This window comes from Stenotrophomonas sp. YJH_SMC_10 (assembly GCF_059371555.1).
Window position 1 is genome coordinate 1 of the sequence record NZ_JCAFUS010000008.1, and the last position, 111686, is coordinate 111686.

General features: G+C 66.9%; 105 protein-coding genes and 2 tRNA genes (1 of these 107 running past the window's edge). 71 read left to right on the plus strand and 36 right to left on the minus strand.

Annotated features, from left to right (window positions below; all coding sequences use genetic code 11):
- Positions 1–37: 37 nt before the first annotated feature.
- The 6 genes from AC5P9C_RS11670 to galU all read left to right on the plus strand — a co-directional run bounded on the left by AC5P9C_RS11670 (position 38) and on the right by galU (position 5675).
- Complete coding sequence (locus tag AC5P9C_RS11670; protein WP_005409286.1) at positions 38–343, plus strand: integration host factor subunit beta; 306 nt, start codon at positions 38–40, stop codon at positions 341–343.
- Positions 344–420: 77 nt separating this feature from the next.
- Positions 421–705 carry a lipopolysaccharide assembly protein LapA domain-containing protein gene (locus tag AC5P9C_RS11675; RefSeq protein ID WP_049464482.1) on the plus strand — a complete coding sequence of 95 codons (285 nt, stop codon included), beginning with the start codon at positions 421–423 and terminating at the stop codon, positions 703–705.
- 6 nt (positions 706–711) lie between these two features.
- Positions 712–1890 (plus strand): lipopolysaccharide assembly protein LapB, encoded by a 1179-nt coding sequence (gene lapB, locus AC5P9C_RS11680; RefSeq protein WP_005416232.1) that lies wholly within the window; start codon positions 712–714, stop codon positions 1888–1890.
- A 3-nt stretch (positions 1891–1893) separates the two neighbouring features.
- Positions 1894–2883 (plus strand): MraY family glycosyltransferase, encoded by a 990-nt coding sequence (locus tag AC5P9C_RS11685; protein WP_049464484.1) that lies wholly within the window; start codon positions 1894–1896, stop codon positions 2881–2883.
- 3 nt (positions 2884–2886) lie between these two features.
- Positions 2887–4800 carry a polysaccharide biosynthesis protein gene (locus tag AC5P9C_RS11690; protein WP_049464485.1) on the plus strand — a complete coding sequence of 638 codons (1914 nt, stop codon included), beginning with the start codon at positions 2887–2889 and terminating at the stop codon, positions 4798–4800.
- The gene (gene galU, locus AC5P9C_RS11695) at positions 4797–5675 is read left to right on the plus strand and encodes a UTP--glucose-1-phosphate uridylyltransferase GalU (protein ID WP_032954121.1); all 879 of its coding nucleotides are present in this window, start codon (positions 4797–4799) and stop codon (positions 5673–5675) included. Before AC5P9C_RS11690 ends, galU begins: the two co-directional genes overlap by 4 nt.
- A gap of 488 nt (positions 5676–6163) precedes the next feature.
- On the opposite strand, the gene AC5P9C_RS11700 is transcribed toward galU, so the two are convergent.
- From AC5P9C_RS11700 to AC5P9C_RS11710, 3 genes are all read right to left on the minus strand, one after another.
- Complete coding sequence (locus AC5P9C_RS11700; RefSeq protein WP_019661304.1) at positions 6164–7372, minus strand: acetyl-CoA C-acyltransferase; 1209 nt, start codon at positions 7370–7372, stop codon at positions 6164–6166.
- A gap of 69 nt (positions 7373–7441) precedes the next feature.
- Complete coding sequence (locus AC5P9C_RS11705; RefSeq protein ID WP_049464708.1) at positions 7442–9814, minus strand: 3-hydroxyacyl-CoA dehydrogenase/enoyl-CoA hydratase family protein; 2373 nt, start codon at positions 9812–9814, stop codon at positions 7442–7444.
- 26 nt (positions 9815–9840) lie between these two features.
- A complete protein-coding gene (locus tag AC5P9C_RS11710; protein WP_343542570.1) occupies positions 9841–10506 on the minus strand; it encodes a TetR/AcrR family transcriptional regulator in 666 nt (221 codons plus the stop codon).
- A 313-nt stretch (positions 10507–10819) separates the two neighbouring features.
- Here AC5P9C_RS11710 and ndk point away from each other — a divergent pair, with 313 nt between their 5' ends.
- The 12 genes from ndk (at position 10820) to guaA (ending at position 25747) form a co-directional block, all read left to right on the plus strand.
- Positions 10820–11245, plus strand: coding sequence for a nucleoside-diphosphate kinase (gene ndk, locus AC5P9C_RS11715; RefSeq protein WP_005409295.1), 426 nt, complete (start codon positions 10820–10822; stop codon positions 11243–11245).
- Between the two features lie 10 nt (positions 11246–11255).
- A complete protein-coding gene (gene rlmN, locus AC5P9C_RS11720; protein ID WP_049464712.1) occupies positions 11256–12461 on the plus strand; it encodes a dual-specificity RNA methyltransferase RlmN in 1206 nt (401 codons plus the stop codon).
- Positions 12448–13233 carry a type IV pilus biogenesis/stability protein PilW gene (pilW, locus tag AC5P9C_RS11725; protein WP_313227422.1) on the plus strand — a complete coding sequence of 262 codons (786 nt, stop codon included), beginning with the start codon at positions 12448–12450 and terminating at the stop codon, positions 13231–13233. Before rlmN ends, pilW begins: the two co-directional genes overlap by 14 nt.
- Positions 13234–13251: 18 nt before the next feature.
- Positions 13252–14124 carry a RodZ domain-containing protein gene (locus AC5P9C_RS11730; protein ID WP_414615341.1) on the plus strand — a complete coding sequence of 291 codons (873 nt, stop codon included), beginning with the start codon at positions 13252–13254 and terminating at the stop codon, positions 14122–14124.
- Between the two features lie 64 nt (positions 14125–14188).
- Complete coding sequence (locus AC5P9C_RS11735; RefSeq protein WP_014646859.1) at positions 14189–14827, plus strand: YfgM family protein; 639 nt, start codon at positions 14189–14191, stop codon at positions 14825–14827.
- Positions 14827–16035, plus strand: a complete 1209-nt coding sequence (gene bamB, locus AC5P9C_RS11740) for an outer membrane protein assembly factor BamB (protein WP_049464719.1) — start codon at positions 14827–14829, stop codon at positions 16033–16035. Before AC5P9C_RS11735 ends, bamB begins: the two co-directional genes overlap by 1 nt.
- Positions 16036–16050: 15 nt before the next feature.
- On the plus strand, positions 16051–17448 hold the full coding sequence (gene der, locus AC5P9C_RS11745) for a ribosome biogenesis GTPase Der (protein ID WP_057494082.1): 1398 nt from the start codon (positions 16051–16053) through the stop codon (positions 17446–17448).
- Between the two features lie 174 nt (positions 17449–17622).
- A complete protein-coding gene (gene moeB / locus AC5P9C_RS11750) occupies positions 17623–18759 on the plus strand; it encodes a molybdopterin-synthase adenylyltransferase MoeB (RefSeq protein WP_343542989.1) in 1137 nt (378 codons plus the stop codon).
- Between the two features lie 187 nt (positions 18760–18946).
- Positions 18947–20779, plus strand: a complete 1833-nt coding sequence (locus tag AC5P9C_RS11755; RefSeq protein ID WP_049464725.1) for a monovalent cation:proton antiporter-2 (CPA2) family protein — start codon at positions 18947–18949, stop codon at positions 20777–20779.
- Positions 20780–21484: 705 nt separating this feature from the next.
- A complete protein-coding gene (folD, locus tag AC5P9C_RS11760; RefSeq protein ID WP_005416247.1) occupies positions 21485–22363 on the plus strand; it encodes a bifunctional methylenetetrahydrofolate dehydrogenase/methenyltetrahydrofolate cyclohydrolase FolD in 879 nt (292 codons plus the stop codon).
- A gap of 257 nt (positions 22364–22620) precedes the next feature.
- Positions 22621–24078 carry an IMP dehydrogenase gene (gene guaB / locus AC5P9C_RS11765; RefSeq protein ID WP_014036909.1) on the plus strand — a complete coding sequence of 486 codons (1458 nt, stop codon included), beginning with the start codon at positions 22621–22623 and terminating at the stop codon, positions 24076–24078.
- A gap of 103 nt (positions 24079–24181) precedes the next feature.
- Positions 24182–25747, plus strand: a complete 1566-nt coding sequence (guaA, locus tag AC5P9C_RS11770; protein ID WP_343540384.1) for a glutamine-hydrolyzing GMP synthase — start codon at positions 24182–24184, stop codon at positions 25745–25747.
- Positions 25748–25862: 115 nt separating this feature from the next.
- On the opposite strand, the gene AC5P9C_RS11775 is transcribed toward guaA, so the two are convergent.
- From AC5P9C_RS11775 to AC5P9C_RS11790, 4 genes are all read right to left on the minus strand, one after another.
- Complete coding sequence (locus tag AC5P9C_RS11775; RefSeq protein WP_343540383.1) at positions 25863–27281, minus strand: phospholipase D-like domain-containing protein; 1419 nt, start codon at positions 27279–27281, stop codon at positions 25863–25865.
- On the minus strand, positions 27274–30720 hold the full coding sequence (locus AC5P9C_RS11780) for an AAA domain-containing protein (protein ID WP_343540381.1): 3447 nt from the start codon (positions 30718–30720) through the stop codon (positions 27274–27276). The genes AC5P9C_RS11775 and AC5P9C_RS11780 overlap by 8 nt, the downstream gene beginning before the upstream one ends.
- A 105-nt stretch (positions 30721–30825) precedes the next feature.
- Positions 30826–31182, minus strand: coding sequence for a hypothetical protein (locus AC5P9C_RS11785; protein ID WP_343540379.1), 357 nt, complete (start codon positions 31180–31182; stop codon positions 30826–30828).
- A gap of 550 nt (positions 31183–31732) precedes the next feature.
- On the minus strand, positions 31733–32650 hold the full coding sequence (locus AC5P9C_RS11790; RefSeq protein WP_414615161.1) for a LysR family transcriptional regulator: 918 nt from the start codon (positions 32648–32650) through the stop codon (positions 31733–31735).
- A 96-nt stretch (positions 32651–32746) separates the two neighbouring features.
- Here AC5P9C_RS11790 and AC5P9C_RS11795 point away from each other — a divergent pair, with 96 nt between their 5' ends.
- Together AC5P9C_RS11795 and AC5P9C_RS11800 are read left to right on the plus strand one after the other, a co-directional pair.
- On the plus strand, positions 32747–33586 hold the full coding sequence (locus AC5P9C_RS11795) for a type 1 glutamine amidotransferase domain-containing protein (protein WP_343540375.1): 840 nt from the start codon (positions 32747–32749) through the stop codon (positions 33584–33586).
- A 97-nt stretch (positions 33587–33683) separates the two neighbouring features.
- On the plus strand, positions 33684–34421 hold the full coding sequence (locus AC5P9C_RS11800; RefSeq protein ID WP_343540386.1) for a hypothetical protein: 738 nt from the start codon (positions 33684–33686) through the stop codon (positions 34419–34421).
- A gap of 14 nt (positions 34422–34435) precedes the next feature.
- Here the strand turns inward: AC5P9C_RS11800 and AC5P9C_RS11805 are convergent, their stop codons facing one another.
- The 3 genes from AC5P9C_RS11805 to AC5P9C_RS11815 are packed head-to-tail and all read right to left on the minus strand — an operon-like array spanning position 34436 to position 38239.
- Positions 34436–34642, minus strand: a complete 207-nt coding sequence (locus AC5P9C_RS11805) for a hypothetical protein (protein WP_343540373.1) — start codon at positions 34640–34642, stop codon at positions 34436–34438.
- A 52-nt stretch (positions 34643–34694) separates the two neighbouring features.
- Positions 34695–37901, minus strand: coding sequence for a zeta toxin family protein (locus tag AC5P9C_RS11810; RefSeq protein WP_343540371.1), 3207 nt, complete (start codon positions 37899–37901; stop codon positions 34695–34697).
- Positions 37898–38239: a hypothetical protein gene (locus AC5P9C_RS11815; protein ID WP_143572903.1), complete on the minus strand. Its 342-nt coding sequence runs from the start codon at positions 38237–38239 to the stop codon at positions 37898–37900. Before AC5P9C_RS11815 ends, AC5P9C_RS11810 begins: the two co-directional genes overlap by 4 nt.
- Positions 38240–38468: 229 nt before the next feature.
- On the opposite strand from AC5P9C_RS11815, the gene AC5P9C_RS11820 reads away from it, so the two are divergent.
- Together AC5P9C_RS11820 and AC5P9C_RS11825 are read left to right on the plus strand one after the other, a co-directional pair.
- Positions 38469–38948, plus strand: coding sequence for a tetratricopeptide repeat protein (locus AC5P9C_RS11820; protein ID WP_343540369.1), 480 nt, complete (start codon positions 38469–38471; stop codon positions 38946–38948).
- Between the two features lie 61 nt (positions 38949–39009).
- A complete protein-coding gene (locus AC5P9C_RS11825) occupies positions 39010–39792 on the plus strand; it encodes a 3-hydroxybutyrate dehydrogenase (protein WP_343540368.1) in 783 nt (260 codons plus the stop codon).
- Here AC5P9C_RS11825 and AC5P9C_RS11830 read toward each other — a convergent pair.
- The 8 genes from AC5P9C_RS11830 to AC5P9C_RS11865 form a co-directional block, all read right to left on the minus strand.
- Positions 39789–40553: a COG4705 family protein gene (locus tag AC5P9C_RS11830; protein WP_343540367.1), complete on the minus strand. Its 765-nt coding sequence runs from the start codon at positions 40551–40553 to the stop codon at positions 39789–39791. The genes AC5P9C_RS11825 and AC5P9C_RS11830 overlap by 4 nt on opposite strands.
- Positions 40554–40650: 97 nt before the next feature.
- Positions 40651–41028: a DUF4180 domain-containing protein gene (locus AC5P9C_RS11835; protein ID WP_343540366.1), complete on the minus strand. Its 378-nt coding sequence runs from the start codon at positions 41026–41028 to the stop codon at positions 40651–40653.
- Positions 41021–41887 carry an alpha/beta fold hydrolase gene (locus AC5P9C_RS11840; RefSeq protein ID WP_343540365.1) on the minus strand — a complete coding sequence of 289 codons (867 nt, stop codon included), beginning with the start codon at positions 41885–41887 and terminating at the stop codon, positions 41021–41023. Before AC5P9C_RS11840 ends, AC5P9C_RS11835 begins: the two co-directional genes overlap by 8 nt.
- A complete protein-coding gene (locus AC5P9C_RS11845; RefSeq protein ID WP_149901926.1) occupies positions 41884–42303 on the minus strand; it encodes a helix-turn-helix domain-containing protein in 420 nt (139 codons plus the stop codon). Before AC5P9C_RS11845 ends, AC5P9C_RS11840 begins: the two co-directional genes overlap by 4 nt.
- A gap of 134 nt (positions 42304–42437) precedes the next feature.
- Entirely contained in the window at positions 42438–42896 is a 459-nt protein-coding gene (locus AC5P9C_RS11850; RefSeq protein ID WP_343540364.1) for an SRPBCC family protein, read from the minus strand.
- A gap of 2 nt (positions 42897–42898) precedes the next feature.
- Positions 42899–43213: an ArsR/SmtB family transcription factor gene (locus AC5P9C_RS11855; protein WP_005416268.1), complete on the minus strand. Its 315-nt coding sequence runs from the start codon at positions 43211–43213 to the stop codon at positions 42899–42901.
- A gap of 11 nt (positions 43214–43224) precedes the next feature.
- Positions 43225–43680 (minus strand): SRPBCC family protein, encoded by a 456-nt coding sequence (locus AC5P9C_RS11860; RefSeq protein WP_343540363.1) that lies wholly within the window; start codon positions 43678–43680, stop codon positions 43225–43227.
- A 184-nt stretch (positions 43681–43864) separates the two neighbouring features.
- Positions 43865–44320, minus strand: a complete 456-nt coding sequence (locus AC5P9C_RS11865) for a MarR family winged helix-turn-helix transcriptional regulator (protein ID WP_346715463.1) — start codon at positions 44318–44320, stop codon at positions 43865–43867.
- Between the two features lie 80 nt (positions 44321–44400).
- Between AC5P9C_RS11865 and AC5P9C_RS11870 the strand changes: the two genes are divergently transcribed.
- The 3 genes from AC5P9C_RS11870 to AC5P9C_RS11880 all read left to right on the plus strand — a co-directional run bounded on the left by AC5P9C_RS11870 (position 44401) and on the right by AC5P9C_RS11880 (position 46799).
- Positions 44401–45498 carry an FAD-dependent oxidoreductase gene (locus tag AC5P9C_RS11870; protein ID WP_346715464.1) on the plus strand — a complete coding sequence of 366 codons (1098 nt, stop codon included), beginning with the start codon at positions 44401–44403 and terminating at the stop codon, positions 45496–45498.
- Positions 45499–45618: 120 nt separating this feature from the next.
- A complete protein-coding gene (locus AC5P9C_RS11875; protein ID WP_103283019.1) occupies positions 45619–46206 on the plus strand; it encodes a TetR/AcrR family transcriptional regulator in 588 nt (195 codons plus the stop codon).
- A 92-nt stretch (positions 46207–46298) separates the two neighbouring features.
- Positions 46299–46799, plus strand: a complete 501-nt coding sequence (locus AC5P9C_RS11880; RefSeq protein WP_058982594.1) for a hypothetical protein — start codon at positions 46299–46301, stop codon at positions 46797–46799.
- Positions 46800–46810: 11 nt separating this feature from the next.
- Here AC5P9C_RS11880 and AC5P9C_RS11885 read toward each other — a convergent pair whose 3' ends face one another.
- The 3 genes from AC5P9C_RS11885 to ftrA all read right to left on the minus strand — a co-directional run bounded on the left by AC5P9C_RS11885 (position 46811) and on the right by ftrA (position 48916).
- Positions 46811–47278, minus strand: coding sequence for a chemotaxis protein CheW (locus AC5P9C_RS11885; RefSeq protein WP_288431779.1), 468 nt, complete (start codon positions 47276–47278; stop codon positions 46811–46813).
- A 107-nt stretch (positions 47279–47385) separates the two neighbouring features.
- Positions 47386–47820 carry a BLUF domain-containing protein gene (locus AC5P9C_RS11890; RefSeq protein WP_103283017.1) on the minus strand — a complete coding sequence of 145 codons (435 nt, stop codon included), beginning with the start codon at positions 47818–47820 and terminating at the stop codon, positions 47386–47388.
- Between the two features lie 94 nt (positions 47821–47914).
- Positions 47915–48916 (minus strand): transcriptional regulator FtrA, encoded by a 1002-nt coding sequence (gene ftrA, locus AC5P9C_RS11895; RefSeq protein ID WP_057495310.1) that lies wholly within the window; start codon positions 48914–48916, stop codon positions 47915–47917.
- A 425-nt stretch (positions 48917–49341) separates the two neighbouring features.
- Between ftrA and AC5P9C_RS11900 the strand changes: the two genes are divergently transcribed.
- From AC5P9C_RS11900 to AC5P9C_RS11940, 9 genes are all read left to right on the plus strand, one after another.
- Positions 49342–51924, plus strand: a complete 2583-nt coding sequence (locus AC5P9C_RS11900) for a TonB-dependent receptor plug domain-containing protein (RefSeq protein ID WP_495205161.1) — start codon at positions 49342–49344, stop codon at positions 51922–51924.
- A gap of 83 nt (positions 51925–52007) precedes the next feature.
- Positions 52008–52589, plus strand: a complete 582-nt coding sequence (gene msuE, locus AC5P9C_RS11905; RefSeq protein ID WP_049471246.1) for an FMN reductase — start codon at positions 52008–52010, stop codon at positions 52587–52589.
- Between the two features lie 156 nt (positions 52590–52745).
- Entirely contained in the window at positions 52746–53108 is a 363-nt protein-coding gene (locus tag AC5P9C_RS11910) for a DUF3088 family protein (protein ID WP_049471349.1), read from the plus strand.
- A gap of 14 nt (positions 53109–53122) precedes the next feature.
- Positions 53123–54100: an MsnO8 family LLM class oxidoreductase gene (locus AC5P9C_RS11915; RefSeq protein ID WP_053462766.1), complete on the plus strand. Its 978-nt coding sequence runs from the start codon at positions 53123–53125 to the stop codon at positions 54098–54100.
- Positions 54101–54118: 18 nt separating this feature from the next.
- Complete coding sequence (locus AC5P9C_RS11920; protein ID WP_103283014.1) at positions 54119–55462, plus strand: LLM class flavin-dependent oxidoreductase; 1344 nt, start codon at positions 54119–54121, stop codon at positions 55460–55462.
- Positions 55463–55466: 4 nt separating this feature from the next.
- Complete coding sequence (locus AC5P9C_RS11925) at positions 55467–56687, plus strand: M20 aminoacylase family protein (protein ID WP_080355604.1); 1221 nt, start codon at positions 55467–55469, stop codon at positions 56685–56687.
- Positions 56684–57235 (plus strand): GNAT family N-acetyltransferase, encoded by a 552-nt coding sequence (locus tag AC5P9C_RS11930; RefSeq protein WP_057494514.1) that lies wholly within the window; start codon positions 56684–56686, stop codon positions 57233–57235. The genes AC5P9C_RS11925 and AC5P9C_RS11930 overlap by 4 nt, the downstream gene beginning before the upstream one ends.
- Positions 57232–58977, plus strand: coding sequence for an amino acid ABC transporter permease/ATP-binding protein (locus AC5P9C_RS11935; RefSeq protein ID WP_150826456.1), 1746 nt, complete (start codon positions 57232–57234; stop codon positions 58975–58977). Before AC5P9C_RS11930 ends, AC5P9C_RS11935 begins: the two co-directional genes overlap by 4 nt.
- A gap of 16 nt (positions 58978–58993) precedes the next feature.
- Positions 58994–59971 carry an ABC transporter substrate-binding protein gene (locus AC5P9C_RS11940; protein WP_053462770.1) on the plus strand — a complete coding sequence of 326 codons (978 nt, stop codon included), beginning with the start codon at positions 58994–58996 and terminating at the stop codon, positions 59969–59971.
- A 58-nt stretch (positions 59972–60029) separates the two neighbouring features.
- Here AC5P9C_RS11940 and AC5P9C_RS11945 read toward each other — a convergent pair whose 3' ends face one another.
- Positions 60030–63146 (minus strand): discoidin domain-containing protein, encoded by a 3117-nt coding sequence (locus tag AC5P9C_RS11945; protein WP_495205162.1) that lies wholly within the window; start codon positions 63144–63146, stop codon positions 60030–60032.
- A 514-nt stretch (positions 63147–63660) separates the two neighbouring features.
- Between AC5P9C_RS11945 and AC5P9C_RS11950 the strand changes: the two genes are divergently transcribed.
- The gene (locus tag AC5P9C_RS11950) at positions 63661–64158 is read left to right on the plus strand and encodes a helix-turn-helix transcriptional regulator (protein WP_478443425.1); all 498 of its coding nucleotides are present in this window, start codon (positions 63661–63663) and stop codon (positions 64156–64158) included.
- A gap of 27 nt (positions 64159–64185) precedes the next feature.
- Here AC5P9C_RS11950 and AC5P9C_RS11955 read toward each other — a convergent pair whose 3' ends face one another.
- Complete coding sequence (locus tag AC5P9C_RS11955) at positions 64186–65262, minus strand: MBL fold metallo-hydrolase (RefSeq protein ID WP_495205163.1); 1077 nt, start codon at positions 65260–65262, stop codon at positions 64186–64188.
- A 103-nt stretch (positions 65263–65365) separates the two neighbouring features.
- On the opposite strand from AC5P9C_RS11955, the gene AC5P9C_RS11960 reads away from it, so the two are divergent.
- Positions 65366–65977, plus strand: a complete 612-nt coding sequence (locus AC5P9C_RS11960) for a TetR/AcrR family transcriptional regulator (protein ID WP_057494511.1) — start codon at positions 65366–65368, stop codon at positions 65975–65977.
- Here the strand turns inward: AC5P9C_RS11960 and AC5P9C_RS11965 are convergent.
- A complete protein-coding gene (locus AC5P9C_RS11965) occupies positions 65974–67920 on the minus strand; it encodes an EAL domain-containing protein (RefSeq protein ID WP_495205164.1) in 1947 nt (648 codons plus the stop codon). The genes AC5P9C_RS11960 and AC5P9C_RS11965 overlap by 4 nt on opposite strands.
- A 343-nt stretch (positions 67921–68263) precedes the next feature.
- On the opposite strand from AC5P9C_RS11965, the gene AC5P9C_RS11970 reads away from it, so the two are divergent.
- The 4 genes from AC5P9C_RS11970 (at position 68264) to AC5P9C_RS11985 (ending at position 71872) form a co-directional block, all read left to right on the plus strand.
- Complete coding sequence (locus AC5P9C_RS11970) at positions 68264–69046, plus strand: APH(3')-II family aminoglycoside O-phosphotransferase (RefSeq protein WP_495205172.1); 783 nt, start codon at positions 68264–68266, stop codon at positions 69044–69046.
- A gap of 97 nt (positions 69047–69143) precedes the next feature.
- Complete coding sequence (locus tag AC5P9C_RS11975; RefSeq protein WP_053462777.1) at positions 69144–69734, plus strand: TetR/AcrR family transcriptional regulator; 591 nt, start codon at positions 69144–69146, stop codon at positions 69732–69734.
- Entirely contained in the window at positions 69731–70765 is a 1035-nt protein-coding gene (locus tag AC5P9C_RS11980) for a DUF418 domain-containing protein (RefSeq protein WP_474755534.1), read from the plus strand. Before AC5P9C_RS11975 ends, AC5P9C_RS11980 begins: the two co-directional genes overlap by 4 nt.
- 99 nt (positions 70766–70864) lie before the next feature.
- Positions 70865–71872 carry a phosphotransferase gene (locus tag AC5P9C_RS11985; RefSeq protein WP_495205165.1) on the plus strand — a complete coding sequence of 336 codons (1008 nt, stop codon included), beginning with the start codon at positions 70865–70867 and terminating at the stop codon, positions 71870–71872.
- Between the two features lie 164 nt (positions 71873–72036).
- On the opposite strand, the gene AC5P9C_RS11990 is transcribed toward AC5P9C_RS11985, so the two are convergent.
- The 7 genes from AC5P9C_RS11990 to amaB form a co-directional block, all read right to left on the minus strand.
- Positions 72037–72924, minus strand: coding sequence for a DMT family transporter (locus AC5P9C_RS11990; RefSeq protein WP_049471276.1), 888 nt, complete (start codon positions 72922–72924; stop codon positions 72037–72039).
- Between the two features lie 32 nt (positions 72925–72956).
- A complete protein-coding gene (gene murB / locus AC5P9C_RS11995) occupies positions 72957–74018 on the minus strand; it encodes a UDP-N-acetylmuramate dehydrogenase (RefSeq protein WP_495205166.1) in 1062 nt (353 codons plus the stop codon).
- An 8-nt stretch (positions 74019–74026) separates the two neighbouring features.
- On the minus strand, positions 74027–75082 hold the full coding sequence (locus AC5P9C_RS12000) for a quinone-dependent dihydroorotate dehydrogenase (RefSeq protein ID WP_049471279.1): 1056 nt from the start codon (positions 75080–75082) through the stop codon (positions 74027–74029).
- 8 nt (positions 75083–75090) lie between these two features.
- Complete coding sequence (locus AC5P9C_RS12005) at positions 75091–75861, minus strand: class I SAM-dependent methyltransferase (protein ID WP_495205167.1); 771 nt, start codon at positions 75859–75861, stop codon at positions 75091–75093.
- 4 nt (positions 75862–75865) lie between these two features.
- A complete protein-coding gene (locus tag AC5P9C_RS12010; RefSeq protein ID WP_049471284.1) occupies positions 75866–76150 on the minus strand; it encodes a DUF4190 domain-containing protein in 285 nt (94 codons plus the stop codon).
- A gap of 180 nt (positions 76151–76330) precedes the next feature.
- The gene (locus tag AC5P9C_RS12015) at positions 76331–77170 is read right to left on the minus strand and encodes an SDR family NAD(P)-dependent oxidoreductase (protein ID WP_495205168.1); all 840 of its coding nucleotides are present in this window, start codon (positions 77168–77170) and stop codon (positions 76331–76333) included.
- A complete protein-coding gene (gene amaB, locus AC5P9C_RS12020; protein ID WP_014646923.1) occupies positions 77170–78702 on the minus strand; it encodes an L-piperidine-6-carboxylate dehydrogenase in 1533 nt (510 codons plus the stop codon). Before amaB ends, AC5P9C_RS12015 begins: the two co-directional genes overlap by 1 nt.
- Before the next feature lie 183 nt (positions 78703–78885).
- On the opposite strand from amaB, the gene AC5P9C_RS12025 reads away from it, so the two are divergent.
- A tRNA-Arg gene (locus AC5P9C_RS12025) sits at positions 78886–78962 on the plus strand.
- 435 nt (positions 78963–79397) lie between these two features.
- Here the strand turns inward: AC5P9C_RS12025 and AC5P9C_RS12030 are convergent.
- Positions 79398–79913 (minus strand): hypothetical protein, encoded by a 516-nt coding sequence (locus AC5P9C_RS12030; RefSeq protein WP_414615082.1) that lies wholly within the window; start codon positions 79911–79913, stop codon positions 79398–79400.
- 297 nt (positions 79914–80210) lie between these two features.
- Between AC5P9C_RS12030 and AC5P9C_RS12035 the strand changes: the two genes are divergently transcribed.
- Together AC5P9C_RS12035 and AC5P9C_RS12040 are read left to right on the plus strand one after the other, a co-directional pair.
- Positions 80211–80277 (plus strand) — tRNA-Ser (locus AC5P9C_RS12035).
- Positions 80278–80358: 81 nt separating this feature from the next.
- Positions 80359–80823: a GNAT family N-acetyltransferase gene (locus tag AC5P9C_RS12040; RefSeq protein WP_057494505.1), complete on the plus strand. Its 465-nt coding sequence runs from the start codon at positions 80359–80361 to the stop codon at positions 80821–80823.
- A gap of 26 nt (positions 80824–80849) precedes the next feature.
- Here the strand turns inward: AC5P9C_RS12040 and AC5P9C_RS12045 are convergent, their stop codons facing one another.
- Both AC5P9C_RS12045 and AC5P9C_RS12050 read right to left on the minus strand, forming a co-directional pair.
- Positions 80850–81209 (minus strand): response regulator, encoded by a 360-nt coding sequence (locus AC5P9C_RS12045; RefSeq protein ID WP_049471288.1) that lies wholly within the window; start codon positions 81207–81209, stop codon positions 80850–80852.
- The gene (locus tag AC5P9C_RS12050; RefSeq protein WP_414615081.1) at positions 81199–82362 is read right to left on the minus strand and encodes a two-component system sensor histidine kinase NtrB; all 1164 of its coding nucleotides are present in this window, start codon (positions 82360–82362) and stop codon (positions 81199–81201) included. The genes AC5P9C_RS12045 and AC5P9C_RS12050 overlap by 11 nt, the downstream gene beginning before the upstream one ends.
- A gap of 151 nt (positions 82363–82513) precedes the next feature.
- Here AC5P9C_RS12050 and AC5P9C_RS12055 point away from each other — a divergent pair, with 151 nt between their 5' ends.
- From AC5P9C_RS12055 to AC5P9C_RS12075, 5 genes are all read left to right on the plus strand, one after another.
- Positions 82514–85627, plus strand: coding sequence for a response regulator (locus tag AC5P9C_RS12055; protein WP_414615080.1), 3114 nt, complete (start codon positions 82514–82516; stop codon positions 85625–85627).
- Positions 85624–86448: a CheR family methyltransferase gene (locus AC5P9C_RS12060; RefSeq protein WP_049471292.1), complete on the plus strand. Its 825-nt coding sequence runs from the start codon at positions 85624–85626 to the stop codon at positions 86446–86448. Before AC5P9C_RS12055 ends, AC5P9C_RS12060 begins: the two co-directional genes overlap by 4 nt.
- The gene (locus tag AC5P9C_RS12065) at positions 86448–87023 is read left to right on the plus strand and encodes a chemotaxis protein CheB (protein ID WP_343541475.1); all 576 of its coding nucleotides are present in this window, start codon (positions 86448–86450) and stop codon (positions 87021–87023) included. Before AC5P9C_RS12060 ends, AC5P9C_RS12065 begins: the two co-directional genes overlap by 1 nt.
- Positions 87020–88153, plus strand: a complete 1134-nt coding sequence (locus AC5P9C_RS12070; protein ID WP_150826526.1) for a hybrid sensor histidine kinase/response regulator — start codon at positions 87020–87022, stop codon at positions 88151–88153. Before AC5P9C_RS12065 ends, AC5P9C_RS12070 begins: the two co-directional genes overlap by 4 nt.
- An 83-nt stretch (positions 88154–88236) precedes the next feature.
- The gene (locus AC5P9C_RS12075; RefSeq protein ID WP_053462792.1) at positions 88237–88665 is read left to right on the plus strand and encodes a BLUF domain-containing protein; all 429 of its coding nucleotides are present in this window, start codon (positions 88237–88239) and stop codon (positions 88663–88665) included.
- A gap of 3 nt (positions 88666–88668) precedes the next feature.
- Here AC5P9C_RS12075 and AC5P9C_RS12080 read toward each other — a convergent pair whose 3' ends face one another.
- The gene (locus AC5P9C_RS12080) at positions 88669–88992 is read right to left on the minus strand and encodes an ArsR/SmtB family transcription factor (protein ID WP_329849794.1); all 324 of its coding nucleotides are present in this window, start codon (positions 88990–88992) and stop codon (positions 88669–88671) included.
- Between the two features lie 86 nt (positions 88993–89078).
- On the opposite strand from AC5P9C_RS12080, the gene AC5P9C_RS12085 reads away from it, so the two are divergent.
- The 8 genes from AC5P9C_RS12085 (at position 89079) to thrC (ending at position 98019) form a co-directional block, all read left to right on the plus strand.
- Positions 89079–89504 carry a YeeE/YedE family protein gene (locus tag AC5P9C_RS12085; protein WP_329854379.1) on the plus strand — a complete coding sequence of 142 codons (426 nt, stop codon included), beginning with the start codon at positions 89079–89081 and terminating at the stop codon, positions 89502–89504.
- Positions 89505–89512: 8 nt separating this feature from the next.
- A complete protein-coding gene (locus tag AC5P9C_RS12090; protein ID WP_103282998.1) occupies positions 89513–89926 on the plus strand; it encodes a DUF6691 family protein in 414 nt (137 codons plus the stop codon).
- 67 nt (positions 89927–89993) lie between these two features.
- A complete protein-coding gene (locus AC5P9C_RS12095) occupies positions 89994–91046 on the plus strand; it encodes a linear amide C-N hydrolase (protein WP_064238347.1) in 1053 nt (350 codons plus the stop codon).
- A 100-nt stretch (positions 91047–91146) separates the two neighbouring features.
- Positions 91147–91842 (plus strand): helix-turn-helix transcriptional regulator, encoded by a 696-nt coding sequence (locus AC5P9C_RS12100; RefSeq protein ID WP_130768156.1) that lies wholly within the window; start codon positions 91147–91149, stop codon positions 91840–91842.
- 143 nt (positions 91843–91985) lie between these two features.
- Positions 91986–92933: a DMT family transporter gene (locus AC5P9C_RS12105; RefSeq protein WP_150826528.1), complete on the plus strand. Its 948-nt coding sequence runs from the start codon at positions 91986–91988 to the stop codon at positions 92931–92933.
- Between the two features lie 357 nt (positions 92934–93290).
- On the plus strand, positions 93291–95795 hold the full coding sequence (gene thrA, locus AC5P9C_RS12110) for a bifunctional aspartate kinase/homoserine dehydrogenase I (RefSeq protein ID WP_049471307.1): 2505 nt from the start codon (positions 93291–93293) through the stop codon (positions 95793–95795).
- Complete coding sequence (locus AC5P9C_RS12115; protein ID WP_049471309.1) at positions 95792–96706, plus strand: homoserine kinase; 915 nt, start codon at positions 95792–95794, stop codon at positions 96704–96706. The genes thrA and AC5P9C_RS12115 overlap by 4 nt, the downstream gene beginning before the upstream one ends.
- A 29-nt stretch (positions 96707–96735) precedes the next feature.
- Entirely contained in the window at positions 96736–98019 is a 1284-nt protein-coding gene (gene thrC / locus AC5P9C_RS12120; protein ID WP_414615079.1) for a threonine synthase, read from the plus strand.
- A 68-nt stretch (positions 98020–98087) separates the two neighbouring features.
- Here the strand turns inward: thrC and AC5P9C_RS12125 are convergent, their stop codons facing one another.
- Positions 98088–98840: a Crp/Fnr family transcriptional regulator gene (locus AC5P9C_RS12125; RefSeq protein WP_049471312.1), complete on the minus strand. Its 753-nt coding sequence runs from the start codon at positions 98838–98840 to the stop codon at positions 98088–98090.
- Positions 98841–98966: 126 nt separating this feature from the next.
- Here AC5P9C_RS12125 and hisS point away from each other — a divergent pair, with 126 nt between their 5' ends.
- The 15 genes from hisS to AC5P9C_RS12200 form a co-directional block, all read left to right on the plus strand.
- On the plus strand, positions 98967–100364 hold the full coding sequence (hisS, locus tag AC5P9C_RS12130; protein ID WP_343542560.1) for a histidine--tRNA ligase: 1398 nt from the start codon (positions 98967–98969) through the stop codon (positions 100362–100364).
- Positions 100364–100657: a hypothetical protein gene (locus tag AC5P9C_RS12135; protein WP_206149807.1), complete on the plus strand. Its 294-nt coding sequence runs from the start codon at positions 100364–100366 to the stop codon at positions 100655–100657. The genes hisS and AC5P9C_RS12135 overlap by 1 nt, the downstream gene beginning before the upstream one ends.
- 407 nt (positions 100658–101064) lie before the next feature.
- The gene (locus AC5P9C_RS12140; protein WP_049471317.1) at positions 101065–101373 is read left to right on the plus strand and encodes a YerC/YecD family TrpR-related protein; all 309 of its coding nucleotides are present in this window, start codon (positions 101065–101067) and stop codon (positions 101371–101373) included.
- Positions 101374–101407: 34 nt separating this feature from the next.
- On the plus strand, positions 101408–102319 hold the full coding sequence (hisG, locus tag AC5P9C_RS12145; RefSeq protein ID WP_021202834.1) for an ATP phosphoribosyltransferase: 912 nt from the start codon (positions 101408–101410) through the stop codon (positions 102317–102319).
- On the plus strand, positions 102316–103611 hold the full coding sequence (gene hisD, locus AC5P9C_RS12150; protein ID WP_049471319.1) for a histidinol dehydrogenase: 1296 nt from the start codon (positions 102316–102318) through the stop codon (positions 103609–103611). Before hisG ends, hisD begins: the two co-directional genes overlap by 4 nt.
- On the plus strand, positions 103608–104702 hold the full coding sequence (hisC, locus tag AC5P9C_RS12155; protein WP_329849776.1) for a histidinol-phosphate transaminase: 1095 nt from the start codon (positions 103608–103610) through the stop codon (positions 104700–104702). Before hisD ends, hisC begins: the two co-directional genes overlap by 4 nt.
- Positions 104699–105772: a bifunctional histidinol-phosphatase/imidazoleglycerol-phosphate dehydratase HisB gene (gene hisB, locus AC5P9C_RS12160; protein WP_053462805.1), complete on the plus strand. Its 1074-nt coding sequence runs from the start codon at positions 104699–104701 to the stop codon at positions 105770–105772. The genes hisC and hisB overlap by 4 nt, the downstream gene beginning before the upstream one ends.
- Positions 105769–106371 carry an imidazole glycerol phosphate synthase subunit HisH gene (hisH, locus tag AC5P9C_RS12165; RefSeq protein ID WP_049471324.1) on the plus strand — a complete coding sequence of 201 codons (603 nt, stop codon included), beginning with the start codon at positions 105769–105771 and terminating at the stop codon, positions 106369–106371. The genes hisB and hisH overlap by 4 nt, the downstream gene beginning before the upstream one ends.
- Complete coding sequence (hisA, locus tag AC5P9C_RS12170; protein WP_057494492.1) at positions 106368–107102, plus strand: 1-(5-phosphoribosyl)-5-[(5-phosphoribosylamino)methylideneamino]imidazole-4-carboxamide isomerase; 735 nt, start codon at positions 106368–106370, stop codon at positions 107100–107102. Before hisH ends, hisA begins: the two co-directional genes overlap by 4 nt.
- Positions 107096–107872, plus strand: coding sequence for an imidazole glycerol phosphate synthase subunit HisF (gene hisF, locus AC5P9C_RS12175; RefSeq protein WP_053462807.1), 777 nt, complete (start codon positions 107096–107098; stop codon positions 107870–107872). The genes hisA and hisF overlap by 7 nt, the downstream gene beginning before the upstream one ends.
- Positions 107862–108482: a bifunctional phosphoribosyl-AMP cyclohydrolase/phosphoribosyl-ATP diphosphatase HisIE gene (gene hisIE, locus AC5P9C_RS12180; protein WP_343541365.1), complete on the plus strand. Its 621-nt coding sequence runs from the start codon at positions 107862–107864 to the stop codon at positions 108480–108482. Before hisF ends, hisIE begins: the two co-directional genes overlap by 11 nt.
- Positions 108483–108563: 81 nt before the next feature.
- Positions 108564–110153, plus strand: coding sequence for a calcineurin-like phosphoesterase C-terminal domain-containing protein (locus AC5P9C_RS12185; protein WP_164688002.1), 1590 nt, complete (start codon positions 108564–108566; stop codon positions 110151–110153).
- Positions 110154–110186: 33 nt separating this feature from the next.
- Positions 110187–110471, plus strand: a complete 285-nt coding sequence (locus AC5P9C_RS12190; protein WP_005409434.1) for a hypothetical protein — start codon at positions 110187–110189, stop codon at positions 110469–110471.
- Between the two features lie 84 nt (positions 110472–110555).
- Complete coding sequence (locus tag AC5P9C_RS12195; RefSeq protein ID WP_150826536.1) at positions 110556–111578, plus strand: glucokinase; 1023 nt, start codon at positions 110556–110558, stop codon at positions 111576–111578.
- A 51-nt stretch (positions 111579–111629) separates the two neighbouring features.
- Positions 111630–111686, plus strand: partial view of a glycosylasparaginase gene (locus AC5P9C_RS12200; RefSeq protein ID WP_343541368.1) — the 5' portion only. Its footprint extends 942 nt past the window's final position; the window shows 57 of its 999 coding nt (coding positions 1–57); it begins with the start codon at positions 111630–111632; its stop codon lies off the right edge, out of view.

A 111686-nucleotide genomic window follows, 5' to 3' on the forward strand; every position in this document is an offset into this window, starting at 1 on the left:
CCGTTTCAGGCTGAGATGCCCCTGATGTGAGCCGGTGATGACCAAATCCGAACTGATCGAAATCCTTGCGCGCCGGCAGGCGCACCTGAAGGCCGATGATGTCGATCTGGCGGTGAAGTCGTTGCTGGAAATGATGGGCGGATCGCTGTCCGCCGGGGATCGCATCGAAATCCGTGGTTTTGGCAGCTTCTCGCTGCACTATCGTCCGCCGCGCCTGGGCCGCAACCCGAAGACCGGCGAATCGGTTGCCCTGCCGGGCAAGCATGTCCCCCATTTCAAGCCGGGCAAGGAACTGCGCGAGCGGGTCAGCAGCGTGCTGCCGCTGGATGCCGATCCGGCCTGAGCCTGCCGTCGCGCCACCGCGTGCGAATCCAGCCGCGAGTCGGATAAGCTACGGACTCCTGCCACTGGAGCTGTCGCATGAAGGTTTTTCGTCTGCTGGTCCTGCTGGCGGTGCTGATCCTTGGGTTGATCATTGGTGCGGTCAACATGACCGCGATGTCGATCAACCTGCTGTTTACCCAACTGCACACCTCGGTGGGCGTGGCCCTGATCGCCGCGCTGCTGGTCGGTGTGGTGGTCGGTGCCGGGCTGGTGCTGGTGAGCGTGGTCATTCCGCTCTACGGCCAGCTGCGCCGCGCCAACAAGTCCGCTGTCGCTTCGCCGGCACCGGTCGCTTCCAACCAATCTTTTGATGGACGTTGATCGAAGATGGATTTCGTCACCGAGTGGTTCTGGTTCTTCCTGTTCGTTCCGCTGGCCGCACTGGCCGGGTGGGTGATCGGACGTCGCGGCGGCCAACGCCACGGTGACAGCCAGGTCAGCCGCCTGTCGAGCACCTATTTCCGGGGCCTGAACTACCTGCTCAACGAGCAGCCGGACAAGGCCATCGAGCTGTTCCTGCACATTGCCGAGCTGGACAAGGAAACCTTCGAGACCCAGGTCGCGCTGGGCCACCTGTTCCGCCGCCGCGGCGAAGTCGACCGTGCCATCCGCCTGCACCAGGGCCTGGTCAACCGTCACGACCTCAGTGATGCACAGCGCGTGCAGGCTCTGCTGGCGCTGGGCGAGGACTACATGAAGTCCGGCCTGCTGGATCGTGCCGAGACCGTGTTCACCGAGCTGGCGCAGCTGGACCAGCGCGCCCCCCAGGCGCTCAAGCACCTGATCGGTATCTACCAGGCCGAGCGTGACTGGGAAAAGGCGATCGACAACGCCACCCGTTTCGAGGATGTCACCGGCGAGCCGATGGGCAAGCTGATCGGGCAGTTCGAATGCGAACTGGCCGAGCGGTTCCGTGGCGCCGGCAAGCTGGAAGAGGCGAGGGCAGCGATTGCGCGGGCCTACCAGGCCGACGCGATGTCGGTGCGCGCCGGCATCATCGAGGGCCGCCTGGAGACCGACGCCGGCAACCCGGAGGCGGCCGTACGCGCCTTCGAGCGCGCCGCGCGCAACGATCCCGAATACCTGCCGGAACTGCTGCCGGCCTTGATGCAGAACTACCGCAAGGTTGGCGACCTGGCAGGCGCACGCGCGTTCCTGTCGGAGATGACCGAGCATTACCGCGGCATCGCCCCGGTACTGGCGCTGACGCGCCTGATGGAAGAGCAGGAGGGCGTGGCGCCGGCGCGTGCCTACCTGGGCCGCCAGCTCAAGGATCGTCCGTCGGTGCGTGGCGAGTCCGCGCTGATCGACCTGACCCTGGCCGAGGGCGCCGATTCCACGGCCACCCTGCACGACCTCAAGCACATCACCGACCAGCTGCTGGTGCGCAACCCGGCCTATCGCTGCACCCGCTGCGGCTTCGGCGCGCGCACCCACCACTGGCAGTGCCCGAGCTGCAAGGAGTGGGGGACGGTCAAGCCGCTGCTGAATTACGCGGTGCTCTGATCCATGCCCTGGCTTGTGATGGGCGCGCTGCTGGCGCTCGCCCTGCTGAGCGCGCTGCTGACGTGGGCGGCACGCGGCTATGCATTGCGCCGGCAGTTGATGGACCAGCCCGGCGAACGCCGCAGCCATAGCGTTGCCACCCCGCGCGGTGGCGGCATCGCCATCGTCATCAGCCTGCTGGTGACTGCTGGCGTGGCCATGTGGGCCTGGCCCGAAGCGACTCCCAGTTTGCTGGTGGCCAGCCTTGGGCTGGTGCTGGTGGCCGGCATCGGCTGGTGGGACGACCACAAGCCCCTGCCGGCGATGCGTCGCCTGCTGGTGCACTTCATCGCTGCGGCGCTGCTGGCCGGCCTGGTCAAGGTGAACGGCGGAAGCTGGCTGTTGGCCACGCTGGTGCTGCTGTTCACTGCCTCGCTGATCAACATCTGGAATTTCATGGACGGCATCAACGGCATTGCCGCCAGCCAGGCCGTCGTAGCGATGCTGGGGCTGGCGCCGGTGCTGCCCTGGCCGTACTCGCTGGCTGCGGTGGCGCTGGGCCTGGCCTGCCTGGGATTCCTGCCGTTCAACTTCCCGCGGGCCCGGATCTTCATGGGCGATGTCGGAAGTGGAGCGCTGGGCTATGCGGTCGCGGCCGTGCTGGCGCTCGCCAGCGTGCGTACCGATATCAACTGGATCCTGCTGCTGGTACCGGTTTCGCCGTTCCTCGTGGACGCGGGCTTCACACTGCTGGCGCGCATCATTTCAGGACAACGCTGGATGGAACCCCATACCCAGCACGTCTACCAGCGCGCGGTGCAGGCAGGAGCCAGTCACCCCCAGGTGACAGGGATGTACTTTGCTTTAGGCCTGTTCAGCATTACAGTGTTCAATGTCTGCTCCAATCTGCAGCCGAGGTGGGAGGCTGCCGTGGCGATCGCGTGGTTCACCGCGCTGAGCGTCCTCTGGCTCCTCCTGCGCAATGGAATGCGCTACCGACAAGGAAATACCTGACTTATGGCTTCACCCTGGCGGGACAGAATCCTCGGCCTGATGCCGCGTTCGGCCATCGTCTGCCACGACCTTTTCATGGTCTGGGCATGCTGGCAGCTGCTCCATGCGGGGCGCTACTCGATCCTCCCCAACGCCCCGGCGCTGCCCCTGTGGAACGTCGATACCACCCTGGTGCTGCTGCTGCAGGGCCTGGTGTTCTGGCGCGTGGGCCTGTATCGCGGCCTGTGGCGGTTCGCCAGCGTCAGCGACCTGCTGAACATCTTCAAGGCCAGCTTCATCGGCATGGTGGCCATCGTGCTGGTGCTGATGTGGAAGCGCTTCGACGGCGTGCCGATGTCGGTGCTGGTGATCTATCCGTTCGCGCTGTCGGCCCTGCTGGGCGCGCCGCGCCTGCTGTACCGGGCCTGGAAGGACTACCAGGCGCTGCAGTCCGATTCCAGCGCCCGCCGGGTGCTGATCCTGGGTGCCGGCCAGGCGGCCGAGACCCTGGTGCGTGACCTGCGCCGTTCCGGCAACTTCGAGCCGGTCGGCCTGCTCGACGATGCACCGCACCTGCGTGGCGCCAAGCTGCAGGGCCTGCCGATCCTCGGCACCCTGGACGACGCACCGACGGTGGTCCGCGAGACTGCCGCCAAGCTGCTGGTCATCGCCATGCCCTCGTTGGATGCTGCGGGCATGCAGCGCGTGGTGGCGATCTGCGAAAGCACCGGCGTGCCGTTCCGTACCGTGCCCAAGCTGAGTGACATCCTGCAGGGCCAGTCGCTGCCTGGGCAGCTGAAGGAAGTGGCGATCGAGGACCTGCTGGGGCGCAAGCCGATCATGCCGGACTGGAACCTGATCCGCGGCTGGTTGGGTGGGCGCACCGTGATGGTGACCGGCGCCGGTGGTTCGATCGGCTCGGAGCTGTGCCGCCAGTGCGCGCGGCATGGTGCCGGTCGCATCATCCTGCTGGAGATCAGCGAGCTGCTGCTGCTGACCATCGAGGGCGAGCTGCGTCGCAGCTTCCCCGATGTCGAGATCGAGGCGGTGCTGGGCGACTGCGGTGACCCGGCGGTGATCCGCCACGCGCTGTCGCTGCACCCGGTCGATACCGCCTTCCATGCCGCCGCCTACAAGCACGTCCCGGTGCTGGAGCGCCAGCTGCGCGAAGCGGTGCGCAACAACATCCTGGCGACCGAGAACGTGGCCCGCGCCTGCCTGGAAGCCCGCGTGGAGCATTTCGTGTTCATCTCCACCGACAAGGCGGTCGACCCGGTCAATGCGCTGGGCGCGAGCAAGCGCTACGCCGAGATGATCTGCCAGAGCCTGGACCAGAAGTCCACGCATACCCGTTTTGTCACGGTGCGCTTCGGCAACGTGCTGGCGTCGGCCGGCAGCGTGGTGCCGCTGTTCCGCGAGCAGATCCTGCGCGGTGGCCCGGTCACGGTCACCGATCCGGAAGTCAGCCGTTACTTCATGACCATTCCCGAGGCCTGCCAGCTGATCCTGCAGGCGGCCGCCTCCGCGTCGCATGGCGCGATCTACACGCTCGACATGGGTGAGCCGGTGCCGATCCGCGTGCTGGCCGAACAGATGATCCGCCTGACCGGCAAGCAGCCGTACAAGGACATCCCGATCATCTATACCGGCCTGCGTCCGGGCGAGAAACTGCACGAGACGCTGTTCTATTCGGACGAGGACTACCGTTCGACCGCGCACCCCAAGATTCTCGAGGCTGGCGTGCGTGCGTTCTCGCGCGACCTGGTGCTGGGCAACGTGCCGCGCCTGCGTGAGGCGATTGCCAGCTACGACACGGCCAGCATCCAGGAAATCCTGTTTGCGACGATGCCGGAATTCTCGCCAATCGAACAGGATGCTTACATTTCATCCGCTAAAGTCGTGCCCTTTCCGGCACGTGAGGCGAACAGGCACCAATGAGCAAGCGAATTCGCAAGGCAGTATTCCCGGTGGCAGGGCTGGGGACGCGTTTTCTGCCAGCAACCAAGACTGTGCCGAAGGAGATGCTGCCGATCATTGATCGGCCGCTGATCCAGTACGCCGTGGATGAAGCCATCGAGGCCGGCTGCGACACCCTGGTGTTCATCACCAACCGCTACAAGCACGCGGTGGCCGACTATTTCGACAAGGCCTACGAGCTGGAGCAGAAGCTCGAGCGCGCCGGCAAGCAGGAGCAGCTGGAGCTGATCCGGCACGTGCTGCCCAATGGCGTGCGCGCGATTTTCGTGACCCAGGCCGAGGCACTGGGCCTGGGGCATGCGGTGTTGTGCGCCAAGGCCGTGATCGGCGACGAGCCGTTCGCGGTGCTGCTGCCCGACGATCTGATCTGGAACCGCGGTGCCGGTGCACTGAAGCAGATGGCCGACCTCAATGAGGCCAGCGGTGCCAGCGTGATTGCGGTGGAAGACGTGCCGCACGAGAAGACCGCCAGCTACGGCATCGTCGCCACCGAGGCGTTCGATGGCCGCAAGGGCCGCATTTCGCAGATCGTCGAGAAGCCGAAGCCGGAGGACGCGCCGAGCGACCTGGCGGTGGTCGGCCGTTATGTACTGAGCCCGAAGATCTTCGAACTGCTGGAACAGACCCAGACCGGTGCCGGCGGCGAGATCCAGCTGACCGATGCGATTGCCGAGCTGCTGAAGACCGAAGAGGTCGACGCCTATCGTTTCGAGGGCACCCGTTTCGACTGCGGCACGCATCTGGGCCTGGTGGAGGCGACGATCCGCTTCGCGCTGGACAACCCGAAGCTGGCCGGCCCGGCGCGGGAGAAGCTGGCGGCGATGCTGGCGGAATAAGGGGTTTATCAAGCGCTCCGTCAGCGCTTTGATTGATACGTGATGGGCGGGACGGGTGGGCCGTTGCAGGACACGCCGTAAACCCGTCCATGGGGGCTCGATGGCGCCATCCATGGCGCCAACGGTCCTGCAACGGCCCACCCGTCCCGCCTGTCAGGTTTCCTGCGGGCGCGGACGGGAAGGGCGGAATCAAGGGCAAGAGCAAAAGCAAAAAAGGCAGCCGATGGCTGCCTTTTTTGCTTGTGGGGTTGCTTGTGGGGTCGGATCCCTTTGCGTAGCAAAGGGCTCTGACCCCAGCTCTTGATCCTGCCTTTGCTCACCCTTCCGCCGCGCGGAATGATGGATGGCACGGGTGGGTGAGGCTGACCGGGACTGTCAGCGGCATGGATGCCGCTGCCAAGCCCCCAGGGACGGGTTCACGGCGTGTCCCGGGCAGTCTCATCCACCCGGGCCCCACCGCCAGCAATCAGCCGGCAACGCCTTGAACCTTACAGCGCCTCGAAAATACCCGCCGCGCCCATGCCGGTACCGATGCACATCGTCACCATGCCGTACTTCTGCTGGCGACGACGCAGGCCATGCAGCAGGGTCGCGGTGCGGATCGCACCGGTCGCGCCCAGCGGGTGGCCCAGGGCGATCGCGCCGCCCAGCGGGTTGACCTTGGCCGGGTCCAGGCCGCAGTCGCGGATCACCGCCAGCGACTGCGCGGCGAAGGCTTCGTTGAGCTCGATCCAGTCCAGCTGGTCCTGGGTCAGGCCGGCCTGCTTCAGTGCCTTCGGGATCGCGGCGATCGGGCCGATGCCCATCACTTCCGGGCGCACGCCGGCCACCGAGAAGCTGACGAAACGCGCCAGCGGGGTCAGGCCGTAATCCTTGATCGCCTGCTCCGAGGCCAGCAGCACGGCGCCGGCGCCGTCGCTCATCTGCGACGAGTTGCCAGCGGTGACGGTGCCGCCGAACTGGCCGTTGCGGAACACCGGGCGCAGCTTGGCCAGGCCTTCGGCCGAGGAATCCGGGCGCGGGCCTTCGTCGGTGTCGGCGATCTTGTTGCGGGTGATGATGCGCTGGCCATCGGCCAGGTCCGGCAGGTGCGAAACGATCTCGTACGGGCTGATCTCGTCCTTGAATTCGCCGTTCTGGATCGCGGCCATGGCCTTCTGGTGCGAGGCCAGGGCGAAGGCGTCCTGGTCTTCGCGCGAGACCTTCCACTCTTCGGCCACCTTTTCGGCGGTGATGCCCATGCCGTAGGCGATGGCCACGTGGTCGTTGTCGAACACGCTCGGTGCCATCGCGATCTTGTTGCCCATCATCGGCACCATCGACATCGACTCGGTGCCGCCGGCCAGCATCAGGTCGGCGTTGCCCAGGCGGATCGCGTCGGCGGCCTGCGCCACGGCCTGCAGGCCGGAGGAGCAGAAGCGGTTCACGGTCTGCGCGGCGATGGTGTTGGGCAGGCCGGCCAGCAGCACGCCGATGCGCGCCACGTTCATGCCCTGCTCGGCTTCGGGCATGGCGCAGCCGATGATCGCGTCATCGATGCGGTTGACGTCCACGCCCGGGGCCTGGGCGACGACGCTGCGCAGCACGTGCGCAAGCATGTCGTCGGGGCGGGTGTTGCGGAACATGCCCTTGGGCGCCTTGCCAACCGGGGTGCGGGTGGCGGCGACGATGTAGGCGTCCTGGATTTGCTTGGTCATTGCAATGATCTCTTGAATAGGGGTTGGAAGAGGTTGCCGGCCAGCGGCCGGCACTACCGATGTCTTCCGTCAGTTCCGCAGCGGCTTGCCGGTCTTCAGCATGTGCGCGATGCGGGCCTGGGTCTTTTCCTGCTGGGCCAGTTCGACGAAGTGCTTGCGCTCCAGGGTCAGCAGCCACTCTTCGTCGACCAGGGTGCCGCGATCGACCTTGCCGCCGCACAGCACGGTGGCGATGCGCTCGGCGATCTCGTAGTCGTACGGGCTGATGAAGCGGCCTTCCAGCATGTTGACCAGCATCATCTTGAAGGTGGCGATGCCGACGTCACCGGCCACCTGGATGCGGCGTGCCGGCAGCGGCGGACGGTAGCCCGCTTCGGCCAGGGCGCGTGCTTCGGCCTTGGCGATGTGCAGGGCCTCGTAGCTGTTGAACACCACCTTGTCGGTGCTGCGCAGCAGGCCCAGTTCCTTAGCGTTGACCGCCGAGTTGGACACCTTGGCCATCGCCACGGTCTCGAAGGTCTTCTTCAGTTCGGCGAACACGTCGCCACCCGGGCCGGCGGCCTGCGAGGCGCGCACGGCCAGTTCCTTCAGGCCGCCACCGGCCGGCAGCAGGCCGACGCCGGCCTCGACCAGGCCGATGTAGCTTTCCAGGAAGGCCACGGTCTTGGCGCTGTGCATCTGGAACTCGCAGCCGCCACCCAGGGCCAGGCCACGCACGGCGGCCACCACCGGCACCAGCGAGTACTTGATGCGCTGGCTGGTGCGCTGGAAGTTGGCGACCATTTCTTCGAACTGGTCAACCTTGCCGGCCTGCAGCAGGCCCAGCGCACCGGCCAGGTCGGCACCGGCGGAGAAGGGTTCCTTCTGCTGCCAGATCACCAGGCCCTGGAAGTCCTTCTCGGCGCGGCTCACGCATTCCTGCAGGCCGTCCAGCACCTGGTCGGACACGGTGTTCATCTTGGTCTTGAAGCTGACCACGGCGATGCCATCGCCGTCATGCCACATGCGCAGGCCGTCGTTCTCGAACACGGTCTCGCCCGGCGCGAAGGTCTCGCCCAGCAGCGGATCCGGGAAGCGCTGGCGCTGGTACACCGGCAGCGACGAGCGCGGCAGCTTGGCGTTGCGCGACGGGCTGTAGCTGCCTTCGGCGGCATGCACGCCGTCGCGGCCATCGAACACCCAGTCCGGCAGCGGCGCATTGCTCATGCTCTTGCCGGCGACGATGTCATCGGCGATCCACTGTGCCACCTGCTTCCAGCCGGCGGCCTGCCAGGTTTCGAACGGGCCCAGCGACCAGCCGTAGCCCCAGCGGATGGCCAGGTCGACGTCGCGCGCGGTCTCGGCGATGTCGGCCAGGTGGTAGGCGCTGTAGTGGAACAGGTCGCGGAAGGTCGCCCACAGGAACTGCGCCTGCGGGTGCTGGCTTTCGCGCAGCTTGGCGAACTTCTCGGCCGGATTCTTGATCTTCAGGATCTCGACCACTTCCGGGGCGGCGGTGCGATCGGCCGGGCGGTAGTCCTGCTTCTCCAGGTCCAGCACGACGATGTCCTTGCCGACCTTGCGGAAGATGCCGGCACCGGTCTTCTGGCCCAGCGCGCCCTTGGCGATCAGCGCGTCCAGCCACTTCGGCGACTTGAAGAATGCATGCCACGGGTCGTTCGGCAGGGTGTCGCCCATGGTCTTGATGACGTGGGCCATGGTGTCCAGGCCGACCACGTCGGAGGTGCGGTAGGTGGCCGACTTCGGGCGGCCGACCAGCGGACCGGTCAGACCGTCCACTTCATCGAAGCCCAGGCCGAACTGCTGGGTGTGGTGGATGGTCGACAGGATCGAGAACACGCCGATGCGGTTGCCGATGAAGTTCGGGGTGTCCTTGGCGTACACCACGCCCTTGCCCAGGGTGGTGACCAGGAATTCTTCCAGGCCTTCCAGCACGGCGGCATCGGTGGTGGTGGCCGGAATCAGCTCGGCCAGGTGCATGTAGCGCGGCGGGTTGAAGAAGTGCACGCCGCAGAAGCGGTGCCGCAGCTGCTCGGGCAGCACGTCGGCCAGCTTGTTGATGCCCAGGCCGGAGGTGTTGGAGGCCAGCACCGCGTGGTCGGCCACGAACGGCGCGATCTTCTTGTACAGGTCCTGCTTCCAGTCCATGCGCTCGGCGATGGCCTCGATGATCAGGTCGCAGTCCTTCAGCTGCTCCAGGCCGGAGTCGTAGTTGGCCGGGGTGATGGCTTCGGCCAGCGACTTGCTGGCCAGCGGCGCCGGGCTCAGCTTGCCCAGGTTGGCGATCGCCTTCAGCACGATGCCGTCGGCCGGGCCTTCCTTCGCAGGCAGGTCGAACAGCACGGTGTCGACGCCCGCGTTGGTGAGGTGGGCGGCGATCTGGGCACCCATGACGCCGGCACCCAGCACGGCGGCGCGGCGGACTAGCAGGGAATTGGACATGGTGTAAGGCCTTTGTTGGTCAGCAGTTACTGGGTGGAATCAAGGGAAGCGGGCAGGGCGCTGGCGCGTGCGGAGGCGCGGAACCCGGCTTCGGCGAAATGGATCAGTTCGTGGGCGGCATGGGCACGATGCGCCGCTTCGGTGACACCGGCGGGACGCTTGATCAGCCCGAAGTCGGCCATGGCATAGGTGAGCGAACCGGCCAGGAAGTCCAGGCGCCAGTACAGCTCTTCCTTGCTCAGGCCGGGCACGCACTCGCCGATGGCCTTGCCGAACGCACGCAGCACGTGGCCGTAGTGGTCGGACAGGAACTTGCGCAGGTTGTCGTTCTTCTCGGCGTAGGCGCGGGCGATCACGCGCACGAAGGCGCCGCCGTTCTGGCGGTCCTGGGCCAGTGCCAGTGCCGGTTCGACGAAGGCGGCCAGCACCGGGCGCAGCTGCCCGGGGTGTTCGATGCGGGCGCGCTCGAGCTGCGCCAGACGGGCGCCGGTCATCTCGTCCATGCGGCGGCGGAATACCTCGTTGACAAGGTTTTCCTTGGAGCCGAAGTGGTAGTTGACCGCTGCGATGTTGACGTCGGCCTGGCTGGTCACCTGGCGCAGCGAGGTACCGGCGAAGCCGTGCTGTGCGAACAGCTCCTCGGCCGCGCCGAGGATCCGGTCCTTGGTCGAGAAGTGGGCGGGTTTGGCCATCGGCGGGCAGACCTTAATCAAACGATTGTTTGATACTAGGACCAGACGGTAGCGTATGGCATTTTGCAGTGCAGCAAAATCGACCGGTCCGGTCAGATTTCACTCAGGTGGGTGAATGGGGTGGGGCCGGCCGCTGGCCGGCAGCCCCGAGGTTGAATGGCGCCCAATGCCGGCCAGCGGCCGGCACTACCACGCCAGCGCTTTATCTTTTACAATTCGCCTACGTTTATCAGGCTAAGCCCGCGTCCCGACGCGGGTTTTTTTCATGTTACCCTTCGGGCCATCAGCGGCCCGATTCCATTGGAGACATCCCATGGCGCTGGAGCGCACCCTTTCGATCATCAAGCCGGACGCCGTTGCCAAGAACGTCATCGGCGAAATCTACGCCCGCTTCGAGAAGGCCGGCCTGAAGGTCGTGGCCGCCAAGTACAAGCAGCTGTCGCGCCGTGAAGCCGAAGGCTTCTACGCCGTGCACCGCGAGCGTCCGTTCTTCAACGCGCTGGTCGAGTTCATGATCTCCGGCCCGGTGATGATCCAGGCCCTGGAAGGCGAGAACGCCGTCCTGGCCCACCGCGACCTGCTGGGCGCCACCAACCCGAAGGAAGCCGCGCCGGGCACCATCCGCGCCGACTTCGCCGAATCCATCGATGCCAACGCCGCCCACGGCTCGGACTCGGTCGAGAATGCCGCGATTGAAATCGCCTACTTCTTCGCCGCCACCGAAGTCGTCTCGCGCTGAGAGTAATGCCGTGAACGAGGTCGTACAGTCCCCCGCCATCCAGCCGCTGCCGAAGTCGGCACCCACGGCTGGCAAGCAGAACCTGCTCGACCTCGATCGCGCGGGCCTGGAGAAGTTCTTCGTCGAGGTTCTCGGCGAAAAGAAGTTCCGTGCCCACCAGGTGATGAAGTGGATCCACCATCGCTACGTCACCGACTTCGATGAAATGACCGATCTCGGCAAGGTCCTGCGCGCCAAGCTGCAGGCCCATGCCGAGGTCGTTGTCCCCAACATCGTGTTCGACAAGCCCTCCGCCGACGGCACCCACAAGTGGCTGCTGGCGATGGGCGTGGATGGCAAGAACGCCATCGAGACCGTGTACATCCCGGACAAGACCCGCGGCACGCTGTGCGTGTCCTCGCAGGTCGGCTGCGGCCTGAACTGCACGTTCTGCTCCACCGCCACCCAGGGCTTCAACCGCAACCTGACCACCGCCGAGATCATCGGCCAGGTGTGGGTCGCCGCGCGCCACCTGGGCAACGTGCCGCACCAGATGCGCCGCCTCACCAACGTGGTGATGATGGGCATGGGCGAGCCGCTGATGAATTTCGACAACGTCGTGCGCGCCATGAGCGTGATGCGCGACGACCTGGGCTACGGCCTGGCCAACAAGCGCGTGACCCTGTCGACCTCCGGCCTGGTGCCGCAGATCGACCGCCTGTCCGCCGAGAGCGACGTGTCGCTGGCGGTGTCGCTGCATGCGCCGAACGACGCGCTGCGCGAGACCCTGGTGCCGCTCAACAAGAAGTACCCGATCGCCGAGCTGATGGCCTCCTGCGCCCGCTACCTGCGCGCCAACAAGCGCCGCGAATCGGTCACCTTCGAATACACGCTGATGAAGGGCATCAACGACAAGCCCGAGCATGCCCGCGAGCTGGCGCGCCTGATGCGCCAGTTCGACAACGCGGTGCAGGCCAAGGATTCGGGCAAGGTCAACCTGATCCCGTTCAATCCGTTCCCGGGCACCCGCTACGAGCGTTCCGAGGAGGCCAACATCCGCGCCTTCCAGAAGATCCTGCTCGACAGCAACGTGCTGACCATGGTGCGCCGCACCCGTGGCGACGACATCGACGCCGCCTGTGGCCAGCTCAAGGGCCAGGTGATGGACCGCACCCGCCGCCAGGCGGAGTTCAACAAGACGCTGCAGGCGGGGAAGGGGAGCGATGCCGCAGCCTGACCGCCTCTGGCTGGTGCTGTGCGCAGGCGTGCTGGCCGTCGCGGTCGGTGGCTGCAAATCCCATCCCAAGGCCAAGCTCGGCCCGAGCCAGGCCCCGGTCTATTCGGTCGGTGACCCGGAAAGCGTCCGGCGCGAAGTGCGCTGGCGCGACCTGCTGACGCTGGCGACCCGCGACATGCAGCTCGGCAACCTCGATGCCGCCGAGCACAAGGTGCGCGACGCGCTGAAACTGGCGCCCGAGGCCCCTGACGCGCTGGTGCTGCAGGCCGGTATCGACGACCGTCGTGGCCGCACCCGCCAGGCCGGCGAGAACTTCCGCAAGGCCGCCGAACTGGCGCCGCAGCGCGGCGACGTGCTCAACAACTACGGTGCCTGGCTGTGCCAGCAGGGCCGGCCGGCCGAATCGCTGGTCTGGTTCGACCGCGCGCTGCAGGCGCCGGGCTATCCCACCCCGGGCGAAGCGCAGGCCAATGCCGGCAGTTGCGCACTGGATGCGGGCCAGCTTGAACGTGCCGAACGCGACCTGCGTGCGGCGCTCGTGGCGGCCCCGGCCAACCCGGTCGCGCTGGAGTCGATGGCCCAGCTGAGCTACCGCCAGGGCCGCTACATGGAGGCCCGGGCCTTCGCCGAACGTAGGATTGCGGCTGCACCCGCAACGCGTTCCGTGTTACAACTTGCGTCTCAAATCGAAGTGAAGCTGGGCGATCGGGCGGCATCTGATCGTTATCTGCAGCGGATTCGACAGGAATTTCCGCAGGAAGCGGGCTCCTAACTCCAGGGTTGATGCATTGTGATTGATGACCAGACTGTGAGCGCTCTCGAGACTGCGGCCGGCTGCGGCACCCGCCTGCGCCAGGCCCGTGAAGCGGCCGGACTGACCCTCGAAGATGTCGGCTCGCGTCTGCGCATGCCGGTCCAGGTGGTCAGGTCGCTGGAAGAGGAACAATGGCAGAAGCTGGGGGCGCCGGTGTTCGTGCGTGGCCAGCTGCGCAGCTATGCGCGCCTGCTCGACGTGGACGTGGGCCAGCTGCTGGAACAGGCCCAGGTCGGCCCGGTGGTTCCGCCCACTCTGGTCAGTCATACCCATACCCCGCGTGCGCGCCGCATCGCCGAGAACCTCGGCCGGCGCGTGCTGTATGTCGGCATCACCGCAGTCCTGGCAGTGCCGGTGTGGTTCGCCACCCGTGGCCATTTCGACGACAGCGCCACTCCGTCGCCGAACACCGCCTCGCTGGATGCGATCCCGGCCGCCGTGCCGGTGACCCCGGCCGCCGCCGGTACCGACGCCGCGGCCCCGGCTGACACGGCCACCGCCCCGGCCAGCAAGCCGGCCGCCACCCCGTACGTGGCCTCGCTGGCGCCGGTGCCGCGTCCGGCCCCGGCCCCGGCAGCGGCTGGCAACACGCTCGAAATGCAGTTCAGCGGCGACAGCTGGGTCGACATCGGCGGCCCGGACGGCAGCACCGTCGAGAAGGCGCTGATCAGGTCCGGCGAAACCCGCAGCTTCACGCCGGGCCAGGTGACCCGGGTGACCCTGGGCAACGCCTCGGCGGTCCAGGTTCAGCAGAACGGCGCTATCGTCGATCTGACCCCCTACCAGCGAGCCAACGTGGCACGCTTTCAGGTATCCTCTGAAGGCTCCGTGGTCCCGGTTTCGCACTGAGGCGCGGTTTCACCACCTTCGATAATCCCAATGGTCCCTCCCGATGGGCGGGGCGAGAGTACGCATGGCGATCGACGATCTGCTCGACGAGCACGAACAAAGTGAACGCGTCCGCAGCTGGCTGCGGAAGAATGGCGCCAGCATCCTCGGTGGCGTAGTCATCGCCATCGGTGCCATTGCCGGCTGGCAGTGGTACCAGAAGGATCAGGGCGGCAAGCTGGCCTCGGCCAATGTCGAGTACCAGAAGGCCCTGCAGGGCCTGCAGCAGAACAAGCTTGACGACGCCGCCAAGGCGGTCAAGGCGCTCGAAGCCGGCCCGTCCAGCATCTACGGCGACCTCGCGGCGCTGCAGCTGGCCAAGGCCCAGGTCGACGCTGGCAAGAACGAAGAAGCGCTGGCGACCCTGCGCAATGTGAAGGTCGAAGGCGACCTGCAGCGCGTGGTTGACCAGCGCGTGGCCCGCCTGCTGGTGGCCACCGGCAAGAGCGACGAGGCCATCAAGCTGCTGGGCAGCGCCACCGACAGCAGCAGCCTGGAAATCCATGGCGATGCGCTGATGGCGCAGGGCAAGCGTGATGAGGCCCGTGCACAGTACGAGAAGGCGCTGAAGACGCTGGACGTGGCAGCGCCGCAGCGGCGCCTGCTGGAAACCAAGGTTATGGACGCCGGCGGCACCGTCGCCGCCCCTGCGGAGTCGGTTTGATGAGTCAGAAGGTCATGATCACCCGCGTCGCCACCGTGCTCCTGATGGGCATGGCCCTGACCGGCTGCAGCACCATGAAGGGCTGGTTCGCCGGCAAGGACGCGGCCGCGAAGAAGGCACAGGAACCGGCTGAGCTGGTCAAGTTCGAGCCGACCGTGAAGGTCAGCAAGGTCTGGTCGGTCAACCTCGGCAAGGGCGAGCGCCGCATCGGTGTGCGCCAGGGCCCGGCGGTCGCCAACGGCCACGTGTTCGCTGCGGCGATCACCGGTGGCGTGCACGCCATCGACCTGCAGACCGGCAAGAAGGTCTGGACCTGGGAGCCGAAGAAGGAAAAGAAGAAGGCCAAGCTGCGCCTGTCCGGCGGCCCGGGTGTCGGTGAGAACCTGGTCGTGATCGGCACGCTGGACGGCCAGGTCATCGCGCTGGACATCAACGACGGCAGCGAGAAGTGGCGCGCCCGTGTCCCGGGTGAAGTCATTGCCGCGCCGGCCGTGGCCCAGGGCCTGGTCTACGTGCGCAGCAACGATGGCCGCGTCACCGCCTTCGATGCCGGCAACGGCACCCAGAAGTGGTTCAACCCGAGCGAGCTGCCGGCGCTGACCGTGCGCGGCAACGCGCCGGTGGTGACCGGTCCGGGCGTGCTGTTCATCGGCAAGGACGAGGGCGCGGTTGCCGCCCTGGCCCAGCAGGATGGCCGCACCCTGTGGGAGCAGAACCTGGGCAACGGCGAAGGCCGTACCGAGCTGGAGCGCATGGCTGACGTCGATGGCGCGCCGGTGCTGGAGGGCAACACCCTCTACGTGAGCAGCTTCAAGAACCAGACCATGGCCATCGAAGGCCCGACCGGTCGCCCGCTGTGGGCGCGCGACCATGGCGGTGCAGGTGGCGTGGCGGTGTCGTCGGGCAATGTGTTCGTCACCGACAACAAGGGCGGCGTGTTCGGCCTGGACAAGGCCAGCGGCGCAGCGATGTGGTCGCAGACCGCCTTGGCCCGTCGTTCGCTGACCGGCCCAGCGCTGCAGGGCGACTACGTGGTGGTCGGCGACTACAAGGGATACGTGCACTGGTTGCAGACCTCCGATGGTGCGATGGCGGCACGGGCAAAGAGCGGTGGTGATGCCCTGCTGGCCCAGCCGGTCGTCGCAGACGGGGTGCTGCTGGTGCAGAACGTGGATGGCAAGCTGACCGCCTTCCGGTTGGCAAATTAATACGGAGTAATCGCGATGCTGCCTTTGGTCGCCCTGGTTGGACGGCCGAATGTCGGCAAGTCGACCATTTTCAATGCGTTGACCCGCACGCGTGACGCCCTGGTCCATGACCAGCCCGGCGTCACCCGCGATCGCAACTACGGCGTCTGCCGCCTCGACGAGGACAACCATTTCCTGGTCGTGGACACCGGCGGTATCGCCGGTGAGGACGAAGGCCTGGCCGGTGCCACCACCCGCCAGGCGCGTGCGGCGGCTGCCGAAGCGGACCTGATCCTGTTCGTCGTCGATGCCCGCGAGGGCACCTCGGCGCTGGACGACGAGATCCTGTCCTGGCTGCGCAAGCTGTCGCGCCCGACGCTGCTGCTGATCAACAAGATCGACGGTACCGACGAGGACAGCGTCCGCTCCGAGTTCGCCCGTTACGGTTTCGGCGAGATGCTGACCGTGTCGGCCGCGCATCGCCAGGGCCTGGACGACCTGCTGGACGAAGTGATCCAGCGCCTGCCGGAAGAAGGCAGCGGCGAAGAGCTGGACAACGATCCGAACCGCATCCGCATCGCCTTCGTCGGCCGCCCGAACGTGGGCAAGTCGACCCTGGTCAACCGCATCCTCGGCGAGGAGCGCATGATCGCCTCCGACGTGCCGGGCACCACCCGTGACTCGATCGCGGTGGACCTGGAACGTGATGGCCGCGAATACCGCCTGATCGATACCGCCGGCCTGCGCCGTCGCTCACGCGTGGACGAGGTCGTCGAGAAGTTCTCGGTGGTCAAGACCATGCAGTCGATCGAGCAGTGCCAGGTGGCCGTGCTGATGCTCGACGCCACCGAAGGCGTGACCGACCAGGACGCCACCGTGCTCGGTGCCGTGCTCGATGCCGGCCGCGCGCTGGTGATCGCCATCAACAAGTGGGATGGCCTGACCGAGTACCAGCGCGAGCAGGCCGAAACCATGCTGTCGCTGAAGCTGGGCTTCGTGCCGTGGGCCGAGTCGGTGCGCATCTCGGCCAAGCATGGCTCGGGCCTGCGCGAGCTGTTCCGTGCGGTGCACCGCGCGCACGAATCGGCGAACAAGACCTTCACCACCAGCGAAGTGAACAAGGCGCTGGAAGTGGCCTACGAGACCAACCCGCCGCCGACCATCCGCGGCCATGTCTCCAAGCTGCGCTACGTGCACCCGGCCGGTTCCAACCCGCCGACCTTCATCGTGCACGGCACCCGCCTGAAGGAACTGCAGGAGTCGTACAAGCGCTACCTGGAGAACTTCTTCCGCAAGCGCTTCAAGCTGATCGGCACGCCGGTGAGCTTCATCTTCCGCGAGGGTACCAACCCGTACGAGGGCAAGAAGAACGTCCTCACCGAGCGGCAGATCAAGGCCAAGCGGCGCTTGATGAAGCACGTCAAGGGCAAGTGATTCACAGAAGGCGGCCGCAGGGCCGCCTTTCTTGTTTGTGGTAGTGCCGGCCGCTGGCCGGCAACCCCGCGTCATCCCGTGCGTTCATGGCCATGCCGGCCAGCAGCCGGCAGTCCCCCATGTTTGCAGGTATCGGCCAAGGCGGCCTGCCGCCACGTGCGTGATAATGCGCCCATGAGCATCCCAGAGCTTTCCCCCGCACAGGCACGCGAGCGCCTGGCCCATGGCGCCGTGCTGATCGATGTGCGCGAGGCGCACGAACGGGCCGGCGGCATGGCAGAGGGCGCGCGCGGCGTGTCCAAGGGCGAACTGCAGGCCGACCCGGCTGCGCATCTACCGCGGCACGACCAGGAGATCCTGCTGATCTGCCAGAGCGGCAAGCGCTCGGCCGATGCCGCGCAGTGCCTGCTGGAGGCTGGATACACCCATGTGGCTTCCGTGACCGGCGGCACCGTGGCCTGGCGCGAGCAGTCGCTGCCGCTGGTGCAGCCGCTGGCCAGCGCCGCCGAGCGTGATTTCTTTGATCGCTATTCGCGCCACCTGCTGCTGCCGCAGGTGGGCGAGGCGGGCCAGCGCCGGCTGCAGCAATCGCGCGTGCTGGTGCTGGGTGCCGGCGGTTTGGGCGCGCCGGCCGGTTTTTACCTGGCGGCAGCCGGGGTAGGGCACCTGCGTTTTGCCGACCACGACCGCGTGGAGCGCAGCAACCTGCACCGCCAGATCGTGCATACCGAAGCCAGCGTCGGCCAGCTCAAGGTCGATTCGGCGCGCGAGCGGCTGCTGGCGTTGAATCCGTCGATCGAGGTCGAGGCGGTGCCCGAGCGGGTCACCTCCGAGAACGTGGACGCGCTGCTTGAGGGCGTGGACGTGGTGCTGGATGGGTCGGACAACTTCCCGCTGCGCTACCTGCTCAACGACGCCTGCATCAAGCACGCCAAGCCGCTGGTCTACGCCGCCATCGAGCGCTTTGACGGCCAGGTAAGCGTGTTTGACGCTGGCCGCCAGCGTGGCGTGGCGCCGTGCTACCGCTGCCTGTTCCCGGAGCCGCCGCCGCCGGAGTTCGCGCCGAACTGTTCCGAGGCGGGCGTGCTGGGCGTGCTGCCTGGGCTGGCCGGCGTGCTGCAGGCCACCGAGGTGCTGAAGCTGCTGCTGGGCATCGGTGAGCCACTCGTCGGTCGGCTGCTGCGCTTCGATGCGCTGGGCATGCGATTTCGTGAGACCGGCATCCGGCCGGACCCGCAGTGCCCGGTATGTGCGCCGGGTGTGCCGTTCCCGGGGTACATCGATTACGCCGCGTTCTGCCGGGGTGGGTGAATCCGGCCGGGCGTCATCCACGCAGGGTGTGGATCTACAGCGACGTGCAATGGTTTCGGGATGATGCTGGGGCGGGTACCCACCATCGTTCCACCTCCAAGACAATCCGGCGCAACATGCGTGCTATTGCCGTCATCGGCATTGCTCTATTGTTGAACCCGATTCTGGATCTTGGGGAACACACCGCATGGCGGTAGAAGCAGCGACCAGCGAGCTGGTCAAGGTCGTCGCCCTGCTGGGCGCGGCGGTGGTGATGGTGCCCTTGTTCCGCCGGGCCGGCCTGGGCTCGGTGCTGGGCTACTTCGCTGCTGGCCTGGCGATCGGACCGTTCGGCCTGGGCTGGTTCTCCGACCCGCAGGCGATCCTGCATACCGCCGAACTCGGCGTGGTGATGTTCCTGTTCGTGATCGGCCTGGAAATGCGGCCCTCGCACCTGTGGAGCCTGCGCAAGGAAATCTTCGGGCTGGGCACGCTGCAGATCGTCACCTGTGCGCTGGTGCTGACCAGCATCGCCAAGCTGTTCGGCTTCCCCTGGCAGGTCGCCTTCATCGGCGCCACCGGCTTCGTGCTCACCTCCACCGCAGTGGTGATGCAGCTGCTGGCCGAGCGCGGCGACATCGCGCTGCCGTCGGGGCAGAAGATCGTTTCGATCCTGCTGTTCGAAGACCTGCTGATCGTGCCGCTGCTGGCGCTCGTGGCGTGGATGGCGCCGAGCGCGGGCAGTGCCGATGGCGAGGGTTCACGCTGGTTGTCGGTGGCCATCGGCGTGGGCGCCATCGTCGGCCTGGTGCTGGTCGGCCGCTTCCTGCTCAATCCGTTGTTCCGCGTGCTGGCCGAATCGAAGGCGCGCGAGGTGATGACCGCCGCCGCGCTGCTGGTGGTGCTGGGCGCGGCGCTGCTGATGCAGCTGTCCGGCCTGTCGATGGCGATGGGCGCGTTCCTGGCCGGCGTGCTGCTGAGCGAGTCGACCTTCCGCCACCAGATCGAAGCGGACATCGAGCCGTTCCGCGGCATCCTGCTGGGCCTGTTCTTCCTCAGCGTGGGCATGGCGCTGGACCTGGGCGTGGTGGCCGGCAACTGGCAGCTGATCCTCGGCCTGGTGCTGGCGCTGATGGCAGCCAAGGCGCTGTGCATCTACGTGGTCGCGCGCATCATGGGCAGCGACCACGCGCAGGCGCTGGACCGGGGCGTGCTGATGGCGCAGGGCGGCGAGTTCGCCTTCGTGCTGTTCTCGGCCGCGGCATCCGCCGGCGTGATCAACCTGGAGATCAATGCCAACTTCACCGCGGTGGTGGTGCTGTCGATGGCGCTGACCCCGCTGGTGGTGCTGGTCTACAAGCGCATCGCGCCGAAGCCGACGGTGAACATGGACGGCGTGGACGAGGCCGAGGGCCTGTCCGGCAGTGTGCTGCTGATCGGCTTCGGCCGCTTCGGCCAGGTCGCCAGCCAGTCGCTGCTGGCGCGCGACGTGGACGTGACCATCATCGACAACGATGTGGAGATGATCCAGAGCGCCGCGCGCTTCGGTTTCAAGATCTATTACGGCGACGGTACGCGACTGGACGTGCTGCATGCCTCGGGCGCGGCCACCGCACGTGCGATTGCCGTGTGCGTGGACAAGGCCGAGGCCGCCGACCGCATCGTCGAACTGGTGTCGCACGAGTTCCCGCAGGCCAAGCTGATGGTGCGCTCGTTCGACCGCGAGCATTCGCTGCGGCTGATCCATGCCGGTGTCGATTTCCAGATCCGCGAGACATTTGAATCGGCGGTGCTGTTCGGCCAGGCTGCGCTGGTGGAGCTGGGTGCGGATGAGGACGACGCGGTGGAGATTGCCGAGCAGATCCGCCGCCGCGATGCCGAGCGATTTGAGCTGGAAATTGCGGGTGGTGGTTTGAACGCCGGCGCCAAGATGGTGTTCGGCAACTCCGGCCAGGGCGTGCCGACGCCGACGCCGTTCACCGCGCCGAAGCGGGCAAGCAAGACGTTGAACCCGCAGGACGTGCCGGAAGAAGAAGAATAAAGCCCGCGCGCTGATCGCTTGGTAGTGCCGGCCGCTGGCCGGCAGATACGCGAACGTTCCGGCGTCATGGGGTTGCCGGCCAGCGGCCGGCACTACCGTGTTGGGAATTGCCGAAGCCGGCGGTTGGTCGTGCGGCCGCTGGGCGGCAGATGCGCAGACGTTCCGACGTCATGGGGGTGCCGGCCAGCGGCCGGCACTACCGTGTGGGGAATTGCCGAAGCCGACGGTTGGTAGTGCCGGCCGCTGGCCGGCAGATGCGCGAACGTTTCGGCGTCATGGGGGTGCCGGCCAGCGGCCGGCACTACGGTGTTGGGAATTGCCGAAGCCGGTGGTTGGTCGTGCCGGCCGCTGGCCGGCAGATGCGGAAACCTTCCGGCGTCATGAGGTTGCCGGCCAGCGGCCGGCACTACCGTGTGGGGAATTGCCTAAGCCGGCGGTTGGCCGTGCCGGCCGCTGGCCGGCAAATGCGCAAACGTTCCGACGTCATGGGGGTGCCGGCCGGCGGCCGACACTACCGTGTGGGGAATTGCCGAAGCCGGTGGTTGGTCGTGCCGGCCGCTGGCCGGCAGATGCGCAAACGTTCCGACGTCATGAGGTTGCCGGCCAGCGGCCGGCACTACCGGTGCGCGGAGTCGGCGCACGGCGGTGGGCGAGGGGGCCTGAATCAGGGACAATAGCGTCCCCGCCGCTCCACGCCTGCCCCCGATGACTGATTCTGCCGCCCCGCATCCTGCCCGCATCCTTGATGGTCGCCGCATCGCCGAGGACCTGCTCGACAGCCTGAAGGTGCGCGTCGACGCCCGCGTGGCCGCCGGTGGCAGCCGCCCGGGCCTGGCCGTGGTGCTGGTCGGCGGCGACCCGGCCTCGACGGTGTACGTGCGCAACAAGCGCCGCGCCGCCGAGAAGGTCGGCATCGAGGCACACGATTACGACCTGCCGGCCGGTACGACTGAAGCCGAACTGCTCGACCTGATCGACCAGCTCAACGCCGATCCGAAGATCAACGGCATCCTGATCCAGCTGCCGCTGCCGGGCATCCCCGACGCGCGCCGGCTGATCCAGCGCATCGACCCGCGCAAGGACGTGGACGGCTTCCACCCGGAAAACGTCGGCCACCTGGCCCTGCGCGAGTTCGGCCTGCGCCCGTGCACCCCGCGCGGCATCACTACGCTGCTGGGCCACACCGACCAGCCGGTGCGCGGCCGCAACGCCACCATCGTCGGCGTCAGCAACCACGTCGGCCGCCCGATGGGCCTGGAGCTGCTCATCGCCGGCTGCACCGTGACCAGCTGCCACAAGTTCACCCCCAAGGACGTGCTGGAACAGGCCGTGCGCAACGCCGACATCCTGGTGGTGGCGGTGGGCCGCCCGGGCATCGTGCCGGGCGAGTGGGTGAAGCCGGGCGCGGTGGTGATCGACGTCGGTATCAATCGCCTGGACGACGGCCGCCTGGTGGGCGACGTCGGGTTTGAGGCGGCTGCCCAGCGGGCGAGCTGGATCACCCCGGTGCCGGGTGGCGTGGGCCCGATGACCGTGGCCACGCTGATGCAGAACACCCTGGAAGCGGCGGAAGCGCTGAGCTGACTTTTTGGGGTGGGGGCAACCGTTGGCCTGCTCCTGGTAGGTGCCAACCTGGGTTGGCACACATCCATCAGGGCCATCGGCCCATCTGGGGTACCGGTGCTGGACGGGTCGTGCCAACCAAGGTTGGCACCCACCAAAGCGGTAGGCGGGCCCCTGAACCAATCGCCGCCGGCGCGACACTGCGTCGCATCTACCCCCTGCCACGCGACGCGAAAACAGGGTAAAATGTCGCGCTTCCCCACATCTCGGGTATGCCGATGCTGCGCATCCAGGCTGAAGCACTCACTTACGACGACGTCTCGCTCGTCCCCGCCCACTCGACCATCCTGCCCAAGGACGTCAACCTCGAAACGCGGTTGACCCGAGACCTGAAGCTGAAGCTTCCGATCCTGTCCGCCGCGATGGATACCGTCACCGAAGCCCGCCTGGCCATCGCCATGGCCCAGCTCGGCGGCATGGGCATCATCCACAAGAATCTCAGCCTGGAACAGCAGGCCGCGGAAGTGGCCAAGGTCAAGAAGTTCGAGGCCGGTGTCATCCGCGACCCGATCACCGTCGGCCCGGAAACCACCATCCGCGACGTGCTGGCCCTGACCCAGGCGCACAACATCTCCGGCGTGCCGGTGGTGGGCAGCGACGGCCTGCTGGCCGGCATCGTGACCCACCGCGACATGCGCTTCGAGACCGAGCTGGACGATCCGGTCCGCCACATCATGACCAAGAAGGATCGCCTGATCACGGTCAAGGAAGGCGCCGCGTCCGATGAAGTGCTGCAGCTGCTGCACCGCAACCGCATCGAGAAGGTGCTGGTGGTCAACGATTCGTTCGAACTGCGTGGCCTGATCACCGTCAAGGACATCCAGAAGAACACCGACTTCCCGAACGCTGCCAAGGATCTGTCGACCCGCCTGCTGGTCGGCGCTGCCGTCGGCGTGGGTGGCGATACCGATCGCCGCGTGGAAGCGCTGGTCGCCGCCGGCGTGGACGTGATCGTGGTCGATACCGCGCACGGCCACTCGCAGGGCGTGCTGGACCGGGTCAGCTGGGTGAAGAAGAACTTCCCGAACGTGCAGGTCATCGGTGGCAACATCTGCACCGGCGAAGCCGCACTGGCGCTGCTGGACAGCGGCGCGGACGCAGTGAAGGTCGGCATCGGCCCGGGCTCGATCTGCACCACCCGCGTCGTCGCCGGCGTCGGCGTGCCGCAGGTCACCGCCATTGATCTGGTGGCCGAAGCCCTGCAGGACCGCATCCCGCTGATCGCCGACGGTGGCATCCGCTACTCGGGCGACATCGGCAAGGCGCTGGCCGCCGGTGCCTCGACCATCATGGTCGGCGGCCTGCTGGCTGGTACCGAAGAGTCGCCGGGCGAGACCGAGCTGTACCAGGGGCGTTCGTACAAGAGCTACCGCGGCATGGGTTCGCTGGCTGCCATGGAGAAGGGGTCGAAGGACCGCTACTTCCAGGACGCCGCCACCGCCGACAAGCTGGTGCCGGAAGGCATCGAAGGCCGCGTGCCGTACCGCGGCCCGGTGGGCGGCATCATCCACCAGCTGATGGGCGGCCTGCGCGCCACCATGGGCTACGTGGGCTGCGCCACCATCGACGAGATGCGCAGCAAGCCCAAGTTCGTGAAGATCAGCGGCGCCGGCCAGCGTGAGAGCCACGTCCACGACGTGACGATCACCAAAGAGCCGCCGAACTACCGCGCCTGACGCGGGCCGAGCAAAGAGGAACGGGGAAGCACTTCCCGTTCCTCTTTCTCCATCTGCCGCCGTAAATCTGATTTCGTTTTCCCTACTGCATTGCCGGGGCGCCATGACCAACATCCATAACGACAAGATCCTCATCCTCGATTTCGGCGCGCAGTACACGCAGCTGATCGCCCGCCGCATCCGCGAGCTGGGCGTCTATTGCGAAATCTGGGCGTGGGACCACAACCCGGCCGAGCTCGCCGCGTTTGGCGCCAAGGGCATCATCCTGTCCGGTGGCCCGGAATCGACCACGCTGCCGGGTGCCCCGGCCGCGCCGCAGGAAGTGTTCGACAGCGGCCTGCCGATCTTCGGCATCTGCTACGGCATGCAGACCCTTGCTGCCCAGCTGGGCGGTGCCACCGAAGCGGCTGACCAGCGCGAATTCGGTCACGCCGAAGTGAACGTGATCAACCCGGATGCACTGTTCAAGGGCCTGAGCGACCACGGCGGCGAGCCGAAGCTGAATGTCTGGATGAGCCACGGCGACCACGTCTCCGTTGCACCGCCGGGCTTCACCATCACCGCCACCACCGACCGCATTCCGGTGGCCGCCATGGCCAACGAAGAAAAGCGCTGGTACGGCGTGCAGTTCCACCCGGAAGTGACCCACACCCTGCAGGGCCAGGCGCTGCTGCGCCGCTTCGTGGTGGACGTGTGCGGTTGCCAGACCCTGTGGACCGCCGCCAACATCATCGACGACCAGATCGCCCGCGTAAGAGATCAAGTGGGCGATGACGAAGTGATCCTGGGCCTGTCCGGCGGCGTCGATTCGTCCGTTGTGGCCGCGCTGCTGCACAAGGCCATCGGCGAGAAGCTGACCTGCGTGTTCGTGGATACCGGCCTGCTGCGCTGGCAGGAAGGCGACCAGGTGATGGCGATGTTTGCCGAGCACATGGGCGTGAAGGTGGTGCGCGTGAATGCCGCCGACCGTTACTTCAGCGCGCTGGAAGGCGTGAGCGACCCGGAAGCCAAGCGCAAGATCATCGGCAACCTGTTCGTTGAGATCTTCGACGAGGAGTCGAACAAGCTGAAGAACGCCAAGTGGCTGGCGCAGGGCACCATCTACCCGGACGTGATCGAGTCGGCCGGCAGCAAGACCGGCAAGGCGCACGTGATCAAGAGCCACCACAACGTGGGCGGCCTGCCGGAGCACATGAAGCTTGGCCTGGTGGAGCCGCTGCGCGAGCTGTTCAAGGACGAAGTGCGCCGCCTGGGCGTTGAGCTGGGCCTGCCGCGCACCATGGTCTACCGCCATCCGTTCCCGGGCCCGGGCCTGGGCGTGCGTATCCTGGGCGAAGTGAAGCGCGAATACGCCGAACTGCTGGCCAAGGCCGATGCCATCTTCATCGATGAGCTGCGCAAGGCGGACCTGTACGACAAGACCAGCCAGGCGTTTGCCGTGTTCCTGCCGGTGAAGTCGGTGGGCGTGGTGGGCGATGCGCGCGCTTATGAGTGGGTGATTGCGCTAAGGGCCGTGGAGACGATTGATTTCATGACGGCGCATTGGGCGCATCTGCCGTATGAGTTCCTGGGGACGGTGAGCAACCGGATCATCAATGAGTTGCGGGGGGTTTCAAGGGTTGTCTATGACATCTCGGGGAAGCCGCCGGCGACTATTGAGTGGGAATGAGTTGAAGAACGAGGGCGCCGAGAGGCGCCCTCGGTACTTTATGTCACAGGTCTTTCATCGACAGGCCTGCTTCACCAGCGGGCGCCCAATTAATTGGTTAGGCAGCCCATTGTCTTCAGAGCTTAGAGCCTCTCTTTCGATCCAATCTGGCATTCGCTGGTGGGTCAACTGACAGGCGTTTAATGAGCGAGGCATAGTAATCGGCCACAGCCGACTCATCTTCGACCATAGTTCCTTCCTCCTCGCGCATTGGTTGATTTAGGTCGCCGCGGAAAGACAGCCAGTTAAAGCTGGTGGTGACAAAGTAGGCGCTGTCGACCAACAGTACCTTGGCGTGGGTGTTGCCCTTTCGAATTAGACGGAAGTTCTGGAACGTCTTCGCCAGGGCTTCCAGTGATTCCCGCGCTTGTCGATCAGCGGTTCGTTCGCCTGGGTCGTCCCGGCCCAGGCCATAGGCCACAGTCACCTCTACATCGCGATCTAGGCACGCCGTCAGGCGCTTGATGAAGGCTTCGTCTACAACAGCGGCACGGATCCATGGCGAAATTATCAGTAGCCGTGACTGTGCGCGATCCATGGCATTACGAAGTAGTGGCGGGTGATCGTAGACGCCAAGTGTCCGCACCTTTGCTGAGGAGACGCTTACCGCTTCTGGGCTTGTCAGCGTTAAAAGTGGGCGCTGCTGATGCTGCTCAGAATGCGTAGCCTCCACCACCTGGACGTCTCTACGGAATTCCCGTGCGACTACTTGTACTTCGCGCCGACGCTTGTCAGCATCAAGCAAGGTGGAGAATAAAGGAGATCTGGATGCCGCGCCGCTACGTTGATAGGCAATCTCATGTTCCATAGATGCGCGTCCATCAATTGCAAAAGCGATCGATATGCGGCGTCCGTCGTGCGATTTGAAGGCCACCGCTAAGGCGCGACGAAATAGCATGGTCGGCTTTCCAATGATTGCATCCAAGCGCACAGCTCGCCTAGTGGGACTTCCGATTCTTGCCACTAGGGCCGCCATTCGGTTGACCTGCGCTAAGTCAATGTCCGTAGCCCATGGCAAGCGACGCTCCACTGGAGGTATGACTCCTACTGGATCCAGCTGTTTGCTTGTCCAAAGCTCCCGATGGTCTAAAGCCACCAGTTGGCGAGTGATGCCGTCAACGTAGACGGGGATTCGCTGCCGTTCTAAGGCGTAGGAAGCCGCTGTGGCCAGCCGGCGCGATCCCTCCGCTGTGAGCGAGTAGCGAATGGGTTCGCCAGTGCATGATGCTACTGCGTTCTCGAAGACTAGTTGGCCAAGCTGGGAAATTACCACCCTAGAAGGAAGGCCAAGAAATCTCTCCAAGTCACCTATTGAATCAACGCCCCGCGCAATTGACTTCAACATGAACTCCTCAATGGCGCCGAGTTGGCTGGCCTCTTGGAAGGTAATGGCGCAATTTACTCGAAAAACGGGTAGCCCAATCTCGCGATAGGCGATCAAGCGATACTCATCGCGACGATCAAGGCGCTGCGCGATACTCTCTAGGTCACTCATGATTCCACTCCCTTATCGCGCATTCGCTGGACTCTTCTTCAATGAAGCGGATTAGACGGGAAAATGGATTTGGAGATTTCACCGTGCGGCAGAAATCTAGATCTCCAACGATTACCAAGTAGTCGCGAGCGCGAGAAAGTGCAACGTTAAGGTGTCGCCAATCAGACAGCATTCCAATCTTTCCGTGGTCGTTCTTTCTTGTGATCGAGTATATGCAGACATCAACCTCGCGGCCCTGGAATGCGTGTACGGACGCACAGTCGATAGACAAACGATCAAGGTCCTGCTCCTTGCGAATTTCATTTCGAATCAATGCTACCTGAGGTGCGTAGCCAGCTATCACTCCGACAGTCGGCCAAAGGGAGGCTGGGCGGCCACTGCTCACAAGAGCAAACTGCAGTCGCTTTAGCAACGCAACGATAGCTATCGCCTCTCGGGTGTTCTCATAGCTGGTGCCGCGTGCGCGTTCGTAGTAAACACTATCGGATCCTGCGTAAGGATCCAGCCATGTTACCTCGCGGTCGAGACCGGCCACGGCGAGGTTTGCGATGTCGCGTCCTGCAGTGGATGCTCCCTCTTCTAGCTTCTTATCGTAGAAGCACCAGCTGACCAATCGGCCAATCTCGCCCCGCATCCGATGCTGTTCAGTCAATGCGGCTTTGCATCCTTCACCCAGATCCTTAGTCAATCGCTCAAATAGCTGTTCATCAAGTTGCTGCTGCGCTAGGCCAAATCGCTCTTGCAGCTCTCCCGATTGTAGGGAATGATCGATTACGGCAGGGAGTTGGTGATGGTCGCCGAGCAGTACGGCACGGCGAGATTGTGCAAGCGGCACCAGAAGTTCGGTAGTTGTGGCCTTGCCGGCTTCGTCAATGATGCACAGATCAAACACTGTGCGCAGCGCAGCCTCCTCGCGACAGAATCCGACACAGGTGCCGGCAACGACTGAAGACGACGCAATAATTGCGGCTTTAAAGTCTTCAGATTGGCCGAAACGCATGCGCCATTCTTCAGATAGCCTCATTAACTGGCCTAGAGCCTCGCGTTTGGGGTCGCCAAGAAGAAGCTGTGACCACTCACGCAGCTCAGCTTCGGAGTTGTTCGCCAACTGCGCGCCGTCCTTGCCGAGTGATGTGAGCTTCTGTCGAGCGGCATCCACAGCGCTACGCGCAAGGACGTCATCACTGCCAATCCGTTCCAACTCGCTCTCAAGTACTCCTGCGCGGAGCAGGCCGTCATCAAGCTCGCGGGTTGTAGACGTTGACTCTGCACCCACTCGAGCTTCCAATGCTTGGGCTTCCTCCTCCAGTTTTTCTCGGGAAACTTGAACCTGAGCAAGGTGTTCACTAGCGCCAATAAGATCAAGCACAGCCAGTCCGAGTTCGACTTCGTGTTGATCGATCCCCCTCTCCGAGGCCCGCTCCTGAAGAAAGCGCTGAGACGATAGCGTGACCTGATTGCGCAGAGCCAAGCTGCGCTGATCGATACAGCAAGCCTCCACGCGCGGATCTGCCTCCTTCGACCCGCTGCCTATCCGGACACATGGGATATCGCGATTGGCGCTTAATAGGCGCTCGAGAGCGTTGTCGAGAGCTACGTGAGTCTGAGATGCGAGCAGTATTCTTGCATCGGGATTCCGCTCGAGCTCCTGTCGAATAAGCTCCACAATCAGTTTTGTCTTTCCGGTGCCAGGAGGGCCATGTGTCACGATGAGGTCGGCGCCAGCTGCAAATCGGGACACCACGATCTTCTTGGCGTCGTCAAGGGTGTGATCAAAGAATCGCGCGACCGGCTCATACGAAGGTTCGCTTGGTCCTGGGTCAGCCCCTGTGAGCAGGGCGCGCAGGCGAACTCCAGGGGTTTCACCGCTTTTGAATCTATCAAGAGCGCGAGCTTGCCGGTCAAGGGCAATTCGCGTCTGGGCCCAATCAATCTCAAGCGTTCCGCTTCTCGGAATGAGCTCCAGATTGACGTAAGGACGAGTTGATAGCAGTACGCACTGGTCTCCTCGTACCGTTTCTACCTCGCCACGAAATACCCAGGTCCCTTTTACTGAGATAACGCGCAACTGTTCCTCGGTCGCGTGCTCTGGGTTTTCGACCACAGCGATAAGACGAGCGCCGTCCTTCTCAACGGCGTTATAGCGCAGTGCTGGAATGCCATTCCGCGCGATATGTCTTAGCGCCTCGAGTAGATTGGACCATTCCGAGAATGAGCGATTCGGGTCGTGACGCTGAGCTTGGTCAAGCTCGCTGAGATGGGATTCGAGCCCGGCGTAAATCGCTTGCAAGTCTCTGCGAGCGGTGTGTCGAGTCGACGGAGATCGTGGTAGTTGATCTGTGAAATCTGCCTGCAGCAGCCAGCGATCTGATCGGAACAACGCTTCAAGTCGGAATCGCTTTCGCACGAGACTGGTCACGACTAGGTGCTCGAAGCTGCGATCCGGCGAGGCAGAAATTCGAAATGAAGATGTCTCCAATGCGATAGTGGAGTCGGCGTTGGCACCTGCGGGCGATACGGCAACGACATCGCTTAGCTCTGCTAGTAGCTGCTCCAGCGGACGTGCTTCGGCATCACCGAATACGGAGAGTTGCTCGCTAACACTAGCGGTGAATCGCAGTGCGATACGGGGTCGTTCCGATATGCTATCGGCCTCGATCGTATCGAATTGCAAAAGAGATTGGGAGAATTCAACGAGCGTGCCGAAGCGCTCGCCGGGGATGCGGCTGAGCGCCCGTGATATTGCTGAGCGCTCGTTCGGTGGCAAGGTGACCATGGGTAATGCTGCATAAAGTTCTTCATGGTTCCTTAATGAATGGCCGGCCATCGCGCGTACCGCGATGGCGCAGTACGCATATGGATCCCGTGTCATGGTGTACGTTCCGGTATCCTCTTCAGGTAGGCAGTACGGGACGGTACGCCATCCTATTAAGGTCCGACCTATACTTACAGTGTTCAGCTTTGCTTGCCCGAAGTCGATTATCTTGAGCGTGCCTGCTGGTGTAATAAGGATGTTCTCAGTCGATAGGTCGCGGTGGGTGACATTGCGCTCGGCTGCATAAATCAATGCCGCGAGAAGAGGTTCGCCGTAGCGTTCATAGAATGTTGCCCAGTCCATTGGAGCCATCGTGGCAAGATGATCCTCCAGAGTCTGCCCATCGATCCACTCAAGCGCGATATAACGCTGGCCGGTCAGCGCGCAGCGCCCCGCATCAAGCATTTTCACGATCCCGTCGTGGTTCAGTTGGCTCAGAGCGCTGTGCTCGCGATACCAGATTTCGTTCACAATTGCAGGGTCTCGGCCTTGCTCAGTGAAAGTCTTTAGAGCGACAACCGTCTTTTTCTGCTGGTCATAGGCCTTGTGAAGTATTGCGGTGCCGCCTTGAATCTGCTCGTCTAAAAGCAGATAGCGATCAGCGAATGTCTCAGATTGCTGCATCCCTAGCCCCCTTTGTCCTTGAGCGAGTGTAACTCAAGGGCGGGGGGGGGCGTGTTGTTAACTCTGAATGTCAAATGCCAATGAGTAAGTTTGCTAAGGAGGCTATCACTCCGGCCTAACCTCCCGGCAAGCCCACTCAATCAGCCCCCTACAAGCCAGAAACAACCCATCAACCACCCCCTCATCCAAATGCCGCTCCGGGTCCGCTGCCACCCGGCAGCGGTCTGCCGCATGCAGCAGTTCCAGCACCGTCAGCGCCCCGACCATCGCGCGCTCGGTCCTCGCCAGGCTCACGCGGCGCCCGGGAGAGACGTCGTTCTCCGGCCAGGGCAGTCCATCGGCGCCTTCGCAGCCGCGCATGCGCTTGAGAATGCCGAGCAGGGAGTTCAGGTCGGGCAGGGGAGTGTCGTCGTTGATAGGCTCAACAACGGCGTACGAAGAGAAGGTGTCGGATTCGTTCATGGCGTCGGCTTCCGTGGCTGTACTTAACAGCGCCACCGCGTAGCAAGGTGGCGGACGATGCGTGGCTGCAAACCGGAAGAAGCGATGTCATAAACCGGCGGGCCCGAAAGCCCCCACGCACCGCCCGCCAAAAAGGCCGACGGATTGCCCGCCGGCACCGGTTAAGGACGGTGCCGGCGGGCAAGCGCAAACTACAGACATCGCTTTCTTCGGGTTTGCAGGCCCGAGCCACCCGCTTTCGGTGGCGCGCCATGGTGTTTACGCCGTCGCTTCGAATGCCAATAGAAATTCGCGAAGGAATCGCGGAATCCGAGAGCGAAGAACTATTGTTGCACGCACCATTCGTGCGGCACGCGACACCGCCGGACGCATTCGCGCAGCTGCTCTGCTGATGGCGAATCAAACTGGCGCAATCGCCCACGGCACAAGTGAATAGCGCGACAGCCTTCTTTGCAACAGTTCCTAGTCCGCCTCGCCGGGCGGCGGCGCCGGATCATCCGCACAGCCCGAAAATCGGTTCAAACCCGACACTGTTAGCAAGCTCGCAGCTTCAACCAGCGCGATCCTCAGCCGCATTCCCCACCAACAGCTCAATCATCGCCCGCGCCGCTGCCGACTGCCGCCGATGCGGCGCATAGATCACCGAGAACGGCCGCGAGCGCCCGCGTAACTGCGGCAGCACTTCCACCAGCTGCCCACGCTGCAACCGCTCGCGCACGATGAACGCATAGCTCTGGCAGATGCCAATGCCCTGTTCGGCCAGCGACACCACGCCCAGCACATCGTCGGAGGTCTCGATGGGCGAACGCGGCAGCCAGTCCACGTCGCGCCCCCCGTCGCGGAAGATCCACGGCGCCAGGCGCCCGGTACGCGGCATCACGAACGGCAGGCACAGGTGCTGTTCCAGATCTTCCAGCGTCTGCGGCGTACCCCGGCGCTGCAGGTAGTCCGGCGCAGCTACCAGCAGCAGCGGCGCATCCTCCAGTTTCCGCCCCACCAGCCCGCTGTCCGGCAACTGGCCTAGGCGGATGGCCAGGTCGAAGCCTTCGGCCACCAGGTCCACGTTGCGGTTGGTGATGTTCAGTTCCACCTGCACCTGCGGGTACTGCTGCGCAAAGCGCGCCAGCACGGGCGGCAGCCGGTAGTGGCCATAGGTGGTGGGCACGCTCAGGCGCACGCGGCCGGCCAGCGCGCCGTCCTGGGCCAGTACGTCGCGCTCGGCGTCGTCCAGCAAGCCGAAGGCGGTGCGCACTTGGTCCAGATAGAGCCGCCCGGCGTCGGTAAGGCCCACGCGGCGGGTGGTCCGCTGCAGCAGCTGCCGGCCCAGCCGCGCTTCCAGGCGGGTGACCGCGCGGCTCAGCACCGAGGGTGTGGTGGACAGCGCCACGGCGCCTGCCGTGAACGAGCCGTGCTCGACCACTGCCAGGAACACCTCCACATCGCCCAGGTAGTCGAACTTGCGGCTCATTTGGCTCTCCAGGGAACAGATGTTTTGCGATGGAGCCAATTTATCGCCGCTGTGGCGATGAATAAAGTGGCCGCCATTCCCCGATAGGAGCTCCCCATGAACCTGATGACCCGGCTGGCCGCAGCGCTGGCCCTGACCCTGGCCGCCACCGGCGCGCATGCCGCCAACGTGCTGGTGGTGCTGTCCGACGAAAACCACCTGGACCTGAAGGACGGCAAGGTGCTGTCCACCGGCTTCTATCTCAACGAGCTGATGCAGCCGGTCAAGCTGCTGCTGGACTCGGGCCACGAGGTGACCTTCGCCACGCCGTACGGGCGGGCGCCAACGGTGGACGCGTCCTCGGTGACGCCGGCGTACTTCGGCAATGATGCCGCGCAGCTGAAACTGCACAAGGACCTGATGGAGAAGCTGGCGCTGACCTCGCCGACGGCCTCGCCGGTGGTCAGCCTGGCGCGCGTTGAGCAGCAGGGCTACGCGCGTTTCGATGCGGTCTACATTCCCGGTGGCCACGCGCCGATGCAGGACCTGCTGAAGAGCCCCGCGCTGGGCCGGCTGCTGGCTGACTTCCATCAGCGCAGCAAGACCGCCGCGCTGGTCTGCCACGGACCGATCGCGCTGCTGTCCACGCTGCCGGATGCTGCGGGTTTCGTGGCGAAGCTGGAAGCGGGTTCGATGCCGGCCACGCCGAAGTGGATCTACAGCGGCTACAAGATGACGGTGATCAGCAACCAGGAAGAAGAACAGGCCAAACCGCTGCTGGGCGGCGGCGAGATGAAGTTCTACCCGCAGACGGCGTTGCAGCGGGCGGGGGCGAAGTTCAGCAGCAACACCACGCCGTGGACCGGGCATGTGGTGGTGGACCGCGAGCTGATTACCGGGCAGAACCCGGCTTCGGCGCTGGAGGTGGGGCAGCGGTTGGTGGAGCGGTTGAAGTAGGGCGGGTTCTGCATCGCATGCGATGCCGTGGCACCATGAAGCGCTGGCCTCTTCCTTATGGGGAGGCCGGTTTTCCAGGGAAGCCATTCAACACGACATGCGAACGTCCATCCTCTTCATTCTTTCGGTCCTGTGCCTGAACTTGCTGTCGGGCTGCGCCAGTGGGCCGGACTACCACCATTCCAATCGCGAGATTACCGGCGCGTTCGTGGCCGACGACGGCAAGCTGTACCTGCTGCCGGTCTATGACGAACCGATGCGCTTCGATGCGGCGCCGTTTCGTGATTACCGCGCCTTGATGGACAGCCCGTTGCGCGAGGCCGTGGTCTGCGCGCAGCTGTACTTCCGTGAGGACTGGCGCGTGCCGGCCGACCGGAGCAAGGTGCATGGCAGCTACGCGCTGCTGCTGCGGCCGGAGCAGGTGACGCCGGAACAGGCGGCGCAGTTCAAGCTGGAGCGGTTGGAGATCAGCCCGCGAGTGGCCAAGGCCATCGCTGCGTTGACGCGCCAGCCGTACATCCTTGAAGCGCGGAGCCGTTACGAGCTGGCGGCCAACCCGGACTGCGACCTTTCCAGGCAGGGTGGCAGCTATTACAGCGCGCTGTTCGAGAGTGATGGCGAGCGGGTGAAATTGCCGGATGCTGCGGCGCTGGCCGCGAAGGCGAAGCTGCCGCAGTCGATCACCGCGCGGGCTGAGCGGATCCGGCCGGACGATACGGACAAGCCGGGGGTTGGGACTGCGGCCGGGAAGGTGTTGGGGGCTGCGTTGGTGCCGGTGGCGGTTCCGGTGTTTGTGTTGAGCCTGCCGTTCCTGGGGCCGGATCATTGGAAGTGATGGGGCGCGTGCCGCTATTGCCTGCGTGAGTTTTCCCACCACTGCTTCACTGCAAGGAAGGCCTGAAGCAATAGGAAGATGCCCGCGAAATAGCCCCAGATCCAGAGTCCAATGTTGAGGGCATCTGGATTGCGGCGATAGGCTAGTAAAGCGAAGTACGATGTTCCAAAGAGCGCGGCAAGGATCTGTGTTCCCAGGAAGCCTTTGGTCAGGGGTTTCATTTCTTTCCCAGTCGATGCGGTAATGCCTGCGCCGATCGCTGCTTTGGCTGACTCAGCCCATGCTGGCGGCGCGGGCCTGGATATCGTGCTGCACGCGCTGATCTTCCAGCTGCTGATCAAGCTGATTGGTAATGGCACGCTGCTGTGCTTCGCGACTGACTGCGTCGAACTGCTGCGTTGATTCTTCGACCGAGGTCTGTGCGGCCAGTTCAGTCGGCATCGCGGCGCGCTGGTGTGCGGGGTCGCTGGGCTCGCCCTGGACCACGAACAGGGTGTGACCGGCGGGTTTGTCTGCGGTGGCGTTGCTCAGCAGTACGTGGTCGACGCGGTCCAGGTCGTTGTCCTTGGCTAGCACCAGCAGGCTGGCGGTCATGCGCTCGCTGGCTTCGTCGAAGGTGCGACCGTGTTTGGCGTCCAGCGCCGCTACGCCTTCGCGCACCTGTTGGTAGAGCGCATGATCGGGATGCTCGGGCTGGGTAGGCAGCAGGGGCGCGGGCGGCGCTTCGGGTTCCTGGATCGTTGCGCTTGAGGGTGATGCCGCCGGTGCCTCCACGGGTGGTGGCGTGTAGGGAGGTTCGTGCTGCGAGACTTGGGTCGCCGCGTCTGTCATCAGCGGGGGCGCAGCGGGCTCGGCTCTCGCGAGTGCGGCTGGAACGTCTGACTCCGGCTGGACCGACGCCGACTTCGCTTCGGCTTCGTGGAGGCGGGCAGTAGCCGGCGCGGCTTCAGCCACTTCGGTCTGGATTGACGGGGCCGGGGAGTGCGGGTCAGTTGCAACGGGCTCCTGCGCAGGAGCCGGGTGCCCGATATCCGGTGTCGGTAGCGCACTCACTTCTGGCTGCGCGGGAGATCGCTCAGCGGAGGGAATGTCGGGTGACGGCACAGGAGCTGCCGGCACCGGGTGCGCAGGAGGATTTGCCTCGGTATGCGCTTGCCGCTCGCTTGACTCATCCCATGCAGGTTGCGTTGCAGCGGCTGCGGTCGGCTCCTGTCGTGGTGCTTCGCGGCGAGCCGGTTCCCGTACAGATTCCACACGATCCGAAGGCGTCGGCGCTGCAGGCGCAGGAGCGTGATGCTCTTGTACCAAGGATGATGTGTTGGGCGCCAGTGCAGCGCGTTCAACGCTGTGCGCATCGATCACGGCTTGCGGCGTCAGCCGTTCTTCGGCGTGCTCGCCGCGAACCTCAGCCACGGCTGCGGCGGCCATCTGCTGCACCTGCGGTGCAGCGACGCCAAGTCGATTGGCTTCCTGCATGGCCTGTTCGTGAGCATCGCGCTCGTTGGCGGTCAATGCCTCGATACTGCGTTCGTGGGCGCTGGGTACGGGCGCCTCCATCTGTTGGATGGCCCGGATCTGCGGGTAGGTACTGTTCAACTCGTCGCGGATGTTGCCCTCGGCCAGCGAATCGTAGACCCAGCCGTCATGTAGCCACTCACCATCGCCCTGTTGCTGATAGGTGCGTCCGTCGGAGGCGAGTACGTGATCGGGATGCTCGCGTGCCCAGATCACTTCATCAGGAATAGCTCCGTACTGAGACCAGCCCTGGGCGGTGTAGGCCTCCTCATACTGCTTGGCAAAGGCCGCCGAGCTTCGGGCGGCGTTGAAGGCCATGATGCCCTGTGCGGCTTCATCAAGCTGCGCAGCCTTGGTGGCGTCGGCAACTTCGACCGTGGTGTTCTTGATGCCATGTTCGAGGACCTGATGGACGACCTCGCGTCGCCATTCACCGTTCTCCGGGTTGCGCTCCCAGGAACGCGGAAGGGCGCTGGGTGTATCGCTGGCGTCGCCGGCAATGCTGAAGGGATTGATCGGTTGATCCGGCTCGGACAGCCGCAGCCCGACGGCCCGGCTTGAGGCCTGGTAGTTCAGTTGCTGGGTCAATTCGGCGTCGGCCGTGAGCAGCGTGGTCGCGCCGTAGATCGGGCGATCGGCCAGGGTACCGACGGTGCCTACGATCTCCCGCTCGCTGTGTGTCCAGCCCTTCTCGGGATGCGCCGGGTCAAACGTCCAGACCCTACCGGTGCTGTCGGCCTGATTGTTGATCTGGTACTTCTCGATCCAATCGACGATCTCACCGCCACCCCAGGCGCCCAACCCGCCACCGATGATGCCGGTGACAATGGCGCCAGGGCCGGACTCGATGCCCAGCAGCGTACCGACCTTGGCGCCCACTGCCGCGCCGGTCCAACCGCCGACGCTGCGTGCTCCGAAGTCCAACAGCGCGGCTTCCGCGCCCGTCCGGTTGTCGCGCGCGTACAGGTCGGCAATCTTTGTTCCTTCGGTGGCGGCTTCAACGACCGTCGCTGCGGCGCCACCGATGACGGCGCCCCGCACCATGTTTGGGCGCACGCGGATGGTGTGGTCGACGCTGCGTGCTTCCTGGATGTTGGGCGTAATGCCTTCAACAACCTTGAGCGTTGCGCGCTCATCGAGAACGGCTGCCGCTGTTGGTGGGCTGACCTTGTCGTTGAGGGGCAGGGTGTCCGTAAGCTCGGCGTGCCAGCGGCCTTGTGCGCGCCAGCCATCGCGCAATGATTGGGTGATTCGGGGGTCTTTCAGCCGAGCCTCGCGTTCGGCTTCCAGCGCTGCGCCCGGTAGACGGGTATCGCTATGGCTGTCGTAGACCTGAGCGCCTTCGCGTCCGTAGAGTCGAATCTGGATGCCGGTCTCGGCCTGGACCTTGTCCAGATTTCCGGGCAGGGCATCGTAAACGTATTTGCGCACGTCTTCGGGGACGTAGCGGCCGAAGCCTTCGTCGTCCAGCTTGTCAGTAAACCTTCGGTCGACACCAAGCTCGCTTTCCAACCGATGTGCGACAACTCCCCGAATCTCCACTTCGTAGCCCTTGGCCTGGAGATTCTTGATCAGATTAACTGCGGCGTCGCCATTTCCTAGTGTCGTATCGAGGATGAGATTCCTGTGGCCCTCGACTGCCAGGGATCGCAGCTCTTTTGCCCATTGGCTGGCATCGGTGTGAGTATGCCCCGACCAGGTGTATGGGTGCTGCTGGACAAGCTGCGGAGCGTCACGGTGCATCTCCCGCAGCGCGTCGGGATCGATGGAAATGGCATCACCAGCAAGCTCTCGAATCGCAGCACCGGCAACCCCGCTCTTACCTGCGCCTGGCTGTCCAGCGAGTACAATTGCCTTGGGGTGCTCCTGAGGAGTGGTACTGTCCAGACCACTATGGGGAAGCACCTTCTCCGCAAACACCTGCGCATGCGCCTGGGGCGCGAGGCTCCAATCGGGTGAACTCAACGCTCTAGCTCCTGAAAATAGGAGTACATCGACTCATCTCCTATCCATTGGCTTTGTAGGCGCGCCCTAAGCATTAACCGTTCTTTTTCAAGTGCATTGGCAATATCCTGGGGATTCCCAGCCGCTTCAGCAGCGGCAAGCTCACTCCGTGCCTCCATGATGAACGTTCCGAGCCTGCCTTCCAATGCGGAGATCGCGTCGTCGAACGGCATTAAAGGAATCTGTCGTGATCGTTCGGCTGATCGATTCAGTACTTCCTGCAGTCGTTCGATATGTTCCGGATAGTCCTTGAGCATTTCCCGGAGTTTGGCTGGAACGGGTGGAGAGGAAAGGGTCAAGATTGTCACCTTTGGGGTAGATCCACGTAGATTCGAGAATATCCCCACATGCCTTGGTGGGTCCAATGCTATTTGCGACAATGTATAGGCAAATGGGTTGTGTCGATTTGGCCCACGAGTCAGATCACTGGGTCGCCATTCCTCGTGCGCTGGAGGAATGTACGGCATTGCGCATGCATAATCCCAATGGGGCGAACGGATGCCCGCAAACAGGAAGGAAGCCGGCGCCATGACGAACATGCCAACCCAGCTCACGACTGACTTCGATGCGATGCTCGACCGTGGTGACATTGCCGACGCGCGGCGGCTGTTGGCCCCGCAGCTTGCACGCGGGTGCGCCGAAGCGTTGTTCCTCTCTTCTTCGATGCCTGTAGGGGAGGACGACGCACACGCCGAGGCGGACAGCTTCGCGACCCTCAAGCAGGCCGCAGAGAAGGGCTATATCCCGGCAATCTATGCGGTAGGGCTGTGCCTGCTGACTGGTGACCGCGTCGAGCAGGATGTCATGCGGGCGGCCGCGCATTTTGAACGGGCATCGGAGGCCGGCTATCCGTCGGCCATGTACGAATTTGGCCTGGCGCTGTTCCATGGCAAGGGTGTCGCCAGCGACGTGCCACGTGCGGTGTACCTGATCCGCGCTTCGGCGCAGGGTGGGAATGAGTACGCCAGGGAGTTCCTGCTGGCGCACTCGTTGGACGTGGGCACGTAGGAGGAGGGTGCGGCGGCCGGTAACGCTACACTGGCGGCCTACCCCCGATGGAAGCTCACCCATGTTCAGTGGAAAGGTTGCGGTGGTCACCGGCTCCACCAGTGGTATCGGTCTTGGCATTGCCACCGCGCTGGCGCGGCAAGGTGCCGATATCGTGCTGAATGGCTTCGGCGATGCGACGGAGATCGAACGCATCCGTTCCAAGCTGGAAACCGAGTTCGGCGTGCGGGTGGCGCATGACGGCGCCGATCTTTCCCGTGGCGAGGCAGTGCGCGGGATGATTGAGCATGCCGTCGCGACGATGGGCCGCATCGACATCCTCGTAAATAACGCAGGCATCCAGCACACCGCCTCGATCGAGGAATTTCCCGTCGAAAAGTGGGATGCGATCCTCGCGCTGAATCTCTCGGCCGTATTCCATGCCACGGCGGCGGCCTTGCCGCACATGAAGCAGCAGGGCGCCGGCCGCATCATCAACATTGCGTCGGTACACGGCCTGGTGGGCTCGGTGAACAAGTCCGCCTACGTGGCGGCCAAGCATGGCGTGGTGGGGTTCACCAAGGTGACCGCGCTGGAGAATGCGGGCAGCGGGATCACCGCCAATGCCATCTGCCCGGGCTGGGTACGAACGGCGCTGGTCGAGCAGCAGATCACCGCGTTGGCCGAGCGCGAAGGCACGGATCAGGAGTCGGCCGCGCGTGCGCTGCTGGCTGAGAAGCAGCCGTCGTTGCAGTTCGTGACGCCCGAGCAGCTGGGTGAGATGGTGGTGTTCCTGGCTTCGGACGCGGCGGCGCAGATCACCGGAACGGCGCTACCGGTGGATGGGGGCTGGACCGCGCGTTAGTTTGCCGGTTGCGGTCGCCGCTGCAGCATCGGCAGTGCCACCAGTGTGGCGAGGAGGGTGAACAGCACCAGCGACGAGCCGACCGTACCGAAGCCCAGGCCACCCTTCTCCAGCGGCTTGGTGAGCAGGTCGCCGAAGGTGGCGCCGAACGGGCGGGTGAGCACGAAGGCGATCCAGAACAGGATGACCCGGTTGATGCCCTTGATGCGGCTGGCCAATGCGGTGAGCGCGATGAGGCTGCCGATCAGCAGTGCGCCGCCGGTGAAGCCCAGCCCGGAATCGTCGGCGAGAAAGTCGCCCAGCGCGGTGCCGAGCGTGTTGGAGAACAGCACGGCGGTCCAGTAGAAGCCTTCGGCGCGGCGCGATGCGATGTTGCTGACCGAGATCGATTTTTCCGATATCCGCCAGGCCAGCAGCACCAGCGCCAGGCAGCCGGCCAGCAGGCTGGCGCCGGTGGCGTAGCCCAGGCCTAGAGTGCGGTCGAGCAGGTCGGACATGGTGGTGCCGGCGGTGCTGGTGGCCAGCACCACTGACCAGAACAGCACCGGGTGGAAGCGCCGCGCCGACAGTTGCAGTGCCAGCAGGCCAGCGAAGATCGTCAGCAGGATCGCCGAGCTGGCCACGTAGCCCAGGTTGAGCGTCATCGACAGCAGGTCGCCCGCAGTCTCGCCGAGGGTGGTGGCGGCGATCTTCATCACCCAGAAGCCGAGCGTGACCGCCGCCACTTTGCTGTGCAGGGAGTCTGCGTCTGAAGCACTCATGGAACGTCGCCTGGGGAGCCTGCGGGCGATGCTGTGGTGGCGGGCGTCGGAGCGCGGTCGGAACCGGGTTCGGTGAGGGTGAGCGTGGGGCTGGCGTTCAGCCCACGCCGGCCGGGGCCGAAAGGCGCGCCAGCAGGGCGTCCCAGTCGGCCACGAAGCAGCCGTCGCGGCCGCGGTTGCATTCGGTGATCCACGCGTCCAGCGGTTCGCTCTGTGCGCGGTAGGCGCTGACATCGCCCAGGACGGCGAAGTGCAGGCGGTAGTTCACCAGCATCTGCAGCCACTGCCCGGCCATGCCGGAGCGCAGCTCGAAGAAGTCCGGAGAGAGGCGTTGCACCGGCACGGCGATCCACTCGGCCTGATGCCCGAGGGCATCGCCGACCAGATCGCGCAGGCCGTTGGCATCGAGTGTCGGGCCCTGCGGCTCGATGCGCAGGAGACGGATGGTGCCGATGTTCTCAATGGAATCATTCATGCCGGAGGCTCTGCAGGCGACGCAGCCGGGCGAGGATGTCTTCGCGCAGGCCGGGGATGTAGTGGTAGGCGTCTGCCAGCAGGGTGACGTCCGCCGTCGGGACGAGCCGTTTCATGCGTTCGGCGGCGGCAGGGGTATCGATGAGGGCATCACGCGCGCCCATGACAAGGGCTGCCGGTGGATGCAACGTAGCCAAGCGCTCGTCGCTGATACGGGGAATGCGCAGCGGACGTGGCCGGACCTCGGCACGGATCAATGCCAGCAGGTCGAGCAGCGGCTGCGCACGTGCAGGTGCACGCAGTGGCGCGGGGCCCATGACCGCACGGCGCAGGCGCTCACGCCCCCATCGGCCAAGCAGCAACAGTGGGAGCGCCTTGAGCAGGAATGCACGCTGGCGCCCGATACCCGAGGGGCTGACCAGGACCAGTGCGTTAACCTGGGCAGGCCTTCGCAACGCGTAGTCCATTGCCAGGAAACCGCCGAACGACAGGCCCACGAATGCAGCGCTTTCCACGCCGAGTGCGTCGAGGACATCATCCAGCCATTGCGCATGCGCATCGCTGTCCAGCGCAGGTTGCGTGCCTTCGCTGAGACCCGGTTCGCCAATGATGTCGACGGCATGCACGCGGTAGTACTCGCTCCAACGTGCGGCATCGAACATCCAGCTGGCGGCATTGCTGAGGGTGCCATGCAGCAGCACCAGGGCAGGGCCGTGTTCGGGGCCGCAGCTGACCACAAATGTCGAACCGGCGCGGGTGGCGAGATGGTGCGATTCGTGTGGTACCGGCCAGTCCGAAAGCACCTGGCGGTAGGCGGCAAGTACGCGCTGGGTGGGAATGCCGGGGCGCTGCCGCTTCATGCGCTGCGGTCCTGCAGCAGACGCTGCAGGCTGACCAGCAGTGCCGTGGAACCTGCCAGGCCACCGATCACGATCAGCTTGAGCACATCGTGCTCAGGCGAATAGATCGTCTCCATGCGCAGCGGCTCATCGTCGGCCGCGCGGCCGGTGACGCGCGCATGCAGGGCACGGACCAGGTCGGCGGCACGTGCCGCACCGCATCCGGGAATATCCACCACCGTGGTCATCTGTGGGCGCGCAGCGGAGGGCTCACGCACGGTGCCGGTGAACATGTCGAGGTCTTCAGCGGTGATGCGATAGGACTTGCCGATGCGGGTCGCGCGCAGTTGGCCGCTACGGATATGCCGCAGGACGGTTTTGGGGTGCAGGCTGAGCTGCTGGGCAGCCTGTTCGACGGTTAGCAACGCGGGGGACATATCGGAACTCGAGAACCATGTGCTCCCTATTGTTCCATGAAATTCAATTTTTGGGAGTGATTGGGTATTGGACGGCGGCGGCGACCGGGGGCCGTCTGCCCGGTGCCGCTCGCGCGGGCCAACCATCCCGACGGCTACGCTGGCTTCGCAAACACATCCAAGCCTTTGCCCGTCTCCAGCAGCGACTTCAGGCTGGACAGCACAATCGGCCAGCCCTGGCGGATGCCGGTATCCATGCCGCTACCCGGTTCCAGCTCCTCATGGGTCACCGTCAGCCGCACCATGTCCTGGTAGGGCACGATGTCGAAGGTGACCCGGCTGTAGGCATCCGGGTTGTCGGCCTGAGAGGCGGCGGCCCAGGTGATGACCAGCCGCGAGGGTGGGGTGCTCTCCACCACCTCGCCGACCAGCTCGACCGAGCGCGTTTCGTTGGCGCGCACGTGCTGCCAGCGCGAGCCGGGCTTCCAGTCCGAGACGTTCTCATGCCCCCAGTAGCGACTGGCGATCTCTGGGCGGGTGATGGCCTCGAACACCTTCTGTGGCGTGGAGGCGATATAGATCACGTGGATGAAGCCGGTAGTCTCTGCGGACATCGTCACTCTCCTTCCAGTTCGCGTTTCAGGTCATGCAGCAGGCTCAGGCGCTGCTGCTCGAACTTGCGTACCCAGCGCTCGTAGACTTCATGCAGCGGCACCGGGTTGATGAAGTGCAGCTTTTCGCGGCCGCGGCGCACGGTGCTGATCAGGTTGGCGTCTTCCAGCAGGCCCAGGTGCTGGGTGACCGATTGGCGGGCCATGTCCAGGTGTTCGCACAGCTGGCCCAGCGTCTGGCCGTTGTCCTCGCAGAGCAGGTCCAGCAGCGTCCTGCGCGTGGGGTCGGCCAAGGCCTTGAACACCTTGTCTGCATTCATGCGGGATGTCTTCAGTTCCAGTTGTCGATCCTGATGTCGTGCGGGTTGGGCTGGCCCTTGCCGGTTTCCAGCAGGGCCTTGAGGCTCATCAGGAACACCGCCCACTTGGTGCTGCAGTGGGAGGTGAACTCCACGCGTTCCTTCCAGCCTTCGTGGGTGAACAGCACGATGCAGTAGTCGCCTTCCTGTTTCAGTGCGAAACGCGCATGCGTGCCGATCCATTCGGCGGGGCCGGCGAGGAACTTCCAGAGCACCAGCTCGCCGGGAATGAGCTGTTCCAGCTGCATCTCCATGGCGCCGATTTCCTGGCCGTTGTTGGTGAAACGGACCTTGACCGTGCCGCCGGTCTCACGGTCGCCGTGGGTGTCTTCAGCCCACCAGGCCGCCACGCCTTCGGGGGTGGCCAGGGCCTGGTACACCTGGCTTGCGGGGGCTTTGATGCCGACCCGGTGTGCGATATCCACCATTGCAGGTTCCTCGCGTGGGCAGGCAGGTGCCGCCCTTGGGACGGACTATATGCAGGTAAATGCCTGCATGTCAAATCCAGCCCATGGCGTTGCGACCGTGGTAGTGCCGGCCGCTGGCCGGCATGCCAGTGGCGTTGGGTGACTGCAGTTGCCGGCCAGCGGCCGGCACTACCGGGGCGATGCGTCAGCTCTCCGCGTCCTGCAAGGCGGCATGGAGTTTGTCCGTGATGCGCTGCAGGGCGGCCAGATCATCGGCGGAGAGATGGTCGAGAAAGTACTGGCGGACGCCAGCGACGTGCACCGGCCGTGCCGCGCGCAGCTGTGCGTGACCTTCTGCGGTCATGCGGATCAGCACGACGTTGTCGCTGTCGGCATCGCGCTCGATCAGCCCGCGCCCGGCCATGCGGGTCAGCTGGTGCGAGAGGCGCGTCTTGTCCCATTCCAGGTAGTCCAGCAGTTCGCGCTGGCGGCGGCAGCGATCCTTGGCCTGGCTCAGCTCCATCAACACGATGAAGTCCGCCTTGGATAGGCCTGTGCTGCGGGTGATGTCCTGAACGATGCGGCCGGAGGTGATCTCGGCCATGCGCCGGAAGCCGCGCCAGGCGGCCCATTCGTCGGGGGTGATGCGGGGAGAGCTCATGGCCCCACGTTGCCGCGACAGGGTTGACATGTCAACAACCCGGGTCTACGGTTGACGTGTCAACTCCTCTGGATCACGCCATGCAACCCCCTTCCCGCATCGCCATCATCGGCGCAGGCCCCGCTGGTCTGACCGCTGCGCTGATCCTGCACCGCGGCGGCCACCGCGTGCGCGTGTACGAGGGCGAAGCGTCCGGGCAGCAGCGCACGCAGGGCGGCACGCTGGATCTGCACGACGATTCCGGCCAGGTGGCGCTGCAGCGCGCGGGCCTGCTGGAGGCTTTCCGCGCAGTGGCGCGCCACGAGGGGCAGGAGGCGCGAACGGGCGACCCGTGGTCCGGGGTGATCACCACCGGTGGGTTCGGGCCGGAAGGGAGCAAGGACAAGCCAGAGATCGACCGTGGCGATCTGCGCCAACTGCTGATGGATGCGCTGCCGGCGGACGCGGTGCAGTGGGGCCACCGCCTGACCGAGCTCGTCCCTGCACAGGCGGGCGGCCACCGCCTGCGCTTCGCCAACGGCGTGGAGCACGAGGCGGACATCGTGATCGGTGCCGATGGCGCGTGGTCGAAAGTGCGCGCGGCGTTGAGTGCGTGCCAGCCGCTGCCAACCGGCATTACCTTTTTCGAGGGTTGGATCGAGCGGCCAGCAGCCGACATCTCAGCGATGGTCGGGCAGGGCAGCCTGTTCTGCTTTGGCGGCGAGGAGGCCCTGTTCGTGCAACGCAACAGCCGTGATCGGCTCTGCGTGTATGCGGCGCTGAAGCGCTCCTCCGAGTGGCTCGATGCACGGATCGCGCAGCACGGCATGCGGACGCTGGTGACAGGCAGCTATGCCGGGTGGGCCCCGAATCTTCGGCGCGTGCTGGAGGCCTGCACGGACTTCGTGCGGCGGCCGATCTACAGCCTGCCGGCGGATTTCCGCTGGACCCCGCGCGATGGCGTGACCCTGGTCGGTGATGCGGCGCATCTGATGCCGCCAGTGGGCGTGGGCGTGAACCTGGCGATGCTGGACGCGTCGGATGTGGCGATGGCGTTGTGTGCGCAGCCGGATGCGATCAGCGCCCTCCGTGAAGCGGAAGCGCTGGTCTGCGAACGCGCCCGCGCGCTGATGCCCGATGCGATCGAGGGGTTCCAGCGCTGGTTCATTACCGACGAGGCTGCTGACGGCGGTTGCTGATCGCTTCACTGGCAATCGACCGGTTGCCGCAGTGCCCAGGTCGTGCGAATGCGGTGCCGATCTTTCCGCGCGAACCCCGGGGGCTTGACAGGCGAGTCTACCAACTAGTAGATTGACTACATGAAGGAATCGCTCTCGCCCAAGGCCCAGGAAATCCTGGTCCACGCCCGTGCGCTGCTGGAGGCCGGTGGCTACAACGGCTTCAGCTACGCCGACGTGTCGGCGCGGGTGAACATCAGCAAGGCCAGCATCCATCATCACTTCCCCAGCAAGGCGGACCTGGTGCGCACGGTGGTCGAGCTGTACCGGGCCGAGGCGCGCGAGGGCCTGGCGCTGCTGGATCGCCAGCTCGACGACCCGCTGCAGGAACTCAGCGCGTATGTGGAGTACTGGTCCAGCTGTATTGCAGGGGGGACGTCCTCGTTCTGCATCTGCGCGATGCTGGCCGCCGAGGCGCCGATGATTCCGCCGGAAATTGCCGAGGAAGTGCGTGGACATTTCGAGGACCTGAGCGGCTGGCTGGCCCTCACCCTGGAAAAGGGTGCGGCGCTTGGGCAACTGCGCCTGCAGGGTTCGGCGGCGGACGAGGCCAAGGCCTTCATGTCATCGGTGCATGGCGCGATGCTGGCCGCGCGCGGTTTCGGTGACGCGGCGACCTTTGCTGCGCTGGCACGGCTGGCCATCGCGCGGGTGAGCGCGGCGACCTGAGCGATGTGTGGTGGGCCTGCGGCGACGCGGGCCTTCTTTTTGAGTCCAATGCCTACCTACTAGTAGGTTCATCCTGTTCCGGAGATATGTCCATGTCGCACCCTCTGTCCACGCTCGGCGTGATCCATACCGCTGTCAGCCTGATCCCGGTGTTGAGCGGCCTGTATGCCTTCATCCGCCACCGCGCAATCGATCCCGCCACCCGCGCGGGCAAGCTGTACCTGGTGGGCCTGGTGCTGTCGGTGGCCACCTCGTTCACCGTCTCCAGCACCGGGGGGCTCAATCCGGGCCACGCGTTCGGGGTGGTCGTGCTGCTGGTGGCATTCGGCGGCGTGCTGGCCGCGCGGCTGCGCTGGCTGGGGCGCGCCGCGCGTTACCTGTCGACCTTCGCACTGTCGTTCAGCTTCCTGCTCTCGTTGGTGCCCGGCGTCAACGAAACGCTGACCCGCTTGCCGGCAGCGCATCCGATTGCAGCGGCGCCGATGGCCCCGGTGGTGCTGCACACCCTGCTGGCCTGCCTGGTGGTGTTCGTGATCGGCTTTGCCGCGCAGTGCTGGAGGCTGCGAAACCGTGCCTTGGCAGGACGATCCTGAGGCGCTGCCGGTCACCCCTGCGTGGCGAGTGCGGCCAGCAGTGCCACCGGTTCGATCAGTGCAGCCGAGCGTGCCGGGTCAAGTTGAATGTGCCCGCTGCAGAAGCCGAACGATTGGCCCGCGGCACGCTCGGGGACGCGTGTGGTCGCGTCGGGTGCCTCAATCTCCAGCACTTCGTCCACGGCCAGCGCCAGGGGTGCGGTGCCGGCGTTGATCAACAGCATGGCCGGGCTGCCACCCTCGAATGCCGGTTGGCCGCTCATGCGGCGCAGGTCGACGACGGGTAACGGTTGCCCACGGACCTCCAGGGTCGGTCTGCCATGGTGGTCTGCAGGGCCGAATCTCTCCGGACCGCGTATTTCGACCGCCGCCTGGATGTCGGTGGCGAACAGGACGGTGCCTGCACGCACGACGATGACCTCGAACAGGTCGGCAGGCGATGCGCGTGTTTCCGTTGCAGGGTGGGCGGGTACGGGCATGCGATGGGCGTGGCGAAGACGATGGGAAGGGGGATCTGGATGATGACGCCTGAACGCAGCGCGCGGCCGCGGCGGCGTGCGCGTGCAAGGCGACGGTTCAGTGTGTATCAGGCGTTTGCGGGTGGCGCGCCGACGCTGCCGACGCGTGGAAAATGCGGACGCAGCAGGCCGACGAGCTGGTCCATGCCCGGGATGGCGTGGCCGAACTCGTCCCAGCGCGCATTCACCAGGCCGGACACCACGATCTGCCCGGTCTCGATGTGGGTCATCGCCCAGTACGGAACGGCACGCGCGCTGATGGCCATGTCCAGTACCGGGGCGACGGCCGCGTGCGAACGGCTGTCCAGGATGCGGCGCCTGACCGCCGCCAGGCCGTCGGGCGGGCCTTCGATGTACTGGAAAAACCGCTGGCCGTCGACGATCAGCGCACCGGTAACGTCCACCCGGCGATTGAACGCGGCAGATTGCAAGACGATCTGGCGGAGGGCGTGATTGGACAGCCCAGCCGACATGCGGCTGGAGTAAGCAAATGCATGGAGCATGGAAGGGGCTTCTTGTGACGCACGTCACTATACGCACGCAAGCCCGCACCGTCGTGAGGCTTTGCTCACGCCACGCCTGGCACCGCGCACTGGGTCAACAGCCCACCAGGCGGTCGGCACCGAGACCGCCGCGGTGCTGGTTGCGGTACTCGGCAGGACTGGCGTCGACCTGGCCGCGGAAGTGCCGGCGGAAGGATTCCTGCGAACCAAAGCCGGCCTGCTCGGCGATCCACTGCAGGGGCCGGTCGGTGGTTTCCAGCAGCTCGCGCGCGAAGGCCACGCGTTCGCGGATCAGCCAGTCGATGGGTGACAGGCCGGTGGCCTCCAGGAACTGCCGCTGCAGCGTGCGCTGGCTGAGCGCGGCCTGCTCGGCGAGGCTGCCGAGCGAGTGCGGCTCGCGCAGGTTGCGGCGCATCCATTCCATCAGCTTTGCCAAGCGGGTGGGCTCGCCGTGGGGAATGGCGCGGCTGACGCGCTGGCTGCGCCCGGCGTCGCGCCACGGTGCCAGCACCAGCCGTTCGGCCACCAGGTTGGCCACGCGCGCGCCGTAATCCTTGCGCACCATGTGCAGCATCATGTCCATGCCGGTGGCCGAGCCGGCCGAAGTGATGATGCTGCCGGTATCCACGTACAGCACATCCTCCCGCACATCGATGCGCGGGAAGTCGCGTGCGAGTGATTCGGTGAGGCGCCAGTGCGTGGTGGCCTGGCGGCCATCGAGCAGCCCGGCCCAGGCCAGCACGAAGGCACCGGAGCAGATCGAGGTGATGCGCGCGCCACGGGCATGCGCACGGATCAGTGCATCGAGCAGCGCCTGTGGCGGACGTTCGCTGGGCTCGCGCCAGCCGGGGATGACGATGATGTCGGCGTCATCGACCGTGCTGAGATCGTAGGGCAGCTGCACCTGCGCATTACCGAGCATGCGCAGCGCGCCGGGCTCGCCCGCGCACAGCTGGGTGCGGTACCAGGCCACGCCGAGTTCCGGCCGCACCGGCGCGAACAGGCCAACCGCGCAGCCGAACTCGAACAGCCCCTGGCCGTGGCAGGCGACGATGGCGACGAGCGGTGCGCTGGGATCGGCGGAAGGGCTGGGCATGGCTAGATGCTACGGGCGGCGGTGCGCGGCGCTGAGTGGCGCGCGGGCATGAGGTGATGCCTGTGGAGCATGTGCACGGGTGACATTCCTGGCTTGGGGCGCCCGACGGTGTAGGGTCGACTGTTGGTCGACTATCGCGCGCAGCGCGGGCTTCCAGGCGGTATCGCCAACAGCAGTCGACTAACAGTCGACTCTACCCCGTCGGTTGCCGACCGCCGCCGGTCACCCACCAGCCGCCGCACATCACCCAACGTCGATTGCCCATCGCCGTCCCATGCGCGTGCTGTGCACGCCTGCCTAACGTCATTACCAGCCGTCATGTGGCTGGCCGGATATGACGGTTGGGTGACGCGATCCCGCCTGTTGCCGCGGGTGAACAGGCCCTTGAATGGAAGCGTGTTTCCGGCCCACCCCCACGAGCCCCCATGCCTGCCGCCCACGCCCCTGTCCTGAGCCCCCTTGCTGTCCTGATCGCTGCCGTTCTGGCCGCATCGCCTGGCCACGCGGCCGAAGCCGATGCCGATGCCGATCCCGCTGCCACCGCCGCGACAGCCAACGTGGCTGCGTCCACGCTGGATGCGGTGGTGGTGACCGGTTCGCGTACCAGCACGCGCACCGTGAAGAACAGCTCCACGCCGATCGATGTGATCTCTGCCGAAGACCTGGCCGCCACCGGCCAGGCGAACCTGCTGGAAGCGCTGCAACGTGCGCTGCCGTCGCTGAGCCAGATCGGCGGCTACCAGAGCGACCAGGAGAGCCTGATCCGTGGCTACCAGCTGCGCAACCTGTCACCGGGCTACACGCTGGTGCTGGTGAACGGCAAGCGCCGCAATGCCAGCGCCTACGTGAGTGGGGCCAACGGCGGCGGCTTTCCGGGCCACGCCTGGGCCGACCTGGCGCTGATTCCGGTGTCGGCCATCGACCATGTGGAAGTGCTGCGCGATGGTGCGTCGGCCATCTATGGCTCGGACGCGATCACCGGCGTGGTCAACGTGATCCTGAAGTCGCAGGCGCATGGCGGTGACCTGTCGGTTGAGAGCGGGCAGAGCATCGATGGCGACGGTTCGCGTACCAGTGTGCGCGCCAACGTCGGCCTGCCATGGGGCCAGGACGGCTTCGTCAATCTGTCCGGTGAAACCACCCGCCAGCATCATGCGATCCGCAGCCGCCGCTACATCGACGGTTACCTGAGCTACCCGGCGGTGGATGCCAATGGCAATCGGGTAGCGTTGCGCCCGAACAACCGGTTGCCCGCCGGTGCGTCGCCGAACCCCGCCGAGGCCGGCCGCGATGCGGAGGCCAACATCATCCTCAGCTCGCCGTCGTACGCGTTGAAGGCCTTCGCAGTGAATGCGGGCCATGGCCTGGGCGAGCGCGCGCAGTTCTACGCCAACGCCACGGCCAGCGATCGCACCGCGCAGGCGATCCAGAACTTCCGCCTGCCGGCGACCATCTTCACCACCTACAAGGCGCCCGGGGTGCTGAGCGTGTTCCCCGATGGCTTCCTGCCCGTGCTGGAAACCAAGGAAAAGCAGTACACCGGCACTGCGGGCGTGAAAGGGCAGGTGGCAGGCTGGGACTACGACGCCAGCCTGACCGGCAACCGCAGCACGGTGCGCACCTATACCCGCAACTCGGTGAACTACTCGTTGCCGTACCCCGGATCGCCCACTGACTTCTATGACGGCAAGCTGGACTACCAGCAGGGCATCGCCAACCTGGACCTGCGCCGTGGCTTCGAGGTGGCCGCCTTTGCGTCACCGCTGGAAGTGAGCGCAGGCGCCGAGTACCAGCAGGAACAGTACGAACGCGGGGCCGGGCAGTGGGAGTCGTACACCGGCTTCGGCGCCGCCGCGTTCGTGGGCTACTCCACCGCCGATGCGGTGAAGGCGACGCGCAACAGCAAGGCGGTCTATGTGGGCGCGGCCAGCAACATCACCTCGCGCTGGTATCTGGATGCGGCTGCACGCTGGGAAGATCATTCCGACTTCGGCAGCGTGTCCACGGGCCGCCTGACCACGCGCTTCGACTTCACCGACGCGTTGGGTGTACGCGCGACGGTCAGCAATGGTTTCCATGCGCCCAGCCTCGGCGCGCAGTACTACCAGGCCACCGGCAGCTGCCCGTGCGGTACCACGCTGGTGGCGCAGGTGTCTTCGCCGGCGGCGATTGCGCTGGGTGCCACGCCGCTGAAGCCCGAGAAAGCCACCAACTACAGCCTGGGCGTGACCTGGGACCCGAGCCCTGCATTTCACCTGGCCGTGGATGCCTACCAGATCGACATCCGCGGCCAGCTCGGCCAGTCCAGCCAGATCGGTTACAACGCGCAGGACCCGGCGCGCATCACCGACAACAGCGGTACGGTGTTGAGTGCGGCGCAGAAGAACACCATCGATGCGCTGCTGGGTTCCGCCGGCATCAGCATCCTGCCGGGTGATGCGTTCTACGCCAGCTACTTCACCAATGTGGGCAATACCCGCACACGCGGTGTCGAGCTGACCCTGGAAGCCAACCAGGACACCGCGTGGGGCAAGCTGCGCTGGAGCTACGCGGCCAACGTCGGGCGTACCACCATCCAGAAGGTGAGCGACATTCCGGCGGCGCTGCAGGGGCTGCCGAACATCAACCTGCTGACCAAGAGCAGCGAATACGCGCTGCGCTTCCGCACGCCCAGCTACACCCAGGTGGCGGGCTTGGGCTGGCAGAACGGGCGCTGGCGCTCGAACCTGGATTTCACCTACTACGGACCGATCAAGCGCCTGAACAACGGCGTGGAGTACAAGCAGCCGCCGGTGCTGGTGACCAATCTCTCCGGCGCCGTGGAGCTGGGCGCAGGCTGGAGTGCAGCGCTGGGCATCAACAACGTGTTCGACAAGCGCACGCGCAAGGTACCCGCGTATGCACGCAGTGCCACCGATGTGGCGAGCATCGAGACGACCTGGGATTCGGGCGACGTGCTGAGCCGGATCGGGGCGTTCTGGTACGGGCGGATCAACTACCGGTTCTGAGGCGGGAAGCAGCCGGGCATGGCTCGGCTCTACATAACGCGAAAGGCGGCCGGACAGGGTCCGCCATCATCGAGGAGCAGTTCATGTCTTCTGCATTGAGGGTGGTTGCATTGGTGGGCTCACCGGCCAGTTCGGCGACTTCGCGCACGCTGCTGCTGGTGCGGCATCTGCTGGCGTCGCTGCAGCAGCGGGTGCACGCCAGCGTGGAGCGGGTGGAGCTGGCGCCGATCGCCCGCTCGTTGGGGCAGTCGTTGTCGCGCGATGAAGCGGAGCCGGCGGTGGAGCAGGCGCTGCAGACCATCGAGGGCGCTGGCCTGCTGGTGGTGGCCGCGCCTGTGTACCGCGGATCGTACCCGGGACTGTTCAAGCACCTGGTCGACTTCATCGGGCTGGAGGCGCTGGTGGATACACCGGTGCTGCTGGCCGCGACCGGGGGCAGCGAGCGCCATGCGCTGGTGATCGACCACCAGTTGCGGCCGTTGTTCAGTTTCCTGCAGGCGCACACGCTGCCGATCGGGGTGTATGCCACGCCGGCTGACTTCGACGGCGAGCACGTCAGCAGCGCGGCGCTGCAGGCGCGTATCGCGCTGGCGACCGAGCGTGCCGCCGCGCATCTGGCCACGCAGGGACTGGCGCCGCCGACGCCGCTGCGGCGCATTGCCTGAGGCCATAACCGGCGGCGCTTTTCTTATGGCGAAGGCGCATCTGCATGGCCGGATCTGACCGCCGATTGTCGCCAGGCATCGCCGCCGCGACCGCTGGCATCTCTAGCATCGATATCGAAGCGGCATCGCATTGCCGGCCCAGATGAGGACCCCCCAGTGACGCTCGACGCAGCAAGCAAACCCATCCTGTTCCTGCTGGACCGCGAGTTCGAGGACGGTCAGATTCCCGGCCAGCGTTTCTTCTGCCGGCACAGCCTGCTGCTGGAAGGTGCGCTGTCGAGCATCGAGGGCCTCGACGCGCAGCTGGACGTACGTCGCATCGGCTTCGCACGGCCGCGTCGCGAGGTGATCGCGGAGATTGGCGAGCAGGACCAGTCGCTGCCGAAGCTGGTGCTGCCGCAGGGCGTGCACAGCGCGCTGGCCAGTGGCGCCCACAAGGATCGCCAGTACGTCTCCGGTGCCGAGCCGATCCTGGCGGCGCTGAACGGGTTGCTCGGCATTCCCGTGGCCCATCCCTGAGCGAGGACGCGTCAATGAGCTACCTGATCAGCGTATTGGACAAGAGCCCGGTGGCCGACGGGGCCTCGCCGGAGCAGGCACTGCGCAACAGCCTGCTGCTGGCGCAGCGCGCCGAGCAGCTGGGCTATCACCGTTACTGGTTTGCCGAACACCACGCCGCGCCGACCCTGGCCAGCCCTGCGCCGGAGGTGCTGGCCGCCTGGGTGCTGGCGCAGACCCGGCGCATCCGCATCGGCAGCGGCGGGGTCATGCTGCGCCACTACGCGCCTTACAAGGTGGCCGAGAACTTCAACCTGCTGGCGGCGTTGGCGCCGGGACGCGTGGACCTAGGCGTGGGCAAGGCACCCGGCGGCCTGCCGGCATCGACCGCCGCGCTGGCGGCAGGGCGCCCGGCGTTTGCCGACTTCGACCAGCAACTGCGCGATCTGGAAGGCTATCTTTCCGGTGCAGAAAGCGAGGTGCTGGCGCGGCCGGTTCCCCAACAGGCACCGGAGCGGTTCCTGCTGGGTGCCAGTCCGCAGAGCGCGCGGCAGGCGGCCGCGCTGGGCTGGCGCTTCGTGTACGCCGCGCACTTCGATGGTGACCCGAAGCACATCGAGGCCGCGTTCGATGCCTATCGCAGTGCCGCTACGCAGCCCCCGCTGCTGGCCACGGTGGCCTTTGCTGCCCCGACGGCCGAAGCCGCTGCACGTCACATCGGCGCACTGCGCGTCTACAAGCTGCACCTTGGCCCGGGGCAGACGGTGAACCTGCCCAGCCCCGAGGCGGCTGCCGAGTACGCGCGCCAGGTAGGCGTGGCCGACTTCCGCATCGAGGAAACACGGCCCAGCGTGCTGTCCGGCGATGCGCAACAGGTACGCGACGAACTGGATGCGCTGCACCGACGCTTCGGCGTGGGCGAGTTCATCCTCGATGCGCCGGTGGCCGACCTCGATGCACGCCTGACATCCCTCGAACTGCTGTCGCCTGCGCCACGCGCGGCGGTGGCGTGACCCGCAGGAGCGATTCCCATGAGCACGACCCCGCGCCACATTCCGTTCGGCATCATGCTGCAGGGCCCCGGCAGCCACATGCACGCCTGGAAGCACCCGTCCAACCCGGCCGATGCCAGCGTCAACCTGCAGTTCTACATCGACATCGCGCGCACCGCCGAAGACAACGGCATCGCCTTCGGCTTCGTGGCCGACGGCCTGTACATCAACGAAAAGTCGATCCCGCACTTCCTCAACCGCTTCGAGCCGATCTCGCTGCTGTCGGCGTTGGCCACGGCGACGAAGAAGATCGGCCTGGCCGGTACGCTGTCGACGTCCTACAGCGATCCGTTCACCGTCGCCCGCCAGTTCGCCTCGCTGGACCTGCTCAGCGGCGGCCGCGCCGGCTGGAACGTGGTGACCTCGCCACTGGAAGGTTCCGGCCGCAACTACGGCCGCCCCCATCCGGAGCATGCGCTGCGCTACCAGATCGCCGACGAATACCTGGAGGTGGTGCAGGGACTGTGGGATTCGTGGGATGACGACGCGTTCGTGCGCGAGCGCGACAGCGGCACGTTCTTCGCACCGGAAAAATTCCGCCGGCTCGACCACAAGGGCCGCTTCTTCCAGGTGGAAGGCCCGCTCAATATCCAGCGATCGCCGCAGGGCCAGCCCGTGATCTTCCAGGCCGGGTCGTCCGATGACGGCATCGCGCTGGCCGGCAAGTACGCCGATGCGGTGTTCACCCATTCGCCGTCGCTGGAAGAAACCCGCGCGTTCACCCAGAAGGTGAAGAACTCGGCGATCGCCCATGGCCGCAGCGGCAACGACGTGAAGATCTTTCCGGGTATCGGCCCCATCGTCGGCCGCACGGCCGAGGAGGCCGAGGCCAAGTACCAGGCAATTGCCGCACTGGCGACGCTGGAGGATGCGCTGGCCTATCTGGGCCGGTTCTTCGATCACCATGATTTCAGCCAGTACGACCCTGACGCACCGTTCCCCGAACTGGGCGATATCGGCAGCAATTCGTTCCGCTCCACCACTGATCGCATCAAGCAGGATGCGCGCGAGAAGGGGCTGAGCCTGCGCCAGGTGGCATTGGAGGCAGTGAGCCCGCGACCCAACTTCATCGGTACGCCGGAGCACGTGGCCGATGAGTTGATCCGCTGGTTCGACGCCGGTGCGAGCGATGGCTTCATCCTGGGCTTTGCCGCGCAGCGCGAGGGCCTGGACGACTTCGTGACCCAGGTATTGCCGATCCTGCAGGCGCGCGGCTACCACCAGCGCGAGCTGGAAGGGCAGACCCTGCGCGGGCATCTGGGCCTGCCGTACAAGGCCAGCCGGTATGCGACCGACGCCGAACCGGCGCGGAAGGTGGGGTAGGGCAATGAGCGGAGAAACTGCGGTAGCACCGGGCCAGGCCCGGCGGAGTTCCCCAGCGATTGGCGTGTTGCCGGAGATCGCGGCACGCGCCGAGGCTGCCATCACGATCCGCCATGACCTGCACCGGCACCCGGAGCTGGCCTTCGAAGAGCATCGCACCAGCGCCCGCGTGGCCGAACTTCTGCAGCAATGGGGTTATGACGTGACCACCGGCCTCGGTGGCACCGGCGTGGTCGGCACGCTGCAACGCGGGCAGGGCAGTCGTCGACTGGGGCTGCGTGCGGACATCGATGCCTTGCCGATCCACGAAGACTCCGGGCTGGCTTACGCCAGCCAGACCGACGGGCTGATGCATGCCTGCGGTCACGATGGTCACACCGCCATCCTGCTGTCCGCCGCGCATTACCTGGCCCATCACGGCAATATCGACGGCACCTTGCAGCTGGTGTTCCAGCCTGCGGAAGAAACCGGTTCGGGTGCATCGAAGATGATCGCCGACGGCCTGTTCGAGCGCTTCCCGGTGGATGCGATCTATGGGCTGCACAACTGGCCTGGCGTACCGGTCGGCCACTTCGGTTTCGTCGACGGCCCAGCGATGGCGTCGGTTGACTGGGCGCGGCTGAAAGTGATCGGCAAGGGCGGCCATGGGGCCGAGCCGCAGGGCAGCGTGGACCCGATCCTGGTTGCCGCGCACATCATCACGGCATTGCAGAGTGTGGTGTCGCGCAATGTCGACCCGCGGCAGATGGGAGTGGTGACCGTCGGTTCGATCCACGGTGGGCAGGCCGCCAATGTGATTCCGGACGTGGTCGAGCTGAAGCTGACCGTGCGCGCCTACCTGCCCGAGGTGCGCGACACGCTGCGACGCCGGGTCACGGAACTTGCCGAGCACACCGCCGCTGCGTTCGGCGCGCGCGCCGAGATTGAATTCCCGCGCGGCTTCCCCAGCGTGATCAACCACCCGCAGCAGACCGCCTACGTCCGCAAGGTGGCGGTGCAGGGCTTCGGCGCCGGACAGGTGGTGCCCGACTTCGCGCCGCGCACCGCCAGCGAGGATTTCGCGTTCCTGCTGCAGGCGCGGCCGGGCAGTTTCGTGTTCGTCGGCAACGGTGACAGTGCACCGCTGCACAGCCCGCGCTATGTGTTCAACGACGCGGCCATTGCCCCCGCCGCCAGCCTGTGGGCGCGGCTGGCCGAAGACTACCTGGTGAAGGACGCGACATGAGCCACGACGAACGCTTCCTCTATACCTCGGTCGATGACCCGCTGGCGCGGCCGCTGTTCGATGGCCTGGAGCAGGAATACGACAGTCGCTACGCCGATGTGCGCCGACGCATCGGCGGCAGCGCCCGCGAGGAACTGCAGCGCTACCCGGCGCAGGCATTTGCCGCGCCGGTAGGGGCCTTCGTACTGTTGCTGCGCGACGGTGTGGCGATCTCCGGCGGTGCCTTCATGCCGCACCGCGATCCGGACACCGCCGAGTTCAAGCGGATCTGGACGCTGCCCGGGCTGCGCCGGCAGGGCATCGCCCGGCGCGTGCTGCAGGAACTGGAAGAGCAGGCGGCGCGCCAGGGCTATCGGCGCGTGTTCCTGACCACCGGCTTCCGCCAGCCCGAGGCGGTCGGCCTTTACCTCAGCCACGGCTACACCGCGCTGTTCGACCTGGACGCGGACCCGGAATCCATCGCGCACCTGCCGTTCGAGAAACACCTGCGGGCGCCCGCGCCTGTCGTTGCGCCTGTGCAGGCGGTGCTGCAAGGGGTCCACGCATGAGCACGCCCTCGACGGCGCTGGATGGGATCGGCGCACGGCCGGCACCCGCACCGGCCTTGAAGATCGTGCCGGCCCGGCACCCGCTGCAGGTGGTCGGCACGGTATTGGCGCTGGCGCTGATCCTGATCGGGCTGCAATCGGTGCTGGGCAATCCGCGCTGGGGCTGGGGCACCTTTGCCGAGTGGTTCTTCGCACGCCCGGTGCTGGAAGGCCTGGGCCGGACGCTGCTGCTGACCGCACTCGGTACCGGCCTCGGTTTCGCGCTGGGCACCCTGCTTGCACTGGCACGGGTGTCCGGCTCACCCCTGCTGTCGGCGGTGTCGTGGGGCTATGTGTGGTTGTTCCGCTCGATCCCGCTGCTGGTGTTGCTGCTGCTGCTGAACAACCTGGGCTACCTGTACAGCACCATCGAGCTGGGCGTTCCGTTCACCGGCATCAGCCTGTTCTCGTACCCCACCACGCAGCTGATCGGCGTGTTCACCGCCGCGGTACTGGGGCTGACCCTGAACCAGGCCGCGTTCTCGGCCGAAGTGATCCGCGGTGGCATCCTCTCGGTCGATCATGGCCAGTATGAGGCGGCCGCCGCGCTCGGGCTGCCGCGTGCGCGCCAGGTGCGGCGCATCATCCTGCCGCAGGCGATGCGTTCGATCCTGCCGGCCGCGTTCAACGATGTGATCGGCCTGGCCAAGAGCACCTCGGTGGTTTACGTGCTGGCGCTGCCGGAGCTGTTCTACACCGTCCAGGTGATCTACCGGCGCAACCTGGAAGTGGTGCCGCTGCTGATGGTGGCCACGGTCTGGTACCTGGTGATCCTGACCGCGCTGTCGCTGCTGCAGCGCCGTGTGGAGCAGCGCTTTGCACGCGGGCAGCTGCAACGCGAACGTTCGGTGTCGCGGGTGTCATCGCCGCAGCGCCGGTCCGGTGATGCTGCGCCCCGCGTGATCAACCGCCCGCGCATCGCCACCCAGGTGGAAGCGGGTGACGGGGCGGCGGTGTCGCTGCACGGCGTGGGCAAGGTGTTTGGCGATCAGCCGGTGCTGGAAGACGTGCACCTGGACCTGCGTGCCGGCAGCGTGACCGTGCTGATCGGCCCGTCCGGCGCCGGCAAGTCCACGTTGCTGCGGCTGATCAACCACCTGGAACGCGCCGACAGCGGCTACGTGACCGTCGGTGGCCAGCTGATCGGCTACCGTCGCGATGGCGACACCCTGTACGAGCTGCCCGAACGCGAGATCCGCCGCCGGCGCGCCGAAGTGGGCATGGTGTTCCAGGGCTTCAACCTGTTCCCGCACCTGACCGCGCTGGAGAACATCATCGAAGCGCCGATCGCAGTACGCGGTGTGCCGCGCGCGCAGGCCGAGCAGCAGGCGCGCACGCTGCTGGAACGGGTCGGCCTGGCCGACAAGGCCGATGCCTTCCCGCGCCAGCTGTCCGGTGGCCAGCAGCAGCGCATCGCGATCGCCCGCGCGCTGGCGTTGCAGCCAAAGGTACTGCTGTTCGATGAGCCGACCTCGGCGCTGGACCCGGAGCTGGTGGCCGAAGTGCTGAGCGTGATCGAAGAGCTGGCCCGTTCCGGCACCACGCTGGTGATCGTCACCCATGAACTGGGCTTCGCCCGCCGCGTGGCCGACCACGTGGTGATGATGGACCAGGGACGGGTGATCGAGCAGGGCACGCCCGAGGCCCTGTTCGAGCGCCCGCGCCAGCAACGCACCGCCGATTTCCTGGCCAAGACCCTGTAACCCCGGAAGGAACACCATGAGCCCTGCAGCACCGCGTCGCCCCTCGCGCAGCACCCTGTTGATCGTTGGGGTGCTGGTCATCGGCATCGCCGGCATCGTCTACTCGCGCGTGCGCCAGGCCCCGGAGGCTGCCGCTGTGGCCGCGACCAGCCTGGCCGGCACCAACACCGCCGTGCTGAAGGGCACGCTCGACCCGAAGGCGCAGGCCTTGATTCCTGCGGGCTACCGCTTCGTCACGCCAGGCGCATTCACCGTGGCGACCCACCCGGGGCAGCTACCGCTGGCCGACTACGGCGCCGACAGCAAGGACGTGGTCGGCATCGAACCGGACATCGCGCGGCTGATCGCGGATGCGTTGGGCCTGAAGCTGGTGATCGTGCCGGTGGCCTGGGCCGACTGGCCGCTGGGGCTGGAGTCGGGCAAGTACGATGCGGTGCTGTCGAACGTGACGGTCACCGAGGAACGCAAGAAGAAGTTCGATTTCTCCAGCTATCGTTACGACCTGCTGGGCATCTACACGCGCAGCGACGGGCCCATCCAGAAAATCGAAAAACCCGCCGATGTGGCCGGGCTGAAGGTGGTGGTCGGTGCCAGCACCAACCAGGACCAGATCCTGCGCCAGTGGGACCAGCAGAACATCGCGGCGGGATTGAAGCCCGTGGAATACCAGTACTTCGATGACGCGGTGGTCGGGCGGCTGGCGGTGATCACCGGCCGCGCCGATGTCTCGTTCGAGCCCAATGCTACCGGCGCCTATTCGGCGCGCGACGGCAAGGTGCGGCGCGTGGGCCTGTTCCCTGGTGGCTGGCCGAATGCCGCAGCGATCTCGGTGACCACGCGCAAGGGCAGCGGCCTGGCCGACGCGGTGACACAGGCGCTGAACACCCAGATCGGCAGCGGCACCTACGCGCAGGCGCTGGCACGCTGGAATGTGGCCGAGGAAGCCGTGCCACAGTCGCAGACCAATCCGCCGGGGTTGCCGACGCTGCAATGACACCGGGCGTGGCCCGGGCGACCCCCGCTTTTGTAGAGCCAAGCCATGCTCGGCTGCTTCACCAACGCGCCTCCAGCGTTTTGAACGGCTTCGCCAGGCGCACGCCCTCGGCATCGAAGTCGGAAACGCTGCGCCCATCCACACGCACCGTCTTCGGCATCGTCCGCTGCGGCCACCACACCTTCACCGCCGTCCTGCTGCGCAGGCCCTTGCCCAGCGCCACCGTCAACACGCCGTCGCGCTGCCGCGCCTGCATCTGCAAGGTGCCATACGCCGTCGGCAGGCGTTCCACCGCCAATCCATCGCCCGCCACCCACGCGGGGGGCGTGCCCGGCAGCAGCGACAGCGCATCATCGTCTTCGCGCATCAGCATGCCGAACAGCGTGCGGCCGTATTCGGCGCCGATCCAGGTATGCGGCATGTCGCCCAGGTAGCGCGGGAAGCGCAGGCGTGAGTGCACGACCTCGGCCAGCACCTGCCACTCGAGCGGGCGCCGGTCATGCAGCAGCCCCTGCAGCAGCTCATCGGCCGCCTGCGGCTGGCCCAAGTGCACGTAGCTCAGCACGTTGCGGATCTCGTACGGGGTGTAGGCGTACAGCGCACCGGGCTGGCTGCGCTTGCGCACGTCATCCAGATAACGCGCGAAGGTGGTCCGCAGTGCCTCGGCCGGCAGTACGCTCTGCGCGCCGGTCGGGTCCAATGCAATCGAGACGCCGGTGGGGTCACCATCGCCAAGATCGGCCGATGACGGAATGAAGTCGATGCCCTTCCACGCCATCGTTGCCCGGATCGAGGCATGCAATGCGTCGTACAGCAGCTTGTATTGCTCGCGCGCCCAGGCAGCGGTCTGGTGGTCGCACAGGGCCTCGGCCAGCCACGCGCCGTCGTGCCAGCCCTTCAGGCCCCAATAGTCATCCCAATAGCTGTGGGTGGGTGATGGATAGCCCTCATGGCTGATCGACGGCGCAAGGATGCCCGCAAACCGTTCCGGCGAAGGCTGGTCAGCCTTGTAACCGGGCACCAGCGTGCGCTCGCGCAGTTCCTGCAGGAAGCGCAGTGCGGCTTTCACCTTGGGCAGGTAGGCTCGCACCGTTTCTGGCCCACCATCCAGGCGTGCAACGTCGGCCACCAGAGCGACGTACTGGCCCTGGCTGTCGTACTCGATGTCCGAGCCGAAGCCGGTGTTGACGCTGCCATCGTCGTTGAGGATCGGTGAGACCAGGCCGTTGGCATGCACGCCGTGTTCGCTGTACCAGGCCAGGTAATCGCGCGCGACACGTGCTTCACCCATGCGCAGCAGCACCGCCGAGGTGGCCATGCCGTCGCGGATGAAGGAGCGGTTGTAGTTGCGCGGCCCCGGCTGCATGGCCGGGCCGGTCTGGTTGATCAGCATGTAGGCAGCCTGCGCGCGCAGCATGTCGACCAGCGAGGGATCGGGCAGGCGCAGGCCGACCTGGCCCAGCCGTGCCTGCCAGTCGGCGGAGGCCTGCGTGGCCAGCACGTCGAACGCGGCATTGGCATCGTCGGGCAGCGCAGCCAGATCAAGCGCAGGTGCTTCGGGCAGCATGCCGTTGGCATCGGCGGCGGCAGTGCCCAGCGGGAACGCGACCACGATGGCATCGCTGCTGCCCGGTGCCAGCGACACCCGGTAGTTCAACGCAGCCGAGGCAAGGCCCTGGTCATCACGCGCCTGCTGCGTGGAAGGCAGTTGGCCGGCAGCGATGTTCGCGGTGATTTCCGTTGCGCCGTCGTCGCCGAACGGCGCCGCGCCGGATGCGGTCACTGGCGTAAGCGACTGCAGCAGCGTGCGCCCGTTGATGCGCACGGCCTGCCCATCGACGGCGGCCTCGCGGATCGGCGACAGCCCGCCGTTCTGCCACGGCGGGTTCATCTGCATCGGGCGCACGACCAGGCTAAGCGTTCCATCGATCCGGCTGCTGCCGGTGTTGTGCAGGCGATGGCGCACGAAGGTGACCGGTTGCCCGTCGCGCTGGAGGGCGAAGGCCTCGCTGCGCAGCTCCAGCCCGGGTTGCGGCGACCAGGTGGCCGAAGGCATCGGCTTCCAACCATCGCGCAGGGCGTGGTGCACGGGGCGTTCGGCGGCGCCCGCCGCGCGGCCATCGGCACCGCGCCAGATGGGCTGCACCAGCGGTGCGCCCTTGTAGGCTTCGATGTTGCCGTACTCGTCAAAGATCGATTTCTGTCGCCCGGCGTGCACGCCGACGGCGGTCCAGTAGGTCTGCTGCATCTGCAGTGACGCCGGGAACAGCCCGCGCTGCGCGCCGCTGGCGGCGATCTGGTACTGCTTCATGGGCGTCATCACCGCCTTCGGGCCCAGCAGGCGCAACCGCGCGGCCCGGGGTGCAGCGCCGTCCACGCTCAGCCGGAACGCACGCACCGGTTGCGCCACAGTGGCGGCCAGCCAGCTTTGCCGATGGTTGGCGGCCTGCGCATCCTGTGCCCAGTCGTGCCAGCGACCGTTGCTGTCCTGCGCCTGCAATCGGGCAGCGCCACGCGCACCATCGGCCCACTCGACCAGCAGGCCGGCAGTGGGCTGGGCGCGGGGCAAGGTGATCTCGAGCGCATGGGCGCCTGCCTTCCCGACGGGAATCGCGACGGCAGCACCGCCCTGCCACAGCGCGGCTGCCTGCGTTGCATCCACACCGCTGACGCGTGCGCTGAGCGTGTTGTCCAGTGGCTCCATCTCGAAGAGGGACACGCCCCAGTCGGAGGTCCGCTGCGGGCTGGCCAGCCGCACGTAGCGCGCCTGGCGCGGCGCGAAGTACAGCGTTTCCACGTCGCCCAGTGAATCGGCCATCGTGTATGCGGCCTGCCACTGCGTGCCGTCCAGGGAGGTCTGCAGCGAATAGCCTTCCGGATTGGAGACATCCCAGGTGAGGCGCACGCCGGCCAGCAGGGTGGGCGTGCCCAGGTCGATCTGGAACCAGTGGCCGGGGCTGAAGGCGCCGCCGGTCACGGTCTTCGGGTCGCCGTCGATCAGGTGGCCGATCGCCATTGCCGGCACCTGCTGCGAGGAACTGCTGGCCTGCCACTGGCTGCGCGGCGGGAGCGTCTGGGCCTGTGCGGAGGACGCCAGGGCGACGAGCAGCAGGGCGGCAGGGCGCAATGGGAAAAGCAGGGTGGAGACCTTGGAGCGTTCGGCGCGCAACGTCATTACGGACTGCCTCGCAGGTTCGGCCGGAATCGGGCGAGCGCTACGCTAGCAAGGGATGTAATCGGTTACATGACGCACTGCAGCGGCGCTGGACGCTGTCGCTGCCATCACGGGAGGGCTGACGGATGTGGCTCTGGACGTGTAGCGCGGATTGGCTAGGGTCACATCGAGCGTCTTTTAAGAGAGTTGTCATGTGACAACCCGTGTGAGCCGTGTGGAGACTATGGAGAAGAAGGAATGTCTCGAGCGCGTCATCCAGACAAGGACATCGAAGCGGCGTTGCAGTTCGCGGAGGATCGTGGGTGGAGGCTCCGTATTGCGGGCGGCCATGCGTGGGGCCGGATGTATTGCCCTTACAACGACACCGATTGCCGATGCGGGGAGTTCTGCATCGTGAGCATCTGGATGCACGCCGCGAAGCGGCAGCCGTCATGCAAGTGCCTTGCGGCGTGTGGTCGAGAACTGCAGTCGTGAGCAATGAGATCAGGCTTCGTCAGAAGCGAAGGGGTCAATCATGGAATTCAACTTCACCCTGAAGTACCGCTTGCCGGACACAGGCAATGAAATCGGCGTCCTCGAGCAGCGCCTGGCCGAAGGCGGCTGTGACGACGCGCTTGTGGGCCTTGGGTTGCCGGGACGGCTGGCCCTGGCGTTCTGCCGGGAAGCAGACAGCGCAGGGGTTGCCCTGCGTTCGGCGCTCGACGATGTGCAGCGGGCTGTGCCCGGTGCCGAACTGGTTGAAGTGAGCCCCGATCTGGTGGGGCTCACTGACGTCGCAGACCTGCTCGGAATGTCGCGCCAGAACATGCGGAAGCTCATGCTGGCCAACCTGCAGTCGTTCCCGTCCCCCGTGCATGACGGCTCGACCTTGATCTGGCATCTCGTCGACATACTCGGTTGGCTGCGAGCGCGCGGCAGCGGGAAAGTCACGGCGGAAATGACCGAGCTCGCCGCCGCTGCGCTGCAGATCAATCTGGCCCGGGAAGGGCGCAGGCTTCACCCGAAGACGTAGCGGCGGCCAGAACCGGAGCCCACCGCATTACAGCTCCACCGTCTCCCACCAGCGCGTGCCCGGCTGCGGCGCCTGCATGTCCACTGCTTCGCCCATCATCGGCGTGGCCACCGGCACGCGCTTCGCGGCCGCCAATGCGGTGATGCGCTCGAACGGCTGCTGCCATGCGTGCAGGGCCAGGTCGAAGGTGCCGTTGTGGATCGGCAGCAGCCACTTGCCACGCAGGTCCAGGTGCGCCTGCAGCGTCTGCTCCGGCTGCATGTGCACGAACGCCCAGCGCGGATCATAGGCGCCGGTCTCGATCATCGTCAGGTCGAACGGGCCGTACTTTTCGCCGATCGCCTTGAAGCCATCGAAGTAGCCGGTGTCGCCGCTGAAGAAGATGCGGAAGTCGCCGTCCTGGATCACCCATGACGCCCACAGGCTGCGGTCACTGTCGCCCAGGCCGCGGCCGGAAAAATGCTGGCCCGGGGTGGCGGTCAGGCGCAGGCCATTGGCCTCGGTGGATTGCCACCAGTCCAGCTGTTCGACCTTGCCAGCGTCCACACCCCAGGCGATCAGCTGGTCACCCACGCCGAGCGGGGCGATGAAGCGCGAGGTCTTGCGATCCAGCTGCATCACTGCGGCGTGGTCGAGATGGTCGTAGTGGTTGTGCGAAAGGATGACGCCAGCGATCGGCGGCAGTGCATCGATGCTGATCGGCGGCGCATGGAAGCGCGCAGGGCCCATCCACTGCACCGGCGAGGCGCGCTCGGAGAAGACCGGGTCGGTCAGCCAGTACTGGCCGCGCAGCTTCAGCAGGATCGTGGAGTGCCCGAGCCGGAACAGGCTGCGGTCCGGCGCGGCGTCCAGCGTGGCCCGGTCCAGCGGCTTCACCGGAATCGGGTGGGCCGGCACGGTGCCCTTGGGTTTGTTGAACAGGAACGTCCACCAGATCTCCGCACCGTCGCGCAGGCTCATTGCCGGACGGGGCAGGGCATTGCGGAACTTGCCATCACGGTACTGCGGTGACTCGGGGTAGTCGGGGAGGGACCAGGCGGTGCAGAAGGTGTAGGCGGTCACGGCGAGGATTCCAAGCAGGGGGACAAGGAGCAGGCGCTTCATGGGTGACGTCCGCTGGGTACACTGCACAGTGTAGTTTCCCGTTTTTCAAAAGTATACTCCCGGGTGTAAAATGCGTGCATCCGTTCAGCCATCCGTTCCCGCCATGTCCCGTGCCCCGCAGCGCCTCACCGACCGCAAACGCGACGCGATCGTGCGCGCTGCGGTGGAGGAGTTCCGTGCGTCGGGCTACGAGGCGACCAGCATGGACCGCATCGCCGAGGTGGCGGGCGTCTCCAAGCGCACCGTGTACAACCACTTCCCGAGCAAGGAAGCGCTGTTCTCGATGATCCTGGAGGAACTGTGGGAACGCAGCGTGGCCAGCGACGCGCTGCCGTACCGGCCCGACCAGCCGCTGCAGGGGCAGTTGCTGCAGTTGCTGGGCCAGAAGCTGGACCTGCTCAGCGATGCCAACTTCATCGACCTGGCGCGGGTCGCGATGGCCGAGATCATCCACTCGCCGGAGCGTGCGCAGGCCATCGTCTGCCGCATGGGCGAGAAGGAAAGTGGCGAGAGTGCGTGGATCCGCGCGGCAATCGCCGATGGCCGGCTGCGCGCGGTCGATCCGGAATTTGCCGGCCACCAGCTGCACGGGCTGGTGAAGAGCTTCGCGTTCTGGCCGCAGGTGACGATGGGGCAGCCGCCACTGAACGAACAGGAGCGCGCGCGCGTGGCCGAGTCGGCGGTGGCGATGTTCCTGGGGTTCTACGCGGCCTAGCCGGCGGCGAAGCGGCGGAACTCGTCGGCCGGCAGGGCGGCCGAATACAGATAGCCCTGGCCGACATCCACGCCCAGCGCGCGCAGGTGCTGTTCCTGCGCCAGGGTCTCGGTGCCCTCGGCCACGACGATCGCGCCGCAGCGGTGCGCGACTTCGACGATGAAGCGCACGATCGACTGTGACTTGGCGTCGGACAGCGTGGCGATCAGCGCCTGTTCGATCTTGACCTCGGCGATGGCCAGCTGCGAAAGCAGGATCAGGGTCGAGTAGCCCGCGCCGAAATCATCCAGCGACAGCGTGACCCCGGCCGCCAGCAATTGTGCGATGTTGGCATCGACCACGTCGCGCTCGACGATCTCGGTCCACTCGACGATTTCCAGGCGCAGCATCGCACCGGGGATGTCGTGCAGTTGCAGCAGCTCGTGCAGGCGCAGGCCGAAACCGGGCAGGCGCAGCGATTCGGCAGAGACATTGACCGCGATGGTCAGTGAAGCGCCATCCTGCCGGCAGAACTGCAGGAAGTGCACCGCCGACTGCAGCGTGGCCCATTCCAGGTCGGCCAGCCGGCCCTGCCGGCGCAGCAGCGAGATCACCCGCATCGGTGTGATCGGCCGGCCCTCGCCATCGCGCATGCGCAGCAGTGCCTCGGCACCGACCAGCCGCCGGTCGCGCAGGCGATGCTTGGGCTGGTAGTTCAGCGGTGCATCCCCCTGGCGCAGCCAGCGTTCGAGCGCGACCTCGATCAAGGCATCGATTTCGCTGTCGCGCTGGATCGGGTCATCGAAGAACACCACGCCCGACTCGATCGCGCTCAGCGCCAGCGTGATCGCCCGCAACGGCAGGTGGCCTTCATCGGCGTTGGCCGGAGGCTTCAGCTCGACCACGGCGCAGCGGAACAGCGGCCGGAAGCCCGGCCAGTCGCGGCTGACGCGCTCAGTGAGATTGCAGGCCAACGCGGTGACATGGGCCTGGCTGCGCAGCTCGGCCAACGACATGCTGCGCACCAGCAGGGCCAGCGCCGCGTCACCGAACTGATAGATCTCCAAGGCATCGGCGGGAAGCGATGGCAGCAACCGATGGATGTCCGCCGCCGTATCGCGATGCCATAGCCCGTTGTCCTGCAGTGGGCCGTAACGCAGGCGCAGATCGCGCAGGTTGCCCATCTCGACCACGACCAGGCAGGCCTTGCCGAAGCCGTCGTTGCCGCGCCAGAAGTCCTGCAGTCGTTCGCCCAGCGCGCGCATGTTGGGCAGGCCACTGATCGGGTCGATGCGCAACCAGGCCTGCTCGCGCTGGCGCTGCGCGTCGATCTGGGCGTCGTTGTAGACCAGCGCGAACACCGCGCCCAGCACCAGCAGCGAGACCGGCAGTGCCAGTACGCGCTGGATCGCCAGTTCGGCCACCGGCAGCTGGTCGGCGCCGATGATCGCGACGCCCAGTGCCAGCCCCACAGCGGTCGCGGCGATGCGCGCCGACCACGCCCGCAGGATCATGCGCAGCGACAGCTCGTTGAGCATGCGCGGATGCAGGCGCCTGCGCAGCCAGACACCGGTGATCATCTGCAGCGCGGCCTCCAGGCTGGCGGGCAGGAAGAACTGGGTGCCGACAAACTGGTAGCGGGCCAGCACGGCAGCCGCCAGGCAGGCCAGACCACCGCGCCACCCGCCGAGCAGGCCACTGACCAGCAGGATGTCGAAGCCAAGGTGCAGCTTGACCACGCCCTGGGTGTAACCGGCCACGAACCAGGAATTGAACAGGTAGATCAGCCCCAGCGTCACGCCGACATACAGGCGACGGCCCTCGATGGCGTGCCCGGCGCGACGGGTGGCGATCAGCAGCACGCCGATCATGCCGATCACCGCGGTGGCCTGCAGCAGGTACAGCGGCAGGCTGGGCAGGGCACTGTCCAGGACCTGGGCCGAGACCCGTGAAAGCGCATCCATAGCAGGTTCCCGCCTGTGACCGACGGCCGGTGACGAGCAGGGTAAACCACGGCCGCGCGCGCGGCCACTGACGATGCCCTGCGGCGGCCGGCGGGGTCAGTAGCGCGGGCCGGCGATCGCGGAAGCCCTCGCGCAGCGCATCGGCGATGCGCATGTTCAGCGCGACATTGCGGGAATGCAGGGGCGATCGGCGCCGGCGTTCCACGGTGACGGATCCGTGGGCGCTGCTGCAGCGACGACTGCCCGGCATCACTGCTGTTGACGGGAGGAATGCCGGATGAGCGAGAATCCATGCAGTCATCGGTTACAGGCGTCCCCTGGCATGGAAGCACCCCGCGCACGCATGGAGGGCATGCCCCTGCCTCACGCCTGGCAGGAAGCACTGGCCGATGCGCGCATCGAGCGGCAGTCGATCGGCGTATCGCGTGCGGACGTTGCCCGCGTGCATCGTCCGGGGCAGGCCGATGCCTTCCTGAAATCGGAAGTGATCGACGCCTTCAGTGAGCTGGGCGACGAGATCGCGCGCCTGCGCTGGCTGCAGGCGCAGGGCCAGCCGGCGCCGACGGTGATCGCTACCGCCGAGGAGGAAGGGCGCCGCTGGCTGCTGATGAGTGCGTTGCCCGGCCACGATCTGGCCTCGTCGCCGGCGCTCGCACCCCAGCACCGGGTGCAACTGCTGGCCGACGCGCTGCGGGGCCTGCATGCCCTGCCGGTGGCGGCCTGTCCGTTCGACCAGCGGCTGGCTTCGCGGTTTCAGGCCGCACAGGCACGGGTCGAGGCGGGCCGGGTCGACGCCGATGACTTCGATGACGAGCGCCTGGGGCAGAGCGCACAGCAGGTCTTCGCCGAACTGCGCGCTACCCGGCCTGATCACGAGGATCTGGTGGTCAGCCATGGCGATGCCTGCCTGCCGAACCTGCTGGCCGTCGAGGGGCGTTTCAGCGGTTTCATTGACTGTGGCCGGCTGGGCGTGGCCGATCGCTACCAGGATCTGGCGTTGGCCGCGCGCAGCCTGGTCCACAACTTCGGCGACACCCGGTGGGTCGCGTCGCTGTTCCGCAGTTATGGCGTTGTGCCCGACGAACGGCGGCTGGCGTTCTACCGTCTTCTCGACGAGTTCTTCTGAAACCGCGCCGGGCAGCGCAGGGCAGGGCTGAATGCTGCCCTGCCGACGGACTTCTCCATTCTTCAAAATGGACGAACGTTCGTTCACCATGTGTGGCATGAGCCGAATCGACCGCAATGAGCAGCGCGTGACCCTGATCCTGCAGGCGGCCCTGCAGTGTTTCCTGGCCAAGGGCTTCCACCAGACCAGCATGCGCGACATCGCGCAGGCGGCCGGTGTCAGCCTGGGCAATCTCTACAACCATTTCCCGGGCAAGGAGGCGATCATCCTTGCGGTGGCCGCGGCCGAAAGCGAGGAACTGGCCCCGATGCTGCAGCGGCTGGCGGCGGCCGACGGCGAGCGCGCGCAGGTGCTGGCGTTCCTGCAGGACTTCCATGCGTTGTGCCGGCAACCGGAGTGGGCAACGCTCGCGGCCGAGGTGCTGGCCGAGAGTGCACGCAACCCCGCCGTAGCCGAGGCCTTCGCCGCCAACCGCAGGCAGCTTCAACAGGTGCTGGGCGATGCACTGCAGGGCATTGCGCGGCGCGAGCGGCGGCGCCCTGCGCTGGCCCCGGCACTGCAGGCGCAGGTGTTGCTGGATGCCATCGAAAGCGATGCGCTGCGCCAGGGCCTGGGTGAAGCCGGCAACGCGGAGAACGCCGCGCTGGATCTCGAGCTGCTAACACGGTTGCTGGGATCACGTGCATGAGCGCCGATGACCGGCGGCTGCACGGCCTGGACCTGGCGCGCTACTTCGCATTGGCCGGCATGGTGCTGGTCAACTTCCGCCTGGCGATGGCCGTACCTGCCGAGCGCGCGGGTTGGCTGGCCGGCTTCTTCCATCTGCTGGAAGGCAAGGCTTCGGCGACCTTCGTCACCCTAGCCGGGCTTGGCCTGGTACTGGCCACGCAGCGCTTGGGCCGGAGGCAGGCCTGCGTGCAGACCTGGCGGCGCGCGCTGTTCCTGCTGGTGCTGGGCCTGCTCAACCTGACCCTGTTCCCGGCCGACATCCTGCACTACTACGCGGTGTATTTCGCGCTGGCGGTGCTGTGGCTGCGTGCGTCGCCACGGGCGCTGCTGGCCAGCATCGTGGGCCTGGCGGCCGGTTCGTTCTGGGCACTGCTGCATTGGGACTACAGCCAGGGCTGGAACTGGCAGACGCTGGAGTACACCGGTCTCTGGCAGTGGCCGGGTGCCGCGCGCAACCTGCTGTTCAACGGCTTCCATCCCCTGCTGCCGTGGATGTGCTTCTTCCTGCTGGGCATGCTGCTGGCGCGCCTGCAGTTGTCACAGCCGCGCGTGCAGCGTGCCTTGCTGCTGCTGGGCGTGCTGCTGATCGGCGCCGGCCAGGGCGTGCAGCACCTTGCGCTGGGAACGCCCTGGCAGGTGTGGCTGGGAACGCAGCCGATGCCGCCGGGACCGGCCTACGTGCTGACCGGTTCGGGCGCGGCCTGCAGTGTGATCGCCGCGTGCCTGTGGGTCAGCCGCCGGTATCCCGGGAATTGGCGGGCGCCGCTCACTGCGGCAGGGCGGATGACACTCAGCCTCTACGTCGGCCACATCCTGCTGGGCATGGGGGCGCTGGAAGGATTGGGCGTGCTCGATGGCAGCGCGTCATTGCCGGCGGTGCTGTGGTGCGCGCTGCTGTTCCTGATGCTGGCCACGGCCGCCGCGTGGCTGTGGTCGTTGCGGTTCGCGCGGGGGCCACTGGAAGCGGTGATGCGGCGCGTCGCCGGCTAGCACTTTGGTCGCGCAGGCGTGATGTTGTGACGGACATGTCTGTGTCGCGGCCTGCGCATCTGCGATAGTGGCGGCAGGTAACACTTTCCGCTTGCATCCATGTCATCCGCTTCGGCGCAGCACCTCGGCGAAGTCCTCCTGCAGTCCTATGGCATCACCGCCACGGCCGTGGTGCCACGCCCGGTTGGCGCCGACGCCAACGCAAGCGTGTATCGCATCGATGCACGGCGTGGGCAATGGTGGTTGAAATGCCGCAGCTACCAGGTCGACCCTGCCGTCTGGGATACCCTGCACTGGCTGCGCGGCACGCTGGGCATCGAGGAAATCGTCGCACCCTGGCCGGCACTGACCGGTGGCGCTTCGGTGCAGCGCTGGGGCCTGCAGTTCACCCTGTTTCCCTATGTGGAAGGCCAGTCCGGCTTCGAGGCGGCGTTGAGCCGCATGCAGTGGCAACGGCTGGGTGAAGTGCTGCGCCGTCTGCACGAGGCCCGCCCGCCGCTGCAGCTGCAGGAGGCGCTGCCGAGCGCGCGGATGGAAACCGCGGCGCTTGATACGGTGGGCCAGTGGCTGGCTGGCGAGGGCCTGGCGGCCGCCAAGGACGGACTGGGCCGTGCGTTCGTGTCGGTCTGGGACCAGCAGCACGCACGAATCGCCGCGTTGCATGCGCAGGCCGTCCAGCTGCATGCGGCGTTGCAGGACGTGCCGAGGGGGCTGCACCTGTGCCATACCGACCTGCATGCCGGCAACCTGCTGATGGGCAACGACGGTGGCCTGCACCTGATCGACTGGGATGGCCTGTCGCTGGCACCGCGCGAGCGCGACCTGATGTTCATCGGCGGCGCGGTCGGCGGGCGCTGGGGCCGCGAGAACCCGTTGGGATTCGAGGAGGGCTATGGCAGCGACCGCGGTGATCCGCGCTGGATAGCCTGGTACCGGCACTGGCGCATCCTGCAGGACCTGATCGAGTTCCAGCAGGTGCTGCTGGGCAGTGATGGCGAGGAGCGTTCGCCGCCGTTGCGCCGGCAATCGCTGCATTTCCTCAGTGAGCAGTTCGCGCCGGGCAACGTGTTCGACGCCGCCGAGCGGGTGTATCGCGCGCTGGGGTAGTTCCCGGGCCGTTGCCAGGATCGCCCCGGGTAGAGTCGACTGTTAGTCGACTACCGCGCGCAGCGCGGGCTTTGCCTGTTCCAGACGAAGAGCAGTCGACTAACAGTCGACTCTACCCATGGCCTCTCCATGCAAGGCCCATGGTTTGTCCATGCAGGTGGTTTTCATTCTGCAGGCTTGGCCGCTGCTGAGGCGGCCGCACTTGCGGCGCGGCGCGACAGCACGGCTTCGCGATGGGCGATGTAGGCGTTGGCGGCCAGGATGATGCCGGCGCCGATGATCGTCCAGCGGTCCACGCTTTCGTTGAACAACAGCCAGCCGCACAGCGTCACCAGGGGCAGCTGCAGGAAACTGATCGGTGTCAGCGCCGAGACTTCGCCCAGCCGCAGCGCCCGGGTCCACAGCAGTTGGCCGACGGTGCCGAGCACGCCGGTGGCCAGCAGCCACAGCCAGGCCAACCCGGTCGGCCAGACCCAGACGAACAACGCCGGGACCAGCGACAGGGGGACCCAGAAGACGTAGGTGTAGAGCACCACGGTATCGGCGCTGTCGACGCGGGTGAGTTGCTTGATCTGGATTGCCACCAGCGAGCTGAGCACCGCGGCGGCGACCGCCACCAGGCTGCCGGCGGTGAAGCCGGCCGTGCCGGGGCGCACGATCACCAGCACGCCGATGAAACCCACCACCACTGCCGCCCAACGCCGCACGCGCACGGTTTCGCCCAGCCACAGCACGGCGGCGATGGTGACGAACAGCGGCGTGGAATAGGAGAGCGAAACCGCTTGCGCCAACGGCAGGTGGCCCAGCGCCCAGAACGCGCACAGCATCGAGCCCAGGCCGATTGCACTGCGCACGAAATAGCGTGGCAGCTGCTGCGTCTTCAAGGGCGCGCGGCCCGGCCGCAGCAGCATCGGCAGCAGGGCCAGCAGGCCAAAGGCATTGCGGAAGAACGCCACTTCCTGCGTCGGCACGTAACGGGTGGCATAGCGGATGGCCACCGCCATCAGGCCGAATGCCATCGTGCTGCCGAGCATCAGCAGCGCCGCCCGCATCGGGGTGGCGCCTGAGGAAAGGGCGGGGCTGTTCACCACTGTGCGCCGAGCAGGCGGGGCTCCGGTTCGATCGGCACGCCGAACTTTTCCAGCACCGAGGCCGAGATGCGGCGCGCCAGCGCCAGCAGATCAGCGCCGCTGGCATTGCCGTGGTTGACCAGCACCAGCGCGTGGCTCGGCGCCACGCCGGCATCACCCTCGCGGAAGCCCTTCCAGCCACAGGATTCGATCATCCAGGCCGCGGAGACCTTGCGCCTGTCGTCCTGCTCGGCCGGGAACACGGGCAGGTCGGGGAAGTGCTGCAGCAACACGTCGACCTGTTCCAGCGGCAGCACCGGGTTCTTGAAGAAACTGCCGGCGTTGCCCAGTACCTCCGGGTCGGGCAGCTTGCGGCGGCGGATCGCGATCACCGCATTGGCCACGTCCACGGCGCTGGGAAGTTCCACGCCCTGTGCCTGCAGTTCCTCGCGGATGCCGGCATAGTCCATGCGCAGGTCGTGCAGCAGCGGCAGCTTCAGTTCGATGGCGGTGATCAGGTAGCGGTCGGGCTGCTGCTTGAACACGCTGTCGCGGTAAGCGAAGCGGCACTGCTCGTTGTCCAGCCGCACCCAGGCCTGATCCTGGCAGTCCCAGGCTTCGACCGCCTGGATGAACTCGCCCACCTGCGCGCCATAGGCGCCGATGTTCTGGATCGGTGCGGCACCGGCGGTGCCGGGAATCAGCGCCAGGTTTTCCAGGCCGGACAGGCCTTCCTGCAGCGACCACATCACCAGGCCATGCCAGGGCACGCCGGCGCCGGCGCGGATCACGGCATGGTCGGCGCGGTGTTCAAGGAAACTGATGTCGCGGTTGCCGAACACCAGCACGGTGCCGGGCAGGTCCTCGGCGATCAGGACGTTGCTGCCGCTGCCCAGCACCAGCAGCGGGCCGTTGGCCACCTCGGGCAGTGCCAGCACCTCCGGCAGCAGCGCGGCATCGTGCAGTTCCAGCAGCTGTTCCGCATTGGCCTGCACGTGGAAGGTGTTCAGTGCCTGCAGCGGCGCATTGCGGGTGAGCGTCCAGCGCAGCGGGGCGTTGCCGTCGGTGCTATCCATGGGCGCGCTCACAGGGGGGCCACCGCGCCGCGGCTCGGCGCTTCGCGGCGGCGGCGGATCGCCTCCACGCATTCGGAAACCAGCGCCGGTCCACGGAAGATCAGGCCGCTGTAGCACTGCACCAGCGCGGCACCGGCCGCCATCTTGGCCACCGCGTCGGCACCGGACAGGATGCCGCCGACGCCGACCAAGGGTACCGACTCGGGCAGGCGCGAGCGCAGGCGGCGCAGCACCAGCGTGGACTGCTCCAGCACCGGCGCGCCCGACAGGCCGCCGGCCTCGTTGGCCAGCGGGTCGCCGGCCACCTTGCTGTGGTCGATGGTGGTGTTGGTGGCGATCACGCCGTCCACCTGCAGCTCGCCCAGTACGCGGGCGGCGGCATCGATGTCACGCTCGCTGAGGTCCGGCGCCACCTTCACCAGCATCGGCACGCGGCGGCCGTGGCGGGCCGCGAGCTCTTCCTGGCGGTCACGCAGCTGGCTGACCAGTTGGCGCAGCGCGGTTTCTTCCTGCAGTTCACGCAGGCCGGCGGTGTTGGGCGAGGAAATGTTGACAGTGATGTAGTCGGCCAGCGGGTACACCTTGTCCAGGCAGGCGATGTAATCGTCCACGGCCTGTTCGTTGGGGGTGTCCTTGTTCTTGCCGATGTTGATGCCGAGCAGGCCGCGGCGGTTGCGCGCGCGCTCGACGTTGCGTACCAGCGCGTCCACGCCCGCATTGTTGAAGCCCATGCGGTTGATGATAGCGTTGTGTTCCGGCAGGCGGAACAGGCGCGGCTGCGGATTGCCGGCCTGCGGGCGCGGGGTGATGGTGCCGATCTCGACGAAGCCGAATCCCAGCGCGAACAGTGCATCGATATGCTCGCCGTTCTTGTCCAGGCCGGCGGCCAGGCCGACCGGGTTGGGGAAGGTCAGCCCGAACACCGTGCTCGGCATCGGCGCGATGCGGGCGGCCAGCAGCGGCGTGGTGCCGGTGCGATAGGCCAGGTCCAGTGCGGACAGGCCGAGGCCGTGGGCGCGCTCGGCGTCGAGCGAGAACAGGAAGGGGCGGGCAAGCGAATACATGCGTCGGTTCAGTCCAGCGTGCCGAGGAAGGCTCGGGTTCGATATTCAAAAGCAACCTGGCCGTCCGCCGCGTGGGCGGCGAACAGGTGCTGCAGAGCGTCGATCATCGGCGCGTGGCGCGGATGACCGGATTGCGGGGCGTAGGAAGAGGAGAGCAGGCGCCCGCGCAGGGCGTCGAAGTCGAGATACTGCACGTTCGGTAGCTCCACCCTGCCGCGCAGGCCAGCGCCGAACCAGGCCTGCATGGTGGCATCGTCCTGGTAGCGCTCGGCTACGGCGGTGTAGTCGGTGCCGTAGTCCAGCAGCAGCTGTTCGTAGCCGACCAGGAACGGGCTGGCATCGAGCAGGCGCGAATTCCAGTAGATCAGTGCCAGGCCACCGGGACGCAGGATGCGCTGCCACTCGGCGCGCACCGCCACGGTGTCGAACCAGTGGAAGGCCTGCGCGGCGCTGACCAGATCGATGCTGGCGTCCGCCAGGCCGGTGGCCTCGGCGCGGCCATCGACGGCGGAGAACTGCGGGTACTGTGGCGCCAGCCACTGTTCGGCGGCAGCACGCATGGCATCGTTGGGCTCGACCGCCACCAGCGGATGGCCGCTGGCGAGAAACGCGCGGCTGGAGATGCCGGTGCCAGCGCCGATGTCGGCGACACGGGCCTGGTGGCTGACACCCATCGGGCCGTGCAGCCAGTCCAGCAGTGCGGCCGGGTAGTCGGGCCGGTAGCGGACATAGTCGGCGACGCGGCTGCTGAAGCGTTCAGTGCTGTCGGAGGCGGTCATGGCGTCAGTTCGACACCGCCGCCAGCCACGCCAGGCCACCGAAGAACAGGATGAAGACCAGGATGGCGGCAACCACGGCGCCGACCATCACCCAGCCCAGCACCAGGCCGGTGAGTGCCATGCCATCGCCTTCCAACTCATGCGGGCGGCGGCGGATCTCGGCGCGGGCCATGTGGCCGGTGATGATGGCGACGATGCTGGCCACGAAGGGCAGGACGGTCCAGCTGGCGATGCCCATGACCAGGCTGACCACGGCCAGGGCGCTTGTCTGTCGGGGTGCCACGCTCATCGGGGTCCTCCTTGGCAGTGTGCACATGATAGTGCGTCTGCCCGGGCAATCCCATGCCCGGCGGATGTGAGGGCAGGCGTCGCCCCCTGGTCGACGAATGGGATTTCGGCCTTGGTAGGCGTCGACCTTGGTCGACGAAAGGCATGCCAACCCAGGTTGGCGGCTACCGAACTGCCGGTATCAGCCCATCAACACCTGGCCGCCATCCACGTTGAGCACGCTGCCGGTGACCCAGCGCGCCAGCGGCGAGCACAGGAACAGGGCGGCATCGGCGATCTCGCGCGGGTGGCCGAAGCGGCCGAACGGAATCTTCGCCAGCGTGCCGTAGTACAGGTCGGGGTCTTCGACGCGGCGGCGATCCCACAGGCCGTCATCGAACGCGATCGAGCCGGGTGCGATGGCATTGACCCGGATCCGGTCCTTGGCCAGCGCCAGCGCCTGCGAGGTGGTGTAGTGCGAAAGGGCGGCCTTGGCAGCAGCATAGGGTGCGCCACCGGGACGGGGCTGCTGCGCGGCAATCGAAGAGAGGTTGAGGATGCAGGCGTCGCCGGATGCGCGCAGCCAGGGCAGCGCCAGCCGCGAGGCGCGCACGGCTGCCATCAGGTCGATCTGCAGGCTCGCGGCCCAGCCATCCTCGTCGTCGGCCATGCCGTAGCCGGTGGCATTGTTGACCAGCACATCGATACCGCCGAGGGCATCGGCGGCGGCCTGCAGCCAGGCCTGGATCTGGTCGGGGTCGGCCAGATCAGCGGGAAACGCCTGCACTGGCGTGCCCTGTGCCTGGGCATCGGCGCACAGGGCATCCAGCCCGGCCCGACCACGTGCGCAGACCGAGACCTGTGCGCCGGCGCCGGCAAACGCCAGCGCCATTTCACGGCCGATGCCCTTGCTGCCGCCGGCGATGAGCACGCGGCGGCCGCTGAAATCGAGGATCGGAGCCCCTGCGGGGATCCGACCCTGGGCCTGGGCCAGAACCCCGGAAGGGCCCTGACCCACAGGCGTGTCGGCGTCGTTTGCCATCACAGGTCGAACTTGATGCCCTGCGCCAGCGGCAGCGAATCCGAATAGTTGATGGTGTTGGTCTGGCGGCGCATGTAGACCTTCCATGCATCCGAGCCGGACTCGCGGCCACCGCCGGTGTCCTTCTCGCCGCCGAAGGCGCCGCCGATCTCCGCGCCCGACGTGCCGATGTTGATGTTGGCGATGCCGCAGTCGCTGCCGGCGGCCGACAGGAACTTCTCGGCAGTCTTCAGGTTCTGGGTGAAGATCGAGGACGACAGGCCCTGCGGCACGCCGTTCTGCATGTCGATGGCTTCATCGAGGGTGTCGTACGGCATCACGTACAGGATCGGCGCGAAGGTCTCGTGCTGGACCACGGCGTCGCTGTTCTTCAGGCCGGAGACGATGGCCGGCAGCACGAAGTTGCCCGGGCGGTCGATGCGGCTGCCACCGGTTTCGATGGTGCCGCCGGCCGCCTTGGCCTGGGCGATCGCATCGAGGAACTGCTGCACGGCGCCTTCGCTGTTCAGCGGGCCCATCAGGTTGGCCGCATCGGTCGGATCGCCGATCTTGCCTTCCACCTGCTTGTAAGCCTTGACCAGGGTGGCCAGCACGTCGGCGTAGATCGAGCGGTGCACGATCAGGCGGCGGGTGGTGGTGCAGCGCTGGCCGGCGGTGCCGACGGCGCCGAACACGATGCCCGGCACAGCCAGCTTCAGGTCGGCGGTTTCGTCCAGGATGATGGCGTTGTTGCCGCCCAGTTCCAGTAGGCAGCGGCCGAGGCGGCGTGCGACCTTCTCGTTGACGGTGCGGCCGACCTGGGTCGAGCCGGTGAAGCTGATCAGCGGCACGCGGCGGTCATCGACCATCTTTTCCGACAGCGCGGTACCGGCATCGTTGATCAGGAAGAAGATGTCCGGGAAGCCGGCTTCGCGCAGGGCGTCGTTGCAGATCTTCAGCGAGGCGATGGCGGTCAGCGGCGTCTTGTTGGACGGCTTCCAGATGCACACGTCGCCGCAGATGGCCGCCAGGAACGAATTCCAGCTCCACACCGCCACCGGGAAGTTGAAGGCCGAGATGATGCCGACCAGGCCGAGCGGGTGGTACTGCTCGTACATGCGGTGGCCCGGGCGCTCGGAATGCATGGTGTAGCCGTACAGCATGCGGCTCTGGCCCACGGCGAAATCGGCGATGTCGATCATCTCCTGCACTTCGCCATCGCCTTCCGGCTTGCTCTTGCCCATTTCCAGCGCAACCAGCGAACCCAGGGCGTCCTTGTGCCTGCGCAGTGCTTCGCCGCACAGGCGCACGGCTTCGCCGCGGCGCGGCGCCGGCGTGGTGCGCCAGACCTTGAAGGCTTCCTGGGCGCGGGCGACGACAGTCTCGTACTCGGCCTCGGTGGTGGCGCGGACCTGCGCGATCGGCTCGCCGGTGGTCGGGTTGACCGGGGTGATCAGCTCACCGCTGGTCGCGCTCGACCACTCCCCGTTGCCCAGGTACGTGCCAGCGTTGATCGCGTCCAGGCCAAGGGACTTGAGCAGCTCGGAAGACATGCAGACTCCTGTGTTTCGTTACGTTGTTTGGTGCCATCGCGGGCAGGTGGGGGGCGCGATGAACTGAATCGCCGATGGTAGCAGAGCGCCCCGACCGGCCATGGTGCAACGCGCCAGCCGGACCGAGCCGGACATGAATGCTTGGAGGGCAGGGCACGTTGGCTGTAAACTTCCCGGCTGCATGGCCCCGTAGCTCAGCTGGATAGAGCGTCCCCCTCCTAAGGGGAAGGTCGCCCGTTCGAATCGGGCCGGGGTCACCAGAATCAATAACTTGCGATAGCTGCTACACCGCAATGGGCCATATCTGGCCATCAAAAGGCACTACTTGGTCACAGTGGTCACAGTGGCGAATCAATAGGTTAGCTTCGCCACCGCTCCATCATTACCCTCAGGGGCGAGGTGTACGTAGTACTTCTTCGCCGTGGCGTAATCAGCGTCCCCGGCCAGAATCTGCACCCTTCGCAACGGAACTCCGGCCTAGCTGCGCGCGCTGTTGCCGCAACCGGAGACGTTCGCCTGGCCGGAGAGGGCGGAGCTACCGTTAGATTACGAAGGGCTTGGTGCGGTGCTCTGGCGCTGAGATGAATCAAGCGTTGGTGGCCGATTAGCGGCGCAGGCATTGTTATTAGCCGACAGTCGTGTAGTGGAGAGCTGATGTTCGCAGGCATGCGGCAAGGGTTGCGCAGCAACACAGCCTACTTCTTGCCGAAATCTACGACCGTTCGAGTCTTCCTGCCGTCTTCGAACTTGATGCCAGACAGGTCGACTACATACACCGGTCCGCGAAGCTCGCTCGGGGACGGGCCAACGCTCTTTACACCGGCTTCTGTGCGTCTGATATGCATGTAGGGAAGGCGCGAGCCTTGGGCGCTACAGTCTGCCGCCTTGCTCGTGGCTTTCAGTAAGATCTTGTACTTGCCTGGTGTCTCTTCCAGCTGACCGCAGATCGTAGCCGGGGATGATTCCAGTACGCGCAGTGCGTCACGACCTGTACGGGTAACAAAGCTGTCGAGTGACTCGCCGTCTTTGGATTCGGAGTCCCAAAGGGGAATCGTCACGCCGCGGCTCGTCGCCTCTGTAACGCCGCCGCTGATGTGAATCCACTTATACGCCTCGGCATTGGATACAGGTGGAGTCTGGGGTCTGGCTGATTGGGCAAAAGCCGGAGAACTCAGGGAAGACACCACAACTGCCAGAACGATTGAACGCATCATGGGTTCCTTACGCTGACCGATGGGCCAATGTTATCCCCAGCGGAATCCGCCGCCACTACCGGGCCTGCCACCAACGCGCGAGCAGCAGCAGGCCCGGCGTCTGGCCGAGGCGGGGGCTAAGGGGATCGAGCAGATCAAGGCGGCGCTAGAGCCGCCCAAGCCGCCGGCAGAGATGAAGCCCCGAGCGAGGGACGCCCGCACCCAGGCGTGGGTGAGGGCAGGGCTGCAGCAGCTACGGTGGGGTGTTTGAGCGAAGGTGGATCCAAGCCGGTCCCAGCAATCTTGCAAGTCGTTGGCCTAACGTGCAGTGGAAGTCCCCCTCCTACGGGGAAGGTCGCCCGTTCGAATCGGGCCGGGGTCACCCTGTTTGCGGCGCGACGTCCGCGCGCTGCCCGCGAGGCCACTCGGATATGCTGGCGTCTCGCCCCGCGATCCGGCCGCCATGGACCACCGCCTGCAGCCCGTGCAACCCCAGGACTACGCGAGCATCGCCGCGTGGCTGGATTCGGCCGCAGCCACGCTGCGCTGGGCCGGGCCGGGCGTGCCCTATCCACTGCCACCCGATCGGTTCGAGCACGTATTGCAGCTGCGCGAACGCCCGGGGTGGGTGCTGCTGGACGCAAGCGACCAGCGCGTGGGTTTCGGCCAAGCCTGGTCCACGCAGCCGGGCACCGTCCATCTGGGCCGCCTGCTGGTTGCGCCGCAGGCGCGGGGCCGCGGTCTCGGGCGTGGGTTGGTACAGGCGCTGATCGCGCAGGCGTTCCAGGCTGCTGCCGTTGAACGGCTGACCTTGCGGGTCTATCGGGACAATGCCGCCGCAGTTGCGTTGTACCGCTCCCTCGGCTTCGAGCCGGTGGACGCTGCATCCACGCCGGCGCTGCTGTTCATGCAGCGGACCCGGCGCTGAGCATGGCCACGCAGGCCGGTACGCCTTCAGTCCTGCTTGAGCAGTTCCACCAGCTGGCGCAGGCGGTAGGGCTTGGGCAGGAACTCCACCTGCTCCGGAAGCGGCGGCAGCTGCGAACGCGCGTAGCCGGAGGACAGGATCATGCGTGCCTGCGGCTGGTCGCGGGCGACGTGCTCGCTGAGTTCGATGCCGGACATGCCATTGGGCATGCTGACGTCACTGAACACCACGTCGAAGCGTGCGTCGCTCTTCAGCAACGCGGCTGCTTCATGCCCATCGGCAGTGGTGGACACCTCGATGCCGAAATCGCGCAGGGCCAGGCCGATCATCTCACGCAGATCGTTCTGGTCCTCCACCATCAACACGCGGATCGGTTCATCGGTCATGGGTGGGGTCCTCAATTGCGGGTAGCAGCAGGCTGACCGTGGTGCCGACACCGGGCGTGGTGGACACATCGACGAAGCCGCCGCTCTGGGTGGTAAATCCGAACACCTGGCTCAGGCCCAGGCCGCTGCCCTTGCCGATGTCCTTGGTGGTGAAGAAGGGTTCGGTCGCGCGCTCGGCGATGTCGGCGGCCATGCCGTGGCCTTCGTCGCAGACACTGAGCGTGACATAGCCGCGTTGCAGGGCCGTGTCCGCATCCGGGTCGAGGCGATGCTGGAGGGTCGTGCCGATCAGGATGCGGCCGCCCTCCAGCGTGGCCTCGGCCGCATTGGCGACCAGGTTGGCCAGCGCGGTCTGCAGCTGCATCGCGTCAGTGCTGACCTGCGGCAGCCCGGGCGCCAGCTCGGCTTCCAGCGTCACATGCGCCGGGCAGGTTCGTTGCAGGTCCGGCAACCAGCGCTGCAGCAGAGTGTTGATGTCCACCGGTTCGCGGATCAGGGTCTGGCCGGTGCTGAATGCCAGCAGCTGCCGGGTGAGCAGCGCGCCGCGGTCGGTGGCGGCCTGCGCGGCATCCAGCAGCTCGGCCGTGCGCGCATCATCGCCGCTCACGCGAAGGGAAAGCAGGTCCAGCGCATTGCCGATGGTGGTCAGCAGGTTGTTGAACTCGTGCGACAGGCCGCGGCTGAGGCGGCCGACGGTCTCGAACTGCTGGGTGTTGCGCAGCGCCCGCTGGGCATCGCGCAGCAGTCGCTGCGCCTGCCACTGTTCGGTGATGTCGCGGGTGATCTTGACGAAGCCAAGGAGTTCGCCGGCTTCCATGACCGGCTCGATGACCACGCTGGCGCGGAACGACGAACCATCCCGGCGTACCCGCCAGCCTTCGCTGGCCACATGGCCATGCTGCGCCGCGAGGCGGAGCAGGCGCAGCGGTTCGCCGGCCTCACGGTCGCCAGGCAGGTAGAAGCGGCCAAAGTGCGTGCCGATCACTTCATCGGCGGAATAGCCCTTGATGCGCTCGGCGCCGGGATTCCAGCTGCAGACAATGCCTTCCGGATCAAGCAGGTACAGCGCATGGTCGCGCACGCTGTCGATCAGCAACCGCAGTTGTCGGGAAGGATCCGTCAGCACGGACGTCGTAGAGGCAGCTGCGTCCACGTGAAAATAAGTGTTACCCCTGTGAGGCACGTGAAGCTAGGCATTCAAGTGTGAAGGATGCGTGCACACCTGACACGTGCCATTTGTCCTGTGCGGCTGAATGCGACACGGAGTACCATCTTCCACCCCTTGCCTTCTGGAACCGACCTGCATGCGTCCTGGTGCGACTACGCGTGACCGCTGGATCTGGATGACGTCCGCTGTGCTGCTGGCCGCGACCATTTCGCTGGAACTGGTCGTACCGCTGGGCTATGCCGTCTGGCTGGCCTACTTCCTGGCCGTTGGCGTCACGGTGTTCCAGCGCAGCGCGCGGGCGCCATTCGTGGTGGCCGTGCTGTCCTGCATCCTGCTGGTCATTGGTTTCAACGTCGCGCCCGCCAGTTCCAACTCGGCGTTTTCGTTCGTCAACCGGACCATTGGCGGTTTCGCCTTCATGATGATCGCGCTGATCGTCTCGCGCGCGATCCAGGCGCGCCGCCAGGCCATGCGCGCGCTCTGGTTGCAGGAGGCCGAGAACGCGGTGGCGATCAGCCTTCGCGGTGACCTGGGGCCGGAGCAGATCGCCGAGGCCGCAGCAACGAGCGTGGCCGGGCAGCTGGGCGCCGAGGTCGCTGCGGTCTACCGCCTGGAAGGCGGGCGGCTGCAGCTGACCGGGGGCATGGCGCTGCCTTCGGGGGCGCCGGCCTCGCTGGCCCTGCACGAGGGGCTGGCCGGGCAGGTCGCGCGTGATGAACGCATCCGCCACCTGCACGGTGACGATGCCGCCGTGCTTGAACTGCAGACCAGTCTGGGCCGGCTGCCGGTGCGCGAGCGCATCCTGGCGCCGCTCAGCAGCGATGGCGCGGTGGTCGGCATCATCGAACTGGGTCGCGCCCGGGTCGGCGAGCTGCGTGAGCTGGATCGCGAGCTGCTGGAGCGCTGTGCCGAGACCATCGGCATGGCGCTGCGCGCATCGCTGCTGCGTGCGCAGCTGGTGGTACTGCTGGAAGAGTCGCAGCGCCAGGGCGAGGAGCTGCAGGCCCAGCAGGAAGAGCTGCGCGTGGCCAACGAGGAACTGGAAGAGCAGAGCCGCAGCCTGCTGCAGTCGCAGAGCCACCTGGAAGAACAGCAGGCCGAGCTGGAACAGAGCAACGTGCAGCTGGAAGAGCGCACCCACGAGCTGGAGGCGCAGAAGCAGGCACTGCTGGTCGCGCAGAGCCAGCTGGTGCGCAACAGCAACGAACTGGCCGCGACGTCACGTTACAAGTCCGAGTTCCTGGCCAACATGTCGCACGAGCTGCGCACGCCGCTGAACAGCTCGCTGATCCTGGCCAAGCTGCTGGCCGACAACAAGGACGGCACGCTCACCGAGGAACAGGTGAAGTACGCCCGTGCGATCCTCTCGTCCAACAACGACCTGCTGGCACTGATCAACGACATCCTCGACCTGTCGCGCATCGAGGCCGGCCATGTCGAACTGTCCGATGAAGTGGTGGTGGTCGACAGCGCGCTGCAGCGCCTGCGCGAGACCTTCGAGCCGATGGCGCGGCAGAAGGGCCTGGCCCTGCAGATCGAAGCCGATGCGCTGGCACCGAGCCAGCTGGTGGTCGACAGCCAGCGGCTGCAGCAGATCCTGAAGAACCTGCTGGCCAACGCGGTGAAGTTCACCGAGCACGGAAAGGTCAGCCTGCACGTGCGTGCGGCCGGCAACGGCCGTATCCGGTTCGAGGTGTGCGATACCGGCATCGGCATCGCCCGCGAGCAGCTGGACGTCATCTTTGAGGCCTTCCGCCAGGCCGATGGCAGCACCCGCCGTCGCTACGGCGGTACCGGCCTGGGCCTGTCGATCTCGCGCGATCTGGCCGAGCGCATGGGCGGCTACATCCAGGTCGACAGCGAGCCCGGGCGCGGCAGCTGCTTCATCCTGGAGCTGCCCTTGCAGGGCGCCCCGGCGGCGAGCGCAGCCGAGGCTGCCGAGGCCCCCGTGGCAGTGCCGGCGCCGGCACGGACACCGGCCGTGCTGCCGGCGGCACCCGTGCGCGCTGCCACTGCGGCAGCGCCGGTCACCGCGTCCGCCGGCGTGGCCGATGACCGCGGCCGCCGCCAGCGCGCCGGGCGCCTGATCCTCGCGGTCGAGGACGATGCCACGTTCGCCGAAGCACTGGTGGCCCTGGCCCATGAACTGGACTTCGACTGCGTGGTGGCGGGCACGGCGGAAGAGGCGCTGGCGCTGGCCATCGAACTGCGTCCGAACGGCATCCTGCTCGATATCGGCCTGCCGGACGTGTCGGGCCTGAGCGTGCTGGAGCGCCTGAAGCGCAACCCTGACACCCGGCACATCCCGGTGCATGTGGTCTCGGCAACGGACCGCAGCCAGGTGGCGCGCGAGCTGGGCGCGATCGGTTTTGCGATCAAGCCGACCACGCGCGAGCGGCTGGTGACGGCCATCGAGCAGCTGGAACAGACCAGCCAGCGCGACGTGCGGCGCCTGCTGATCGTCGAGGACGACAGCGAGCTGCGCCGCAACCTGGAACTGCTGCTGGGCCGCGACCAGCTGCAGATCGTCGCGGTGGGCACCCTGGCCGGTGCACTGGAACAGCTCAGCACGGTCACGTTCGACTGCATGGTGATGGACCTGTCGCTGCCCGACGGCAGCGGTTACGACCTGCTCGAACACATGGCCGGCAACGATGACGTCGGTTTCCCGCCGGTGATCGTCTACACCGGTCGCGCGCTCAGCCGCGAGGAAGAGCAGCGCCTGCGCCGCTATTCCAAGAGCATCATCATCAAGGGTGCGCGCTCGCCCGAACGCCTGCTGGATGAAGTGACCCTGTTCCTGCACAGCGTGGAGGCCAGCCTGCCAACCGACCAGCAGCGCCTGCTGCGCGAGGCGCGCCGCCGCGACACCGTGCTCGACGGCCGCACGGTGCTGCTGGCCGAGGACGACGTGCGCAACATCTTCGCCCTGTCCAGCGTGCTCGAACCGCTCGGTGTGACGCTGGAGATCGCGCGCAATGGCCAGGAGGCGGTGGATCGGCTGGCCGAGCGCGAGGTCGACCTGGTGCTGATGGACATCATGATGCCGGAGAAGGATGGCCTGGCGGCAATGCGCGAGATCCGCGCGCAGCGCCATCTGCAGGACCTGCCGATCATCGCGCTGACCGCCAAGGCCATGCCGGACGACCGTGAGCGCTGCCTGCAGGCCGGTGCCAACGACTACATCGCCAAGCCCATCGACGTCGACAAGCTGGTGTCGCTGTGCCGGGTCTGGTGCTCGCGGCAATGAACGAGCAGGCCCTGTTCGACCTGGAACTGAAGGTCCTGCTGGAAGCGTTGTACCAGCGCTACCACTACGATTTCCGCAGTTATGCGGTGTCGTCGCTGCGCCGGCGCATCCGCCAGGCCATGCAGCGCTATGAGTGCGAGCGGCTGGTTGACCTGCAGCATCGCCTGCTGCACGAGCCGGACCTGTTCGCGCAGGCGATGCAGTTCTTCACCGTGCAGGTGTCGGAGATGTTCCGTGACCCGGCCTATTTCCGTGAGCTGCGCGAACAGGTGGTGCCGGTGCTGCGCACCTATCCGTCGGTGAAGCTGTGGGTAGCCGGTTGCAGCACGGGCGAAGAAGTCTGGTCGCTGGCGATCCTGCTGCACGAGGAAGGCCTGCTCGAGCGCAGCATCGTCTACGCCACCGACATCAATCCGGCGGCGCTGGCCACGGCGGAAGCCGGGGCCTATGGCATCGACCGGATGGCCCAGTTCAGCCGCAACTATCTGGCGGCGGGCGGCACCGCGTCGCTGTCGGACTATTACGCCACGGCCTACGATGGTGCCGTGCTGGATCGACAGCTGCGCCGCAACGTGGTGTTTGCCGACCACAGCCTGGCCACCGACACCGTGTTCTCCGAAGTGCACCTGGTGTCGTGCCGCAACGTGCTGATCTATTTCAACCGCGACCTGCAGGACCGTGCGGTGGGCCTGTTCCGCGAAGCGCTGGTGCACCGCGGCTTCCTCGGCCTCGGCAGCAAGGAGTCGCTGCAGTTCGGCTGCCACCATGATGCGTTCGAGGTCTGTTCGCGCGAGCATCGCCTGTACCGGAAGGTGGCCTGATGGCCACGACGACACGCCCGGCCGTGCTGGTGATCGGCGCTTCGGCCGGGGGCGTCGCGGCCCTGCAGGTCGTGCTCGGTGCGTTGCCCGCGGCACTGCCGGCGCCGGTGCTGGCGGTGCTGCACCTGCCACGCGACCGCAGCAGCCGCATCGCCGACGTGCTGGCGCCCTACTGCGCGCTGCCGGTGCGCGAGGCCGAGGACAAGCAGCCGCTGCAGCGCGGCACGGTCACCTTTGCGCCGCCGGATTACCACCTGCTGGTGGAAGATGCCCGCTCGCTGGCGCTGTCGGTCGATGCGCCGGTGCTGTTCTCGCGTCCGGCCATCGATCCGCTGTTCGAATCGGCAGCGGCCGTGTTCGGCGACCAGGTGCTGGCCCTGCTGCTCACCGGCGCCAGCAGCGACGGCAGTGAAGGCGTCGCCGCGGTGCGCGCTGCCGGTGGCCGCGCCTGGCTGCAATGTCCCCAGGAGGCCGAGGCATCGATGATGCCGGCCGCCGCCCTGCAGCATGCCGGCGCCGACGCCGTGCTGCCCCTTGATCTGATGTGCCGTCGCCTGAAGGAGTTGTTTGCATGAACCTGCTGCCACCGGACCCTGCGCAGTCGCAGACCCCGGTCAACCTGCTGATCGTCGATGACGTGCCGCAGAACCTGGTGGCCATGCAGGCGCTGCTGCAGCGCGAGGGCGTGAACCTGCTGCTGGCCGGCTCGGGCGCGCAGGCGCTGGAGTTGCTGCTGGAACATGAGGTGGCGCTGGCGTTGCTGGACGTGCACATGCCGGAGATCGACGGCTTCACCCTGGCCGAACTGATGCGCGGCTCGCACCGCAGCCGCGATGTGCCGATCATCTTCCTGACGGCCTCGCCGGATGACCCGGTGCGTGCGTTCAAGGGCTACGAAACCGGCGCGGTCGACTTCCTGCACAAGCCGGTGGCACCGCAGGTGATCCTGAGCAAGGTCAACGTCTTCATCGAGCTCTACCAGCAGCGCCAGCTGCTGAAGGCGCGCAACGAGGCGCTGGAACGCTCGCTCAAGCTCAACGAGACGATGGCGGCCGTGCTCACCCACGATCTGCGCACGCCGCTGTCGGCGATCCTGCTGTGCGCCGACAAGCTGTCGCTGGAGCTTCCGCAGGACAACAGCGGCGCGCAGCAGACCCTGAAACACCTGGAGGCCAGCACGCTGCGCATGGCGCGGATGGTCGAGCAGCTGCTGGACTTTTCGCGGATCCGCAGCGGCGGCCTGCGCCTGCAGGCCAGTGCCTGCGACCTTGCCGAGGTGACCCGTGCGGTGGTGGCCGAGGCCGGCAGTGCGCACGGCCATGCGCGGATCCATCTCGACACGCTGGGCGATACCCGCCTGCAGGGCGACCTGGATCGGCTGGGCCAGGTCGCTGCGAACCTGGTCGGCAACGCGCTCACCCATGGCAGCGAGGCGAGGGTGGAGGTGGACGGTCGTGACCCGCGCACTGTGCTGCTGCGGGTCAGCAACGCAGGCCGGATCGATGACGCGCTGCTGCCACGCCTGTTCGAGCCGTTCAAGGCCAGTTTCCATCCCAGCAATGGCCTGGGCCTGGGGCTGTACATCGTCGACCAGTTCGTCCGCGCCCACGGTGGCCGCATCGGCGCGCGCAACGAAGCCGGTCTGGTGGTGTTCGAGGCGATGTTGCCGCGGCGCTGTGACGGGACGGCGGCGGCCGCAACCTGAATCCTTCAGCAAGCCTGCGGTGGATCTGAGACGGACTCGTCCGCAACTGCTACCGTGGCTGCATCCACTGCCAAGGAAGCACCATGCCATTGCGCGCGATCGCCTACGTCAGCCAGGCGCGGGCGGATCTTTCCGCTGAACGGCTGCAGGCGGTGGTTGACGATGCGGCCCGCTTCAACAAGATGGCCGGCGTGACCGGGGTGCTGCTGCACGATGGCGGGCACTTCCTGCAGTACATCGAAGGGCCGCCGGATGGCATTGCGTCGGTGTACGAGCGCATCCTCCAGGCCGGCAGCCATGTCGACATCATTGAACTGGCGCGTGGCCGCCTGGGCCAGCGCCAGTTTCCGTACTGGTCGATGCGCGCGTTGCCGGTGGACGAGGCGCTGTTGCGGCGGCTTTCATCCGGCGACTGGTCGGGCTTCAGCCGTACCCTGCACGGCGATCGCGCCGTGCCGACGCCGCTGGACCTGCTGGACAACGTCGTGCAGCCGGTGCTGCACGCGGGCTGAGCGTCAGCGCGAGGTGCCGCTACCGCAGTATGCGGCGTGCAGTGCGTGCAGCACGCCCAGTGCGGGCCCTTCGATCATGCGGTAGTGCATGGCCTGTGCTTCGCGCCGGGTCGCCACGATGCCCAGTTCGCGCAGCACGGCCAGATGCTGCGAGAGCGCCGATGCGCTCAATCCGGTCAGCGCCTGCAGTTCGGGCACCGGCGCTTCCCCCTCAACCAGGCGGCACAGCACACGCAGCCGGGCCGGATGGGCCAGGCTCTTGAGCAGGGCGGCGGCCTGCGCGGCATGCTTTGCCATTGCGGCACTGTCGAGCGCGGTGCGCGGCATGGTTGACCTTTTTGTTTAGAAGACGCTAATTTAGAAAAAGCTAAATAAAAAGGCAAGTCGATGGATGCAATGCGCGGAGGCCGGACATGAACCTGCCATGGGCCGCTGTGGCGGGCGGGGCGATGATCGGGGCCGCCGCGGTGCTGTTGCTGGTCACCACCGGGCGCGTGGCGGGCGTCAGCGGCATCGCCGCCGGCAGCCTGCGTGCGGAACCGGAGGAACGCGCCTGGCGCTGGGCGTTCCTGCTCGGCCTGGCGGCCGCCGCCGCAGCCGTGCTGTGGTGGCAGGCACCGCCCGGGGAGGCGCCGCGGGCGATGCTGCGCGACGCGCTACCCGCCTGGCAACTGGTCGGCGCCGGTGTGCTGGTGGGCGTTGGCACGCGGCTGGGCAATGGCTGCACCAGTGGGCACGGGGTATGCGGCATGGCGCGGGGCTCGAAGCGCTCGGTGCTGGCGGTGCTGGTGTTCATGGCCTGCGCCATGCTGACCACGTTCCTCATTCGCCACGGCTGAGGCCTCCGGTGAGCCGCACGACCTGGGCTGCCGGTGGCGCAGGGATGCTGTTCGGCGCGGGATTGGCGCTGGCCGGGATGACCGATCCACGCCGCATTCTCGGTTTCCTCGATGTGGCCGGGCAGTTCGATCCGACTCTGGCTTGGGTATTGGCGTCGGCGGTGCTGGTCAGTGCAGTCGGGCAGCGCGCGGTGCTGCGCCGTGCGCAACCGCTGTGCGCGGAGCGTTTCCAGCTGCCCACTGCCCGTGGCATTGATGGGCGGCTGCTGCTGGGCGCGGCGCTGTTCGGGATCGGCTGGGGCTGGGCGGGCTACTGCCCGGGGCCGGCCATCGCGGGCCTGGCGGTCGGCGCCCACGAAGCCCTGTGGTTCGTGCCGGCGATGCTGGCAGGTTTCTGGCTGCACGATCGCCTCCTTCGATGAGGCTTCACTGCTGTGTCACCCTGCATGGGGTGAGATCCACCGATCACGGGGAAAGGAGTGCAACGACATGGTACGGATGAAGTGGACGGGCAGGGCAATGCTGGCGGTCGCACTGGCTGCCGCGGTCGCACCGGCGCTGGCCTGCACGCGGGCGGTGTACCTGGGCGACAACGGCGATGTGATCACCGCGCGTTCGATGGACTGGAAAGTCGATGTGGCGACCAACCTCTATGTGCTGCCACGCGGCATCGCGCGCACCGGCCAGGCTGGCCCGAAGTCGCTGGCCTGGACGGCGCGCTATGGCTCGGTCGTGGCCACCGGCTACGACGTGTCGACCACCGACGGCATGAACGAAAAGGGCCTGGTGGCCAACCTGCTGTGGCTGGTCGAATCGGAGTATCCGAAGCAGCGTGGCAACAAGCCCGGACTGGCCATTTCGCTCTGGGCGCAGTACGTGCTCGACAACTTTGCGACCGTTGGCGAGGCGGTGGCGGCGTTGGAGCGTGAGCCGTACTCGATCGTCACCGACAAAGTGCCGGGCGAAGACCGCCAGGCGACGCTGCACCTGTCGCTGTCCGATGCCACAGGCGACAGCGCCATCGTCGAATACATCGGTGGCCGCCAGGTGATCCACCATGACCGCCGTTACCAGGTGATGACCAATTCGCCGATCTTCGAACAGCAGCTGGCGCTCAACAGCTACTGGCAGCAGATCGGCGGCACCGTGATGCTGCCCGGCACCAACCGCTCGGCCGATCGCTTCGCGCGGGCTTCGTTCTACATCAACGCCATTCCCAAGTCCGAAGACCCGGTGGTGGCGCTGGCCAGCGTGTTCAGCGTGATCCGCAATACATCGGTGCCCTACGGCATTACCACGCCGGGCGAGCCGAACATCTCCTCCACGCGCTGGCGTACCGTGGCCGACCACAAGCGGCGCTTGTACTTCTTCGAATCGGCATTGACCCCGAACACGTTCTGGGTCGACCTCAACAAGGTGGATTTCGGCGGCAAGGTGCTCAAGCTCGATCTCGGCCCGGACCAGCGCAACACCTATTCCGGCAATGCGCTGGGCCAGTTCGTGCCCAGTGCACCGTTCACCTTCCTGGGCGTGGACGGTTAGTCCGGCGCCCGGTCAGGCACGACCCGCCACCGATCGCGGGAGCCATCGCGTGTGGAGGCGCGCCGTTGCAGGGATATCCCGGCACGCGCACACTCGCCGCATGGGCGCGATCTTCCACCTGCGGCAGTACGGCCAGGCCACCGGCCTGGATCGCCACGACTATGCGCAGTGGGTGTTGCCGCTGCAGGGCGAGCTGCAGTTCGAGATGGAGGGGCGCGGGGGGCGCTTGGACCTGCTGCAGGGCGCGTTCGTTGCAGCGGGCGAAGCGCACGACCAGATGGCAGACGGTCCCAACGGTTTCGTGATTGTCGACTGCCCCCCCGGCGTGCTGGATGACGCAACCCAGGAACACCTGTCCCGCCAGCGCTGGCTGCACCTGCCGCTGGCGTTGCGCCAGTGCCTGGCGCAGGTGCGTGCGGGCCAACCGTTGCCGCCCCTGCTGCCGCAGTTGCTGCAGGTGTTTGCGCCCGCCGGTAGTGGCGCGCGCATGCAGGGCCTGTGCGCGGCGGTGCAGGCCGACCCCGGGCAGGCGTGGCCGGTGGCGCGCATGGCCGGCTTCGTCGGTGTCAGCGAGAGTCGCTTGCATGCGCTGTTCCAGCGGGAATTCGGGCTCGGTCCGCAGGCATGGCTCAGTGCGTGCCGGTTGCGCTGGGCCAAGCATCAGCTGCGCACCAGCGCCGCGCCGATCAGTGATATCGCACTGGCCGCAGGCTATTCCGAGCAGAGCGCATTGACCCGTGCGCTGCGCCGCGAATGTGGCCAGACCCCCTCTGCGTGGCGAAGGGGCGCCACCTGACCTGTGGAGCCGGGCCCATGCCCGGCTCCCGAGTCGAGGCGACTCCGCACGCGCACAGCCGGGCAGGGCAGTAGCCTCGGTCAAGAGCGCCCGCTGTGCAACGCATACACTGCGTGGCCTGTTCTCTCCCCCGAAGTATCCGAATGCGCAACAACCCGATGGCCCTGGGCATCGCCAACGGCATTGCCGCCGGCGCGCTGTGGGGCGTGGTCTTTCTGGCTCCCGCCGTGCTGCAGTCGTTCAATGCGCTGCAGCTGTCGGCTGGCCGTTATCTGGTCTACGGCCTGATTGCCGTCGCGCTGCTGCTGCCGCGCTGGAGGCGGCTGGCGCCACGGCTGGGCCGGGCCGAATGGTCCGGCCTGCTGTGGCTGAGCCTGGCCGGCAACCTGGTGTACTTCCTGCTGCTGGCCACGGCCGTGCAGTGGGCCGGTGGCGCTGCGGCATCGCTGATCGTTGGCCTGATCCCGGTGGTGGTCACGCTGGTCGGCGTGCGCGAGCAGGGGGCCGTGCCGCTGAAGCAGCTGCTGCCGGCGCTGGGCCTGTGCGTTCTGGGGGTCGCTCTGGTCGGCTGGGAGTCGCTGATGTCCGAGCATCTGGCCACGCCGTGGCGCCAGCGCGTGGTCGGACTGCTGTGCGCGTTCGGCGCGCTGTTCTCGTGGGCGCTGTACTCGATCGGCAACAGCCGCTGGCTGGCGCGCAGGCCGGATCTGTCCAGCCATGACTGGTCGCTGCTGACCGGCGTCACCACCGGTGGCCTGGCGCTGCTGCTGGTGCCGATGGCCTTCATCGGCCCTGGCGACCACACGGCGGCGCAGTGGGGTGGCTTCTGGGCGATCAGCGCCGGCGTGGCAGTGGTGGCCTCGATCCTCGGCAACGCGTTCTGGAACCGTGCCAGCCGCCTGCTGCCATTGACCCTGACCGGGCAGATGATCGTGTTCGAAACGCTGTTCGCGCTGCTGTATGCCTTCGCCTGGCAACAGCGTTGGCCGTCGCTGCTGGAAGCACTGGCGATCGTGTTCCTGGTGGCCGGCGTGATGCTGTGCGCGCATGCCCACCGCACGCCGCGGGCGATCGCCGAACATGCCGGCTGAATCCGGTCGACAAGCGTGCTGATGCGCGCTTGGTCTCAGTTGCAACCAAATGCGCGCACGTTGGCCGATGATCGCGGCAGCGGTCTTTTGCGGTGCAACACTTGACAGCAGGCCCATGCGCAGTGTTTTCTGTGCGCCATGGTCCTTGATGCCGCCCACGCCAGCCTGATCGCCCCCGCCACTGCGGGCCGTTCGACTGCGCCGGTCGCCACCACCACCATTACCACCACCACCGTCACCACTGCCCTGGTGCGGCCCGTCGTCTTCGTGTAACTCCCGAAAACCACGGCCCCGCACCATCCAGGTGGCGGGGAAACTCGACACCTGCATGCGACGGGGCCTCCTGCCGAGGTCTGCATGTCTTCCCACGCCCCCGCCCATCCCGTTGCCCCGGCCGATCTGGCTGCGCCGTCCACTGTCGTGCACAAGTTCGGCGGCACCTCGGTGGCCGATGCCGAACGCTATCGCCATGTTGCCGGCCTGCTGCTGGCCCGCCCCGAACCGCTGCAGGTCACTGTCGTCTCGGCGATGAAGGGCGTCACTGACGCGCTGATCGATCTGGCGCAGCTGGCGGCCAAGGGCGACGAAGGTTGGCGCGAGGCGTGGCATGCCCTGCGTGCGCGCCATCGCGGCGCCGCCGTGGCGCTGCTGGGCGAGCAGGTCGGCGAGACGGTCGAATGGATCGACGCCCGCTTCGATCAGCTGGCCGAAGTGCTGGCGGCGCTGGCGGTGATCGGCGAGCTGCCGCGCGAAGTGCTCGACCGCGTGCAGGGCCTGGGCGAAGTGTTTTCCGCACAGCTGCTCGGCAGCCACCTGCGTGCCCTGGGCGAAGACTGTGCCGTGCTCGATGCCCGCGATGTGCTGGTGGTCGGGCATGGCGAACTCGGCGTGGATGTCGATTGGGAGGCCAGTGCTGACCGGCTCGCCAGGTGGCGCCTGCAGCATCCGCAGTCGCGGCTGGTGGCCACCGGCTTCGTCGCGCGCGACCGCGATGACCGCATCACCACCCTGGGCCGCAATGGCAGTGACTACTCCGGAGCGATCTTCGCCGCGCTGTTCAATGCCGATGAACTGCACATCTGGACCGACGTCGACGGCGTGCTGTCAGCCGATCCGCGGCTGGTGCCCGAAGCCGTGCAGCTGGAATCGCTGAGCTACGACGAGGCCTGCGAACTGGCCTACTTCGGCGCAAAGGTGGTGCACCCGCAGACGATGTCGCCGGCCATCCGCCTCGGCCTGCCGATCTTCATCCGCAACACCTTCCAGCCGGCGCACCCGGGAACGCGCATCAGTGCAGAACGCTCGCCGCGTGGGCCGGTGAAGGGCCTGACCCTGAGCCCCGGGCTGTCCCTGTTGAACCTGGAGGGCACCGGCCTGATCGGCGTGCCCGGTACCGCCGAGCGCGTATTCGCCGCGCTGCGCCAGGCGCAGGTATCGGTGGTGATGATCTCGCAGGGTTCGTCGGAGCATTCGATCTGCTGCGTGGTACGCGCTGCCGAAGCCGGCCGCGGCCGCGAGGCCCTGCTGCACGCGTTCGCCCACGAGCTGTCGGTGGGCCAGGTGCAGCGCGTGCAGGTCAGTGACGGTGTGAGCGTGCTGGCGGCGGTCGGCGATGGCATGGCCGGCCAGCCGGGCGTGGCCGCGCGCCTGTTCGAAGCGCTGGGGCGTGCGCAGGTGAACATCCTGGCGATCGCGCAGGGCTCGTCCGAGCGCAACATCTCCGTGGCCGTGGACAGTGCCGATGCCACCCGTGCGCTGCGCGCCGCGCATGCGGGTTTCTGGCTGTCGCCGCAGACCTTCGCGGTGGGGGTGATCGGGCCGGGCAATGTCGGCGCCGCGCTGCTGGACCAGCTGCTGGCCGCCCGTCCGCAGCTGCTGGCCAAGGCCAACGTCGACCTGCGCCTGCGCGCCCTGGCCTCGCGTTCGCGCATGCGGCTGGAGGCGGATGGCCTGCATGCGGACTGGCGCGATGCCCTGCAGCAGGCGGGTGAGCCCAGCGATCTGGATCGCTTCACCGAACACCTGTTGGCCGCGCACCTGCCGCATGCGGTGGTGATCGACTGCAGTGGCAGTGCCGAGGTGGCTGAGCGCTATGAGGGCTGGCTGGCAGCCGGCATCCACGTGGTCACTCCGAACAAGCAGGCTGGCGCCGGCCCGCTGCCGCGTTATCAGCGCATCCGCGCCGCGGCGGCGGCCAGTGGTGCGCGGTTCCGCTACGAGGCCACGGTGGGCGCGGGCCTGCCGGTGATCACCACGCTGCGCGACCTGGTCGATACCGGCGACGAGGTACTGGCCATCGAAGGCATCTTCTCCGGCACGCTGGCCTGGCTGTTCAACCGTTTCGATGGCAGCCAGCCGTTCTCCGCGCTGGTCGCGCAGGCGCGTTCGATGGGCTACACCGAGCCGGACCCGCGCGATGACCTGTCCGGCGTGGACGTGGCGCGCAAGCTGGTCATCCTTGCCCGCGAGGCCGGCCACGCGCTCAGCCTGGAGCAGGTGCAGGTGGAAAGCCTGGTGCCGGCGCTGCTGCGCGACGGCGGCGTGGACGACTTCATGGCGCGGCTGGGCGAGTCCGACGCCAGCCTGCTGCAGCGCCTGCAGGAGGCGCGGGCGCGCGGCGCGGTACTGCGCTATGTGGCTCGGCTCGGTGCGGACGGTGCCTCGGTGGGCCTGCAGGAACTGCCGGCCGACCACGCCTTCGCCAACCTGCGGCTGACCGACAACGTGGTCCAGTTCCGTACCCGTCGCTACTGCGACAATCCGCTGGTGGTGCAGGGGCCGGGCGCGGGGCCGGAAGTCACGGCGGCGGGCGTGTTCGCGGACCTGCTGCGGGTGGCCGCTGGCGAAGGAGCACGCCTGTGATCGCACGTGCGTTCGCGCCCGCCTCGGTGGCCAACGTGGCGGTCGGCTTCGACATTCTTGGCCATGCGCTTGCCGGTGTCGGCGATACCGTAAGCGTGCGCCGTCTCGATGAGCCGCGGGTGCGCATCGACGCGATCCGTGGCAGCGCCGTCGCGCTGCCGCTGGATGCGGCTGGGAACACCGCCGGCGCAGCGTTGATGTCGCTGCGCGCCGGGCTGGGCCTGGAGTTCGGTTTCGCGGTGGAGATCGACAAGGGCATTCCGTTCGGCTCCGGCATGGGCGGCTCGGCAGCGTCGTGCGTTGCTGCACTGGTGGCCGCCAATGCGCTGCTCGATGTGCCGCTGCCACGCGAGGCGCTGTACCCGTTTGCGCTGGACGGCGAAGCCGTGGCCAGTGGCGGGCGCCACGGCGACAACGTGGGGCCGTTGCTGCTGGGCGGGCTGGCGCTGTGCACGGCGGACCGCCTGCTGCCGATTCCGGTGCCGGCCGCCTGGCACAGCCTGCTGGTGCATCCGCACGCAGTGCTGGAAACCCGGCTTGCGCGCCAGGCCCTGCAGGGCAGCTATGCGCTGGCTGAATTCGTGGCACAGAGCGCGAACCTGGCGCTGGTGCTTGCCGGCTGCCATCGCAGCGACGCCGGGCTGGTCCGCGCGGGGCTGCGCGATGTGCTGGTGGAGCCGCGCCGCGCTGGCCTGATCGGCGGCTTCGAGGCCGCCCGCGACGCGGCGCTGTCGGCGCAGGCGATGGGCGCAGGTATCTCCGGTGCCGGCCCCAGTGTATTTGCCTGGTTCGAAGACGCCGACCAGGCCCGTGCCGCCGCTGCACCGGTGCAGGCTGCATTTGCCGCCGCCGGTTTCGACAGCGACGCCTGGGTGTCGCCGCTGGATGCGCCGGGAGCCCGGCTGTGCTGAATCCTTCCCCCCTACTGGATACCGACCCCATGCACTTTGTTTCGACCCGCGGCCAAGCTCCGGCCGTTGGCCTCAGCGCCGCGATCGCTGCAGGATTGGCACCCGACGGCGGGCTGTATGTGCCCGCCACCCTGCCGGCGGCACGTGAGCTGCAGGCCGGGGCGACGCTGGCCGATACCGCCGCGGACCTGCTGGCACCGTTCTTCGCCGCTGACGCGCTCGAGGCCGCGTTGCCGTCGATCTGCCGCGAGGCGTTCGACTTCCCGGTGCCGCTGCGTGCACTTGGCAACGGCGACCATGTGCTGGAGCTGTTCCATGGGCCGACGGCGGCGTTCAAGGACATCGGCGCGCGTTTCCTGGCCGGAACGCTGTCGCGGCTGCAGGCCGGCAAGGACCGCGACCTGACGATCGTTGTCGCCACCTCTGGCGATACCGGTGCCGCCGTGGCGGCAGCCTTCCATCGCCAGCCGGGCGTGCGTGTGGTGGTGCTGTACCCGGATGGCCGCGTGTCACCGCGGCAGGCGCATCAGCTTGGCTGCTTCGGCGACAACATCCAGGCGCTGCGTGTGGCCGGGGCGTTTGACGATTGCCAGGCCATGGTCAAGCAGGCGCTGGCCGACCGTAACCTGCAGGCGCAGGTGCCGCTCAGCTCGGCCAACAGCATCAGCCTCGGCCGCCTGCTCCCTCAGATGAGTTACTACGCACATGCGGCGTTGACCCACTACGCAGCGCATCGTCGTCGGCTCAATCTGGTGGTGCCGACCGGCAATCTGGGCAATGCGATGGCCGCAGTGCTGGCGCGCGCGCTGGGCGTTCCGATCGGGCAGATCGTGCTGGCGACCAATGCCAATGCGGTGCTGCCGGCGTACTTCAACGGTGGCGACTATCAGCCGCAGGCCAGTGTGGCCACGGTCGCCAACGCAATGGATGTGGGGGCGCCAAGCAACTTCGAACGCCTGCGCTGGCATCACGGTGATGATGCCGAGCTGCGCGCTGCCTTCCGCGCGTTCGCGGTGGATGACGTGACCATCCGCGCGACGATTGCCGCAGCGCATGCCAGCAGCGGCGAACTGTTCTGCCCGCACACGGCGACGGCGGTGAAGGTGTTGCAGGACCTGCGTGCGCGCGGTGCCAAGGGCGACTGGGCGGTGGTGGCCACGGCGCATCCGGCCAAGTTCGAGGCGGTGGTGGAGCCGTTGATCGGCGGCCCGGTCGCGGTGCCGCCGGCATTGGACGCGTTGCTGCAGCGACCGGCGCATGCCGAGCCATTGGCGGCCGATTACGCGGCGTTGCGTGAGGTGTTGATGCGTTGATCGCAGATGGAGGATGCAACACGGGTAGTGCCGGCCGCTGGCCGGCAACCCCACGAACCGCGATGCGGTCAGATCAATCCTTCACCGGCCAGCGTGCGCAGCCCGTCCTCGTCGAGGATCTCCACCACGTTCAGGTGGGGCAGGGCGATCAGCCCCTGCTGGCGCAGCTTGGTGAAGGTGCGGCTGACCGTTTCCATGGTCAGGCCCAGGTGGTCGGCGATATCGCCGCGCCCCATCGGCAGCGATACGCGCAGGCCGTCACCGCCGAGCCTGGCCTCGCGTGCGGCCAGGCGCAGCAGGAAATCGGCCAGCTTCTCGGCCGGCTGCAGGCGTGCCAATGCCAGCGCCGCATCCTGGGCGGCGTCCAGTTCCTGGCAGGCGCGCTGCAGCAGCTTGCGCTCCAAGTGCGGGAAGCGGCTGCGCAGCGCCTTCATCTGTGGCAGCGCGACCCGGCAGACGCGGCTGTCGGCGATCGCTTCGATGTCGTAGCGGTGGTGATCGCTGCCACTCAGCCCGAGGTAGTCACCGGGCAGCACGAAGCCGCTGATCTGGCGCCGGCCGTCGGCCAGGGTGCGAACCAGGCGCAGCGCGCCGCCGGTCAATGTATAGACATGCTGGCGCTCCTCGCCGGTGCGGGCCAGGGTGCTGCCCATGCCGACCTGCTGCGAAACGGTGACCTGTTCCAGCGCCTGCACTTCATCGGGCGACAACGCCGAGCACACCGCAAGGTGGCGAACCGAGCAGTGCAGGCAGTCCAGCGTGATGCAGGACGGCGCGGCGGGATCGTTGTTGGCGGGCGGAGCGCCGGAAGGCCGTGACATGTTGCGGGGGCGTATCGCGGGCGGGGAGGGCCTTATGATACTTCAAGCGGCCGTTCGACCCTGCCGGAGGCGGGGGCGCTAGAATGTCGCCCCCTCCCACGTCCCGTTCCAGCAGGAGTTCCGCCCGTGATCAAGCCCCGTACCCCGCCCGGCACCCTTGAGCTGCTGCCGCGCGAGCAGATTGCGTTCCAGCGCATGCTGGACGTCATCCGCCGCAACTACGAGCGCTTCGGGTTCCTGCCGGTCGAGACGCCGGTGTTCGAACTGTCCGACGTGCTGCTGACCAAGTCCGGTGGCGAGACTGAGCGCCAGGTGTATTTCGTGCAGTCCACCGGTGCGCTGGCCAATGCGGCCGAATCGGGTGACCGTTCGCTGCCGGAAATGGCGCTGCGTTTCGACCTGACCGTGCCGCTGGCGCGCTACGTGGCCGAGCACGAACACGAGCTGACCTTCCCGTTCCGCCGCTACCAGATGCAGCGCGTGTACCGTGGCGAACGCGCCCAGCGCGGCCGCTTCCGCGAGTTCTACCAGTGCGACATCGACGTGATCGGCAAGGACAGCCTGAGCGTGCGTTACGACGCCGAGGTGCTGGCGGTCATCCACGCGGTGTTCTCGGAACTGCGCATCGGCGATTTCAGCATCCAGTTGAACAACCGCAAGTTGATGCGCGGCTTCTTCGAAAGCCTGGGCGTGGCCGAAGGCGAGCGCCAGCTGGCGGTGTTGCGCGAAGTGGACAAGCTGGACAAGCGCGGCGCCGATTACGTGCGCGAGACGCTGGTGGGCGAGGGTTTCAACATCCCGGTCGAACAGGTCGAGAGGATCCTGGCGTTCGTAGCCGTGCGTTCGCAGGGGCATGCCGATGCGCTCGCGCAGTTGGCTGCCCTTGAAGCCGACGCCGGTTCTTCGGAGATCCTGCGCACTGGCGTGGCCGAACTGCGCGAGGTGCTGCAGCTGGTGCAGGCGCTGGGCGTGCCGGAAACCGCGTACTGCCTGAACTTCTCCATTGCGCGCGGCCTGGACTACTACACCGGCACCGTCTACGAGACCACGCTGACCGACCATCCGCAGATCGGCTCGATCTGCTCGGGCGGCCGCTACGAAGACCTGGCCAGCCACTACAGCAAGTCGAAGCTGCCGGGCGTGGGCATCTCCATCGGCCTGTCGCGCCTGTTCTGGCAGCTGCGCGAAGCCGGCCTGATCGACGGCATCGAGGCCAGCAGCGTGCAGGCACTGGTGGCACTGATGGACGAGCAGGGCATGCCGCAGTCGCTGGACATCGCGCGCCGCCTGCGCGCCGGTGGCATCAACACCGAGGTGCAGATGGAGCCGAAGAAGATCGGTAAGCAGTTCCAGTACGCGGCCAAGGCCGGCATCCGCTTCGTGGTGCTGGCCGGCGAGGACGAGCTGGCACGTGGCGTGGTGGCGGTGAAGGACCTGCTGCGCGAGCAGCAGTTCGAAGTCTCCCGCGACGAGCTGGCCAGCACCCTGCAGGTGGAGCTGGAGCAGTCCAAGGCAATGGCGTGATGCGGGCCGCCGCAGGGGCGCTGTGCGTGCTCCTGCTGGCGGGCTGCCAGAGCGACCCGGCGCTGCGCAGTGCACGGATAGGGCCGGCACAGTACCGGCTGCAGGTCGATCGCTGCCACGTGATCGATCGCGCGCAGCTGGAGGGCGACCTGCAGGCCCTGGCCTCGCGGACGTGTCCTGCCGGCGCAGGGGCGTTGGAAAACATCCAGTCCCTGCCGAGCCGGCAGGGCATCTTGTTCGGCGAATGCCTGCGGCGCGGGGCGCTGCAGGCCGAGGTGCGCTGCCTGCCCTGAGTCGGCCAGATTGTTGATTTGAAAGCAGAACGCCCGCCCTTTGGTGGGCGTTCTGCGTTTGCGGGCGAAGCGCAGTCGAGCATGGCTCGACTCTACAAAAGCCGGTTCCGATCCGATCCATGCTGTTCTGACAGATCGCGGTCAACTGTCGAAGGCGGGGTGGGTCCGGTTGAGGGGGCGTGAGCCGCATGGATGCGGCGACCGAGCTTACATGGACGTACTTGCAGCGCCCCCCTCAACCGGATCCATCCCGCCAACCCTCGGGAAACCGCCTTTTGCTGTTGCTCTGGCTCTTGCCTCTGCGGGTGCAGGGCAGCCTTGCCGCCCCCCAACCCCCGATTTGACGCACCGCGCAAGAATGCGCTAATGTACTAACGCGCTATTACATTGATGCATGGACCCGACCCGTGAAAGCCCGCCCCGAGATTGCAGCCAAAGACCCCAAGGCCGACCTGGAAGCCCTGGCCCGGGCCTTTGCCGCCCTGCGCGAGCCGGAGCAGGTCGAGGCCTTCCTGCGCGACCTCTGCACCCCGGCCGAGCTGGAGGCCATGGCCGACCGCTGGAAGGTGGTGCCGTTGCTGCAGCAGGGCGTGCCGTACCGCGAGATCCACGAGCGCACCGGCGTCAGCGTGACCACCACCGGACGGGTGGCGCGCACGCTCGAGCATGGCCATCGAGGCTATGCCGCTGCCATCGACCGCCTTGCCCTGCGCTGATCCGCGCCCCGTTCCGAACTTCGAGACCTCCCCCATGAGTGCAACCCAGGCAGCGCCGGCACGAGACCGGCTGCGTATCGCCATCCAGAAGAGTGGCCGGCTGGCCGAGCCCGCCCGCAACCTGCTCAGCGCGTGTGGCCTGAGCTGGCGTGAGAGCCGCGACAAGCTGTTCTGCTATGGCGAATCGCTGCCGGTGGACCTGCTGCTGGTGCGCGACGACGACATCCCCGGCCTGATCGCCGACGGCGTCTGTGATCTCGGCATCGTGGGCCGCAACGAGCTGGACGAGCAGGCCGCGGCGCGGCGCCAGATCGGGCTGCCCGATGCCTACCAGGCGTTGCGCGGGCTGGGCTTTGGCCAGTGCCGGCTGATGCTGGCAGTGCCCGAGGAGTGGCAGTGGCAGGGACCGGCGCAGCTGGCCGGTACCCGCATCGCCACCAGCTACCCGGCCATCCTCAAGCAGTGGCTGGCCGAGCAGAACGTGGATGCACAGGTGGTCGAGCTGTCCGGTTCGGTGGAAATCGCCCCGCGCCTGGGCACGGCCGACCTGATCTGCGATCTGGTGTCCAGTGGCGCGACACTGCGCGCCAATCAGCTGACCCCGGTGCACAACCTGCTCGACAGCGAGGCGGTGCTGGCCGGTGCGGTGCGCGTGCCGGATGATGCGCGCGCATCGCTGCGCGCGATGCTGCTGCGCCGCCTCGACGGCGTGGTGCAGCGCCAGGACCGCAAGCTGCTGATGTTCCGCGCCAGCGAGGATCGCGTAGACGCGCTGGCGCAGCTGCTGGCCGATGCCGAGCCGCTGGTGCGGCTGCCGGCCGATGGCGGCGCGCTGCGCCTGCAGACCATGTGCCCGGGCCCGCTGAGCTGGCAGCGCATGGAAGAGCTCGAGCGCGCCGGCGCGCAGGGCCTGATGGTGTTGAGCGTGGAGCGGTCGCTGGCATGAACCGTCTGACCTGGTCCCGACTTGATGAAACCGCGCGCCGCGCCGCGCTGACCCGCCCGGTGCAGACCGTGGCGCAGCAGACCCGCGACGCGGTGGCTGCGCTGATCGCGCAGGTGCGTGCGCAGGGCGACGACGCGCTGCGTGCGATCACCGCGCGTTTCGATGGTGTCGAGCTGTCGTCCTTTGAAGTGAGCGAAGCCGAATTCGCCGCTGCAGAAGCCGCCGTGCCCGCCGAACTGCGCCAGGCCATGGTGGACGCCGCCGAGCGCATCGCCCGCTTCCACGCCGCCGGCATGGGCAAGGGATACGCGGTGGAGACCGCGCCGGGGGTGGTCTGCGAACGCATGCTGCGTCCGATCGGACGGGTAGGGCTCTACGTGCCGGCCGGCAGCGCGCCGCTGCCGTCCACCGCGCTGATGCTGGGCGTGCCGGCGCAGCTGGCCGGCTGCCCGCAGGTGGTGCTGTGCACGCCGCCGCGTGCCGATGGCACGGCTGATCCGGCGGTGCTGGTGGCCGCGCGGCTGACCGGCGTGCAACGCGTGTTCAAGCTGGGCGGTGCGCAGGCGATCGCCGCGATGGCCTATGGCACGGCCAGCATTCCGGCCTGCGACAAGCTGTTCGGGCCGGGCAACAGCTTCGTGACCGAAGCCAAGCAGCAGGTCGCACAGGACGGCGCCGCCGCCATCGACATGCCGGCCGGTCCCTCGGAAGTGCTGGTGATCGCCGATGCCGGCGCCAATCCAGCGTTCGTCGCCGCCGACCTGCTGTCGCAGGCCGAGCACGGCCCGGATTCGCAGGTGCTGCTGCTGACCGACGATGCGGCGATGCTGGCCGCGGTCGAAGCCGAAGTGGAGCGCCAGGTCGCCCTGCTGCCGCGCCAGCAGATCGCACGGCAGGCCTTGTCGGCGTCGCGGCTGATCCTGGTCGATGCGTTGGCCGAGGCGTTCGCGATCAGCAACCGCTATGCGCCCGAGCACCTGATCCTGGCCCTGCGTGAACCGCGCGCGTGGCTGGACAAGGTGCAGGCAGCCGGCTCGGTGTTCCTGGGGGATTACACCCCCGAGGCATTGGGCGACTACTGCAGCGGCACCAACCACGTGCTGCCCACCGCCGGTGCCGCGCGCGCCTACAGCGGTGTCAGCGTGGCCAGTTTCCAGAACCTGATCAGCGTGCAGAGCGCCAGCGCCGCCGGCCTGGCGGCGATTGGCGGCTGCGCGCGCATCATCGCCAGCGCCGAAGGCCTGGACGCCCACGAGCGTGCGGTGGCATTGCGCATGGAGGCGGCGGCATGAGCGCGGCGATCGAGGACGTGCTGGCGCTGGTGCGCCCGGACCTGCAGGCGTTCGCCGGCTACAGTTCGGCGCGCAGCGCGGCGGTGCAGGGCGAAGTCTGGTTGAATGCCAACGAGTCGGCCTGGGCCAATCCGGCCGATGCCGCGGGCAGCAGCCGACGCTATCCGGAGCCGCAGCCGCTGGCACTGCGCGAGGGCCTTGCCAAGCTGTATGGCGTGCAGGCGCAACAGCTGCTGATCGGTCGTGGCAGCGACGAAGCCATTGACCTGCTGGTGCGCGCCCTGTGCGTGCCGGGCCGCGATGGCGTGCTGGTCACGCCGCCGGTGTTCGGCATGTACGCAGTGTGCGCGCGGCTGCAGGGGGCTGCACTGATTGAAGTGCCGCTGGTGGACAGCGAGGATGGCCTGCGCACCGACCTGGATGCGGTGATCGACGCGGCCAAGGCCCGCAATGCCACGCTGGTGTTCCTGTGCGCGCCGTCGAACCCGGCCGGCAGTGACATCGCGCTGGACGACGTCGAGCGCGTGGCCGTTGCGCTGCGCGGACAGGCGCTGGTCGTGGTGGACGAGGCGTATGTGGAATACGCGCAGCGCCCGTCGGCGACGACGTTGCTGGCCGCGCACGCCAACCTGGCGGTGCTGCGCACGCTGTCGAAGGCGCATGCGCTGGCCGCGGCCCGCATTGGAACCCTGATCGCCGCACCGGAGCTGATTGCCGTGCTGCGCCGCTGCCAGGCGCCGTACCCGGTGCCGACCCCGTGCGCCGAACTGGCCGTGCGGGCACTGCAACCCGACGCGCTGGCGCGCACCGCCGAGCGGGTGGCGACGGTGATCGCCGAGCGCGAGCGCCTGCGTGCAGCCCTGGCCGGCCTGCCCGGCGTGCGCCGGGTGTACGCCTCGGCAGGCAACTACCTGCTGGCGCGCTTCGCCGACGCCCAGGCCGCATTCGATACGCTGCTGGACGCAGGCGTGGTGGTGCGCGACCAGCGCGCCGCGCCGCAACTGGGTGATGCACTGCGCATCAGCATCGGCAGTCCCGAAGAGAATGACCGCGTGCTTGCGGCCCTGTCGGCGCGGAGGGCCGCAGCATGACCCCGATCCTGTTCATCGACCGCGACGGCACCCTCATCGAAGAGCCGTCCGATTTCCAGATCGACGCCTACGAAAAGCTGCGCTTCGTGCCGCAGGTGATCCCGGCGCTGCTGAAGCTGCGCGACGCCGGCTATCAGTTCGTGATCGTCACCAACCAAGACGGCCTCGGCAGCGACAGCTACCCGCGTGCCAGCTTCGACGGCCCCAACGACCTGATGCTGCAGATCTTCGAAAGCCAGGGCATCACGTTCCGTGACGTGCTGATCGACTGCAGCTGGCCGCACGACAATGCGCCGACCCGCAAGCCGGGCATCGGACTGATGACGGCTTACCTGCAGGACCGCAGCATCGACTGGGCGCGCTCGGGCATGGTCGGCGACCGCATCACCGACCTGCAGTTCGCCGACAACCTCAACATCCGGGGCTTCCAGCTGCGCACCGAGCAGTTCGGTGGCGAGTGGGACTGGCCGGGCATTGCCCACGCGCTGGCCGACGCACCGCGTACCGCCGTGGTCCAGCGCAACACGAAAGAAACGAAGATCCGCGTGGAACTGGACCTGGACCGTGCCGGTGATGCACGCATCTCCACCGGATTGCCGTTCTTCGACCACATGCTGGAACAGATCGGCAAGCACGGCGGCTTCGCGCTGGACATCCAGGCCGAGGGCGACCTGCACATCGACGAGCACCACACCATCGAAGACACCGGGCTGGCCCTGGGCCAGGCCCTGCGCGAGGCGCTGGGCGACAAGCGGGGCATCGGCCGCTACGGTTTCACGCTGCCGATGGACGAGACGCTGGCCAGCGCCGCGCTGGACTTCAGTGGCCGGCCATATTTCGTGTTCGAGGGCGAGTTCAAGCGCGAGCGGGTGGGTGACATGCCCACCGAGCTGGTGCCGCATTTCTTCCGCTCGCTGTGCGATGCCAGCGGCCTGAACCTCAACCTGCAGGTGCGCGGTGACAACGATCACCACAAGGTGGAGGCCTGCTTCAAGGCATTGGCGCGCGCACTGCGCCCGGCGCTGGCCCGCCAGGGCACGGCGCTGCCGAGCACCAAGGGGGCGCTGTGAGCGACGTTGCGCTGATCGATGCCGGTGGCGCCAACCTCGGTTCGGTGCGCTACGCACTGGAGCGCCTGGGCGCGACGGTGCGGCTGGTGCGCGATGCGGACGGCCTGGCCGGTGCGCAGCGGGTGATCCTGCCCGGCGTCGGCGCCGCCGGTCCCGGCATGCAGCGCCTGCATGCGCAGGGCCTGGTGGAACCGCTGCAGCGGCTGGAGGTGCCGCTGATGGGCATCTGCCTGGGCATGCAGCTGCTGTTCGAGCGCTCCGAAGAGGCCGGCGTGGAGACATTGGGACTGATTCCCGGGGTGGTGCGCAAGCTGGTGCCGGCCTGTGGCATCCGCGTGCCGCACATGGGCTGGAACCGCCTGCTGCCGCTGCGTGAGTCGCTGCTGCTGCGCGGCGTACCCGAGCGCGCCAGCGCCTACTTCGTGCACAGCTATGCGGCGCCACTGAACACCCACACGGTGGCTGCCTGCGACCATGGCGGCCTGTTCACTGCCGTGGTGGAGCAGGGCCGCTACTACGGCGCGCAGTTCCATCCCGAGCGCTCCGGCGAAACCGGTTCGCTGATGCTGCGCAATTTCCTTGAGGGCACTGCTGCATGAGTTTCATCGTCTACCCCGCGCTGGATATCCGTGATGGCCGCGTGGTGCGCCTGCGCCAGGGCGACTATGCGCAGGAAACCTCCTATGGCGATGACCCGTTGCCGCGCGCGCAGGCCTTCGCCACGCAGGGCGCGCAATGGATGCACCTGGTCGACCTGGATGCCGCCCGCGCCGGTGGCTACACGCTGGCGCCGCTGCTGGCGGCGATCCGTGCGCACACGCCACTCCAGGTGCAGACCGGCGGTGGCGTGCGCGGCCGTGACGACGTTGCGCGCATCCTCGACGCTGGCGCCGGCCGCGTGGTGGTCGGTTCGCTGGCGGTGCGCCGCCCCGACGAAGTGGTCGGCTGGCTGGGGGAGTTTGGTGCCGAGCGCATCACGATCGCGCTCGACGCGCGCCAGGATGCACAGGGACAATGGCAGCTGCCGGTGCACGGCTGGACCGAAAATGCCGGGGTGACCCTGGACGAGCTGGCCCAGCGCTACGCGCGCGCCGGCATGCGCCACCTGCTGTGCACCGACATCGCCCGCGACGGCATGCTGGCCGGGCCCAACATCGGCCTCTACCAGCACCTGTCGGCATTGCTGCCGGGCGTGGCGGTGCAGGCGTCCGGCGGCATCCGTGACGTGGCCGATGTGGCCGAGGCCCGTGCCGCTGGCTGTGGCGGTGCGATTCTCGGCAAGGCGCTGCTGGAGCAGCGCATGGACCTGGCGGAGGCGCTGGCATGTTGAGCCGCCGCATCATTCCCTGCCTGGACGTGCGCGACGGCCGCGTGGTCAAGGGCGTGCGCTTCCGCGACCACGTCGACATGGGCGACATCGCCGAGTTGGCGCAGCGCTATCGCGACCAAGGCGCGGACGAGCTGGTGTTCTATGACATCGGCGCCAGTCCCGAAGCGCGTTCGGTGGACGTGGCGTGGATCGAGCGCATCGCGCGCCTGATCGACATTCCGTTCTGCGTGGCCGGTGGCATCGACAGCGTGGAAACCGCGCGCCGCGTGCTGTTTGCCGGTGCCGACAAGGTGTCGATCAATTCGCCGGCGCTGGGCCGGCCGGAGTTGATCACCGAGCTGGCGGACGAGTTTGGCGTGCAGTGCGTTGTGGTGGGCGTCGATTCGGTGCGCGAGGCCGACGGGCAATGGCGGGTGCGTCGTTTCAGCGGCGATCCGGACAAGACCCAGGCGGTGCCGCTGCGCACCCTGGACTGGATCGTCGAAGCACAACGGCGTGGCGCGGGCGAGATCGTACTGAACTGCATGGACAGCGATGGCGTGCGCCGCGGCTACGACGTCGCGCAGCTGCAGCAGGCGCGGGCCCTGTGCCAGGTGCCGCTGATCGCCTCCGGCGGTGCCGGTGCGATGGAGCATTTCGCCGAAGCCTTCGACCAGGCCGACGTCGACGGCGCGCTGGCCGCCAGTGTGTTCCACAGCGGCGCGATCGCCATTCCGGAATTGAAGCGCTACCTGCGCGCACAGCAGATCGAGGTGCGGGATGTCTATTGAAGTGAGGCCCTCTCCGGACGCGTTGCAGGCGCTGGACTGGGGCAAGGGCGACGGCCTGCTGCCGGCGGTGGTGCAGGATGCCGACACCCTGCAGGTGCTGATGCTCGGGTATGTCAGTGCCGAATCACTGGCCGCCACGCTGGCCATCGGCCACATGACCTTCTTCAGCCGCAGCAAGCAACGGCTGTGGACCAAGGGCGAGCAGTCCGGCAACGTACTGGTGGTGCAATCGATCAGCGTCGACTGCGATGCCGATACGCTGCTGGTGATGGCACGCCCGGCCGGTCCGACCTGCCACACCGGTGCCGAGAGCTGTTTCGACCAGGCGCCGAGGGATTTCCTGGGCGGGCTGGGCCAGCTGGTGGCCATGCGCGAGGCGCAGCGCCCGCCCGGCAGCTATACGACCAGCCTGTTCGAGGGTGGCATCCGCCGCATCGCGCAGAAGGTGGGCGAGGAGGGTGTGGAGACCGCCCTGGCGGCGGTGGCGCAGGATGACGAGGCGCTGCTGGGCGAGGCCTCGGACCTGCTGTACCACCTGCTGGTGCTGCTGCGCGCGCGCGGGCTGTCGCTGGATGATGCGCGGGCAGTACTGGAAAAACGCCATCGCTGAAGTGTGGTAGTGCCGGCCGGAAATGCAGCCGAGCGTGGCGGGGCTCTACAATACCGCGTCTCTTTTTGCCGGATCTCTCCCATGAAACTGCCTGCCGCCTGGCTGTGCTGCCTGTTGCTGACCTCGCCGGCCTGGGCCGCGGACACCGTGGTCACCGGCAAGGTGTATCTGGAGCGTGACGGCAAGCCTGGCCGCGGTGCGACCGATCCGGGCCTGGCCGGGGTGCAGGTTTCCAACGGCGAGACCATCGTCAAGACTGCCGCTGACGGCAGCTACAGCCTGCCGGTGCGCGACGGCCAGACCGTATTCGTGATCAAGCCCGATGCCTACGCCTTCCCGAAGGCGGCCGATGGCCTGCCCTCGTTCTGGCGCCACTATCGCCCGAGCGGCTCGCCGGCGCTGAAGTACGGCGGCATCGCCGCGACCGGCGGCGTCACCCGCAACTGGGATTTCGCCCTGCAGTCGGACCGCCATGACAGCCGTCGTGGCTTCCAGATGCTGGTGTTCACTGATTCGCAGACCGCCAGCCTGAAGGACATCGGCTACTACCAGCAGTCGATCGTGGCGCCGCTGGTCGGGCAGACCAAGGCACGCATGGGCACCACCCTGGGCGACATCGTCAACGACGACCTGACCCTGTACCCGGCGATCAACAAGGTCACCACCGAACTCGGCGTGCCGTGGTTCCATGTGCCGGGCAACCACGACCTCGACTTTGATGCGGCCAGCGATGCGCATTCGCTGGACAGCTGGCGCAACATCTATGGCCCGGACACCTACGCGGTGGAAGAGGGCGGCGCCAGTTTCGTGTTCCTGGACGACGTGGTGTATGACCCCAAGGCCAGCCCGAAGTACGTCGGTGGCCTGCGCGAAGACCAGTTCGCCTTCCTCGCCAGCTACCTGAAGGGCCTGCACAAGGACCGCCTGCTGGTGCTGGGCATGCACATCCCGCTGTTCGACGCGGCACCGGGGCGGGAGACCTTCCGCCACGCCGACCGCCAGCGCCTGTTCGACCTGCTGAAGGACTTCCGCAACGTGCTGGTGCTCAGCGGCCACAGCCACACCCAGCAGCACGTCTACCACGGCAAGGCCGACGGCTGGAACGGCGACAAGCCGCTGCATGAGTACAACGTCGGGGCCAACTGCGGTGCGTTCTGGTCCGGGGTGAAGAATGCCGCCGGCGTGCCGGACAGCACGATGAGCGATGGCACGCCGAAGGGCTATGCGCTGCTCGACGTGGCCGGCAACGGCAGCTACCGGTTGCAGTACCGGGTGGCGGGCAAGCCGGCCAGCGAGCAGATCGGCCTGCATGCACCCAAGGTGCTGCGCCAGGGGGCCTACCCGGCGTGGGGCGTGTACGCCAACGTGTACATGGGCGAAGATGCCAGCGTGGTCGAGTACCGCGTCGATGGTGGCGCCTGGCAGCCGATGAAGCAGGTCAGCCAGCCCGATCCGCGCCTGATGGTGGAGAACGTGGCCGACGACCTGGCCGACAGCCTGCGCGGCTACGACCGCTCACCGGAGGCCACCGCATCGCCGCACCTCTGGCGCGGTGCGCTGCCGACCGACCTGGCGGTGGGCAGCCACAAGGTTGAGGTACGCTCCACCCAGCCCGATGGCGCGGTGTTCACCGCGACCACCCGCTACAGCCTGCAGGCCGCCCAGCCCTGATCCCGCACCACCGTTCCAGCGAAAGGACCCCGCATGGATATCCGCTTCATGGCCGGCACCACGCCGGTCACCCTCAGCCGCCACTGGTTCACCGGCGCGATGCTGCTGCAGAGCGCCACCGAGAAAGTCTGGGTGCAGCATCCGCTGCATCCGGGCACCCACTTCTCGTTCTCGCTGGTACAGTCGTGGCTGCGACATATCGCCGGCCACGAAGTGCTGGTCGAGCGCACCCGGCCGCTGTTGTTCGCCGGCTTCCGCCCGCAACGACTGCGCGTGCTGGTGGACGGCGTGCAGGTGGCCGAGCAGGAAGGCATGTAGGCCAACCTGAACCGCCGTCGCGCTAGGCAAAGTGGCCCCGATGCCTGAGAATCGGGGCGATTCAATCGATCCAAGCAGGCCAGCGTGACCATCGCAGCAGCGTCCCCGGTTTCCTCCGACTCCACCTGCGGCGGTCTTCCGCGCCGCCTGGTCGTCGCCGATGTTGGCGGCACCTTCGCCCGCCTTGCGCTGGCTGAAACCGCACCTGGCAGGGCGCCGTCGTTGGGCAGCCACCGCACCTATGCCTGTGCCGAGCATCCCAGCCTGGCCGCGATCCTGGCTGACTTCACCGCAGGCCTCGGCCAGCCGATGCAGACCGCAGTGGTCGCCATCGCCGGCCTGCTCGATGGCGACGTGCTGATCAATTCCAACCTGCCGTGGACGGTGTCGCTCGCAGCCACGCGCGCGCAGTCCGGGCTGCGCGAACTGCAGCTGATCAATGATTTCGAGGCGGTGGCGTTGGCCATTCCCTTCCTTCAGCCCGACACGCTGGTGCCGCTGAATGGCGACGCGGATCCGGCGCAGGCGTTCCCGGCACTGGTGCTGGGCGCCGGTACCGGCCTGGGCGCTGCGCTGCGCTTCGCCGATGGCGAGCGCCCGGTGCTGGCCAGCGAGATCGGTCATGCCGCGCTCGGCGCGGGCAATGCGCTGGAACTGCAGGTGCTGGGCAAGCTGCTGCAGCGCTGGCCGCATGTGGACAACGAGCGCGTGCTGTCCGGCAGTGGCCTGATGAACCTGTATCCGTGCCTGTGCGAGCTGCGCGGCGTCACCCCGGTGTGGAGCAGCACCGAGGCACTGATCGGCGCCGCGCGCAGCGGCGAGGATGCCCTGGCGGTGGAGACGCTGCAGGTGTTCTGTGCCTGGCTGGGCAGCCTGGCCGGCGACGCAGCGATCGCCGTCGGTGCGCGTTCGGTGTACCTGGCCGGGGGCATTTCCGCACATGTGCAGGATTTCCTGGCCGATGGCCGCTTCCGTGAGCGCTTCCTCAACAAGGGCGTGCTGACCGAGGTGCTGCGCCAGGTGCCGGTATGGCGCGTGGAGCACGGCCAGCTGGGCGTGCTCGGCGCAGCGGTCTGGCACGCCGCACGGCAGCCCACGCACGACTGATCGTCGGGGCCGGCATCGGGCCGGCCGCGCATTGCAGACTGGGAGGGGAAGATGGTGGATCGCAGGCAGTTCCTGCAGGCCGGTGCACTGGCCGCGGGCATGGCGGCC

Coding starts and splice junctions, on each gene's coding strand:
- AC5P9C_RS11670 (WP_005409286.1), top strand. CDS start 38: ATGACCAAATCCGAACTGATCGAAATCCTTGCGCGCCGGCAGGCGCAC.
- AC5P9C_RS11675 (WP_049464482.1), top strand. CDS start 421: ATGAAGGTTTTTCGTCTGCTGGTCCTGCTGGCGGTGCTGATCCTTGGG.
- lapB (WP_005416232.1), top strand. CDS start 712: ATGGATTTCGTCACCGAGTGGTTCTGGTTCTTCCTGTTCGTTCCGCTG.
- AC5P9C_RS11685 (WP_049464484.1), top strand. CDS start 1,894: ATGCCCTGGCTTGTGATGGGCGCGCTGCTGGCGCTCGCCCTGCTGAGC.
- AC5P9C_RS11690 (WP_049464485.1), top strand. CDS start 2,887: ATGGCTTCACCCTGGCGGGACAGAATCCTCGGCCTGATGCCGCGTTCG.
- galU (WP_032954121.1), top strand. CDS start 4,797: ATGAGCAAGCGAATTCGCAAGGCAGTATTCCCGGTGGCAGGGCTGGGG.
- AC5P9C_RS11700 (WP_019661304.1), bottom strand. CDS start 7,372: ATGACCAAGCAAATCCAGGACGCCTACATCGTCGCCGCCACCCGCACC.
- AC5P9C_RS11705 (WP_049464708.1), bottom strand. CDS start 9,814: ATGTCCAATTCCCTGCTAGTCCGCCGCGCCGCCGTGCTGGGTGCCGGC.
- AC5P9C_RS11710 (WP_343542570.1), bottom strand. CDS start 10,506: ATGGCCAAACCCGCCCACTTCTCGACCAAGGACCGGATCCTCGGCGCG.
- ndk (WP_005409295.1), top strand. CDS start 10,820: ATGGCGCTGGAGCGCACCCTTTCGATCATCAAGCCGGACGCCGTTGCC.
- pilW (WP_313227422.1), top strand. CDS start 12,448: ATGCCGCAGCCTGACCGCCTCTGGCTGGTGCTGTGCGCAGGCGTGCTG.
- AC5P9C_RS11735 (WP_014646859.1), top strand. CDS start 14,189: ATGGCGATCGACGATCTGCTCGACGAGCACGAACAAAGTGAACGCGTC.
- bamB (WP_049464719.1), top strand. CDS start 14,827: ATGAGTCAGAAGGTCATGATCACCCGCGTCGCCACCGTGCTCCTGATG.
- der (WP_057494082.1), top strand. CDS start 16,051: ATGCTGCCTTTGGTCGCCCTGGTTGGACGGCCGAATGTCGGCAAGTCG.
- moeB (WP_343542989.1), top strand. CDS start 17,623: ATGAGCATCCCAGAGCTTTCCCCCGCACAGGCACGCGAGCGCCTGGCC.
- AC5P9C_RS11755 (WP_049464725.1), top strand. CDS start 18,947: ATGGCGGTAGAAGCAGCGACCAGCGAGCTGGTCAAGGTCGTCGCCCTG.
- folD (WP_005416247.1), top strand. CDS start 21,485: ATGACTGATTCTGCCGCCCCGCATCCTGCCCGCATCCTTGATGGTCGC.
- guaB (WP_014036909.1), top strand. CDS start 22,621: ATGCTGCGCATCCAGGCTGAAGCACTCACTTACGACGACGTCTCGCTC.
- guaA (WP_343540384.1), top strand. CDS start 24,182: ATGACCAACATCCATAACGACAAGATCCTCATCCTCGATTTCGGCGCG.
- AC5P9C_RS11775 (WP_343540383.1), bottom strand. CDS start 27,281: ATGAGTGACCTAGAGAGTATCGCGCAGCGCCTTGATCGTCGCGATGAG.
- AC5P9C_RS11780 (WP_343540381.1), bottom strand. CDS start 30,720: ATGCAGCAATCTGAGACATTCGCTGATCGCTATCTGCTTTTAGACGAG.
- AC5P9C_RS11785 (WP_343540379.1), bottom strand. CDS start 31,182: ATGAACGAATCCGACACCTTCTCTTCGTACGCCGTTGTTGAGCCTATC.
- AC5P9C_RS11790 (WP_414615161.1), bottom strand. CDS start 32,650: ATGAGCCGCAAGTTCGACTACCTGGGCGATGTGGAGGTGTTCCTGGCA.
- AC5P9C_RS11795 (WP_343540375.1), top strand. CDS start 32,747: ATGAACCTGATGACCCGGCTGGCCGCAGCGCTGGCCCTGACCCTGGCC.
- AC5P9C_RS11800 (WP_343540386.1), top strand. CDS start 33,684: ATGCGAACGTCCATCCTCTTCATTCTTTCGGTCCTGTGCCTGAACTTG.
- AC5P9C_RS11805 (WP_343540373.1), bottom strand. CDS start 34,642: ATGAAACCCCTGACCAAAGGCTTCCTGGGAACACAGATCCTTGCCGCG.
- AC5P9C_RS11820 (WP_343540369.1), top strand. CDS start 38,469: ATGACGAACATGCCAACCCAGCTCACGACTGACTTCGATGCGATGCTC.
- AC5P9C_RS11825 (WP_343540368.1), top strand. CDS start 39,010: ATGTTCAGTGGAAAGGTTGCGGTGGTCACCGGCTCCACCAGTGGTATC.
- AC5P9C_RS11830 (WP_343540367.1), bottom strand. CDS start 40,553: ATGAGTGCTTCAGACGCAGACTCCCTGCACAGCAAAGTGGCGGCGGTC.
- AC5P9C_RS11835 (WP_343540366.1), bottom strand. CDS start 41,028: ATGAATGATTCCATTGAGAACATCGGCACCATCCGTCTCCTGCGCATC.
- AC5P9C_RS11840 (WP_343540365.1), bottom strand. CDS start 41,887: ATGAAGCGGCAGCGCCCCGGCATTCCCACCCAGCGCGTACTTGCCGCC.
- AC5P9C_RS11845 (WP_149901926.1), bottom strand. CDS start 42,303: ATGTCCCCCGCGTTGCTAACCGTCGAACAGGCTGCCCAGCAGCTCAGC.
- AC5P9C_RS11850 (WP_343540364.1), bottom strand. CDS start 42,896: ATGTCCGCAGAGACTACCGGCTTCATCCACGTGATCTATATCGCCTCC.
- AC5P9C_RS11855 (WP_005416268.1), bottom strand. CDS start 43,213: ATGAATGCAGACAAGGTGTTCAAGGCCTTGGCCGACCCCACGCGCAGG.
- AC5P9C_RS11860 (WP_343540363.1), bottom strand. CDS start 43,680: ATGGTGGATATCGCACACCGGGTCGGCATCAAAGCCCCCGCAAGCCAG.
- AC5P9C_RS11865 (WP_346715463.1), bottom strand. CDS start 44,320: ATGAGCTCTCCCCGCATCACCCCCGACGAATGGGCCGCCTGGCGCGGC.
- AC5P9C_RS11870 (WP_346715464.1), top strand. CDS start 44,401: ATGCAACCCCCTTCCCGCATCGCCATCATCGGCGCAGGCCCCGCTGGT.
- AC5P9C_RS11875 (WP_103283019.1), top strand. CDS start 45,619: ATGAAGGAATCGCTCTCGCCCAAGGCCCAGGAAATCCTGGTCCACGCC.
- AC5P9C_RS11880 (WP_058982594.1), top strand. CDS start 46,299: ATGTCGCACCCTCTGTCCACGCTCGGCGTGATCCATACCGCTGTCAGC.
- AC5P9C_RS11885 (WP_288431779.1), bottom strand. CDS start 47,278: ATGCCCGTACCCGCCCACCCTGCAACGGAAACACGCGCATCGCCTGCC.
- AC5P9C_RS11890 (WP_103283017.1), bottom strand. CDS start 47,820: ATGCTCCATGCATTTGCTTACTCCAGCCGCATGTCGGCTGGGCTGTCC.
- ftrA (WP_057495310.1), bottom strand. CDS start 48,916: ATGCCCAGCCCTTCCGCCGATCCCAGCGCACCGCTCGTCGCCATCGTC.
- AC5P9C_RS11900 (WP_495205161.1), top strand. CDS start 49,342: ATGCCTGCCGCCCACGCCCCTGTCCTGAGCCCCCTTGCTGTCCTGATC.
- msuE (WP_049471246.1), top strand. CDS start 52,008: ATGTCTTCTGCATTGAGGGTGGTTGCATTGGTGGGCTCACCGGCCAGT.
- AC5P9C_RS11915 (WP_053462766.1), top strand. CDS start 53,123: ATGAGCTACCTGATCAGCGTATTGGACAAGAGCCCGGTGGCCGACGGG.
- AC5P9C_RS11920 (WP_103283014.1), top strand. CDS start 54,119: ATGAGCACGACCCCGCGCCACATTCCGTTCGGCATCATGCTGCAGGGC.
- AC5P9C_RS11925 (WP_080355604.1), top strand. CDS start 55,467: ATGAGCGGAGAAACTGCGGTAGCACCGGGCCAGGCCCGGCGGAGTTCC.
- AC5P9C_RS11930 (WP_057494514.1), top strand. CDS start 56,684: ATGAGCCACGACGAACGCTTCCTCTATACCTCGGTCGATGACCCGCTG.
- AC5P9C_RS11935 (WP_150826456.1), top strand. CDS start 57,232: ATGAGCACGCCCTCGACGGCGCTGGATGGGATCGGCGCACGGCCGGCA.
- AC5P9C_RS11940 (WP_053462770.1), top strand. CDS start 58,994: ATGAGCCCTGCAGCACCGCGTCGCCCCTCGCGCAGCACCCTGTTGATC.
- AC5P9C_RS11945 (WP_495205162.1), bottom strand. CDS start 63,146: ATGACGTTGCGCGCCGAACGCTCCAAGGTCTCCACCCTGCTTTTCCCA.
- AC5P9C_RS11950 (WP_478443425.1), top strand. CDS start 63,661: ATGGAATTCAACTTCACCCTGAAGTACCGCTTGCCGGACACAGGCAAT.
- AC5P9C_RS11955 (WP_495205163.1), bottom strand. CDS start 65,262: ATGAAGCGCCTGCTCCTTGTCCCCCTGCTTGGAATCCTCGCCGTGACC.
- AC5P9C_RS11960 (WP_057494511.1), top strand. CDS start 65,366: ATGTCCCGTGCCCCGCAGCGCCTCACCGACCGCAAACGCGACGCGATC.
- AC5P9C_RS11965 (WP_495205164.1), bottom strand. CDS start 67,920: ATGGATGCGCTTTCACGGGTCTCGGCCCAGGTCCTGGACAGTGCCCTG.
- AC5P9C_RS11970 (WP_495205172.1), top strand. CDS start 68,264: ATGGAGGGCATGCCCCTGCCTCACGCCTGGCAGGAAGCACTGGCCGAT.
- AC5P9C_RS11975 (WP_053462777.1), top strand. CDS start 69,144: ATGAGCCGAATCGACCGCAATGAGCAGCGCGTGACCCTGATCCTGCAG.
- AC5P9C_RS11980 (WP_474755534.1), top strand. CDS start 69,731: ATGAGCGCCGATGACCGGCGGCTGCACGGCCTGGACCTGGCGCGCTAC.
- AC5P9C_RS11985 (WP_495205165.1), top strand. CDS start 70,865: ATGTCATCCGCTTCGGCGCAGCACCTCGGCGAAGTCCTCCTGCAGTCC.
- AC5P9C_RS11990 (WP_049471276.1), bottom strand. CDS start 72,924: ATGCGGGCGGCGCTGCTGATGCTCGGCAGCACGATGGCATTCGGCCTG.
- murB (WP_495205166.1), bottom strand. CDS start 74,018: ATGGATAGCACCGACGGCAACGCCCCGCTGCGCTGGACGCTCACCCGC.
- AC5P9C_RS12000 (WP_049471279.1), bottom strand. CDS start 75,082: ATGTATTCGCTTGCCCGCCCCTTCCTGTTCTCGCTCGACGCCGAGCGC.
- AC5P9C_RS12005 (WP_495205167.1), bottom strand. CDS start 75,861: ATGACCGCCTCCGACAGCACTGAACGCTTCAGCAGCCGCGTCGCCGAC.
- AC5P9C_RS12010 (WP_049471284.1), bottom strand. CDS start 76,150: ATGAGCGTGGCACCCCGACAGACAAGCGCCCTGGCCGTGGTCAGCCTG.
- AC5P9C_RS12015 (WP_495205168.1), bottom strand. CDS start 77,170: ATGGCAAACGACGCCGACACGCCTGTGGGTCAGGGCCCTTCCGGGGTT.
- amaB (WP_014646923.1), bottom strand. CDS start 78,702: ATGTCTTCCGAGCTGCTCAAGTCCCTTGGCCTGGACGCGATCAACGCT.
- AC5P9C_RS12030 (WP_414615082.1), bottom strand. CDS start 79,913: ATGCGTTCAATCGTTCTGGCAGTTGTGGTGTCTTCCCTGAGTTCTCCG.
- AC5P9C_RS12040 (WP_057494505.1), top strand. CDS start 80,359: ATGGACCACCGCCTGCAGCCCGTGCAACCCCAGGACTACGCGAGCATC.
- AC5P9C_RS12045 (WP_049471288.1), bottom strand. CDS start 81,209: ATGACCGATGAACCGATCCGCGTGTTGATGGTGGAGGACCAGAACGAT.
- AC5P9C_RS12055 (WP_414615080.1), top strand. CDS start 82,514: ATGCGTCCTGGTGCGACTACGCGTGACCGCTGGATCTGGATGACGTCC.
- AC5P9C_RS12060 (WP_049471292.1), top strand. CDS start 85,624: ATGAACGAGCAGGCCCTGTTCGACCTGGAACTGAAGGTCCTGCTGGAA.
- AC5P9C_RS12065 (WP_343541475.1), top strand. CDS start 86,448: ATGGCCACGACGACACGCCCGGCCGTGCTGGTGATCGGCGCTTCGGCC.
- AC5P9C_RS12070 (WP_150826526.1), top strand. CDS start 87,020: ATGAACCTGCTGCCACCGGACCCTGCGCAGTCGCAGACCCCGGTCAAC.
- AC5P9C_RS12075 (WP_053462792.1), top strand. CDS start 88,237: ATGCCATTGCGCGCGATCGCCTACGTCAGCCAGGCGCGGGCGGATCTT.
- AC5P9C_RS12080 (WP_329849794.1), bottom strand. CDS start 88,992: ATGCCGCGCACCGCGCTCGACAGTGCCGCAATGGCAAAGCATGCCGCG.
- AC5P9C_RS12085 (WP_329854379.1), top strand. CDS start 89,079: ATGAACCTGCCATGGGCCGCTGTGGCGGGCGGGGCGATGATCGGGGCC.
- AC5P9C_RS12095 (WP_064238347.1), top strand. CDS start 89,994: ATGGTACGGATGAAGTGGACGGGCAGGGCAATGCTGGCGGTCGCACTG.
- AC5P9C_RS12100 (WP_130768156.1), top strand. CDS start 91,147: ATGGGCGCGATCTTCCACCTGCGGCAGTACGGCCAGGCCACCGGCCTG.
- AC5P9C_RS12105 (WP_150826528.1), top strand. CDS start 91,986: ATGCGCAACAACCCGATGGCCCTGGGCATCGCCAACGGCATTGCCGCC.
- thrA (WP_049471307.1), top strand. CDS start 93,291: ATGTCTTCCCACGCCCCCGCCCATCCCGTTGCCCCGGCCGATCTGGCT.
- thrC (WP_414615079.1), top strand. CDS start 96,736: ATGCACTTTGTTTCGACCCGCGGCCAAGCTCCGGCCGTTGGCCTCAGC.
- AC5P9C_RS12125 (WP_049471312.1), bottom strand. CDS start 98,840: ATGTCACGGCCTTCCGGCGCTCCGCCCGCCAACAACGATCCCGCCGCG.
- AC5P9C_RS12135 (WP_206149807.1), top strand. CDS start 100,364: ATGCGGGCCGCCGCAGGGGCGCTGTGCGTGCTCCTGCTGGCGGGCTGC.
- hisG (WP_021202834.1), top strand. CDS start 101,408: ATGAGTGCAACCCAGGCAGCGCCGGCACGAGACCGGCTGCGTATCGCC.
- hisD (WP_049471319.1), top strand. CDS start 102,316: ATGAACCGTCTGACCTGGTCCCGACTTGATGAAACCGCGCGCCGCGCC.
- hisC (WP_329849776.1), top strand. CDS start 103,608: ATGAGCGCGGCGATCGAGGACGTGCTGGCGCTGGTGCGCCCGGACCTG.
- hisB (WP_053462805.1), top strand. CDS start 104,699: ATGACCCCGATCCTGTTCATCGACCGCGACGGCACCCTCATCGAAGAG.
- hisA (WP_057494492.1), top strand. CDS start 106,368: ATGAGTTTCATCGTCTACCCCGCGCTGGATATCCGTGATGGCCGCGTG.
- hisF (WP_053462807.1), top strand. CDS start 107,096: ATGTTGAGCCGCCGCATCATTCCCTGCCTGGACGTGCGCGACGGCCGC.
- hisIE (WP_343541365.1), top strand. CDS start 107,862: ATGTCTATTGAAGTGAGGCCCTCTCCGGACGCGTTGCAGGCGCTGGAC.
- AC5P9C_RS12185 (WP_164688002.1), top strand. CDS start 108,564: ATGAAACTGCCTGCCGCCTGGCTGTGCTGCCTGTTGCTGACCTCGCCG.
- AC5P9C_RS12190 (WP_005409434.1), top strand. CDS start 110,187: ATGGATATCCGCTTCATGGCCGGCACCACGCCGGTCACCCTCAGCCGC.